Here is a 90,448-nt window from a genome sequence, read left to right on the forward strand (position 1 = left end):
CTTAGGCGGCTGGCTCCTTACGGTTACCTCACCGACTTCGGGTGTTACAAACTCTCGTGGTGTGACGGGCGGTGTGTACAAGGCCCGGGAACGTATTCACCGCGACGTGCTGATCCGCGATTACTAGCGATTCCGACTTCATGTAGGCGAGTTGCAGCCTACAATCCGAACTGAGACTGGCTTTAAGAGATTAGCTTGCCGTCACCGACTCGCGACTCGTTGTACCAGCCATTGTAGCACGTGTGTAGCCCAGGTCATAAGGGGCATGATGATTTGACGTCATCCCCACCTTCCTCCGGTTTATTACCGGCAGTCTCGCTAGAGTGCCCAACTCAATGATGGCAACTAACAATAGGGGTTGCGCTCGTTGCGGGACTTAACCCAACATCTCACGACACGAGCTGACGACAACCATGCACCACCTGTCACCTCTGTCCCGAAGGAAAACTCTATCTCTAGAGCGGTCAGAGGGATGTCAAGACCTGGTAAGGTTCTTCGCGTTGCTTCGAATTAAACCACATGCTCCACCGCTTGTGCGGGCCCCCGTCAATTCCTTTGAGTTTCAACCTTGCGGTCGTACTCCCCAGGCGGAGTGCTTAATGCGTTAGCTGCGGCACTGAGTCCCGGAAAGGACCCAACACCTAGCACTCATCGTTTACGGCGTGGACTACCAGGGTATCTAATCCTGTTTGCTCCCCACGCTTTCGAGCCTCAGCGTCAGTTACAGACCAGAGAGCCGCTTTCGCCACCGGTGTTCCTCCATATATCTACGCATTTCACCGCTACACATGGAATTCCACTCTCCCCTTCTGCACTCAAGTTAAACAGTTTCCAAAGCGTACTATGGTTAAGCCACAGCCTTTAACTTCAGACTTATCTAACCGCCTGCGCTCGCTTTACGCCCAATAAATCCGGATAACGCTCGGGACCTACGTATTACCGCGGCTGCTGGCACGTAGTTAGCCGTCCCTTTCTGGTAAGTTACCGTCACAGTGTGAACTTTCCACTCTCACACTCGTTCTTCTCTTACAACAGAGCTTTACGATCCGAAAACCTTCTTCACTCACGCGGCGTTGCTCGGTCAGGGTTGCCCCCATTGCCGAAGATTCCCTACTGCTGCCTCCCGTAGGAGTCTGGGCCGTGTCTCAGTCCCAGTGTGGCCGATCACCCTCTCAGGTCGGCTATGTATCGTCGCCTTGGTGAGCCGTTACCTCACCAACTAGCTAATACAACGCAGGTCCATCTCTTAGTGATGCATTTGCACCTTTCAAATCAATATCATGCGATATCGACTTTTATGCGGTATTAGCTATCGTTTCCAATAGTTATCCCCCGCTAAGAGGCAGGTTACCTACGCGTTACTCACCCGTTCGCAACTCATCCGCTCGGTGCAAGCACCAAGCTTCAGCGTTCTACTTGCATGTATTAGGCACGCCGCCAGCGTTCATCCTGAGCCAGGATCAAACTCTCATTAAAATAATTGTTTGTCTTAAACTCATTCTGTCACTGACAGATTTATTGTTTTTTTATTGTTCAGTTACTACAACTTTCGTTATAGCGCCCTGCACATTGGTTCGTCTTGTTCAGTTTTCAAAGGTCTTTGTCGCTCTCGCGCGACAACTATATTAGTATATCATGACCTTCTCTTACTGTCAATACTTTTTCTCAAATTTTTTTATTTTTTTTGAAAGTTTTTTTACTTTTTTGGTTTATATAAAAAATCAGGAGCATAAATGCTCCTGATTCCTCTATAATTTAATTGATGTTTTCAATCTCTTTTTGATCTTTATTCTTTTACTTCCAATAGACCGATGTCTCCATCTTCTCTACGGTAGATCACATTTGTTGTATTGTCTTCTGCATCACGATAAATGAAGAAGTCATGTGCTAATAGATCCATTTGAAGGATTGCTTCATCTAAATCCATTGGTTCTAGATCAATTGTTTTTGAGCGAACAACTTTTTCTGTGGTTGCTGCTTCTTCTACAACTGCATCGGTAAACAATTTACCTGCACCAGATTTAATACGATTTTTCTTTTCGATTTTTGTTTTATTCTTACGAATTTGACGTTCAATTTTATCCACAACCAGATCAATTGAACCGTACATATCTTGAGAGACATCTTCTGCACGAAGTGTGATAGATCCAAGCGGAATGGTCACTTCTACTTTTGCGGTCTTTTCACGGTAAACTTTTAAGTTTACTCGAGCGTCTAGCTCTTGATCTGCCTGAAAATATTTTTCAATCTTTTCGAGTTTAGAAACGACATAGTCGCGAATGGCTTCTGTTACTTCTAGGTTTTCACCACGGATACTATATTTAATCATATTAGTACCTACTTTCTAAACATTATGTTTTTATTTATATGTATATTATAACGCTTTCATAAAGTTTTTGCAAATCTTTTTTTACCTTGCGATTGAAAATGTCTTTATTTCTTTCACACCTTTTTCAATTAGTAGGCGCTTCATTAATTCGATTGTTTTGCCCGTTGTGTAGATATCATCGAAGATTAGATATTTCTGCTTTCCTGAAATTTCTCCTTTTAATTGAAAGTGCTGAGAGGTTTTTAATCTTTCTTCTCTTGTTTTTTTTGATTGGGCTAAAGTGTCTTCTTTTTGGAAGACACTGCTGTACTTTATCTCTGCAAAATCTAGTATAGTCGATACTTGATTGAATCCTCTTTCCTGCCTTTTTTCATGGCTGATTGGAGTCGGTATTATCGTATAGCTTTTATACTTTTTCAAGGCTTTTTTGAGGTCACTTGCAAATACCATTCCTAATAAACGATCGCCTTCAAATTTATATCGCTTGAAATAGTCCTTCATTGCTGTATTATATCTATATAATGCTTCATGTTCGACCATATTCCCCTTTTGTATCCAGTATTTGCAATCTTTACATACTTTCTCCTCCTTATCTTTATAACATCTAGGACAATGGATTTCGCCAATTTGTTCGAAGTCTTCTTTGCATTCTTTACAAATCCATTCTTCTTGTTGATTCATAAAAATAAGGTCTGTGAAATGTTCACCAGTTTTCAACTCTTTAGTACAAAGCAAACATTCTTTCAAAATCCAGCCTCCTGATTCATTTCCTTTATTTCTTTGATCGCTTTCTTCATTTCTCGTGTTATGCCATCTGATAGAAAAAGTAGTTTACCTGTTGGTCTTTCTTTACTTCGACCGACCCTTCCTGAAATTTGTACGAGAGCACTTTTAGTAAATAATTTGTGATTACTTTCTAAAACAAAGACATCTACAAACGGAAAAGTCACTCCTCTTTCTAAAATTGTTGTAGAGACTAGCATGGTTATGGCTCTGTTTCTAAACTCTTCTACCATTCGTAGACGGTCTGTTGTCTGTGAGGATACAAAACCTACTGTTTCTTTGGGAAAGTATTTTTTTAAGTTCTCGGTAAATTGTTGTCCTAATTCTATTTCAGATACAAAGATTAACAATGGGTAGTGAGTTTGTATTTGTTTCTTGATCAGTTGCAATAGTTGGTAAGGGATTCTTCCTTTTTCTATTTTTTCTCTAATTTTCGGCACCCATTTTATTTCAGGGACCACTAGTGGGTTCCCATGAAATCTTCTTGGAAGGCTATAACGAATGATTTCTTTTTTCTTGACCTTTTTATCTAACTCATCTGTAGAGGTTGCTGTTAAATATAGGGTATTCCCCTCTTTTTTTATTGCATTCTGAGCTGCTTTATATAGGATTGGATTGTCTACATAGGGAAAAGCATCTACTTCATCTATAATAAGGAGATCAAAGGCCTGATAAAACTTTAGCAATTGGTGGGTTGTAGCGATCACCAAGGGTGTTCTAAAATAGGGTTCCGATTCTCCATGAAGCAAAGAGATGGGGCAGGAAAAATCTTCCTTCATTCTTCCGTACAATTCTATACAGACATCGATTCTTGGGGTAGCAATACAGACTGCTTTTCCTGCCTTGATCGCTGTTGCTACAACCTGATACATCATTTCTGTTTTTCCAGCTCCTGTCACAGCATGTACCAAGGCATGTTTTCCTGCTTTAACTGCTTGGATAAGTCCTTCAGATACCTCTTGTTGATAGGAAGTCAAGGTTCCCTTCCAGTTTAACACCTCCTGTCCTTCAAAGTCCTTCTGTGCAATAGCATAAAGTTTTTGATCACTCCGGATCCTTCCCAATTGGATACAGGCTCTACAATACAGCACCTCCTCACTCAACTTCCAAAGTTTTTGATCAATCAAACTGCCACATCGAAAACATTGGTACCTTCCATTCTGTTTTTCCATAGCTGGAAGTTCTTGGGCAATTTCTTTCAGATCATTTGTCATTTGACTCTCCGTTAAGAGTCTTCCATAAGAATCTTCTATCTTCATACTTATTAATTCGCAAAAGTTGGAGAAAATCATTCTTTTTTTGTAAAATAAGAATATGGAATATATTACATTTAAAGAGAACGGCACTGTTCAAGAAGAAATCAAAAAATCAAAATTCATTTGTCATGTCAAGCGAGTCTCCTCTGAAGAGGAAGCTAGAGATTTTATCAATGCCATCAAAAAGGAACACTATAAGGCTACACATAACTGCTCTGCTTTCATCATTGGAGAACAAAGTGATATCAAACGAACCAGTGACGATGGAGAGCCTAGTGGAACAGCTGGGGTACCGATGTTAGGAGTTTTGGAGAATCATCGCATCACTAATAGTTGTGTCGTGGTTACCCGCTATTTCGGAGGTGTTAAATTAGGTGCTGGCGGTCTGATTCGTGCTTATGCTGGAAGTGTGGCACAAGCAGTTCGAGAGATTGGACTGGTAGAAATCAAAGAGCAAGTGGTTCTTGGGATCACACTTTCTTATTCCCAATACCAAGAATTTGCTAATTTCTTAAAAGACCATCAATTGGCAGAACAAGATCCGATGTTCACAGATCAGGTGATGACAACGATTTTTGTGGATAAAGAAAACACAAACTCTATCACAGCGGCTTTAGTCGAATTTTACAATGGCAAAGTCATTATTGAGGACCAAGGAATTCGTGAGGTTGAAGTACCCCTGCTCTCTGTAGAAAAATAATTAACAATACTATCGGCAACGATAGTTTTTTTTTATCACACCCATAAAATTTCTATATTTTACATTCTTCTCGCAAGAGACTATACTTGTTAGTATCAAGAAAACCTAGAACTGAGGTATATTATGGCTATTTATGAAAATATTACAGAATTGATTGGGAACACTCCGATTGTCAAATTGAATCGTCTTGTTCCTGAAGGAGCTGCAGATGTCTATGTCAAACTCGAAGCCTTCAATCCTGGATCATCTGTCAAAGACCGGATTGCTTTGAGCATGATTGAAAAAGCTGAAGCGGATGGCTTGATCAAACCAGGTGATACCATTGTCGAAGCAACTAGTGGGAACACAGGGATTGGCTTGTCATGGGTCGGCGCAGCTAAAGGCTACAAAGTTGTGATTGTCATGCCTGAAACCATGAGTGTGGAACGTCGTAAAATCATCCAAGCCTATGGAGCTGAACTCGTTTTGACTCCTGGAAGTGAAGGAATGAAAGGCGCTATCGCTAAAGCTGAAGCAATCGCTGCAGAAAGAAATGGCTTCCTTCCTCTTCAATTTGAAAACCCTGCTAACCCAGAGGTACATGAAAGAACAACAGGACAAGAAATCGTTGATGCCTTTGGAAAAGATGGTTTAGATGCTTTTGTCGCAGGTGTTGGTACTGGTGGTACTGTTTCTGGTATTTCTCATACTTTGAAAAAGAATAATCCTGCTGTCAAAGTCTATGCCGTTGAGGCCAATGAATCTGCAGTCCTTTCTGGCGAAAAACCTGGACCACATAAAATTCAAGGGATTTCAGCTGGTTTTATCCCAAATACTTTAGACACTAATGCATATGATGGTGTTCGTCGCGTATCTTCAGAAGAAGCTTTCGAACTTGCACGCGCTATTGGTGGTGCTGAAGGATTCTTAGTCGGTATCTCAAGCGCAGCTGCTATCTATGCTGCTATTGAAGTCGCAAAAGAATTGGGAAGCGGTAAAAAAGTTCTTGCTCTTGCACCAGATAATGGAGAACGTTACCTTTCTACTACCCTTTACGAATTTGAATAATTCTCTATATTAAAAAAACTTCGGTAGGTTTCATCAACCTATCGAAGTTTTTATTTTTTTTCTTGTTTGCTAAAGAATACCTTTCCTTCTTTGACCCAGGTCGGCATCTGTTGAGCTAAGGGCGCAAAACCACTCTTATGGCGGTCATTTGAAAAACGATGGTGTCGAATGCTTCGTTGTGGTGTTTCTTCTAGCGTTCTCAGAGAGAGGCTAGCTTTCTTAGAATATTCATCAACATCGATGACTTGGACAAAGACTTTTTCTCCAATTGAAAGAATATCATGAATATTACTTACATAACCACTTCTAATCTCTGAGATATGAATCAAGCCCGTGACACCCGACTCTAGTTCGACAAAGGCACCATAAGGTTGAATGCCTGTAATGGTCCCTTCTAACTTATCTCCAATTTTCATATTAGTCCTCAATTTCGACGGTTTCAATCACGACATCTTCTACCGGCTTATCCATCATCCCTGTCTCAACAGCCGCGATCTCATCCAACACAGCAAAAGAAGCTTTATCCATCAATTGTCCAAATACGGTATGGCGTTGATCTAGGTGAGGAGTTCCTCCTTCTGTCGTATAGATTTCAGCAATTTCTTCAGGCCAGCCACCGCGGACCAATTCCTTTTTCGAATATGGGAGATGTTGATTTTGTACAATAAAGAATTGGCTACCATTTGTGTTTGGTCCAGCATTTGCCATCGAAAGGGCTCCGCGAATATTGTACAGTTCTTTTGAAAATTCGTCTTCGAAGCTCTCACCATAGATGGATTCACCACCCATACCTGTACCAGTAGGATCTCCCCCTTGGATCATAAAATCTTTAATAATCCGATGGAAAATGACACCATCATAATAGCCAGACTTAGCAAGAGCTACAAAGTTTGCAACTGTTTTTGGCGCTTGATCCGGGAACAATTGAATGTTCATCTCACCGTGATTGGTTTTGATCACAGCGACAGGACCGTCAACCGTAGCAAGTTCTAACTGTGGTAATGTCAATTCTTTTTCAACCATATTTAACTCCTCTAAGGCATAGAATATGCCATCTTCTTCTAAATTCTTAGTGATATAATCAGCTTTTTCTTGTAACTCTGGGGCAGATTTTCCCATTGCGATACTAATTCCAGCGTAATCAAACAATTCTAGATCATTTAATCCATCCCCAAATACTAAAACATTCTCTGGCTTCAAGCCCAAATGATTTACAAGATGAGAAACTCCTGAAGCTTTTGAAGCTTCAAAGCGAACAACATCTGACGAATGGGGATGCCACGAAACTAGGCGCAAGTTCTCTTGCAAAGAAGGGGGCAACTCTAGCTCACTATCCTGTTCATCAAAGGTCCACATTTGGAAAATAGGTTCTTTCAAATGCAGATCTGGATCTACTGGTAAGTTTGGATAAATGATGTCAATAGCATCACTGATCAAGGGTGTCCGATTAGACAGGGAAGCTTGATGACTAGCTACTAACCCATAATCAATCTCGGATTCTTTGGCCCAATCCACAAAAGAAGAAACGATTGCTTCATTGATTGGTGATTGGTAGATCACAGTTCCTTTTGTATCTTCTATATAGGCACCGTTTAAGGTTACTAGAAAATCAGGCTTTAAGTCCATGATTTCAGGAACAACCCCAAAAATCCCTCTACCCGTTGCAATCCCTGTTCGGATTCCTTTTTCTTTCAATTGATGAAAGACTTCTTTGACAGATTCTGGGATCAATCCAGTTTCTTTTGCACGTAATGTATCATCAATATCAAAAAAGACGATTTTAACTTTTTTGGCTTTATAACGTAATTTTGCGTCCACTTGTCTCCCCCTTATGATCATGCTCTATTATAGCATGTTTCCCTTTAAAAATCTTCTTGATTCACCAGATGGTGTCGGAAGGCATAGACGACTGCTTGCGTCCGATCACTGACTTCTAATTTGGATAAGATGTTGGAGACATGGGTCTTCACTGTTTTTAAAGAAATGAAGAGTTCATCTGCTATTCGTTGATTTTCATATCCTTTCGTCAATAAAGCCAGAATATCTCGTTCTCTAGCTGTCAAATCATCATGCAATTCAGCATGGTTCTTTCGTGACTTAACTTTTTGACTAACTTCTGTCTCAATTGCAAATTCTCCCTTTGCAACCTTTCGGACAGCCTGTAAGATCTCAGTTGCTGACGAAGTCTTTAAGATATACCCTTTTGCACCTGCATCTAAGACTGGGTAAATCTTTTCGTTATCTAAATAAGACGTCAAAATGACAATTTTAGCTTCCGGCCACTCTTTTAGGATGGCTAGAGTTGCATCGATACCATTTAGCTCTGGCATCACAATATCCATGATGATGACGTCTGGTTTTTCTTTCAACGCCAACTCCACGCCTTTTTGCCCATTTTGTGCCTCTAAGACTTGCTCAATATCGGTTTGCATGGACAAAAAGCTTTTCAATCCCAATCGGACCATTTCATGATCATCTACTAATAATACTTTCATACAGTTTCCTTTTCATTTTTATCTTTTACAAGGAGGGGAACACGAATATCTACAGCCACTCCCTTTTGAGGACTCGTTCTTATTTTAATGGTTCCCGCCATGTCTTCTACACGTTCTTGAATATTTTTCAACCCATAACTCAATCGTTCCAATTTTTCCTGCTCAAATCCGATTCCATCATCTACCATCCGTAAATGAAGTTGTTTTCCTTCCTGTTGCAAAAAGACATCCATTTGTTGAGCTCTAGCGTGTTTCAAGGTATTGCTGACAATTTCTTGGACGATCCGAAATAGATGTTCTTCCATTTCTTTTGGAATGCTCATGTCATTATGATGGAAGACAACTGCTAGGTTACTCTTTTCCTTCAATTCTCTAAAAATCATCTCCATCCCTTCTACCAAACTTTTTCCTTCCAATTCTGTAGGACGAAGATGTAGGAGCAAGACGCGTAAATCATTTTGGGCTGTACCTAGAATATCTGACACACCATTTAGTTGCTGCTGGATCTGACTTTTCTCTAACTCAAGAGCCTGTGCTGCCACTCCAGATAAAATCATATTGGCTGCAAACAATTCTTGACTAACCGTATCATGTAGATCACGCGCAATTCTCTTACGCTCGATTTCCACAATTTCTTCTTCATTTCGCATCACACGATTTTCACTCTTTTGTAAATTTTCTTCTAGTCGAAGCAATTTGCTGTCCAATAAATCTAACTGTTGATTCAATTCTTTGGGGGCAATTTCTTTTCGCTGTGAAGCAGTCAGGATAGATTCTACCTTTTGTTGTACTGCATGAACTGTTACAAATTGCGTGATTTTGATAATTAAGACAACCAAAGCCGTCAATGCAAGCGTCAGACTAAAAACCAAAAATAGGAATGACTGAAGCAAGGAAAGATCTGAGAGAAGTTTGCCCCACTGAAAACCAACAAAATGGAAAATGGTATGACAAATGACCGCAACCACCATTAGGGAATAGAAGTACAATAGGAGATAGTCTAATTTCTTCATGCGCGAATCACCTCAACATCCCCAACAATACCAACTAACACAATTTTTATAGAACGGTGCGATCTCCGATAGTGTGCCGTTTCAATGTCTATGGTTTCATTCCTCATTTTACGGACAGGAAGATCCAAAAACTTCAGATCTCCATACAGAGTGTTAATTTGTAAATGCAATTCCAAATCAATCGGTAAGATAATTTTTGTATTTCCAAAACCTTTCCGAATGATCACTACATTGTCCCAATTGCAAATGGCTACCTCCTCTAAATGGAGGGTGTCATTCCCAAAAACTCGGATCACATTCAGATCTCGATACCCTCGACTTTGCTTTGAAAAATGTTGTAAATCACCAATCCATCGAGTTTTTTCCTGACGAATTTTCGTATCCTCTTCAACATCAAACACAACGGCTTCATTTTCCTTATACATATAAGGGTAGGCGATCAATAAACCATAAACCACCGCAAATAAAATGGCTGCAATCACAAAAGGATTCAGCATTACGATAAAAAACAAGAGCACGCTCAGTGCAATTAATAGAAAATTTGCTTTTTGTTTGCCAAAATAGTAATACAAAAGGAGCAAAAAGAGAACCATCAAGACAACAAATCTGGAAAAATCGATTGATAAAATGGTGATCGCTGCTAATGTTAACAAAACGGCTTCAACGAAAATAAAAATTTGTATTTTCCACATAGTCTACCTCATCTTTTCCTATTTTATCAAATTTTTCCTCATTTGACTTCCGTCTGTGGTTGGATAATAGCAGACAATCAAAAAGACTCAGAAATCCATCTGAGTCTTAGACTGATTTATGAATCTCCACCAGTTGCACTACTGCTGGAGCTTTCTGTATCTGATCGTTCAGCAGAGGATGAACTAGATGCATCTGAACTTGATGAGGCTTTCGTACTTGAAGAAGCCATCACTTTAGGCTCATATACAGTCAAAACAATTCGTGTTCGGTTAATATCCACCGTACTCGAAACTTCTGGAGTTTGACTGACAATTTGACCGGCAGAAACAACTACCCCATCAGGGAGATGTTCCGTTTTTCTTAATTCGATATTGGCTTCTTTAATACCATAGATCTCAATCAAATTACTTCTAGCAAAATCATAAGTTGATCCAACATAGTTTGGCATTTCAATTGAAGTCGTTTCTTTCGCTACTTTCAAAACAATCTTGGTTTTTGAATTCAGAGAATATTGCTCTCCTGGAGCTGGGGTTTGTTCAAGAACTGTCCCTGCAGCATAATCGAAGGTCTCAACTTCTTCAATCGTGATCATTTTGCTTGATACTTTATAAGTATTTTTCAGATCTTCCTCTGCTTTAGCTCGTGTTTCTCCTACATAGTTTGGCATTTCAAAACTATTTGGACCTTTTGAAACAATCAAATCAATGCGACTTTGTTCTTTCTTTTGAGCACCTGCATTTGGATTGGTCCGAATGACATAGCCTTCTGCAACCGAATCACTGTACTCTTCTTTCTCTTCACCGACTTGAAGGTCTTGTCCCTCAATAACCGCTCTAGCTTCGGCAATGGTTTTGCCGGAAACATCTGGAACTGTTTTATTGGCTGGGCTCATATACAACAAGAAAGTAAAGGCTGCAAGAACTAGGGCAATGGCAAAAAACAAGACCTTGTAGCGCGCCCGCAAGCGTCTTCTTGGCTTTTTACTTGGTGCCATTGTCTGCTGGTCAGATAATGGTCGATTAGGATCTACCGAACTGATTTCACTGCGTACCTCAGAGATTGGAACAGGAGCCGTCTTTGGAGTTGGACTCACTTTTGGAAGAGTCTTTGTATCAGCTTTCGATTGATCTTCAAAAATCAGTTTTTTCTCATTTCTTCTCTCGTAGGACAAGCAACTTGAAAGGTCCACATACATCTCTGCCACTGATTTATAGCGATCCGTCAGTTTTTTAGCGGTCGCTTTGATCACCACATTTTCTAAAGCTTGTGGAACATTCTTATTCTCTTCCCGAATAGATGGGAGTGGCTTTTGAAAATGCTGCAAAGCGATTGTAACTGCACTATCTCCATCATAAGGAATGTGTCCTGTCAACATCTCATAGAAAATGATCCCCATCGCGTAGATGTCACTTTGCACCGTAGCTTTTGAACCGCGCGCCTGCTCAGGGGACAAATAATGAACCGACCCCAACATCGAGTTGGTCTGAGTCAAACTAGTCTCTGCGAAGGCCACTGCAATCCCAAAGTCTGAAACTTTTGCTGTTCCATCTGGTGTCAAGAGAACATTCTGTGGTTTTAAATCTCTATGGATAATGCCACGCGTATGGGCAAGACGCATAGCTAGAAGGATCTGCCCCATCAAACGAACAGCTTCTTCATTTGATAAAGGAGCATTTTCTTTGATATAGCGTTTCAAGTCTAAACCTGCAACATATTCCATTGCAAGGTATTGTTGTCCTTCTTCTTCGCCAATGTCTGTAATCCGAACGATATTTGGATGGTCCAGCTCTGCCATCGCCTTTGCTTCACGCTGAAAACGCGCAACTGCAATGGGATCCGTCTGGTAATTCGTACGCAGTACCTTGACTGCAACTTCTTCCCCATCCAAAATCAAATCACGCGCAAGATAAACATCTGCCATCCCGCCGCGTCCAATTTGTTGGATGATTTTATATCGCCCGGCAAAAATTTTGCCGATTTGAATCATGCTGCGTCCTCCTCAGTAAAGTGGAGCAGTACAACGGTGATATTATCCAAGCCTCCAGCATTATTGGCAAAACGAATCAAGGTTTGAGCTTTTTCTTCCAGTGAAACATCACTCAAGACAATGTCTCTGATTTCATCTGGGCCAATCATATTGGTTAAACCGTCACTATTGATCAAAATATAATCATCTGCTTCAACCGTCACCAAACCATAATCCGGCTCTAACTCATCTTTTTGACCAATGGACTGAGTGATGATGTTACGTTGAGGATGATGGGCAGCTTCTTCCTCTGTAATTTGACCAGCTCGCAAAAGAGCATTTACAAGAGAATGGTCACTGGTCAACTGCTGGTATTCGCCCTGACGAATGAGGCCAATCCGTGAATCCCCAACGTGGGCATAAATCACTTGTCCTTCTACAAAAGCCAAGGCTTCTAGTGTCGTTCCCATTCCTTTGTGCTCATCATCTTGCCCAGCCAAATGAATCCGACGATTCACAGCTTCTAAATGTTCTGCAAACCATTCCCGTACTTGATTAACCGTCTCGATCTCAGAAGAAACCCAAGCCGCACCTAGGTCTGTGACTGCCATTTCACTAGCAATATTTCCGGCACGGTGTCCTCCCATACCATCAGCAAGAAAAACCATCGGTTTTCCTGCCTTGTTTGTATATTGATTTGCATAGTCTTGGTTATTTGTCCGTCTTTGACCTACATCGGTTAAGATCGTAATATCCATACTGTCAGTTTCCTCCTGATATTATGAGATTCTCTTAAAACGACTAATAAAGAAGCCGTCGCTTCCATATAATTCGGGTGTAATAAGGATACAATCATTTTTAAGAATATCTTTTCTTTCGTGATCCAATGGGACTTGTTCGAAATTTGGATGGTTTTTCAAAAATTGGTCCACCACTTCAAAATTCTCTTTGCCCATAATTGTACACGTACTGTACACTATTATACCACCTTTACGCACACTTTGACAAACACTATCCAGAATGGCCAATTGAATAGCTTGTAAAGATACAAAATCTGCACTCTCTTTATTGTACTTGATATCAGGCTTTCTCCGTATCAAACCAATCCCTGAACAAGGCGCATCCACCAAAATTTTATCGAAAGCATCAGGTCCAAATGTTTCAAAGACTTTTGTCGCATCTAACTTCTTTGTCAAAATTTTGTCCGCAACATGGAGCCGATTAGCATTTTCTTGAATCAATTTGAGCTTATGGTCATAGAGATCCAAGGCTGTGACTTTCCCAGTTGTGAGATAAGAAGCCAGGTGAGTCGTCTTTCCACCTGGCGCCGCACAGGCATCTAAAACCCACTCATCTCCTTGCAAATCCAAAGCCGGTGCCACCAATTGACTGGACTCGTCTTGAATAGTAATGCGCCCTTCTTTGAACAAGGAATGCGCTGCAAAATGTCCCTGTTCTTTCACGAGAGCGGACGGAGCAAGTAGAGAGGAGGTTGCTTCGAACAGCTGAGCCAACTCTTCTTTTTCGTCTAGATCAATCACACGAATACTGGATTTATTACGCTGATAGAGACTCTTAAAAATAGCGCAAGCACGTTCCTCACCGTATTCTTCGATCAATGCTTTGACCAACCATACAGGTAGGGAATACTCTACCGAATAACGTTTGTTCTTTCGCTTGATCGTATCAATAGCTGGTAGCCCCTCGCGGAGGAGCTTTCTAAGAATAGCATTGACAAACTTCTCACTGCCTTCTTTTCGACGTTTTGCTATCCGAACAGCTTCATTGACGATGGCATGATCGGGAATGCGGTCTAAATAAACAAGTTGATACAAACTCATCATCAAAAGATAATAGAGCCAAGGATCCAATTTCGTCCGGTCTTCAATTACGTGGGCGAGATACCACTCGAGTGTTATCTTCCGTGCTACAGTACCGTATACAACTTCCGTAACAAAGCTTCTATCTTTATCTGAAAGTTGAGAGTGTTCTAGCGCTTGATTTAGTGCAATATTAGAATAAGCTCCCTGTTCAAAAACCTCTTCTAACACTCGAACGATCTGTTCACGCGCATTCATTTGTTTAATTTCCAAAGTGATCTCCTACTTTCAATTGACGGCCAGCGCCATTCAAAAAGTCTGTGATGGACATTTTTGGTTTTCCTGCCGGCTGCACAACTTTGAGGGACAATGCGCCTTCTCCTGCAGCGACCAGCAACTCTTTTTTGGTCAAAGCAATCACTTCTCCTGGATTTCCATTTCCTTCGCATAGCTCTGCTTCATAAACTTTAAAGCGTTGCCCATTTAATAACGTATGAGCGACCGGCCAAGGATTCATCCCTCGGATCTGATTAAAGACTTGGCGATTGGTTTTGGTCCAGTCCAAAACCTCTTCTTCCGGTAAAATATTCGGTGAAAATGTGACCAAACTTGGATCTTGTGGACTTGGCTTGATCTCCCCTGCCAGGTAAGCTGGCAAAGTATCTAGGAGTAAGTCACGTCCAAGGACTGCCAATTTTTCAAACAAAGTTCCCACATTGTCCTCATCTAAAATTGGGAGAGAACGAGCTGCAATCATGTCTCCGGCATCCATTTCCTTGACCATTTCCATAATTGTAACCCCAGCTTCTTCGTCACCATTGATCAGGGCATAGTGAATGGGAGCTCCACCTCTATATTTAGGTAATAAAGACGCGTGGACATTCACCGCGAATTGGAAGTTCTCCAACAATTTTGTCGGTAAAAATTGTCCAAAAGCAGCGGTCACAATTCCATCTGCATCTAGTGATAAGAGCGTTTCCATTTCTGGACTACCCGATAATTTCTCCGGCTGAAGAACTGGTAGTCGATGTTCTAAAGCTACCTGCTTCACCGGGGTCATTCGAATCTCTTTTTTGCGACCTACTTTGCGGTCTGGTTGCGTCACAACTGCCAAAATTTCATAGCGCGAATCTGCTAACAATCCCTTTAAAACCGTCGCTGAAAAATCAGGCGTTCCCATAAAAATTAATTTTGTCATTTCTTTCTTCCTTACATAAAGCTTTGAGGTTCATTATCAATACTGACACGTAGATCTTGGTTGCCTCTTTCTTGTGTAAATTCTAGGATTTGATTCAAGACCTGTGTCATGCCTTCTTCGAAACGATATTTCACAATGATTTGATAATGATACAAATTATGTGTGCGTGCAATTGGTTTAGGTGTTGGTCCTAAGATTTGGACCTGATCAGATAAGCCAGATCGGAGAATTTCCATGACCTGATGTGACTTCTCCATCACAATTTCCTCACTCTTATGGGATAGGGTTAACCCAACTGTGAAGTAATAAGGCGTATAGCCTAACTGCCGGCGAATCTGCATTTCATAGGCAAAAAAGCCTTCATAATCTTGGTTTTTGGCAAATCGAATCGCATAATGATTGGGGTTGTAGCTCTGAATGATAACCTCTCCTTCTTTCTCTGCTCGTCCGGCCCTTCCTGCCACCTGAGTCAAGAGTTGAAAGGTTCGCTCTGAGGATCGATAATCCGGTAAATTTAAAGAAGTATCCGCATTCAAGACACCCACTAACGTCACATTTGGAAAATCCAAGCCCTTCGCAATCATTTGCGTCCCTAATAAAATATCCGCTTCTCCATTCCCGAAAGCATCTAATATTGCTGCGTGGCTCCCTTTTTTTCGGGTAGTATCCACATCCATACGCAAAATTTTAGCCTCAGGAAAGATCTCTTGTAATTCATCATAGGCTTTTTGTGTTCCTGTCCCGTAATAACGAATGGAAGGACTTTGGCAATTTGGACAGTGTCGAGGAATCGCTTTGCTATAGCCACAATAATGACAGTTCATGGTTTTAGTATCCATGTGGAGGGTCAGTGAGATATCACAATTGGGACAAGTATCCACAGTTCCACACTCGCGACACATGACAAAGCTGGAATAACCACGGCGGTTCAACATCAAGACGACCTGCTCTTTTTTCTGCAAGCGATCAGCAATAGCTTCCACTAGAACCGGAGTGAAGTTACCAGCTTCATTTTGGCCAATATAATCACGGAAATCAACGACTTTAACTTCTGGAATTTTGGCTGCCGGATTGGCCCGTTGGGTGAGACGAATTAATTCATAAACCCCTTTTGTTGCACGAGCCCTCGATTCTAAACTTGGTGTAGCAGATCCAAGAAGCAAGACTGCTTGATTGTACTGAGCCCTTAGGACTGCGACTTCCCTTGCGTGGTAGCGTGGATTACTATCTTGTTTGTAGGAAGCCTCATGCTCCTCATCAATGATGATGGCTCCGATGTTTTTTAAAGGGGCAAAGATGGCTGAGCGCGCTCCAACGACTACCTTGGCCTCCCCACGTTCAACTTTCCGCCATTGATCATACTTCTCACCATTTGATAAGCCCGAGTGCAGAATAGCTACTTCCTGGCCAAAACGCGAGATAAAACGATCCGTCATCTGTGGCGTCAGGGAAATCTCAGGAACCAACATAATAGCCGTTTTCCCCTTATTTAGAACTTCTTGAATAATCTGCAGATAAACTTCTGTTTTCCCACTTCCAGTCACACCTTCTAGTAAAAAAGGTTTTGATGTTTTCCCAATTTGAGAAACTACTGTTTCGACAGCTTTTGCTTGCTCTGAATTTAAAAGCAGAGCCTGGGTCTGTTCTTTGCCTTCATAATATGCAGCCGCCCGATTCACTTCTCGTTCTGTAATTTCTAAAACACCCTGTTCGATAAAATAAGCTACCACTTCTCGTGAAAAATCCTGATACAATCCTGCTAAGGGTTGCTCCCCTTGCTCTAGTAACAGGCGCTCTTTCAATGCTAGCCTTTTTTTAGCTCTTCCTGATGGTTGAAGTTCTTTTAATCCTTCCTGGTTAACGCGATACCATTTTTCTGTTTTAATTTGTTTCCTATCCTTGGCCTTGTATTCAAGTACCAAATCTCCTTTTCTGACCAACCGCATCACTTGGGCTTGATCGGCCGCATCTAGAGAAGAAAAAGAAACTTCATTTTTTTCACCAAAAAGTTTCACTTTGAGAGTTGGATCTAAAGAAGGTTGAGGATACAAAATCTTATCATAACTCGAATTGAGGAGAGAAGGAAGCATGGTTTTTAAAATCGTGATCTTATAAGAAAAAACACTTTTTCGTAATTGATCTGCCAACCAGAACTGCTCTTGATTTAAGACCGGAGTGTAATCCAAGACCTCCACAATCGCTTTTAATTCCTCGCTTGTGTCTGCCTCTTCTAAAACATCTACCACAATCCCTTGAATGAGGCGATTCCCTTTACCAAAGGGGACATGAACTCGCATACCTGCCTCCACCATATCCTCAAATTCTAATGGAATCTGATAAGAATAGGGTTTATCTGTCTGCATCAATGGGACATCTACGATGACTTTTGCTATCACTTTTTCACCTCCAGCCTCTATCATATGAGCTTTACTTTATCACGGAACCCTTTAAATAGCAAAAAATAAGATTGAGAAGCCCCAACCTTAAATTTTTTCACCATCTTCTTTTTCTTTGGCAATTTGTTCCTTAATTTTGCGCTCTTCTTCTTCTTTGCGAATCCGCTCTGCTTCAATCCGACGACGAAGTGCTTCACGTTTTGCTTCTGGATCCGGGTGAACAACTACGTTTCCAGACTCGATTTCTTCAAGCGCTTGTAATGTTGATTTAACTGATTGGAATTCTTGAGTTGGTACTGCACCACTTTCCAATTCGTGGGCCCGTTTTGCCTCAAGAATAACCAATGAATATTTTGATGGTACTTTGTCAAGCAATGTATCAATAGAAGGTTTTAACATCATATTCCTATACCTAATTTCTAATTATTTATCTCTTCACAATAGTTTGTGTTTTTGGTAACATATCCAGATAATGGCCAATGACACGGTCTACACGGAAATGCTCTGCTTCGATCACACGTTTGACACGTTCAGCAGCAAGAGGAACCTGGTCGTTCACAATGGCGTAGTCATATTCACGCATCATGGCGATTTCTTCTTTTGCTTTTTCAATCCGTTGCGCAATAACTTCTGCACTATCTGTCCCGCGACCCACTAATCGATCTTGCAATTCATCCAAATCAGGCGGAGTTAAGAAAATAAAAACTGCATCTGGAACTTTCTTCTTTACTTGAAGGGCACCCTGAACTTCAATTTCAAGGAATACATCGATTCCCTTGTCCAAGGTTTCATTCACATAGGTTAAAGGAGTCCCATAGTAATTTCCAACGTACTCAGCGTACTCCAACATTTGCCCTTGACGGATCAAATCTTCAAATTCTTCACGTGTACGGAAAAAATAGTCGACACCATCCACTTCACCTGGACGTTGTGCACGCGTCGTCATCGATACAGAATACTGAAACTGATTGTCCGAGTTTTCAAAAATTTCTCGTCTGACCGTTCCTTTTCCAACCCCCGAAGGGCCAGAAAATACGATTAATAAGCCACGATCCGCCATGATTTCTCCTTCAATGTCTTTCTATCTAGTGTAACAAAAATCGGCCTAATTTTCAACTGATTTTTTCATTCAAAAAAGCTTGAGATGCTAGATCTCAAGCTTTTGTTTATTTTGCGTAATCGACTGCACGCAATTCTCGAATCACGGTAACCTTAATGTTTCCAGGATACTCAAGATTGGACTCGATCTTCTCACGAATATCATGAGCTAAGATCGTCACTTTATCATCCTTGATTGCCTCAGGGCTAACCATAATACGGATTTCACGACCCGCTTGAAGGGCGAAACTTGTCTTAACTCCTTCAAAACTATTTGCAATTTCTTCAAGATCTTGCAAGCGTTTGATGTAGCTTTCAAGTGACTCACTTCGTGCTCCAGGTCGAGCTGCACTCAAGGCATCCGCTGCAGCGACAATGACTGCGATGACACTTTCTGGTTCCACGTCACCATGGTGACTGGCAATGGTATTGACCACCACTGGGTGTTCCTTGTACTTCCGTGCCAATTCAGTTCCAATCTCGACGTGACTTCCTTCCACTTCACGGTCAATCGCTTTACCGATATCATGTAAGAATCCTGCACGTCGTGCTAAGGTAGCATTTTCACCCAACTCGCTAGCAATAATACCAGAAAGTTTGGCAACTTCAATGGAGTGACGCAAAACGTTTTGACCATAAGAAGTACGGAATTGCAACCGTCCCATGATTTTCATCAAATCTGGATGGAGGTTTGGCGCACCGATTTCATAGGCAGCCGCCTCACCGTATTCACGAATACGATTGTCAATTTCCTGACGGTTCTTCTCAACCAGCTCTTCGATACGGGCTGGATGGATCCGACCATCTTTGAGAAGGCTCTCCATTGTCATTCGGGCAATTTCACGACGAATCGGATCAAACCCTGACAAGGTCACCACTTCAGGCGTATCATCAATAATCACATCGACACCTGTCAAACTCTCAAAGGTACGAATATTGCGACCTTCACGACCGATAATCCGACCTTTCATACTATCGTCCGGCAAATGAACGGTTGAGTTTGTTTGCTCAGCAACAAAATCACCCGCCATTCGCTGCATAGCTTGCACGAGAATGTCTTTTGCGATTTTATCAGAACGTTCTTTCACTTCCAATTCAGCATCTCGAATCCGTGAGGCAATTTCTTTTGAAAGTTGCTCTTCCGTCTGACTCAAAATAATGTCACGCGCTTCTCCTTGACTTAGAGCAGCGACACGTTCCAGTTCTTCTACTTTCTTGTGTTCAAGCTCTTCCAGCTGTTGTTCACGCGTATCAATGTGTTTAGTTCTATCTGTAAGACTTTGCTCTTTGTGTTCAAGAGACTGTTCTTTGCTTGTTAAAATGTCGTCTTTACGATCAAGATTGCTAGCACGTTCTGCCAAACGGCTTTCTAATTGCTTCAATTCTTGTCGTTCTGACTTAAACTCAGCATCGACCTCTTCACGATATTTTCTGGCTTCTTCCTTTGCCTCCAAAAGTGCTTCTTTTTTAAGTGAACTTGACTCATGCTTCGCCTCTTTTAAAATCAAATCGGCTTCGCGTTCAGCCTGCCCACGTAAATTCGTTGCTTCTTGTTCAGCATTCAAAAGGGTGAGTTCCGCAGCTTCTTTTGAAGCTTTCATTTTAAGAGCAGTTCCCACATATCCAATGACTAAACCAATGACCGCGGCAAAAACACCTGTAATAACAAAATTCATGCTTTTACCCCAAATCTATTTAATTAGTTGAATTAAAAATTCTTTTACATTTTACCATAAATTACTAAAATTAACAATCTAAAAAAACAGGAAAAACCTTTTATATTTTTGCTTAACGCTTGTTCTTTTATCGACTTTTCTTTCATGGAACATCTGTGAGACATTCATTTATTTCCACTTTGTTGAATCTGCTTTTTTATGCTATAATCAAGAAAAACAAAGAAGGATTTGAGTATGACAAAAGAAGTAATTGTTGAAAGTTTTGAATTGGACCACACAGCTGTGAAGGCTCCCTATGTACGCTTGATTGGGGAAGAAACTGGACCCAAAGGAGACATCATCTCCAACTTTGATATTCGTTTAGTGCAACCCAATGATAATGCGATTCCTACTGCGGGACTCCACACGATCGAGCACCTTTTTGCAATGCTTATTCGCAAACGCATCGATGGTATGATTGATTGTTCCCCATTTGGATGTCGCACCGGTTTTCATATGATCATGTGGGGACAGCATTCGAGTACGGAAATTGCTAAAGTAATCAAAGATTCTTTAGAAGAAATTGCATCTGTCAGCACTTGGGAGGATGTGCCAGGCACAACCATTGAGTCTTGCGGAAATTACAAGGATCACAGCCTCTTTTCAGCCAAAGAATGGTGTCGCCTGATTCTAGATCAAGGAATTTCTGACGATCCCTTTGAACGTCATCTTGTTTAATACGAAAAAGAGGCTGGGACAAAAGTCCTAGCCTCTCAATTATTTTTGGATTGTCGAGCAAGACGCAGTGGTTGAGTGGGCTCTACTACGCTGATTTCATCAGCTTTTACAGCCCTACTCAACTGTGCGGAGGTGGGACGACGAAATCGAATTCTAACGAATTACCGATTTCTGTCCCACTCTCTTTTTTATTGTCATTTTTCCCAAAAAGGGGATGTCTGATCAAGCATTAATAATCCAGAGCATCTGAATGACCTTTTCCGTTTCCTACGAAATAACCAGTTTTGGCATTGATACTAAAGAGATAGGTTCCATCTGGTTTGAATAGGTTGTAATAGCCATTACCGTTAATGATATTGACACGCTCTAAAATGTATTGATTGCCAGTGATATGTCCACGTTTACGAGCAATATTCAATACTTTTTCAAGGATCCCATCACCAAACACCCAAGCTGGGTTATTGACATCATTGATAGCTGCTTGGTTATATGGCACACGACTCAAGTTCCGCTGAAGTGGGACACCATCGCTTGGAAGACCGTACCCTGAATAGCCTGGACTTGCCGTTCCTGCACCACCTGTAGCAGCATTGACAGTTGGGGCCGTAGGCGTTGCTGCTTGAGCTGGGGCTGGAGTTGCATTAGAAGTATCTGTACCACCTGTCCCTGTCACTGGTGCCGGTGTCGCAACTTGTTGTGAACGTCCTTGCGCAACCGCCTCATTCAATAAGCTATCTAATTTTTCATTGCCTGTCTTTGTTTCTGCAAAGGTCGCATCACTTTTCGCTTTGGCAGTTGCATCAAGAACTCCATCTTTGATGACTGGAGAACTAAATTGAGAATTCACTTTTTGAATGGCAGAAACTTGCTTCACAAGGTCTTCATATTTTGTTTTAGCCGCATTATAATCACTGCTTCCTTCTAATTTGTCCAGCAGTTTCTTCAGATTTTCCAAGTCTCCGAATTTATCATTTTTAAGAGCACTTTTTGATTCATCTACAAAAAAGGCATCGTAGGCTTTGGTAAACTCTTCCAATTTTTGAGCCTGTGTTTCACTGCTACTTGATTTAGAAGTAGAAGATGACTTGCTAGATGAAGACGATACAACAGTTGTACCACCAGATTTTCCACGACTGTGCATCCAGTTATAGGTCACAAAAATGGCCGAACCGACAATCGCAAGACCTAAGGCAGAGTATAGAACCGCTTTGATTCGTTTGCCCGCATTGCTTGGTGTTTCCTCAGGAAGTTCCTCAGCTTCTACAATTGGTTCAGTTGGTGTGGGACCAAATTTAATCTTAGCAGGTAATTCAGTTGAGATAGCATCCATTTCAGGCCTTTGTTCCAAGACCGTTTCCGTCACTTCCGGCTCCTCCACTGCTTCAGCTACTTCAGCAACTGTTTCTGTAGCTGCCAACTCTTCAGCTTTAGCCAATTCTTCTTTGGCCAAAATTTTTGTATCGTATTTTTCAGCTTCAATTTCAGCTCGGTGTTGTTTGATGTATTTGTCTAAGACATTATCACCTTCCGTTACACCTGCTTCGATTTCTTCTGCCTTTCGATTGGCTTGCCCAATCGTCATCTCTTTAGCATCTTCAAACTCTAAAATTGATTCTGTTTCTTGCTCTAATGGCTTATTATCCTTCTCTGTCATAAAAATCCTTTCTATGCCTTTATCTGCCGTTTTACTCGTTCCCCAAAATATTGGTAGAGATCAACTTTTAGGGTTCCGTTATAAAGTTTTCGTTTTTTATCTGCTTTACTACCGAATTTAGATTCAAAACCTTCATCACTGGTTAAGATAAATTTACTCCAGGTTTTGAGAGGTGCAAATACGTGCCCCATTTCAGTATACAATTTCGTCACACCCTCATCATCGGATAAGCGTTCTCCATATGGAGGATTGGAGATAATCACCCCGTTGATCTTATCTGAGTGAAGATCTTGGACTCGCATTTGTTTGAAAGTAATGTCACTGCTAACGCCCGCTTTCTGGGCATTTTCTTTGGCAATCTCAACCATCCGTGCATCGATATCGGTTCCCATAATATCCAATTCGATCTCGCGATTGATTTTTCTGCTTGCTTCTTGACGGACTTCATGAATCAAGCGATCATCCATCCAGTTCCATTCTTCAAAAGAAAAGGTCCGACGTAAACCAGGTGCCATATTTCTCGCAATCATTGCCGCCTCAATACAAAACGTTCCAGAACCACATGTCGGGTCAATCAAGGGTTTATCTGGATACCAGTTTGACAGCAGAAGAATTGCTGCTGCCATATTTTCCTTAATAGGGGCTCCCCCTTTTTCAGTCCGATAACCACGTTTGAAGAGGCTACTACCAGTGGTGTCAATCAAGACAGTGGCTTGATCTTTAAGGATCGATACTTCGATCTTGAACTCTGCCCCATTTTCCATGAGAGGAACACCTTCTGGGCGGGCATAATGTTTTTGTAACTTTTTAACCACTGCTTTTTTCGAAATGGCCTGAACGCTAGGTTCATTATGAAGTTTTGATTTGACACATTTAGCCTTAGAAATGGGAAAACGTGCTCCTAAAGGCAAATAATTTTCCCAATCCAAAGCAAAGACACCTTGAAAGAGTTCTTCGAAGGTTTTGGCTGGAAAAGTCCCAACCACAATTTTTACTCGATCAGCCGCGCGCAACCAGAGATTGGTCTCTATGATTGCTCGACGGTCTCCTTGAAATCGAATCCGTCCATTTTCAACCTGGCAATCGTAGCCGAGATCACGTAGTTCTCGACCAACAACAGCCTCTAAGCCAGCAGCGACCGTTGCAATCAATTCAAATTGTTTTTTCATCTTATTCCTATCACTTTAAAAAAGGAGGTTGAGATCTCTCTCCACCTCATCAACCTATATGCAATTTTCTATAAGCCATGTTTTGTTCCAGAAATGACTAGGTACCATTTCCTTCGATAATCATCTGTCTACTGTTTCCAGTCAGAATGCTATGTTCGTTTCCACGCATTCCATGCCCCGACCAAAGTTTGGGTTGCTAGCTTGAGGGGTTTACCGCGTTCCACTTTTTAGGTTTCCCTAAAAACTACGTCACTGTGGCACTTTCAGAGTTACTAGAGCTTATCCTTAGACTTAGCTCCTTCACTCGCCGTAACTTGAATACCAAGTCCCTAGGCTTATGGATTCACCTAGCACAAACACTACAGGCATCACAGCCTGTGCTAGCATGGACTTTCCTCATGAGAGGATTCTCTCACGCGATTATCCAAAAATTGCACAATCTATGGGATTAATAATCGCGATCTACGATCTGTTTCCCAAAAACTTCTTTTTCCAAACGATTGAGACGTTTGAGAATATCAAAGTTCGTCGCTGTTGTCACTTGCGGGAATTCTTGCGTAGCAGTGCTAGCAATCGGAGATGTTTGTGGTGTTTCCTGTGCTTTTTGGGCAAGTTCTTCACGAAGGCGGGCGTTTTCTTCACGCAATTCCTTCACCAAAGCAGCATAGGTTTCATAGTCTTTTATGACATCATCCAAAAATTCATTTACTTCATCTTTATTATAACCACGAACTTCTCGTTTGAAATCTTGATCAAAAATATCTTTCGCAGTAAAAATAATACTCGCCATTACTCTCTCCAATCTAGTTCATCATCTCAATTATATAAAAAAATGGTAAGAAAAATCAAGGTATAACACTTAGTTTTCGTAAAAATTTTCAGCAAGTTCATTTAAGTCATCAAAACTTAATTGTTTGACATAAAATGGTTCTTTTTCTACCATCATTTTGTAAAGATATTTTAAATTGGTTTCATTTTCTGGATCATAAAAAACATAAGCTCCATCCGCGTTATCTATCAAAAACTGATTGTATTCTTTTAGTTGACCCGGATTGCTATAGTGGGGATAGGCATATTTCACGAAATCCACCTGTTTGAAGCGTGCTAATAATTCCTGATTGCTTTCATTCCAATTTTCGCCAACATTCTCAAATAGGAAGATCGTCGCCATTTGAAAATCGTAATCTTTTTTTAATTCAAAGGCGACCTCTAGTACCCAAGCCTCAAATCCCAAATTACCAGAAAAGACCAGCCATTTCACTCCTTCTTCAAATAAACGACGAAGATCTCTTTCAATGGCTTTTTTGATAATGGTCAGTCGAGGGTCTTTATTGGAAAAGACGCCCACATCAAAACTCTTATAACCTGCAACAAGTATGGTATTCATTTTTTCCTCATTATTCTAATTTATGATATAATAGAGTGATGTAATTGTACCAATAAGGAGAACTATGGTCAACTATCCACATAAAGTAGCCAAAAAAACCTTGGTCTCTACACAAAGGAAACATCCAGTCGACTTTGCGAATCGTGGGATGACATTTGAAAAAATGATCAATGAAAGTAATCAATACTATCTTTCTCGAGGTCTGGCAGTCATCCATAAAAAACCAACACCGATTCAAATCGTGAAAGTAGATTATCCACGTCGCAGTCGGGCAAAGATTGTTGAAGCCTATTTCAGGCAAGCCTCAACGACAGACTATTCTGGAGTATACAAGGGACGCTATATCGATTTTGAAGCTAAGGAAACACAGCAAAAGCAATCCATGCCGATGAAAAATTTTCATCAACATCAAATCGATCATATGGAGGCTGTTGTCCAGCAAGGCGGTATCTGTTTCGTTCTCTTGCATTTTGCAAAGTTGAGTGAAACCTACTTACTTCCTGCTCCTGCATTAATTCACTATTACAACATCGATCATGGTAGTAAATCCATGCCCCTCTCCTATATTCAGGAGCACGGCTTTCTAGTAGATAAGAATCGACTTCCGAGCGTTCCTTATCTTGATATTATCGAACAGAAACTTCTAGGCGGTATTTAAATGAATAAACAAACAGTCATTCAATGGTTGAAATATGTTGCGATCGCAGCCATTTCATTTTTTTTACTTTTATTTGTCCTTGGTGGACTGATATTTAGTTACTATGCTATGAAAGCACCAACCTTGTCTGAAAAAGATTTGGTTGCAACAACATCTAGTAAGATCTATGACAACCAAAATAACTTGATCGCGGATTTGGGGGCTGAGAAACGAATCAATGTCACAGCCAATGAAATCCCTACTGATTTGGTCAATGCTATCGTTGCGATTGAAGACCACCGTTTCTTCAATCACCGTGGGGTCGACATCATTCGGATCGGCGGTTCCTTCCTTCACAACTTACGAGGAGGAAGTCAAGGTGGGTCAACCTTGACGCAACAATTGATCAAATTAACCTATTTCTCCACTTCGGCCTCTGACCGTACCCTCTCTCGTAAGATCCAAGAAGCTTGGTTAGCAACCCAATTGGAAAAGAAAGCAACCAAACAAGAAATCTTGACCTATTACGTCAATAAAGTATTTATGGCGAATGGGAACTACGGAATGCAGACAGCTGCGAAAAGTTATTACGGAAAAGATCTAAAAGATCTTTCGCTCCCTCAATTGGCACTCCTTGCAGGGATGCCCCAAGCACCAAACCAATACGATCCATACTCCCATCCTGAAGCAGCGCAACAACGCCGAAACTTAGTATTAAAAGAAATGCTCGATATGAAGACCATTTCTAACAAACAATACGAAGCAGCGGTCAATACACCTGTTACAGATGGTCTGCAAAGTCTCAGTTCTTCAAGCAGTTACCCAGCCTATATGGATAATTACCTGAAAGAAGTGATCGAGCAGGTCGAAGAAGAAACGGGCTACAATTTGCTTACAACTGGGATGGATGTCTATACTAACGTTGATACCGAAGCGCAAAAGAAATTGTGGGACATCTACAATACAGATGAATATGTCAACTATCCAGATGATGAATTGCAAGTAGCTTCAACAGTTATCGATGTTAATAATGGTAAAGTCATTGCACAACTTGGCTCTCGTCACCAATCTAGCAACGTTTCCTTTGGTACAAACCAAGCCGTTGAGACTAACCGTGACTGGGGTTCTACTATGAAGCCAATCACAGACTACGCCCCAGCCCTTGAGCATGAAGAATACACTTCTACTGCAGCTACCATTACAGATGCACCATATAATTTCCCTCATTCCTCAACACCAGTCTACAACTGGGACCGTTCTTACTACGGTAGCATTACTATGACTTATGCAATCCAACAATCTCGGAACGTTCCAGCGGTGAAGGCCCTCGAAAAAGTCGGGCTTAAAAAAGCCAAGAAATTCCTAAATGGACTGGGAATCGATTATCCAGAAATGGTATACGCCAATGCCATCTCAAGTAATACTAGCGATTCAAGTAACAAATACGGAGCTAGCAGTGAAAAAATGGCTGCTGCCTATGCTGCTTTTGCAAATGGTGGTACCTATTACAAACCGAAATATGTCAGTCGAGTTGTCTTTAGCGATGGAACCACAAAAGAATTCGATTCCGAAGGAACTCGCGCAATGAAGGCAACAACTGCCTACATGATGACAGATATGATGAAGACAGTTCTCATGTCTGGTACTGGTACAAATGCGGCTATTTCAGGAGTCTACCAAGCTGGTAAGACAGGTACATCAAACTATGCTGACAACGAGGTAAATAAGTTAACCAAAAATACAGGTTATTCAAGTATCGTGGCTCCAGATGAATTATTCGTTGGATACACACCTGAATATGCTATGGCCGTCTGGACAGGTTATTCAAATCGCTTGACTCCGGTATTAGACAACGGAATTCAGGTAGCAACCGATGTTTACCGTCAGATGATGCTCTATCTTGCCAATAACAACAATTCTGGTCATACAGATTGGACGCAACCAAGTGGACTGTATCGAAGTGGTTCTTATCTCTACTTAAACAATGGTAAGAACAACTACAATAACTACTATTATGAGCCAAGTTATTCCACTGATCAGTATTCGTATGAAGAACCATCGTCTAGCTCTTCAAACGAAGAAAATCCATCTAAACCATCTGAGCCTTCTTCGCAAGACTCTAACAATCATAACGAATAATATAACAGAGAAGTCGGGCTTTTGGCCCGGCTTTTTTTAAAACAATGGTTAAAAAACCAGAACGAATAAAATCTGATTTATTTAGTTAGACTTCCCAGCTTTTTTATTTTTGAGTATATAAAAAAAAGAGCCTTTCGGCTCTTTTCTGTATCATTATTTTGCCAAAGCTCCCATTGGATCCCACGGTGCTAGGACAATTGGTTCTGCTTCATAGGCTGCTAATTCGTCTGCTGTTAGGAATTCTTTACGAACCACGATTTGGTAGGTATATTCATCCATCCAAGCATCAGAAGCCACAAAGTAACCATCTGTACCGACCTTGTCTCCCCATGAATTTTCAACCTTCCATTTACGAGACTGACCTGCTTCGTCTAAATCAACCCCTGTCAAGACCATAGCATGTGTCATGAGACTTTCTGCATAGTCCAAGCGACCCGCCTTGTCTTGTGTCAAATGAATGTCCATGCCTGCTTCAAAATCGTAGACATCTGTTGCCAGGATTCCGGCTTTACGGTTGCTGACTTGGCCTACATCTGAACCAAACCAGACAGTTTCCCCTGCTTTCATTTGAGCAATGGCTAATTCTTTCAATCGATCCATTGGAACATTTAGGTAGCGGACTGGACGGCTACCAACAACATTGCCCAGCATATCTACGGTGTAAGAATTTCCATATGGCTTGTCTGTAGTTGGGGCATTGATAATAGAGACGTAATCGTCTAATTGAAGGTCTACATATTTTTTGTAGAAGCTTTGTGGAGTTAAGCCACTTTCACTATGGAATTGGTTGTCCTTATCACGGTATGAAAAGTCAAATTCACGTGGAGGCAATCCTAAAGACATAGCCAAGAAGTTAAAAATTTCTTGCAACAGCGCTTGTTTCTTGCTCGCAACTGCCTCACTATCTGCGCCTGAGTGAATCAAATCACGCAAGATTTGCGCATCTTGACGCAAGAGTTTATTGAGGTAGGTGTTCAATTCCCGGCTATTGCTTGAAGAAATCGATTCTGGATAAACTGATTTTGGAACCACTCCGTATTTCTCAAAGAGAGATACCACCATATCCCATTGACCGCCATCTTGTTGTGGGGTTTGTAGGAGAAAAGCCACCTTACGGCTGGTCAATTCTTGGTCTGCTGTAGCAATCACTTGCTCCAAAAACCAGTTTGATTTTTCATACTTATCCCAAAAGAAAGTATGTGCTTGAGACAATTCAAAATCCTCCAATTGGAAGCTTGAAATCATCTTGTGACGGAAGGTATTTAAAGCAGCAAACATCCAACAACGTCCAGATACTTTTTGGTTTGTCACCTTATCCTTGGTCAAATCAAGTGAAAAAACTGGTGTATTTTCTACTGCACTCTTGCGCGTTTCAAGTGATGCATGGATCCCATTGTGGGTAACAGCATTTTCAAGAGCCGCATATTTCACATTTGCTTCATAATTAGCATAGAGCTGGTCTGTAAATTCTTTCGTTAATTCTGACATAGCAATCTCCTTTTTTCGTTATTTACTATTATAATCCTTTGAGCAGAATCTTCAAGTAAAAATCACCCTATAGAGAGGGATTCTGTATAGAATAGATGATTTTATCCCCACAATATCCTTTGCGTTGAATGGCATGAGGGATGGTTTCTACATACTGCATTCCTGTCTTTTCCATGACTTTCCCTGAAGCAGGATTTAAACTGACATAAGTGGCTTTGATTTCTTTAAATCCGACTTCGTTCAATAAGAAAGCCAAAACAGCTATGACGGCTTCTGTCATGAATCCCTGCCCCCAGAATTTCTTGCCAAGGATATAACCTAGCTCGCATGATTGACTTTCCTGGTCTTGAGAAACCACACTAATATCTCCAATTACCTGATCCGCTGATGTTTTGAAACAGATCGCCCATTTATAAGTATCTGGTTTAAAATACTGTTCGATCCATCGTTTGATCGATTCTCTAGTTCTCTCAGAAGATGCATGGGCATCCCAGGTGACATATTTCAGGGTTTCAGGATCAGAAGCCCAATTTTCAAACATCGCTGATGCATCCTCCAAAACGAAAGGCCTCATGTATAAACGCTCCGTCTCTATGACAAGACTTCCAAGATGCTTCATAGATTGTCTCCCTTCATTTTTTCATGCAACTTGAACTTTGCAAGTTGGTTACTTTAATCTAGAAGAAAAGGACGGATGAAACCGCCCTTCTTTTTAATGCTTTTCACAATATTGTATGGTGAGACTACGAAATAGAACTCTACGAGTTACCGATTTCTACCTCGTTCTCCTATTTTAAGACTCGGGCTAAAAAGGTCCACTGGACCTTTTTACTCCCAAAAATGATCAAATACTGTGATTGGCAAGTGGCGTTTGTGTTGGCCTTTGTACCACCATTTTTCAATAGTGGCTTGAGCTTCTGGACTCACTTGTTTGCCTTCTAGGTAATCATCAATTTCATTATAGGTGACACCCAGTGCTACTTCATCTGCTATTCCTGGTTTTTCTTCTTCCAAATCTGCTGTTGGGATTTTCTCATAAAGAGCAGGATCGGCTCCTAAGGCCTTAAGCAATTGTTTTCCTTGGCGTTTATTCAAACGGAAAAGGGGTAAAATATCTGCACCACCATCTCCAAATTTTGTGAAGAAACCAGTAATATTTTCTGCAGCATGATCCGTTCCAATCACCGCTCCGCTGCGTGCTCCAGCTAGAGCATACTGAGCAATCATGCGACTGCGAGCCTTAATATTGCCTTTGTTAAAATCAGAAACCTCTGTTCCAGTCGCTTCTACTGCTCGTACCATTTCGTCAGCAGACTCCTTGATATTCACAACCAGGCTAACATCCGGCTGGATAAAGGCCAATGCTTTTTGTGCATCTGCTTCATCTGCTTGTACCCCATAAGGAAGACGAACGGCAATAAATTGATAGGAGGCATCTCCTGTTTCTGCACGCATTTCTTCCATGGCTAATTGAGCTAATCGTCCAGCAAGAGTTGAATCTTGTCCTCCTGAGATCCCTAATACAAATGTTTTCAAGAAGGGATGTTTTTTTAGATATCTTTTTAAGAAATCAACCGAGCGGCGAATCTCTTCCTGAGGATCAATGCTAGGCTTGACACCCAATTGTTGGATAATCTCTTCTTGCAAACTCATTTTGCTTCTCCTTCTCCATTGGCCTTGTTACGCATTTCCTCGATCAGATCCATCTTATCCTGCCAAATATCTTTGGCCAAGTCAACTGGATAATGCTGTGGATTGAGAACGCGCTTGTATTCATCCCATAATTGATCGTAATTTTTACGAGCATATTCTTGAATTTCTGATAATGTTGGCAGTTGATAAACCAATTGACCCTCTTTAAAAATATCCACTAAAAGAGGAATCGCCTCAAAGTTTCGGACTGTTTTATTAATGTAGGTATAAGTTGGATGGAACATTTTAAGTTCTGTCAGTTGTGAAACATCTACTCCATCGTAAGTGATGTAGTCCCCTTCTGACTTACCTTTTTCACGGCTGGTAATCCGCCAGACTTGCTTTTTACCTGGTGTAGAAACTTTCTCTGCATTATTGGAAAGCTTGATGGTATTGATCATCTCTCCTGCTTCGTTTTCAACAGAGACAATTTTGTATACCGCTCCAAGCGCTGGTTGATCGTAAGCTGTAATTAACTTGGTTCCTACACCCCAAACATCAATTTTTGCTTTTTGCATTTTTAAGTTGAGGATGGTATTTTCATCCAAGTCATTAGAAGCGTAGATTTTAGCATTTGTAAACCCAGCCTCATCTAATTGCTGGCGAACCTTTTTAGAAATATAAGCAATATCTCCTGAGTCAATCCGGACGCCTAGGAAATTGATCTTATCTCCCATTTCACGCGCTACCTGAATAGCTGCTGGTACCCCAATACGAAGCGTATCATAGGTATCGACGAGGAAGACACAATCTTTATGGGTTTCCGCATAAGCTTTAAAGGCTTGATAGTCATTCCCATATACTTGTACAAGAGAATGGGCATGGGTTCCTAAAACTGGGATTCCAAAGAGTTTTCCTGCACGAACATTACTAGTTCCATTGGCCCCTCCGATGACTGCTGCACGAGTTCCCCAAATGGCCGCATCCATTTCTTGCGCACGACGTGTTCCAAATTCCATCAAAGGCTCATCTTCAATGACCGAACGAATACGAGCAGCTTTTGTTGCAATCAAGGTTTGAAAGTTGACGATATTCAAAAGGGCTGTTTCCACCAATTGACACTGAGCCAAAGGACCTTCTACCTGAACAATTGGTTCATTCGCAAAGACTAAGTCTCCTTCTTGAGCCGATCGTACCGTCAATTCCAACTTGAGATCACGAAGATATTCCAAGAAGGCCCCATGATAACCAAGTGACTCTAAATAGGCAATATCGCTCTCAGAAAAACTCAAGTTTTCCAAGTATTTCACAATTCTCTCTAAGCCAGCAAATACAGCGTAACCGTTTTTAAAAGGCTGTTGACGAAAATACACTTCAAATACAGCATGTTTATTGTGGATACCTTGATCAAAATAGACTTGCATCATGTTGATTTGGTATAAATCAGTATGCAAAGTTAAACTGTCATCTGGATACATATGTATACCTCTTTTTTATTGATTTGTTCTATGAATTCCTACCATAAAATTAGTACCATTATAGCACATTTCAGCTCTATTGAATACTGAAAGGAAAGCATGAAAAAAATCTGAGACAGGAAGCTCAGATTTTTTGGATTAAAAGTTTTCTGTGATATATTTATAAACTTCTTGGCCAGCAATCGCACCGTCTCCGACGGCTGTCGTCACTTGACGCAAATCTTTTTGACGAACATCGCCAACTGCAAAAATACCTGGGACTGTGGTTCTCATATGATCATCCGTGACCACCCAGCCATTTTCATCTAAAATACCAAGTTCTGTCGCAAATTCACTGACAGGATCTAAACCGACATAGATAAAGACACCACCGAAGGCTTGCTCTCTAACCTCTCCTGTCTTCACATCTTTTAAAAGGACAGACGTTACTTTTTGTTCACCCTTAATTTCTTCAACAACTGTATTCCAAGCAAAGTGAATTTTATCATTGGCAAAGGCACGATCTTGAAGAACTTTTTGAGCACGCAATTGATCACGACGATGGGCAATGGTCACTGTTTTTGCAAACTGAGTCAAAAAAACAGCTTCTTCTACCGCAGAATCACCTCCACCAACGACCAAGAGATCCTCGTCTCTAAAGAAAGCTCCATCACAAACAGCACAGTAGGAAACCCCTCTACTATTTAGCTCCTCTTCACCAGGGACATTCAATGAACGGTGGTTAGACCCTGTTGCAATCACCACGGTTTTAGCTTCAAATTCCCCATCATCTGTGACAATCTTTTTGGTTGCTCCATGGTCTTCGATGCGCTCTACCTGTCCAAACAAATGTTCCACACCAAGATTTTCTAAAGGCTCAAACATTTTTTCAGCCAAGTCTGGGCCACTAATATTCGCATAGCCAGGATAGTTTTCAATGTCAGACGTATTGTTCATTTGACCGCCTGGAATTCCTCTCTCAATCAATGCGACCTTTAAATTGCTTCGTGCTGCATAAAGGGCAGCAGTCATCCCTGCAGGACCCGCTCCAATAATCACTGTATCAAACATACTCAACCTCTTTCTGTTTTGTTGTAACCATTATAATTCTAACACGGTCTTTTTGCAATTATCGTGCTTGAAAGATAAACAAAATCCCTATGACCGCAAAGGTTAAAATAGGAATCGTCATGATATCAATTAAGAGGATATCATACAAATGGGCTTGTCGTTGCTTGGCTGTTTTATCTTTCTTCTTAAGGGCACGGTAGCCAATCCAAATACAAGAAGCGATCCCAACTAAAATCGTTGTCGTCACTAAACTTTGTAAATATAAGGACAATAATTTATTTAACATCACGACTCCAAATATTTTTACATTTTCAGAAAACAAACCCAGCTAGCATCGCCAGCTGAGTCTTACCTCTTCTCTATTATATCAAACATAGGTCCGTTTGTAACTAGCAAAGAATTCTTTTGTCCGTTCTTCTTTTGGATGTTGCATGATTTCCTCTGGTGTTCCAGATTCAATAATCCGTCCTTTATCCAAAAATAGGACCTTATCTGCTACTTGCGCTACAAAAGACATATCATGGCTGACCAGTACCATGGTTTGTCCCGATTTTGCCGCATTGGCAATGGATTTTTCAACTTCTCCAACCAATTCTGGATCCAAGGCTGAAGTCGGTTCATCCAGCAAAAGAACCTCTGGTTTCATGGCCAAGGCACGAGCCAAAGCAACCCGTTGTTTTTGTCCACCTGAGAGGTGACGAGGATAGTGATTTTCACGATCCGATAAGCCGACTTTTGCCAGTTCTTCTCGAGCAATTTTCGTTGCTTCTTGATCGGATAAGCCCTTCACAACAATGAGCCCTTCTTTCACATTTTCAAGGGCTGTTTTTCTACCAAATAAATTAAACTGTTGGAACACCATGGCCAATTTTCTTCTTAAGGTTAAGATTTGATCTTGGGTAATGTGCTCAAAATCAACTTCGAAATCATCAATCTTAATTCTACCACTGTCTGGAGCTTCCAAATAGTTTAAACTGCGTAAGAAGGTTGATTTACCAGCTCCCGAAGACCCGATTAAGGCCACGACTTCCCCTTTTTGAATTTCCAAACTTAGATTATTTAAAACCTTTTGACCTGAAAATGTCTTTGATAATTCTGAAATATAAATCATTAGATCCGGACCTCCTGATCTGGTAAATCAATTGCTACGGGAGTCTCAATATCCAGTCGACGTTCAATGTGACGGCCTAGTATTTCAATGAGAATGTTCACAATCCAGTAAACAATCGATACCGTGATAAAGCGTTCAAAGTACTTCAAATCGCTCCCCCCAACAATCCGTGCTTGGGCAAAAATTTCAACCACACTGGCACTAAAGGCTAGCGAGGTCCCCTTGGTCAAGCCAATGAGAGAATTGATTAAGGTTGGAGTTGCAACGACTGCTGCATTGGGAATAATAATCCGTCGATAAACTTGACGGTTGGTCATCCCAAGACTACGTGCTGCCTCAATTTCACCAGGGTCCACTGATAAAATAGCTGCCCGGATGGTCTCACTCGCATAAGCCGCCTCATTAAAGGCAAGAGCCACAATTGCGAACAGCTCAGCTGGAATAGCATTAATGTTAAAAGCTGTTCCATAAGACTGATTGATCGCTTTTAAAATAAGAGGAATCCCATAATAAGTCAACATCAGCTGAACCAACAAAGGAGTCCCACGTAAAAAACTGACAAAAACAGCTTGAATCGGGTAAAGAATTCGTACACGATTAATTTTGACCAGAGCAAAAATCATAGCAAAAACAATCCCAAAAAATGCGCCTCCTAGGGCTAATAAAATCGTCACAGGCAATTTTCCTATGACTGCCGGAAATGCATCCAATACGGCTCTCAAACTAAACAGCTTGCTATCTGGAACGTGTTTTAAAAAGTCAGCATACCAGTTGGCAGCTAAAAGATTAGTTGTAAACATTTTTGTTACTTCCTTTCTCGAACATAAACATTCTATCATATTCACTATCGGAATTCCAAAAATTGCTACAGAAATAGAAAAATGATAGACTACTCAAATTTAGTCTATCATAATTTTAGACAAGTTCCTAATAGTTTTTCTTTATGGAGTTCCTAAAGAAAATCTATGTTTTCTTCTGAACATTTGAAAGAAGGGGTTAGAAAGTTTGGCGTTTGGCCTTTCGTTCCGCCCGGCCACGCGCACGGTTTTCAGCTCGCTTAGCTTTTCTCCGCTTTTCATCAACTGCCCATTTGATTTTTTTCTTGTAGCCTGGTTTGATTTTTTTCTTTTTCTTCTTCACCAGACCAATCATTTCAATGTCGAGTTTCTCTTGCTTTTTCTCACGATTCGCTCGTCTGTCCCGATCATAAGTATCTTCAATAACCCCATTTTTCAACACTTTCGGTACGAAACGAATTCCCATTTTTTCTAGTTCACGGATATCTGAATCATCACTCGGTTGATAAAGAGTAATAGCGACACCTGGTAGACCATTGCGCCCTGTCCGACCGACACGGTGGACAAAGAAAGAAAGATCTTGTGGAATAGCATCGTTGATGACATGACTCACCCCTTCGATATCAATTCCACGAGCCGCTAAATCTGTGGCCACAATATACTCAAAATCAAGATTTTTAACCTGATTCATGATCCGTTTCCGTTCACGTGGTGGGATATCTCCGTGAATCTTTGCCACTTTCAATCCCTGAGCCACCAAATAGGCATGGAGATCATCTGCTCTCGTTTTGGTATTAACGAAAATCATGGCCAAATAAGGTTGCAAGGTCTTGGTCAATTGGTAAATTTGCTCATTTTTATCCCGACCCTTGGTGGAAACCAGCCAATTATCGATGGTATCTGAAATCACCGTCTTGGTCTTAATCTGCTCCATGACTGGGTTTGAGAGATATTTTTTCAAGAAAGGCTGCAATTTTTGCGGAATGGTGGCTGAAAAAACTAAAAATTGCAGTTGTTGCGGAAGACTTGAAGCAATCTTATCCACAGTAGACAAGAATCCCATGTCCAGTGTCATATCTGCCTCATCCACCACAAAAGTATGGGCCTTATGAATAGCCAGATCACCCGATGCAACCAGATCATAAATCCGGCCTGGAGTTCCAATCACGATATGTGGTTGTTTGACCTGCAGTTTTTCAATCTGACGGCTTTTATCCGTTCCTCCAACATAATTTACAATCCGAATCTCTTTTTCAGAATGACTAGCGATTTGACGAGCAGCTTGGTAAATTTGCGTCGCCAACTCCCGACTAGGAGCCGTGATGACCGCTTCTACTTGTTGGCTGTCTTCATTTAAGGTTTGAAAAATCGGCAAGAGGAAAGTATGGGTTTTCCCAGAACCTGTCTTTGACTCTCCTACCAAATCATTTCCAGCTAGGACAATCGGAATTAGTTTTTCCTGTACTTCGGTTGCTTCTCTAAAATTGATTTCTTTCAGTGCCTCTTGAATATAGGGCTTAAAATTAAACTCTGTAAATTTCATTTTCTCAGTTCCTTTCATGATCTCTATTATTATATCAGAAAAGCTGTCTTCTTGCCTCTCTTATGGGTCATTTTTCCTAACCAGCGAAGTCTCTCTGAGTCAGCAAAAAAACGATGGGCAAGCCCACCGTCGTTTTATAGGTAGAGAAGGACTAGAGTCACGACACTTGTCACCAAGGCAATGGACCACATAAAGGCATCCACTTTCCATTCTGACCAGTTTTGCCCATTGCCAGAAAGGCCACCCAGTTCTAAATGATGGTGGAAAGGAGTCATTCGGAAAATCCGACGTCCTTCCCCGTAGCGTTTCTTGGTCCATTTGAAATAGGTCACTTGTAGCATCACTGAACCTGTTTCAATGACATAGACCAGACCAATCAAGAGCAACGTCCACTCGACATGCAAAGCCATTGACAAGGCTGCAAGCATCCCTCCAAGAGCTAGACTACCGACATCTCCCATAAAGATTTTAGCCGGCTTGTGGTTGAAGACAAAGAATCCAAGCAAGGCCCCAATCATACTCAAGGTGACAAAGAGAATGTCCCATTTCCCTTGCATATAGGCAATAAAGGAATAGGCACTCAGGCTAATGGCAACGGAGATGCTGGCTAATCCATCGATCCCATCTGTCAAATTGACAGCATTTGAGAAACCAACCAACCAAAATAAAGCAAAGAGAATGTAGAAATGGCCCAAGTAAAGTTCATATCCGAAAACATTCAAAAGGCTTCCTGCACCGTGGCGTTCAGAAAAAATATAGAAGATGATTCCACCAACAAGTTGAAGGGCCAATTTTTGTTTTGGGTTAAGACCTTCATTAATCTTACGAAAAACTTTTAAAAAGTCATCCAAAAATCCAACAATTCCATAAAGAATCAAGATAAATAGAATCAGTTGAACAGGGCGCGTGAAATTTCCAGTCAATACGGTAACGACAAAACTAACTAGAACGGCTGTAATGAGAAATACAACTCCACCCATTGTCGGAGTGCCAGCTTTCGCTTTGTGTTGTTTCACATCTTCGTGCATTTGTTGCCCAGAAATATGAGCACGATGGTAAAATCGAATAAAGGCTGGAATAGCAGCCACTGTTAATAGAAACGATACAAGGATCGTAGCAATATACATCTTAGTCTCCTAATGTTAACGTAATCTTTTTAGTTTTATTGAGTGAGGTGTTCATTTTGACACTTTGTTTAGTTACTTTCTTTCCACTACCTTTATAGGTAATCTCAATTCCAGTCCATTCTCCAAAGATGTCTGCATTTTTCTTAGTCCAACCATACATATCTGGAACCGCATCAAAGTCTTCTGTCAATAACAATACTTGCTGATTGGCTTTGACTTTAGAGCCTATATCCACAGACATTTTGCGGATATTTTTCCCGGTTCCTAGGACAATTGGTTGCACCAAATTGCGACGCAATTCCTCTGAATAAGCACCTGGGCTCAAATTTTGTTTCAGATTCAACTCCTTAGAGAGAGTTTCTACTGAAGGGATTTTGTAGGTCGTTTCTTTGGTCACACCATCCAACGTTGGTGCCTCTGATGTCAAATGCAATTCGTCTTTTAAAGCAACTGCATCTTCCAAAATAGGATTGACCAGCTCTTCCCAGCTGGTCGCTGAGAATTTCACTTCTGGTTGTTGGACCGTCACATACATGATGAATTCAGGATCTTCTGCAGGTGTCATGGCTACAACCGAGTTGATATAATCATTTTCTCCTTGTAAGTATCCTTGATCTGTCGCAATTTGGGCAGTCCCTGATTTCACCGCAACGTTTTGACCGGGTACCTGAATGATGGGTCCATCGCTGTACAAGGTTCCATACTCTGGATCTGTTCCGACGGTGATCATATAGTTCCGTGTCTGTTGCGCAGCTGATCCTGAAACTGGTTTTCCAACAACTTCTTTTTTTGATTTGCGGGCTGTGTCTGATTTTTTATCGTAAATAGCACTAATAAATTTCGGCTCTAACATTTGCCCATCATTAGCGATGGCGCTAAAGGCCTGTAACATTTGGGTTTGACTGACGGAAATCCCTTGACCAAAGGCAGATTGTGCCTGACTGACATAGTTATCCCCTGGAAGACCCCCGTAAGCTTCATTTCCCATTCCAAAACGGGTCGGAAGACCGAATTTAAAGCGGGTTAGGTAGTCCATCCAGACAGCATTTCCCATCTTTTGCTCCAAGCGAGTCATCCCCACGTTACTTGAGTAAGCAAAGCCCTGTGCGATATTCATATAGCGACCTTCAGACAGCCCCATATTGACATCCCAGTCACGGATCGTCGCATCTTTTACTTGTAGTTCGTTATTGTAGTATCCTTCATTATAGGCTGGGAAAGTTCCATGATCAATCGCCGAAGCTAATAACATGACCTTCATCGTTGAACCCGGTTCATATTGATCTTGATAAAGGATGGTATTCCAGGTTTTCAAGTTTTTCAGATCCAACCCTTGTTTGGTATCCGCATTATAGGATGGACGTTGCGTTGTAGCCAGGATTTCTCCAGTTTTTGCACTCACAAGAGTCGCACTAACATACTTTCCTTTTACTTTTTCTTGGAAAACATCCATTCGCGTCTCAAGGTAGGTTTGTAATTCTGCTGAAATGGTCGTATAGACATCTTTTCCATCTTCTGTTTTGACAGAAACCTTATCTGAACCAGGAACGATATTGCCGTTTCGGTCTTTGTCATAGGTGATAACCCCATTTTGACCAGCGAGAATACGATCGAGGGATTTCTCCATCCCTGATTGCCCCTTCAGAGTTTTATTCCCCTCTTTATCTTCTTGAAGAGAGGCCTGACCTATAAATTGAGAGGCGAAAACTCCATTTTTATAGCTTCGATTTGGACTAGTTGTAAAGGAAACCCCTTCAATCTTCGCTGCTTCCATGGCCTCACGGATAGCTGTCATATTACTATAAGTAATGCCGTTTCCGTTCGATCCAAAAGAAACTTGTTTCAATTTCTTTTGCGACAACTGTTGAATGACGTAATCCTCATCCATCCCTAAGTACTGCTTAAAGATTTCTGCTACTTTTTTAAATTGGCTCTCTTCTACATAGAGGATTTTTCCGGTTGCTGATTTGTACTTTTTATCAATAACAGCATAAACGTTATAGGTCGTAGCATCTTCAGCAATTACTGCTCCATTTCGGTCATAGATCGTTCCACGTTTTGCAGGAACAATAACCGTCTGCTCATGGACTTTTTTTGCTTGATCCGATAAGGTCACACCGAATTTTTTGTCAGTTCCAATAATCATTGCAAAATTAATCAGAAAGAGAAAAAAGAGGAAAATCGCCAGTACACTGAGATTTTTCCCAACTTGTTTTCGATTCTGATCCGGCAAGCGACGTTTCTTTATCGAATACCCGATCAAAAATTTTTTGAATTTATTCATCACTACTTGCACTCACTGTTTTTCGATTTTCTTTTTGCAGCTTCATTCCTTGGGAGCTAGCCAACTGTGATAAGCGGTCATAACGTGTTAATTCATTGACCTCTTGACGAACATCTGCCAATTCCGTCTTTTTGGCTTCTAGTTCCGTATTCAAATCAGTCAACTCACTCTGTACTTGTAAAATTCGTGTCTGCATAAAGACGATACTAATGGCTAAAATCACAGCTGTTAAGACAATCGACCCATAAAAAGCCTTTTCTACTCTAGAGAAGCGGCGAAAGTGGTCTTGCAATACCTGTGTTCTTGTTCTCTCATCTCTTGCTGCCATATCAATTCCTCTTACTTGTGTATTTTTCGAGCAACCCGTAATTTTGCTGAATGGGATCGATTATTTTCCTCAAGCTCTTCTTCACTTGGCAAAATAGGTTTCCTGTTGACCAACTCCATCTTTGGTTTCAAATCATCTGGAATAAAGGGAAGTCCCTTTGGAACCTCAACCGTCGAAGCTTCTTTAAACAATTGTTTGGTCAATCGATCCTCTAACGAATGAAAGGTAATCACAGAAATACGACCATCGAGGGCCAACAAATCCATGGCTTGCTGAATCGATTCATCTGCAGCTCCCAGTTCATCATTGACTTCGATACGAATGGCTTGGAAAATCTGTTTAGCAGGATGGCCCTTTTTCTTGAGCTCCTTAGCTGGTTTAGCAGATTTAATAATCTCTGCTAATTCAGTCGTCGTTTCAATCGGTTTAATTGCTCGTGCTTGCTCAATTTTCCGCGCAATTTGCTTGGAAAATTTGTCCTCTCCATATTTGAAAAAAATACGGACTAGATCATGGTAATCGTAGCTATTAACGACTTCATAGGCTGTCAAGGAAGCTTCTTGATTCATCCGCATGTCTAACGGCGCATCTTTCTTGTAAGAAAATCCGCGTTCCCGTTCATCTAACTGAGGACTAGAGACACCTAGGTCATAACAGATTCCATCAATTTCAGTCACACCCAATTCGTTTAGACGTTCCTTCAAATGACGAAAGTTATCCTTAATGAAGGTCACCATGCCTTTCTCAATAAAAGGTGCTAAACGAATCTTAGCATTCTCAATTGCATGCTGATCTTGGTCAAAGGCATAAAGATGGCCCGATTCATTTAATTTTGTTAACAAATATTCGCTGTGGCCTGCCCCACCCAATGTGGCGTCTACATAGATCCCATCTGGCTTAACATCCAGCATATCGATCGTTTCATGAAGCAAAACCGTTACATGATGAAATTCTTTACTCATATCTTTACTATTTTACCACAAATGGAACCAAGATGCACTCCTGAAAGAAAATTCACTAACTAATCCTATCTGCCCTTTTCGGATCCTACAAAATACCTAGAAAGGCTTGATTTCACTTGTTTCCTCTAGGATTTATGATACAATACTCTTATGAAAATAAGAAAACAGATTCTCATCCCACTTTTATTGGTCGATGCTATCGCTCTCTACTTTTTTCTAACCACTATTGAGGCTTGGATTTTTTGGCTTGCTGCCCTGATCCTAGTCGGCTCACTTTGGTGGCTCAAAAAAGCTATTCAAAAACAAAAAACAGAGATGGAAGAAAAATAATTTCTTCCATCTCTGTTTTTTTCTAATCCCCCAAGAAATTTCTTACAAAAAGGAAACTAGCTCTGAAATAATAAAGAGGCTGGGACAAAAGTCCTAGCCTCTCAATTATTTTTGGATTTTCGAGCAAGACGCAGTGGTTGAGTGGGCTCTACTACGCTGATTTCATCAGCTTTTACAGCCCTACTCAACTGTGCGGAGGTGAGACGACGAAATCGAATTCTAACGAATTACCGATTTCTGTCCCACTCTCTTGCGGTTTATTGATTATGTTTCCAATTGCTGTAAATCCCAAAAAGAATGATCCAGATGGTTGCCCCAATCGCTCCAATGTATGTTGATTCTTGCAAGAAGAGACAAACGAATACGAAGAGGAAGAAAACAATGGTCAATGGATTCAACACTTTATAGGCTGGCATGACAAAACCATCTGGCATAAATTCTTTCGATTTACGGTACTTAAGATGGGCAAGCATAGTCAAAATGTAAATAGCAATGTAGACACCAGAAGAAGAGGCCGTAATCAAGGCAAAGGCATCTGAGACACCTGGCAAGACATTGATAAAGGCAGAAACAGCAACCACAATCGCAGAAAAAATAATCGCGCGACTTGGAATCCCCATACGAGATAAGCTATTCAGTTTCAAACGATTCATCACTTTGCTGTTTGGTGTTTCTTTTGCAATCTGGTACAAGTGACGCCCTGTTGAATAGAGGGTGGAATTCAAGGAAGATGCAGCAGCTGTCAGTACAACAAAATTAATCAATCCAGCTGCCCACTTGATTCCTACCATCTGAAAGACTGTTACAAACGGTGACTTATTGACAGGAAGCTGTTGCCAAGGGAAAATAGCCATAATCGCCAACAAAGCTCCTACATAAAAGATTACAATCCGGATTGGAATTTCTTTAATAGCTTTTGGCAATACTTGGCGGGGATTAGCTGTTTCAGAAGTAGTAATTCCAACAAATTCGATCGCTTGATAAGCAAAGAAGACCATTTGGAAGGCCATGACAAACTTGACCCAACCATTTGGAAACATTTGAAAACCACTGGTAATATTGGTTAAGCTAGCGTGTCCAGCTGGTGTTTCAAAATTCGTCGTCACCATAAAGATCCCTGTTGCGATCAAAGCTAAAATAGTGACAATCTTGATCATTCCAAACCAGAATTCAACCTCTCCAAAAACCTTCACAGCGATCAAGTTTACACAACTTAAGAGCGCTAAAAAGATAATTTGAATCTGCCAGGCTGGCCAATTTGGAAACCAAAGCTGGACATAGTTGGAAACAGCGGTGATCTCTGCCATTCCCAAAAATACCAAGGAGACCCAATAGGACCATCCTGAAAAATAACCCCAACCTTTTCCTATATACTTGGTGATAAAGTTGATAAAGGTGTGTTGATCAGGGTCCATATAGAGCATTTCTCCGATTGCCCGCATCATCAAGTACATGAAGGCGCCAGTCAGCATATAGACTAAAATAATAGAGGGCCCTGTCAAAGAAAGGGAACGACCGGCTCCAAGAAAGAGTCCTGTCCCGATGGTTCCTGCAATAGCGATCAGCTGAACATGCCGATTTTGCAGACCACGAACCATCCCATTTTCGGTTTCTTCACCAGGATGATGTTTTTTTGACATATAATTACTCCAATTCTTTTTCTGTACATTTTCAGAAAAGTATACTTCAAATTTTCATACAATCTACTATACCATGTTTTTAAAAATTGGTCAATCCAGTCCAGAATATTCTGAATTTTATAGATCGAAAAAAGTGCTGGAGTCTCTTCCAGCACTCTTTTGCTTATGAATTAGGGTCATCGAGGCTACGGCCATGCAAACCTTTTTCCCGTTGCACTTGGCGTAGTTTCTCAGGGGTTACATCATTTCCTTCTTCATCCACAATTTTGATACCTTCAATGTGGTGACGAACCGAACGACGATAACCTTCAATGTATTCTTCACGAAGTTTTGCTTGTTCCACTGTTTCTTCTGGAGTCAAACCTTCTGTTTTTTTCTTTTTAGCAAGCTCATTGATCCGAGCGATTTTTTCAGGTGTCATAATAAAACCTACTTTCTACCTGTCATCAGGTACTTATTTTGTGTTCAATTGGTTGAAGGCTGCAACAGCATTAGCTTTCGCTACAAGGCCTGCAAGAAGGGCCAAACGGTTGTTTTTAACAGCCTCATCTTCTGCCATAACCATGGTATTGTCAAAGAAAGCATCAATGACTGGGCTAAGAGCAAAGAGTTGAGCCAATTTGTCGCTAGCTGAACCAGTCAATTCAAGATCTTCAATTGCTTTAGCAAGGGCTTTTTCTTGATCGTTTTCAAAGAGACTGGCATCGACTGCTACTGAAGCATCTGCTTTTTCTGCCAAGTTAAAGGCACGAGAGAGGGACTCAACAGCCGCCTTATAACCATCGGTCTTCGCAGCTTCTGAAAGAGCTTCAGCTGCTTCCAGCATATCAGCCACGACAAAGTTTGAACCAGCAAGAACAGCATCTTTGATGTCTTTTGGTGTGCGTCCCATCATCTTGTCCACACGCGCCTTGATGAAGTTGAGCACTTCTACTTGATTGTCATATGAAAGGCTATCAAATGAAAGGGCGTAAAGGCTGTCGATCAACTCATCCATAGGGATATGCCAACCAAAGGCATCCAAGATACGAACAATCCCTTGTGTTGCACGACGAAGCGCATAAGGGTCATTGGAACCTGATGGAATCAAGCCAACTGAGAAGAATGAAAGGAGGGTATCCAATTTATCTGCAAGGGCAAGAATAGCACCAACCTTAGTCTCTGGAAGAGCTCCGTCTGCTGAATCAGGAAGGTAGTGCTCACGGATAGCTGTCGCTACCGCAGCATCCTCACCAGCAAGGAGGGCATATTTTTCACCCATGATTCCTTGCAATTCATCGAACTCTCCGACCATACCCGTCAAGAGGTCAAATTTGTAGATTTCAGCTGCACGAGCGACGGCTGCCTTTTCTTCTGCAGTCAAACCAGCTTGCTCAGCTAGTGACGCTGCAATGACACCAGCACGCGCCATGTGTTCTGAAAGAGAACCAATTTTTTCATGGAAAGTCACGTGTGCCAATTTAGCAACGAGGTCTTCAATCTTAAGTTTTTGGTCTTCACGCCAGAAGAATTCACCATCTTCGAGACGCGCCACCAAGACTTTTTCATTTCCTCGAACGACATTTTCCAAGTGCTCAGCGTTCCCATTACGAACTGAGATGAAGTTTGGTTTCAGCTGACCATCAAGGTCACGTACAACAAAGTAACGTTGGTGTGTTTCCATTGATGTCACCAAAACCTCTTCTGGAACGTCCAAATATTTAGTGTCGAAGCTTCCCATAAAGGCAGTTGGGTATTCGACCAAGTTCAAAACTTCATTCAAAAGTCCTTCTTCGATTTGGACCTGAACACCTTGATCTGCCTCGATGGCTTTGATTTGCTCACGAATCATGTTTTCACGTTCTTTGCTATCCGCAATCACGTAAACGGTACGAAGGTCTTCTTCATAAGAATCCGCATTAGTAATTTCTACTTCATGTCCAAGGAAACGGTGCCCACGGCTCACACGACCTGAGTGGATATCCAAGAAATCAAGGTCAAGCGCTTCGTCGCCCAAAAGAACGATCAAGGTGTGAACTGGGCGAATGTATTCAAATGTGTTGTTAGCCCAGTGCATGCTGACAGGGAAGGTCAATGAAGCAAGCACTTCTGGAACGCCAGCCAAGACTTCTTTAGCTGGTTTTCCAGCTTCGTGCTTCGTAACATAAACGTACTCTTCACCTTTGACTTCACGAAATTCGATATCGTCAACCGTCAAGCCTTTTCCACGGACGAATCCTTGAGCCGCTTTTGAGAAGTTTCCATCTGCATCCAAGGCGATTTTCTTAGAAGGTCCTTTAAAATCTTCAGTCAAATCCGATTGTTGGTCAGCTAAACCAATCACACGGACTGCCAAACGACGTGGTGTTGAGAAGGTTTGAATGCTTTCGTATGAAAGACGGTTGTCATCCAAGAAGGCTGCCATTTTCTCACCCAGTTGTTTTTCACTTGGTGTGACAACGTAGGCTGGCAACTCTTCAAGTCCAAGTTCTACTAATAAGTTTTTTGTCATGTTTTTTCTCCGAAAAATATCTTTTTTTCCAGTTTGCCTTATGTGATTGGCACGCAGCAACCGACTTCGTCGTTTCATTGCTAAAATTGGAGCCTAAGGTCTCCAATTTTGCCTGGTATCGTTAGTTTCTCTAACGATACCTTTATCACTGCGGCAACTGGTTCTGTAGGATTGCTCGATCAGCCAATCCCATCTAATACACTCTCGTTATTCTTCCTCTTCTGCTAGGAGTTTGGCGCGTGTGGCTTCGTCGAGAAGTGGGTAACCAAGTTTTTTACGTTCTGCGACGAAGGTTTTGGCTACGACACGGGCCAAGTTACGGATACGGGCAATGTAACCGGCACGTTCTGTAACGGATACAGCACCACGAGCATCAAGCAAGTTGAAGGTATGCGAACATTTCAAAACGTAGTCATAGGCTGGGTGAACAAGGCCCAATTCCAAAGCACGTCCTGCTTCTTTTTCAAATTTTTCGAAGTTTTCAAGAAGCATATCTTGGTCAGAAACTTCAAAGCTGTATTTTGAGTGTTCATATTCTGGTTGAAGGAAGATTTCTCCGTATTTAACGCCTGGAGCCCACTCGATGTCGTAAACAGAATCAACTTCTTGGATGTAAGAAGCCAAACGTTCCAATCCGTAAGTGACCTCAGAAGTTACTGGGCCAGTTGCCAATCCACCAACTTGTTGGAAGTAGGTGAACTGAGTGATTTCCATACCATCAAGCCAAACTTCCCAACCAAGACCAGCTGAACCAGTTGATGGGTTTTCCCAGTTATCTTCAACGAAACGAATATCGTGTTCCAAAGGATTGATCCCCAATTTTTCCAATGATTCAAGGTAGAGCTCTTGGATGTTTGATGGTGATGGTTTCATCACCACTTGGAATTGGTGGTGTTGGTAAAGACGGTTTGGGTTTTCCCCGTAACGTCCATCCGCTGGACGACGTGATGGTTCTACATAAGCCGCATTCCATGGCTCAGGACCAATGGCACGAAGGAAGGTATATGGACTCATGGTTCCCGCACCTTTTTCATTATCATAAGCCTGCATGAGCATACAACCCTGGTCATTCCAGTATTGTTGCAAAGTCAAAATAATTTCTTGGAAGGTTAGTTTTTTTGACATCTTCTTCTCCTTTTTATAAATTCTTGCGACATGAGTCTGCCTCGTCGATTTTACGAAGCAAGACGAGTTAGTACTGCGTCTAGCTCAGGCACCCTAGTGCTGAGCGTGTGGCAGTCCGACTGTAAGGAGTTCTCTGCCACTGACGCAGTGGAAAGTCAATTTTTTAGACATGTTTTACTCCTTATTCATAAAGTTTCTTGCGACTTAGGATACAAAAAGAACCGTGTCTCTGCTCCTAAGTCTATGACCTAGGGGCGTCAGAAACGCGGTTCCACCCTAATTTATTACTTCATTTTATTTTACTTTACTCAGCTTTTTACTGAGAGAAAGCGCCACTTGCTTACTTTGCTCTACTTGGCTCTCACTATCCCAAGCTCGCTAGAAAAACGCCGTAAGCCCTTCTTTCTTGACTAGTATTATAGCAGATTTTTAGTGACTTGTAAATTAAAATCCGCATGAAACAATCGTTTCATACGGATTTTAGGCTAACAAACAAGGTTGTTTTTCTTATGGACGTCTCGCAGCTTTTGGTTTTTTACCATGAAGTTTTTTCTTGGCATTCTTCAAGGCTGTCAAAGCATCTTTCACATCTTGTTGGCTTGCTCCTGGATTTGAAAGGATGGTTTGTGCATCCTTGAAGGCTGCTAGGTAAGCTTCTTTTTCTTCATTTCCAGCATAGATGAATTTAGCATTCTTTTCTTGGAACTTCAATTCTTCCTTGATGTATTTTTCAAGGCTTGAAAAATCAGTTGCTTTCCCATTTAATTTTCCTTCCGCACGGCTAAGCTCAGCAAGTGCTTGATTGATTTGTTCTTGTTTCACAGTTGGATCAACTGCAAGCAAGGCAACTGTTTGGAAAGCACGATCGTAGTCGCGACGTACTTTTTCTTTGGCATTGGCATAACGACCAGTTTTAGTCGTAGCATCGTAAGCCTGCATCGCTTCTTTTAAGGCCGCAACGTTTGAAATTTTCCCATCCAAAGCTTGGCTAGCAGCTTCAAGACTAGCTAGAGCTTGGTTGACTTGCTCTTGACTAACCTTGTTGGTCAAGGCTGCTTGGGCAGCTTGCAAAGCTTGATCATAGGCTTCCTTCTTATCCGCACTGGCATTGAAGTATTGCGCTGTCTTTGTAACATCTGCTTGGTTGTTCAAAGCAGCCAAGAGATTCACTTTTGAGATTACTCCAATACGATAATTGTTGTTACGCCCTGCGACAACTGAGATCACTGGTGCTTCCTCAGCTAGTTCATAGCCTGTAGGAAGAGTTGCAACCAAGGTATATTGACCAGTTGCTACAGATTTACCAAAGCCATTTTTACCATATTTTTCAGCAGGCAAGACAAAGTTTTCACCATCTGCCCCTTTTAATACGATCGTAGTTGCTTTTGAAACCGGTTGATCAAAGCTGATGCTAACTGGTGCATATTCTAAAGTATTGGCAAGGAAAGCGATCGTTTGGAAACTATTATCCTCTGTCAAATCAAATTCTTGTGTCAAGCTGCTGACAAATTTCACTTCTGTACGATCATACGTAAAGATTTCTGCAGTATAATGACCAAAGTTCAAGAAGTTAATATCTTTTGTCTTATCAACTGACACATATTGACCATTACTATCTTTGATTCGGTAAACATACATAGTATCCAAATCTTTGTTCGTCTTAGCGTCACGAACAGCAATTTGAATCCGGCCACTATTTTGATCCCGAACTAAATCAGCTAGTGAAACATAGTCTACGTTCCCTGCAAAGTCCTCTACGTAGTAATAGATATTCTTCTTATCGATATTTTCAGGAAGATCGAAACTACCATCTGCATTCGCTTTAATGACATGGTAATTTTCAAGGGCACGTGTCCCATTCTTATCATCACTAGTTTGGACCATTGTTCCCTTATCATCAAATGGTGTGACGTAAACGAGTTTTTCAGATAAGATTCCGCCGTCTCCAACATCTTTGGCTTTACGAGCTACAAACTGTTGTGCCCCATCTTTAAAGCGAATATATCCAGATGTGATCACTGGTTTTTGAGTATCAACTTGAACCTTAAAGGTCGTTGATTGCTCTTCAGCACCAGGAACCATTGGTGTGTAACGAATGACATAATCATATAGACCATCTGCTACTGCATTCCCATTCGCATCAATACCATTCCAAGTAGTATTAGCTAATGTGTAGCTGCGTGGGTTCTTTTGGTCACCGTTGAAGAAGTTCTTACGATGGTCAGATGGAGTTCCTTCCCACAATGGATTTTTATGTTCCGTATCACTTGCTGCATAAACAGTTGCACGAAGGTTTTCAATGTTTCTAAGGGCGACTGTCTTGTATTCAACGAGGTCTTTATTTCCATCTTCATTTGGCGAAATGGCAATGCGAACATTCCCATTCTCATCTAATTGAAGAGAATGTGTACCTTCCGCATTTTCTTCAATACCAAGAACTGTAATCCGACGACCATCTCGTTTTCCTTGTGTGAGGAGAAGGTCATTTTGCAGGGTAACAAGCGCAGAAACATTGGCACTAGAGGAGATATTCAAATCTTTTGGAACATGATAGTAGAAGCCATCTTTTCCTTCGCGAACCAAATCATAGATTGGTTTTTCAACAGCTGGAAGGTTTTGGAATTCTCCCTTGAATCCCATAAACGGCAAGCTAACTACATCCCCATCATCTGCTGGATCGACAAAACGAACAAATCCTTCAAGGAAATAGCCATTTGGCATTTCTTTGCTTAATTCTTCTGTGAATTTACTTGTGTCGACTTTCACTGTAACTGTTTCAGAACTATGTGCTTTCACGGTTACTTCAGGCCAAGCAGTTTCTGTTAATTTACGTGGACGTAGGGTAAATTTACCATCCTTCACTTCATCTGTGTCAGTATTCACCAACATTTTCAAGGTACGATCGGTATCTGAAATATTGTGGACTGTGACATCAAAGGTAAAGCTATCTCCAACATTACCAAGAGTAACGCTTGGATAGTTGTTTTCACCAGTCACATACAAGTCTGTTGAAACGGCTGCGGCTGTGTCTACAACCCCTGCTCCTTGTTGGCGTGGAGACGTATAGACACCGGTTTCTTTGTTAACATGTGGTTTAGCCGTAGACATAATCAAGGCTTTCACAGTTGCAGAAACTTGTTCAGGAGTCAATTCTGGATGGTTCTTCACAAGGTATTCTTTGACCAAAGCTGCCACACCTGCTACATGAGGTGAGGCCATACTAGTACCACTCATATCCCCGTAGGTATTGTCATTTAAAGAAGAGAAGATATTCCCACCAGGTGCTGTGACATCTGGTTTCAACTGACCATCTGTTGTCACTCCCCAGCTTGAGAAATCAGATAATTGATCTGCCTCTGGAGATGGACGGTTGGCCATAGTATTGTTAAAGACAATTTTGTAGGAACCTGCCTTAAGAGCTTCCCCATAGCGTTTTGAAATAAAGACAGATGGGATCTTTTTCGCATCTCCTTCAATTGCCATGCCAAGGTTAGATCCTTCCACATTATTGTAGACCAAAGCTCCTGCTGCTCCATGATGGAATGCATTCGCAATCTTTTCTGAGAAGGGAATTTCCCCACGTTGGATTAAAGCTAATTTACCGGTAAGGTCCAAATCTTTGAAATCATCTTCTTTTCCAAGACCAACTGACACATATTCGTACTCTTTGCCTTTTTCAAAATCAGCATCTGCAGCAGATTTACTGTAATCAAACTTACCGTTATCCGCTTCCGCATTGCCTTCTAGACCTTTCACCTCAAATACTTCTGTCGTAATAACATTATTATTGATAGAAGCAACAGAGATGGAGTCCTCTACCGTTGATGGGTTTCCGACCAAACCATAATCTGGATTTTCAGCAGAAGGTCTTGAGTAACCATTTCCAAAGCTATTGCTATTTCCTGCAGAAATTAAGACAGATACGCCTTTAGCGCGCGCTCGTTTAATGGCATCTACAATATCTGAATCCGCATTGACCGTAGAACCAGTCGTAGAGCCAAGACTCATGTTGATAGTATCTGCACCAAGAGCTACAGCATCATCAATTGCTTTTACATAAAGAGCAGATCCTGTTGTTTTTTGACGATCTGAAAAGACACGCATAAACATAACTTGCGCTTCTGGTGCTACACCATAGATCTTTTCACCGTTTCCTGCTTCTTTATCAGGATTCCCTGTTGCAATCCCTGTAACGTGCATCCCGTGAGAATCTCTTTCGGCCTCTTTGATATTGTCGGTACCATCAAAGTAGTCATAAGCGTAGACAACCTTGTCGTTGTACCATTTACCATAATCAATTCCTGCCGCTTTCTTAGCAGCTTCGATTTCTCCTTGGTTTTTAAACTTAGCTTTTGAAGGATCGGTAATCCGAAGAACCTCGTGGTTCACATCCAAGCCAGAGTCGATAACGGCGACAACCATCCCTTCCCCTTTATAACCTTGCTTCCAGGTTTGGGGAACAGTAATAATTTCGTCACTTTCGATGCTTTGAGGTTTTTCAGCTGCCTCATGGCGATTCGTTGTTTCTGAACTTGTCGCAGTAGCCACTGCTGTTGCTTTTTCTACAGGTTTTTCCGCTACTTCCGGTTTTGTTTCTGGAACAGTAGCTGCCTCTTTCGGAGCTTCTGTTTTTTCAACAAGAGCTGCTTCTGTTGCATTCGTTGTCTTTGCAGCAACTGTTGCTTCTTTTGCAACTTCTACTTTCTCACTAGCAACTGCTGTACTTGCTTCTGTTGCTTGTGAATGCTCTTCTTCAGCAGGTGCCTGTTGAGTAGTGGCTACAAGCTGTGTTCCAGCACTCGTTTGGCTGGCCGCTTGTTCTTCAGCACTCGCTTGTGCAGATCCAAATACCAAAACAGCCCCTAATAAAACTGAGGCTACACCAAATTTGTATTTTCTTAATGAAAAACGTTCTTGTCTATTCATAGAAACTCCCCTTTTATTTTAATAGTAACTATTATAACGCAAAATTATCTGAAAATTCATTCAAAAAACAAATTGTAACACAAATGTAACATTCACGAATGTTACTAACTATTAATTTATTTTCGTTCGGAAAAATGTAAATTAGTATGGGAAGGTATTATAGAACATCTGTTTTTGTTGGAGTTTTAAAATTATTTAATCATTGAAAGGATTTTAAAAACCGAGAACGAAACTGTCCTCGGTTTTCATTAATGAATAGATATTCTTTCTTAAAAATCCTTGGTGTCTGGATCTGGTGCACCTGCTTCAACCGGAAGATGGCGAAGGAGTTCCATATCATCTGCCGTCAATTCAAAATCAAAGCAATTTAAATTACTCGCAATCCGCTCAGGTGTAACCGATTTTGGCAGTGGAAGGAAACCTTCTTGCAAACTCCAAGCCAAGGCTAGTTGAGCGACCGTCTTTCCATATTTAGTAGCCATTTCTTTTACTTGTTCATTTTGGAACAATTCTCCTTGGCCAAAAGGTCCCCAAGCCTCTAGTAAAATGCCATGCTTACGACTCGCTGCAATGGCTTCGCTTTGGTAAACCCCAGGTGCTAGACGAATTTGGTTCACAGACGGAATGACCCGAGCTGTTTCAAGGAGGGCTTCCAAATGATGAGGCAGAAAATTGCTAATACCAATAGCTCGAACCTTGCCAGCAGCTAGCATATCTTCCATTGCCCGCCAAACCTCAGCATTTCGTTGTTTCCAAGCATCATTTTCTCGAAGAGGTTTTGGATTTGGCCAATGAATCAAATAAAGATCTACATAGTCCAAGCCTAGTTTCTCAAGAGACTCTTCCAAAGCAGCTTGAGCGTCTTCATAGGTGTGATGAGTATTCCAAAGTTTGGTGGTAATAAACAGGTCTTCGCGCGCAAGACCACTGTCTTTAATGGCCCGACCCACACTCTCTTCATTCTGATAAATCGCAGCTGTATCGATATGGCGGTAACCTGCTTTTAAAGCAGCTAAGACAGCTTGATAGGCTTCTTCTCCATCCGCTGCTTTCCACGTCCCAAATCCCAATACAGGAATCTCCACCCCATTATTTAAACGATAATGATTCATTTTTTCTTTCCTTTCTTCGATTTCGGTTTCTTAGGCCCTCGAAGCTTGAGCTCTGGCTTAAAAATATTTTTCTTGGTTGGCTCTATCTTCTTGCTATAAAAACTATAGAGTAAAAATGACCCACCAACGATCACAATAAAGATATTTTTTCTTACAATCCCATAGAGCAAGAAAAAAATTCCCATCAATAAAAAACGTATATCAATTGCCTTCATAAGCTACCTCACATTTCAATTCCCATTATAGCATGAAAAGACAGCATTCACAAAATTGCACTACCATTGGTAAACAAAAACCTCTCTAGGTATGACCTAGAGAGGAAGTATTCTATCTTTAATTCTTGAATCTAATTGGTAGCTTGGTAACGTTTGACCCCATCGAGATAGGTCGCAACCAGATCCAAATTTTGATCAAGAACGATGAAGTCCGCATCATACCCTTCGCGAATTTGACCACAAACATCATCAATATGGACTGATTTTGCCGGATTGAGGCTGGCCATCATCACTGCTTCGTGAGGGTTAGCAATCCCCCACTCTACAACATTTTTTAATCCATCTTTCAATTTCAAGATTGAGCCAGCTAGATTACCAGTTGATTTCAAGCGAGCAGTCCCTTCAGCAACCACGACTGGGAATTCCCCAAGCATATAATCCCCGTCTTCTAAGCCCCCAGCTGTCATACAGTCCGTAATCAAGGCAACATTTTCTTTTCCTTTTTGTTTCATCAGGATATCACACGCTAGCGGATCAACGTGATGGCCATCACAGATCAACTCTGCTGTAGTATGAGGCAACTCATACATAGCACCAACCATACCGAGTTCACGGTGCGTCAAACCACGCATACCATTGTAGGCATGCACCCAGACACTCGCACCTGCATCTACCGCTTTTTTAGCTTCTTCAAAAGTAGCATTGGAGTGTCCCAAAGCAACAGTCACCCCTTCTCCTGTAATGGTCCGAACAAAGTCTTCTACACCTTCACGCTCAGGAGCAAGGGCAATCTTATTCAACAGACCATTGGCAGCTTTTTGCCAAGCCCGGAATTCTTCCATACTTGGATCCTTCATATAAGATGGGTTTTGAGCTCCCTTGTATTTTTCTGTAAAATAAGGTCCTTCAAAATAAATCCCGCGAATCTTAGCTCCTGTTGCTTCTTTGTATCGTGCACCGATATTTTCCGTTACTGCCAAAAGTTGTTCGTAAGAGGAAGTAAGGGTCGTAGGCAAAAAGCTCGTAACCCCTGTACTCAAGAGCCCTTCACTCATGGTATGGAGAGTGCCTTCGATATTATTATCCATCACATCTACCCCACCAAATCCGTGAATATGGGTATCTACGAGGCCAGGCGCAATGCTGTAACCAGAATAATCCAGCACATCCGCACCTTCTGGTAAGCTTTCCACATGTTTTCCAAACTTGCCATCAACAAGCTCCAAATAGCCTCCGCGGCGAACCCCATGTGGATAATAAAATTGATCTGCTTTAATATATGTAGACATAGTCTTGTCCTTTCCATTGTAGGAACTGTGTTCCATTTATATTCATACATATTATAACGCTTTCACTTCCATTTGTAAATGGTCTAGACCTATTTTTGAATAGAATCCAACAAAAAACAGAGTAAGCTTCCTACTTACTCTGTTTGACGTTCCTTAAATTTGCTCGATTTGTACTTTTTCAGCGAGATTCATGGCATGGTCTGCAACACGTGTATAGTGAGAAATGATATCAATAAAGTTTACTCCGGCTTGAGGTGTACATTCGCCTTGGTTCAAACGACGAATATGGGTTTTCCGAAGTCTTTTCTCCAACTTTTCAATTGCCTCGTGACGTGCTACCAATTGGTTTGCAAGACTCACATCATTGTTCTCAACAGCTTTTAAGGCATCCTCTACAAATTGATGGGTTTGGTTGTAAATATCTTCCAATTCAGCCAAGGCCGCTTCTGAAAAGACCACTTTCTTACGAATTAAATAATCGGTCAGATTGATCAAGGCTTCCGCGTGATCTCCAATCCGCTCCAAATCCCGTGAAGAATCCAAGATATTGGTGAGAACTTCACTTTCTCTCGGACTCAAGGCTTCACTCGACAAACGAATCAAGTAGCGAGTCAAATCATCATCAATGGTATTGATGGCTTCTTCTGTCTTATGACCCTTTTCAGCTGTTTTTTCATTTTGATGAACAATATAATCATAAGAAAGATTAAAAGCTTTGTCTGCATATCCACCTAAATGAAGCAACTCTTTTTTTGCATTTCCAAGAGCAATCGAAGGTGCTTGAGTGATCAAATTTTCATCCAAGTAGAGCGGTTCATATTTGACAACCTCGTCCTCACCAGGAATCAGCTTGGTCACAAAGTATGCCAAAGCTCCAATGAATGGGAACTGGATGATGGTATTGGTTATATTAAAGGTTCCGTGAGCAAAGGCTATGGTCATTTCTGGGGATAAATGAAGAGTCGTTTCAAACCATTGAATCAAAGAGGTAAACGGAACAAGGAAGACAAGACAGATAATGGTTCCGATAACATTAAAGGCTACATGGGCACCTGCCACACGTTTGGCCGCAATATTAGCTCCCAAGGAAGCAATGATAGCTGTAATGGTCGTTCCGATATTATCACCAAAGAGAACTGGGAGGGCTCCTTTCAGGTCAATCAAATGACTAGCATAGAGATTTTGCAAGATACCAATGGTTGCAGAAGAGGCCTGAATCAAAAGTGTTAAGCCTGATCCAACAAAGACACCCAAGATAGGACTTTTACTTAACTGCACCATATAGTCACGAAAGACTTGCAAATCTTTAAGAGGTTCCATAGCCCCACTCATCAAGTTGAGGGCAAAGAAGATACCACCGACACCAAAAACGATTCGTCCAACATTATTAACCAAACGATTTTTGGTAAAGAAGAGACAAACCGCTCCGATAAAGAGCATGGGAAGAGCGTAGTCTCCTAATTTAAAACCAATGATAAAGGAGGTAATAGTCGTTCCAATATTGGCCCCCATAACAATACCAATAGCTTGACGGAGGGTTAGAAGTCCTGCACTCACCAGACCGACCGTAATCACTGTAACCCCTGAACTCGACTGAATCAAGGCAGTCATCCCAATCCCTACTAGAACCCCTAGAAAGGGATTACTCGTATATTTATCAATATAGTAGCGAAGTCGATCTCCTGCAGCCTGTTGCAAGCCTTCTCCCATGGTTTTAATACTATAGAGAAAGAGCCCCAGCCCTCCCAAAAAGTTAAATACAATTTCCTGCCAGTTAATCGACATGTTCATTCCTCCAAATTTGAGATCAGAAATAAAACTCCTCTCCTATTGTAAAGGATAATTTCCAATCACACAAGAGATTTCTGTAAATTTCTATTATTTTTTGAAACCGTTTTTTCCTTCTGTTTTATTTTCCTCGTTTTAAGAGCCAAAAAAAGAGGGTGGAAAATTTCCAACCCGAGACTGTAGACAAACTATTCTTTTTTATAAATCTAATAAATTCTATAAAAAGAAATGTTACTCGTTAGAGTGATTCAATCATCTACTGAAACTTTTCGTCGTGAGAAAAGTACCTGAAACTTAATAGTTTCAGGTACTCGGAATTATTGAGACCTTAGGCTCAATAATTAGTCATGGAACTTCGAAGAAGTTCGCTGACGTCCGTACTCACCTAAGGAAAGTTTCTAAGAAGACTTTGTCTTTCAATCTGGGCGTGGAAAATTTCCAACCTCTCTAGTCTTTGTTCAAATTGCGTAACATCTCATCGATCTTGTTACCGTATTCGATAGACTCGTCTTTGACAAAAGTAAGATCCGGAATCTTGTATAATTTCAGATTCCGACCTAATTCACGCTTGATGGTTCCTGTTGCTTTTTCAAGGCCTGTCTGAGCCTTTTGATTGTCTGAAGCCAAATCACTCATAATTGAATAATACACTTTGGCCATAGACAAATCACCTAGCATTTGAACATCCGTAATGGTGACGCCTTGAACACGCGGGTCACGGACTTTCTTTTGTAAAATCTCGTTGACTTCCCGCTTAATTTCCATCCCTACTCGGTCTGTCCGAAAATGACTTGCCATAGGAACTCCTTTCTGCTCTGTGTTTAAAAACTAGGAAATCAGAGGAAAACCCTCTTTTTTCCTAGTCAGCATCTTATTTTTTAATTTCTTCCATGATGTAGGCTTCGATGGTATCATCTGTCTTGATATCATTGTAACCTTCAATCATCAATCCACCTTCACGACCATTTGTGATCTCCTTGACATCATCTTTGAAGTGTTTCAAGCTTGCAAGAGCACCGTCATAAATCACGACACCGTCACGAATGACACGGACTTTGGAATCACGAGTAACCTTACCACTGAGGACCATAAATCCACCGATGGTACCCACTTTAGAGACCTTAAAGGTTTCACGAATAACTGCTTCCCCGATGACTTTCTCTTCGAACTCAGGATCCAACATTCCCTTCATAGCATCTTCCATTTCTTCAATCACTTTGTAGATAATTGAGTGAAGACGGATTTCCACCTCGTCAGCTTCAGCTTGTTGACGTGCTTGTGGAGTAGGACGGACGTTAAATCCGATGATGAAGGCATTTGAAGCTTCTGCAAGGGTCACGTCTGATTCGTTGATCGCACCAACTGCTGAGTGAACGATGGTCACTTTCACACCTTCTACTTCAATCTTTTGAAGGGAAGCAGAAAGAGCTTCAACCGAACCTTGTACATCGGCTTTAATGATGACATTAACAGATTTCACTTCCCCAGCCTTCAAGGTATCAAAGAGATTTTCAAGGCTGACGCGGTTGGTTGCTTGACGTTGTTTCATCAGAGCACGTTTGGCACGTTCTTCACCCGCTGCACGCGCTGATTTTTCATCTTCATAAACCGCGAAGTGGTCACCCGCCATTGGCGCTTCGTTCAAACCAGTGATAGAAACCGGAGTAGATGGTCCTGCCACCTTCACACGACGTCCAAGGTCATTGGTCATGGCACGGACACGTCCAAAGGTATTTCCGACAACGATTGGGTCTTGAACATTCAAGGTACCTTGTTGAACAAGGAGAGTTGCCACCGCACCTTTTCCTTTATCCAAGCGCGCTTCGATAACAGTACCGATGGCACGAACAGTTGGATCTGCCTTGAGTTCTTGGATTTCAGCCACAAGAAGGACCGTTTCCAAGAGTTCGTCGATATTTTGGTTGAACTTGGCTGAGATTTCTACAAACTCAGAATCGCCACCCCAAGCAGTTGACATAACCCCATGCTCTGCCAATTCACCGATGACACGCTCTGGATTAGCTCCTGGTTTATCGATCTTGTTGATGGCCACAATGATTGGAACATTGGCAGCTTTTGAGTGGTTGATGGCTTCGATGGTCTGTGGCATCACCCCGTCATCTGCTGCTACGACCAAGATGGTAATATCGGTAACAGATGCACCACGCGCCCGCATAGAAGTAAAGGCCGCGTGTCCAGGTGTATCCAAGAAGGTAATCTTCTTGCCATTTTCCACGATTTGGTAAGCCCCGATGTGCTGGGTGATTCCTCCCGCTTCACCTGTTGCTACACGTGAATTACGAAGGGTATCCAAAAGGGTAGTTTTACCGTGGTCAACGTGTCCCATGATGGTGACAACTGGTGGACGCTCTACCAACTCATCTGGATTCAAATAGCCATCTTCGACGAAGAAACGTTCGATATCCGCATTGTCCACTTCAACCTTTTTCTTGGCTTCAATTCCATAATCCACCATCAAGAGTTCAATCGTATCTCCATCCAGCGATTGGTTTTGAGTCGCCATGACTCCCATCATAAAGAGTTTCTTGACGATTTCAGCTGGTTCACGCTTGATGCGTTTTGCGATTTCTGCAACCGTCATTCCATCCGTATACTCAAATTCACTTGGTAATTCATGGAATTTACGCTCTGTTACTGGTTTTGGAGCATCATTACGGTTGTTCTTTCCTTTTTTATTTTTCTTATTGTTATTCCAGTTACTATTTCTCTGATTTCTCACTTGATTTTGACTATTTCGATTCCTTTGTTGTTTTCTTGGACCATCTTCTTCACGATCAAAATCATCGCGTTTCTTATCTGGTCGCGCTTGTTTCTTCCGACGTGTATCGACTTGAGCTGGAGCAGCAGCAACAGCTGGTTTTGTATGGTTCTCAACAGCTGGCTCCTGTACAGGTGCTTTCACTTCTGGTGCTTCTACCCGTTTCCGGCGCTGTTGACGTTCTTGTTCTGCTTTTGCAGCTTGTTGTTTGTAGCGATCTTCACTTCCACGTGCGTACTCAGCATTTTGTTCAGCCTTCAGTGCTGCTGCACGCGCTTTGAAATCAACTTTTGGTGCTACTTGGGCTTGTTCACCACGTCTTTGATCTGGTCGGTTATTGCGACGCTCAGAACCTTGATTTCGTTGTTCATTTCGCTCTTGTGGTCGTTGATTTCGGTTGTCACCATGACGCTGATTGTCTTTGCGATCACGTTTTGGACGATTATCTTGTTGTTTCCTACGTTCAGCCTGCTCTTTTGCACGCGCTTCTCGTTCCGCTTTAAAGTTACGACTCTTTGGTTTAGCAGCTGACGTTACTGATTTTGTCTCAGTTGCTCCTTCTTTTTTGATGGGCGCTGCTTCTTTTTTCTCTGCGACAGCCGTTGTCTTGGCAGCCACTTCTGCTACTTTCTTTTCGACTGTTTCTTTTTTCGCTGAAAAGCTCTTGATCAACTTTTCAGCAACATCAGTATCGACACTAGATGCATGACTCTTGACGTCAAAACCTAATTCTTTCGCACGAGTGACGACTTCCTTACTTTCCTTGCCCAATTCTTTGGCAATTTCGTATAATCTTTTCTTAGACAATTGCTGTCCTCCTCTTCTATTCCATAAGAGACCTCATTTTCTTTGAAAATCCAGCATCTACAACAGCGACGACCTTACGGGCACGTCCAATTGCAGTGCTTAATTCTAGTGTTGAAAACACGGTAGATACTTGAACCTCATAATAGTGACCCTTATCCGTCACCTTTTTTGTCAGGTTACTAGCTGCATCATTTGCCAGAAAAACTAATTTTGCTTTTTCTTCCTGGATTGCTTTGATCACGAGTTCTTCTCCAGAAATGAGTTTTCCTGCTCTTTGCGCCAAGCCCAACAAATTACTTATCTTTTGCTTATTCAAGGCCTAACTCTCTTCTCTTCACCTTATGATCTACATAAGCGATCAATTCATCATAGAAAGCTTCTTCCACTTCCATATTAAAGCTACGATTAAAAACTTTCTTTTTCTTAGCAAGTGCCGCTTCTTCATTGTCTAGCTTGATGTAAGCACCTCGACCATTGGCCTTGCCAGTTGGATCGATAAAGACTTGTCCTTCTTTATTTTTGACAATGCGGAGCAAATCGCGCTTATCAATAATTTCATTTGAAACGACAGATTTTCTTAAAGGGATTTTTCTTGTTTTTACCATTTTCCCTCCCTCACTTAGTCGACTTGCTCTTCGCCACTTTCTACTTGGTCTTCAAAAGTTTCTTGAGCTGCTTCCATTTCTTCGAACTCACTTGCAGATTTGATATCGATGCGGTAACCAGTCAAATGAGCCGCCAAACGAACGTTTTGACCACGACGACCAATAGCAAGAGATAATTTGTTGTCTGGAACCACAACGAGAGCATGTTTGCTATCTTCATCATCAAAAATAACTTGGTCCACTTCTGCAGGAGCGATCGCATTGTAGATAAATTCAGCTGGATCTGGAACCCACTCGATGACATCGATATTTTCTTCTGTCGGAACCATACGGTCTAATTTTTGATCGTATCGAGCTGGGTGGAACTTGCTGGTAATCTTTTTAATATTCGATCCACCACGACCAACGATAGTCCCAATCGCATCTACGTTTGGATTATGGCTACGAACCGCAACTTTTGTACGATCTCCAGCTTCACGCGCTACACTCATAATCTCAACAGTTCCATCATAGACTTCAGGAATTTCTTGTTCCATCAAACGTTTGATCATTTCAGGATGGCTTCGGCTAACAAAGACATTGACACCACGAGGGTTATCTTCTACCTTGTAAACAAAAACTTCGATCCGGTCATGGGATTGGAAGACTTCTCCTGGAATTTGGTCTTGCTTAGACAATTGTGCTTCGATTGAACCAAGATTGACATAGATAAATCGATTGTCAAAGCGCTCCACCGTTCCACTCATGATTTCATTTTCATGTTCTTTATAAGTGTTATAGGTGATGGTGCGCGTTTGCTTACGCATTTTTTCCATGATCGTTTGTTTAGCAGATTGAGCTGCTACACGACCAAATTCAGCTGGTGCTTCTTCAAACTTGATCTTGTCCCCCAACTCATAAGCAGAGCTAATGGCTAAGGCATCCTTCAAGCTGATTTCTAAACGGCTATCAAAGACTTCATCCACCACTTCACGAACCGTATAAACACGGAAATCTCCAGTTTTTTCATTGAATTCAATCGCTGCACTTTCTGATTGTCCATAACGACGGCGATAAGCTGAACGCAATGATTCTGTGACGGCTTCGATGATATCTTCTTTTTTGATCCCTTTGTCTTCTTCCAAAATGCGGAAGGCTTCTAGCATTTCTTTACTCATGTTTTTCTTGCCTCTACTATAAAGGCATCCTTTCTTTCATTCTGTTACAATTTTACAGCCAACCTTGCTTTGGACACAAGGTTATAAGGAATTTCTACAGTTTTCTTTCGTGTTTTATCCATATACTCGATGGTCAAAACATCCTCTTCAAAACGCACCAAGGTTCCCTCAAAGACCTTTTGCTTTTCAACAGCCTTGTACAAGCTTATGTTTACATACTTACCAAGAGCTCCCTCAAGGGCTTGCTTGGTTTTCAAAGGTCTCTCCAGGCCAGGACTGGTAACTTCTAAAAAGTACTGTTCTGGAAATGGGTCTGGTTTGATTTGATCCAATAGCGGGCTAATGATTTCTGTCAAATCCGCTGTATCATTCAGTGTGATCCCTTCTGGTTTGTCTACGAAAATGCTTAAGACGTAGTCACCACCCATTTTGCCATATTCAACATCGACCAATTCAAATGGTTCCTGGATGGCAGGCTGAATCACTTCTGTTACTAAGTCAACAATCGTTGCGATGGTTGCCACCTCCTCATAGATAAGAGGCGAAGATATTTCCCCGCCTCTCCTTTTCTATTCATTTAAGGTATTATAACACGATTCCCCAATGATTGCAAGGAATATGCTAAAACTGTGCTTCTACACGGTAAATGACCTGGCCTTTACTTGAGAACTTTTTCTCATATTCCGTCATGACATTCCCCTCAAAATCACTATCATGAAGATCTAGCCAGACTCCCTTCAAAGTCATACCATACTGTGAAAAGCTCACTAAACTGTATTCAAACAGACCTCGATTATCTGTTTTAAAGTGAATCTCCCCATGTTCTGGAAGAATTTGCTTGAAGGTATCCAGGAAGGTCTTGTAAGTCAAGCGACGCTTCTCATGACGTTTCTTAGGCCAAGGATCTGAAAAATTCAGATAGAGTTGATCAATTTCCCCATCTTCAAAATAGTTGGTCAAGCTATCTCCGTCTACCCAAAGCAATTTAATGTTAGGAACATCAGCTTCTAAGACCTTATCTAAAGCATAACTCAAGACCGATTTTTGAATATCAATTCCGATGTAGTTGATCTCTGGATTGGCCTTGGCCATTCCAGTAATAAAGGCCCCTTTTCCGCTACCCACTTCGATATGAATAGGATGGTCATTCCCGAAAATTTCATGCCATTTTCCCTTGGCATCTTCTGGATTTAGGACCACATATTGCGGGTTCGCTTCTAATAATTCAGTCGCTCCCTTGCGATTTCTAACTCTCATATTTCCTTTCCATATTTCAACCGGAAATTGCGCAGAGCATAGATCTCGCGATTGACATTTTCTAAATCATTATTTTCATAGTATTTAGCAATTTGGCACAAGAAAGAGTATTGACCAAACCAATAGAGTTTATCAAATACTTTTTGATTGTACTTGTAGCCATAATAGCCTAACCAATCGCGCCAATTAGAATCTGGGATATAGTGACTCAAGATATGCGCCACATCCAACATCCGGTCTGTCAAACGAACAGAGTCCCAATCGACTAGATAAATCAAGCCGCTCTCTGTCTCAATCCAGTTACTATGACGGACATCCCCGTGGACGATCGTCGCATAATCCTCCCGAAAGGCAGGCACTGTCTTACGTAAATTCTTTACGACTGATTGGATATAGTGGTTCTGACGTAGGGCAATTGGCAACCGGTTGCTCCAAGAATTGAGCAATTCTAATGGAGATTCCACAGGATAGCCAAGTTTTTTCAATTGGGTCATCAAAGGTCTAGAACGGTGCAATCTCGTTAAAATATTGACCACTTGTTTTTTCGACATCCCATTTGGCGTGAGAATTTCCCCATTCAACCATTCTTGGGCACTCATCACATTTCCATCTGGCAATCGTCGACTCCATAACAATTGAGGAGCAATCTGTTCTTTTGCTAGACCCGCAAGGATTGGGGTCGTATTCATTTTTACAAAAACGCGCCCACCATCTGGGTAGGTCCCCATGTAGGCCTTCCCACTCTTCCCAGGAATTGGGGTGAGGCTTAGCTCTTTTTCATTCGAGTCCATCTTTTCCTCCGTAAAAAGTTTCCAATCTATTTTACTAATTTTAACGACTTTCGTCAACCAAGCGCGCCATCTTAAATGGAAGATAGAGTAGGATTAAAGCAACTGTATAAGCCAGTAGGCCTAACAACAGGACTTTATCTGAAATAAAGACCAGGCCAATTCCTCCTTCTATCACCGTTATCATCCCCATGACCAGCTGAATCGTTTTGTTCAACCCTGCCTTTTTACTGCCCTTTTTCATCGGGAAAAGGAGGGTCAAGGGTTGATAATCAAAAGCACTGTAAAGCCCCAGTAATTGAAAAATAACCAAGTAATTGAGCAAGGCTACAAGGGCAATCACTACGAGAGGCTGGGGAATAAAGATGATAGCGAGAATAGAAAGAGCCAAGAGTCGTAGAGTCATAGAGAAAAGATCTCCATTCCGTAGGAAGGAGCGCATATATAAGTGCAGCCACGTATTGCCATGTGTCTTGGGAAGAAGCCCTAAGAAACCATCCAAGTAAGCTCTTCTTTTAACACTGTTGGTAATGCCTTTCACCGTTGTAAACAAGGCAAAGAAACGAAGAATCAATTGTTTCCTTGCATTCTCACGAGCAATGGCCAAGGTCCAATTCAAATTTCCATCCTGGTAGAAACGCGCTTCCTTCCAGCTAAAAACAGCCCCTTTAGCCACCCCTAAGACAAGGATATAAGCTACAATAGCAAGTTTATCCAGCCCCGTTGCCAGAAGAAGAGGCACAAATAATAGAAGGACAAAACTTTGAATCAAAAACCAAAACACAAAAGACTTCTTGGCCTGCCCTTTGATATAACGTTTCACTTCCTCTTCCTTTACCAAAAGGAATAAAGCATCGGGCTTCTCTAAGTAGGTCGCAATAGAGCCTATCGGAACCAAGAGGAGCAAACCAATCATGAGACTCCAACGGATCAGGCTTGTATCTTTGGGTAGATCTTGCAAGAATTGACTGTATTGAACCGCCAAAAATCCTATAAAAATCAACATAAAGAGGACGAAATGATCATTGAGAACATAGCGGCTATATTTTACACATTGAGTTCGAAACGTTTGTTGCCGTTTTTTCATCAACTCTTTCATGCTGTTTCCTCTTCTGTCAAGGTCATGTAGATATCATTTAGACTTGCTTTCTCATCCCCAAAAGTTGAACGCAGCTCGTCCAAGGTCCCTTTTGCTCGGATCTGACCCTTATGGAGGATCACAAAACCATCACACATCTTTTCAGCCGAATCCAGAACGTGAGTACTCATCAAAATCGATTTTCCTTTTGCTTTCTCATCTGCCAATAACTGAATCAAATCTGCAATCGCAACAGGATCCAATCCCAAAAAGGGTTCATCGACAATATAAAGACTTGGATCCACTGCATAGGCGCAAATAATCATGACCTTTTGCTTCATCCCTTTTGAAAACTGGGTCGGGAACCAATCTAATTTTTCAGCCAAACGAAATCGTTCCAACAAAGGATGGACGCGCACCATGACCTGATCCATGTCTAAATCATAGGCCATAGCTACGGTCTCGATATGCTCTCTCAGGGTTAATTCTTCATATAGGCTAGGGGTTTCTGGAATATAGCCGATTTTTTTACGATAGTCAGTTGGAGCTTCTGGAAGACTCAAGCCGTCAATCCGTACTTCCCCAGCATAAGGATGCAGGAGACCAATAATTTCATTAATCGTGGTTGACTTCCCAGCTCCATTTAGTCCAATCAAACCAATCAGTTGGCCATCCGGAACTGAAAAACTCACCTCTTTCAGGACAGGGATGTTGACATAGCCCCCTGTCAACTTGTTGATTTCTAACATATTTTCTCCGATTTCTGGTATAATGTTCTTATATTATAACAAAATTTAGTCTAAATGAGGTGTATTTATGGTTGACGATTGTATTTTTTGTAAGATTATAGCTGGCGACATTCCTTCCTCCAAAGTCTATGAGGACGAGGAAGTCCTCGCGTTTTTGGACATCTCTCAGGTTACACCCGGTCATACGTTAGTGGTTCCAAAAAAACACGCTCGCAATCTCTTAGAGATGGACGAAACCGCCACAGCTCAACTATTTGCACGTGTCTCTAAAGTTGCAAAAAAAGTAGAAGCTGCTACCCAAGCTAAGGGAATGAATGTCATCAGCAACATGGAAGAAGTTTCTGGACAAACCGTTTTTCACACACATGTCCACATTATCCCTCGCTATTCCGATCAAGATGAGCTTGCCATTTCATTTACTGAACACGAGCCTAATTTTGAACAACTAGCAGTTCTTGCAGAAACCATCAAAAACAGTTAAAAAGGAGGCCATATGAAACTCAAAAATCTCTTTTGGTTTGCAACAGGAGCTAGCATTAGCTACCACTTAGTAAAAAACCGCAAAGAAATCAAAACAGAGGTGACTGAATCCAGCCATTTGGTTAAGGGAATTCAAGATAACCTAGCAAAAATCCAACGCAATCTGGATATTATCCAAGACCAAAAAACCAATCTTCAAGAATTGGTAACGGATTTCCAATACAAAACCAAACTATTTAGTCAACAAGCAACAGCCTCTCTAAAAGAAATTCAAGACATCTGGCAACCAAATAAAAACGATTGAGAAAACTCAATCGTTTTTTTCTTATTCTGAAGGTACCGTAGGTGTCACACTGCTCGACTCTGTAGCTGCTGGAGCAACTGGTGTCACTGGTGCAACAGAACTTTGAGGCGTCACCACTCCCGTATCCTGGGTCGATGGTACAACTGGTAGTTGGTTAAACTCTTGGTAAACAGGTGCTTCCTCAGATGATGCCGCTGGCGTATCACTTTGAGAAGAAGCATTCTTCAACTCTTCATCTCCATCTAATAGGTAAGCATTGGTTTTCAATGTTTTGATTTCTTTTAGTCCCAAAGCTTTGCGGATGATATTTTGAATTTTCAAGAGATGTTTTGAAGTGACAATCTGATAACTTCCGCCATCTGCTAAGGTGGCATCTTCTCCTTTCAGCTGGTACTGATGAATCGTTGAAAGGGCATCTTTATATCCTAGCAATTGAAGAAGGCTATTACTGTCAAGCGCTATGTTGGTTTGCATATTGTCACTAACAGACTCAATGATTCCTTTGTAGTGACTCAAACTATTGAGGCTTAAAACTTTCTCAACAATCTTTTTGATCACTTCACGTTGGCGTTTTTGACGTCCGTAGTCTCCTTCTGGGTCTTGGTAGCGCATGCGTGAATAAACGAGAGCTTGGTCCCCATTAATCTCCTGACGTCCTGGTGCGATCTTAGCCGTATATTCTGGCTCATTTTCCTCGATCGAGATATCGAAGTCGAATGGATTGTTAACCGTGATACCACCAACCTTATCCACTAATTGAACCAATCCCTTCATATTGATCATGACATAGCGGTCAATATGGATATTCAAAAGATCTTGAATGGTCTTAATGGCTAACTTGGCACCACCTTGAGCATAAGCCGAATTCAATTTTGCTTGGACCGTTTCGCCATCTGAAGTAATATTGGTTAGGATATCTCTTTCCAAACTCGTCATGGTTGTTTCTTTTGTTTGAGGATTAACAGTCACCAAAATCATGGTATCACTATTTCCGGCCCAAGGATCTTCCCGAGAACCGCTACCTGTATCAACCCCCATCAAAAGGATAGTCATCGGCTTGTTTTCTGCAATGACATTGGTCTCATTTCCAAAGCCTTTATAGGTCTTACTGAGAGTCCCAGTCGTTTGGTTTAGGATGGTAAGGCCATAAGCCCCAATCCCAATCACTGTTACCGTCAATAAGCTCAAAAACATTAAAATAATTTTTTTAACCATATAGAATCTCTCTCTAATCTATCAGTTTCCCCATAAGGTAAACATCTAAGAATTCTCCTTCAGCTGAACAAGCTCCACGAGCTTGGCAACCTTCGATCTCAAAACCTAACTTTTTATACAGGTGAACTGCTCGTTCGTTGCGCACTTGGACATTCAAGACTAGTTTCCTAAGAACACCGGTCGAGTGCGCCCACTCAATTCCTTCTTCCAACAAGATCTGTCCAAGTCCTTGATTCCAATAAGCTTTTTGAACCACAATAAAGACATCACCAATATGCTGAATGGACCGTTGAGAAGCTGCAGTGATATTTAACAAAGCTGCCAGTTCCTGATCTAGAAATAACAAGAGGCAAATCCGGTTTTCCGCCATCTCTTGCACCATCAGAAATTGTTCCATGTCTGCTGGAGACATGCCAATTCCAGCTTCATCTAGTGTCATGTAATCTGACTCTTTCCCAACTTGATTTAAGAAAACAACGACAAGAGCCGCATCTGCACTGTCAGCTTGCCGAATTTCTACTGTCACTTCCTTTTCCTTAGTCATCCGTTTTTTCCACCTGCTCAAAGGATGTCAGTAAAGCTTCTGCACGCGCTCCATGAGCTTCAAAAGCCAACTCTCGCCCATCTTCTAATTTTCGGATAAAAATTTTTAGATAAGCATCCGAGAGACTGGGCTCAATCAGCTCTCCCCATTCAATAATGGTCGCCCCATCTCCAAATAGAAAATCATCTAAATCAATAGAATCTGGATCATTCCCAATCCGGTAAACATCCAAATGGTATAAAGGCAAGCGACCTTCGTATTCACGAACAATGGTATAGGTCGGGCTTTTAATCATCTGATCAATCCCTAACCCCTTTGCAATTCCTTTGGTAAAGGTCGTTTTTCCTGCTCCTAGATCACCTGATAAGATAATCACGTCTTGCTTTTCTAAGAGTTTTCCTAGCTGTTTTCCTAGAGCGATCAGCTCCGTTTCATTGTGACTAATCATTTCTCTATTATACCAAACTTTTTAAAAATCTGCTCTTTCTTTTAGAAATTGTTTGATTCAAGTTTGTTTTTGAGAAGAAGAAATCAAAGAAAACAGGAAACTCTCCGATTTATTCCCTCGATCCATCTAAAAAGGAATGGGAGACAACTCCCATTCCTTTTTGGCACTTTTCTGATACTTAATTCAAGGCCATGCTAACGTAGTTTAAAATAAAGAGAACATCTAGGATCCAAATCATGCTGTGCACTTCTTTGGCTTCTCCTTTAACCACTTTCACTAAGCTATAGGTGATAAATCCAGCAGCGATCCCTTGTGTAATCGAGTAGCTGAAGCCCATAAAGATAGAGGTGAAGAAGGCAGGAACTGCTTCTGACATATCTTCCCAATGGATATTTTTCAAGCCACTCAACATCATGATCCCAACAACAATCAAAATTGGAGCTGTAGCAGCGGTCGGTACAATCGCCAACAAAGGACTAAAGAGACTTGAAATAGCAAAACAGATTGCCACAACCAAGGCTGTCAAACCAGTGCGTCCACCAGCTCCAATACCAGCTGCAGATTCAACATAAGTCGTTACGTTTGAAGTTCCTGCAATGGCTCCGACTGAAGTCGCTACAAGGTCTGAATAGAGGGCCTTATCTAATTTCGCTGATTGATGGTTTTCCCCATTTGTCGCAACAATCCCAACTTTTTCACCCGTACCGATTAAAGTTCCAATTGTATCAAAAATATCAGTCAAGGAGAAGGCTAAAATTGCCATTAAGGTCTCAGGCAAACGAGACGTATTGGAAATCAAAGAACCCAATCCTTTTGATCCCAAAGCTTGACCAAAGATCGTGCCTAAATCATTAAAGGCAGCTCCTAGATGGTTACTTGCAAAGTCAATTTTAGTGATATCAACCACATGGATGAGAATTCCAAGCACAGTCGTTGCAAAGATAGAAAGGATAATCCCTCCCTTAATCCCTTTGACAACAAAGAAAATAGTAATCGCAAGACCAACAAGAGCCAAGAGGACAGCCGGATTGTTAAAATCAACCAATCCAGGAACAGCAGATGCATTGGCTGAGATCGTTGCATTCGCCTTATCTGCTCCTTCCCCGACCACTGTATAGGTATGAGGGTCAATCGTGAATTTCAAAAATCCTGCATTCTTAATCCCAACATAGGCCAAGAAAATCCCGATCCCCGCTGAAATAGCAGACCGAAGAGCAGTCGGAATCGATTCGATGATCATCTTCCGAACATTTGTCAATGTGATAATTAATGAAATCACACCACAAATGAAGACCATTCCTAAAGCCTCTTGCCATGAGTAGCCCATACCAAATACAACGGTAAAGGTAAAGAAAGCGTTCAAGCCCATCCCTGGTGCTTGTGCATAAGGCAAATTGGCATAAAAAGCCATCATCAAGGTCCCGACAACGGATCCAATAATCGTTGCAAGGAAGACTCCTTGAGCTGGCATACCTGTTTGTGACAACATTTGAGGGTTTACGAAGAGGATATAACTCATCGCAAAAAAGGTTGTCAAACCAGCAAGGACCTCTGTTCGAACAGTGGTTCCATGTTCTGAAAGTTTAAAAAACTTATCCATTTCAGAATAAACTCCTTTTTCATCATTCTCGCTCCCAATCAATTTGCGAACGTTATTTCTATTTTACCAAAAGATCTTTCGCCTTTCAAGAAATCCTACTTCTCTTCTCGATTTTTGAGCGCTTTTCCGATTTTTCTGATATAATGGTCTCATTCTTCTCGAAAGGAACTGAAATATGCATAAAAAGATGATCGCTCTAGATCTAGACGGCACTCTCTTAAATTCCGAAAGCAAATTGAGCGACTTTACCATTGATACGATTAAAAAAATTAGTGCTCTTGGCCATAAAGTCATTATTACAACAGGCCGCCCCTACCGTATGGCACATACCTACTACAAACAACTAGAGCTAGATACTCCGATGATCAATTTTAACGGCTCCCTTACGCACCTACCTGAGAAAAAATGGGCGGATGAACAATGCTTGACTTTAGATAAAAAATACCTGCTAGATATGGTCGCTAACCGAGACACCATCCAAGCGGACTTTATAGCAGGTGAATACCGCAATAAATTCTTTATTACCGATCCAAATGAGCACGTTGCGGACCCTAAATTATTCGGTATTGAGGCTTTCCAACCAGAAAATCAATTCAATCCCGAGCGGGTAACGAGCGACCCAAACTGTATCCTCTTTCAAACGAAAGCGGAAGACAAATATGCTCTGGCAGATGAAATGAATCGGCATTATGACTACAATCTGTCTATCAATACTTGGGGTGGTCCCTTAAATATTCTGGAATGCAATCCCAAAAATGTGACCAAAGCATCTGCTCTGACCTACCTTCTGGATAAACTCAATATGGATCAGAAAGATTTGATTGCCTTTGGAGACGAGCACAACGATACCGACATGCTAGCTCTCGCTGGTCATGGATACGCCATGAAAAACGCGAGCTCTGTCCTACTTCCTTACGCGGATTCCGTCACAGATTTTACCAATAATGAGGACGGGGTCGCGCGCCAACTCATTCAATTATTCTTATAATAGGAACAGACATGAGTTATCCCCTCATGTCTGTTTCTTCGCCAAATCCTTAATCGGTTAATCAATACCCTTCTTTTTTTCCATTTTTTTATTGTTCAATAGATAAGTTTGTGATATTATTAACATAGTTATTAAAGAAGCGCTTTCAAAAAATGCTAAATCGCTTCTCGTTCACTTAAGGAGGAACAAAATGAAAGCTGTTGTTGTAAATCCAGAAGGTACTGGTGTTGAAATTGTTGCAAACAAAGAAATGCGACCACTTGAAACAGGGGAAGCTCTTGTTCAAATCGAATACTGTGGTGTCTGCCACACTGACTTGCACGTCGCACATGGAGACTTCGGTAAAGTTCCAGGCCGTGTTCTTGGACACGAAGGAATCGGAATTGTTAAAGAACTTGCTCCAGATGTTAAGAGCCTTAAAGTTGGTGACCGTGTCAGTGTCGCATGGTTCTTCGAAGGATGTGGAACTTGTGAATACTGTACAACTGGTCGCGAGACTCTTTGTCGGACTGTTAAAAATGCTGGTTACTCTGTTGATGGAGGAATGGCTGAACAATGTATCGTTACTGCAGATTACGCAGTGAAAGTACCTGAAGGATTAGATCCAGCCCAAGCTTCTTCTATTACGTGTGCAGGTGTTACCACTTACAAAGCTATCAAAGAAGCCAAAGCTGAACCAGGACAATGGATCGTTATCTATGGAGCTGGTGGACTTGGAAACTTGGCTGTTCAATATGCTAAGAAAGTCTTCAACGCACATGTCATCGCTGTCGATATCAACAATGATAAACTAGAATTGGCAAAAGAAGTTGGTGCAGACTTTGTCATCAACGGTCGCGAAGTTGAAGATGTCCCAGGATTGATCAAAGAAAAAACAAATGGTGGAGCTCACTCTGCTGTCGTAACAGCTGTTTCTAAAGTAGCTTTCAACCAAGCAGTAGATTCTGTTCGTGCAGGTGGCCGCGTGATCGCAGTTGGTCTTCCTTCTGAAATGATGGACCTCAGCATTGTGAAAACTGTATTAGATGGTATCCAAGTCATTGGTTCTCTTGTAGGAACTCGTAAAGACTTGGAAGAAGCCTTCCAATTTGGTGCAGAAGGCTTGGTAGTCCCTGTCGTTCAAAAACGTCCAGTAGAAGATGCTGTCAAAGTCTTTGACGAAATGGAAGCCGGAACCATTCAAGGACGTATGGTACTTGACTTTACAAACTAAACAACTGAACCTACAGGACTAGCCCAACTGGGCTAGTCTTTTTGAGTGCTCTCAATCACTCTAATTTACAATTTGTTATATATTTATTTTTGTTTTTGAGAATATTGCTTGATTGTCGGAATTTTTTCATTAAGAAAAAAATCCTATAAAACATATCTATTATTGATTTTTTAAGCATCAACAAGTAATAAACAAAATTCATTCAAGAGCATTCTTTTTCTATCTAACGATAATTTAATATAATAAATCAATGTTTTTACATCGAGATTTTGATAGAAAAATTGACTTAAGTGTGGAAACGATTTATAATAAAGTAGCTTAAAGTTTTCTTAAACTGAAAGTCAAACAAATTTTATAAGGAGGAATGTCAATAATGAGTATTGGTATCATTATTGCTAGCCACGGTGAATTTGCAGCTGGAATCCACCAATCCGGCTCGATGATCTTTGGAGATCAAGAGAAAGTTCAAGTGGTTACGTTCATGCCAAGTGAAGGCCCGGATGATCTCTATGCTAAATTTAATGCAGCTGTTGCCGCATTTGATGCAGAAGATGAAGTCTTGGTTTTGGCTGACCTTTGGAGTGGTTCTCCATTTAACCAAGCAAGTCGCGTCATGGGAGAAAATCCAGATCGTAAATTTGCGATCATCACAGGATTAAACCTTCCGATGTTGATTCAAGCTTATACAGAACGTTTGATGGATGCAAATGCCGGCGTTGATCAAGTCGCTGCAAACATCATCAAGGAAGCAAAAGACGGTGTCAAAGCCCTTCCAGAAGAATTAAACCCTGTTGAAGAAGCTAGTACAGCCGCTGCTGCTCCTGTAGCCCAAGCTGCTATTCCAGAAGGAACAGTTATCGGAGATGGAAAACTCAAGATTAACCTTGCCCGCTTAGATACACGTCTTCTTCATGGACAAGTCGCAACTGCTTGGACACCTGATTCAAAAGCCGACCGGATCATTGTTGCTTCAGATTCTGTTGCTAAAGATGAACTCCGTAAGGAATTGATCAAACAAGCGGCACCAAATGGTGTGAAAGCAAACGTTGTCCCAATTCAAAAATTGATCGACGTTGCAAAAGATCCACGTTTCGGAAATACCCATGCTTTGATCTTATTTGAAACACCTCAAGATGCTCTTCGCGCCATCGAAGGTGGTGTTCCGATTAAAACCTTGAACGTTGGTTCAATGGCCCACTCAACTGGTAAAACCATGGTTAACAATGTGTTGTCAATGGATAAAGATGACGTGGCTACATTTGAAAAAATGCGTGATCTTGGAGTAGAATTTGACGTCCGTAAAGTGCCAAATGACTCTAAGAAAGATTTGTTTGACTTAATTAACAAAGCCAACGTTCAATAATCGATTACTTACGAAAGGATTTTAAACATGTCTATTATTTCTATGGTATTAGTGGTCGTTGTTGCCTTCTTAGCAGGTCTTGAAGGTATCCTTGACCAATTCCAATTCCACCAACCACTTGTTGCTTGTACCTTAATCGGTTTGGTAACAGGTAACCTGACTGCTGGCGTTATGCTTGGTGGTTCACTTCAATTTATTGCACTTGGCTGGGCAAACATTGGTGCCGCAGTTGCACCCGATGCTGCTCTTGCATCTGTCGCTGCTGCCATCATCATGGTACTTGGGGGAGACTTCAGTGCAAAAGGAATCGCTGTCGCTCAAAGTGTCGCTATTCCGCTTGCAGTTGCTGGTCTTTTCTTGACCATGATCGTCCGTACCCTTTCCGTTGGTTTGGTCCACACTGCCGACGCTGCTGCTAGAAAAGGGGATATCAAAGGTGTAGAACGCGCTCACTTTGTGGCCCTTCTTCTTCAAGGTCTTCGTATCGCCATTCCTGCAGCCCTCTTGTTGATGATTCCTGCTGAAACTGTTAAAACTGCTCTTGAACAAATGCCAAAATGGCTCTCTGATGGAATGCAAATCGGTGGTGGTATGGTTGTAGCCGTTGGTTATGCCATGGTTATCAACATGATGGCGAGCCGTGAAGTATGGCCATTCTTTGCCATCGGTTTTGCTCTTGCAGCCGTTAGCCAATTAACTTTGATCGCTCTTGGAGCAATTGGTGTTGCCCTTGCCTTGATCTACCTTACTCTTTCTAAGAAAGGTGGCAATGGAGGTGGCGGTGCCGCTACTTCTAACGATCCAATTGGCGACATTCTCGAAGACTATTAAGAAAGGTGTGACACTATCATGACTGAAAAATTACAATTATCTAAATCAGATCGTCAAAAAGTTTGGTGGCGTTCAACCTTCTTGCAAGGTTCTTGGAACTATGAACGGATGCAAAACTTGGGTTGGGCATACTCATTGATCCCAGCTATCAAAAAACTCTACACAAAGAAAGAAGACCAAGCGGCTGCTCTTGAGCGTCACATGGAATTCTTTAACACTCACCCATACGTTGCCGCTCCTATCATCGGGGTAACGCTTGCTCTTGAAGAAGAAAGAGCAAACGGTGCTGCTATTGACGATGCTGCCATCCAAGGGGTTAAAATTGGTATGATGGGTCCTTTGGCGGGTATCGGAGATCCAGTATTCTGGTTTACAGTACGTCCTATCCTTGGTGCTCTTGGTGCATCACTTGCTGCGTCTGGTAATATCCTTGGTCCACTTATCTTCTTTATCGCATGGAATGCGATTCGTATGGCCTTCTTGTGGTACACGCAAGAACTTGGCTACAAAGCAGGTTCTGAAATTACCAAAGATATGTCTGGTGGGATCTTGCAAGACATCACTAAAGGGGCTTCTATCCTTGGGATGTTCATCCTCGCTGTCTTGGTAGAACGTTGGGTATCTATTAAATTCATCTTTAATGTTTCTTCTGTAAAATTAGACGACAAAGCTTATATCCACTGGGATAAACTTCCTGAAGGATACAAGGGTATCCAAGAAGCCTTCGCTCAAGTTGGCTCAGGTCTCTCTCAAACACCTGAAAAAGTTACGACTTTCCAACAAAACTTGGATTCATTGATTCCTGGTTTGATGGGATTACTTCTTACTTTTGCTTGTATGTGGTTGTTGAAGAAAAAAGTATCTCCAATCACTATCATCATCGCCCTCTTTGTAATCGGTGTATTAGCACACGTTGCTGGCTTGATGTAAGCAAAGATCAACTAAAAAGAAGGTTTCGGCCTTCTTTTTATTATGATATAATGGAGTGAACAGCAATACAGGAGGATCTCATGGCTCAATCATTGAATAAAACCGTTGAATTCCATACTACAGGGGTTTCTTACCTTGGAGTGGGGGGAAAGGTTGGAAAAATCCTAGTAGGGAATGCCGCTTTTGAATTTTATGCGGATGCAAATGTAGAAGACTACATCCAAATTCCCTGGCAAGAAATTGAACAAATCGGAGCCAATGTATCCGGACGTAAAATTAGCCGCCATTTTGAAATCTATACTAGAGAATCAAAATTTCTCTTTGCTTCAAAAGACTCTGGAAAAATTTTAAAGATTGCTCGGGAACATCTAGGAAATGATAAAATTGTCAAACTTCCTACATTGATCCAAACCATCACGGCTAAAATTAAAAATCTATTTGCAAAATAGGATCTTTTCTTGTATAATAGACGCAAACGGATAAGTAAGTTAAGAGGCTCTTTCAGAAAGTCTGCGGTTGCTGCGAGCAGATAGAAATCTTAATTGAAATTCTACCGTTTCTTTAAAATACAATATTGAATCAAGTGCACACCTGTGAAGTTGGATGGAACCGTGGCTCTGCCACTCCAACACTCTAACAGGTGTGTTTTTTGTTAAAGGAGAAGCTATGTTAGATATTAAACGGATTCGTACAGACTTTGATGCGGTTGCTAAAAAATTGGCAACACGTGGCGTAGATGCAGCTATTTTGAATGAAATGAAAGAAATCGATGCCAAACGTCGAGATATCTTAGTCAAAGTAGAAAATCTCAAAGCAGAGCGTAACACTGTATCTGCTGAAATAGCACAAGCTAAACGCAACAAGGAAAATGCAGATGATAAGATTGCTGCCATGCAAACCCTCTCTGCAGAGGTCAAAGCATTGGATACAGAATTAGCTGAAATCGATGCAAAATTAACTGAATTCACTACTACCCTTCCAAACATCCCTGCTGATAGTGTCCCTGTTGGAGCAGATGAGGATGACAATGTTGAGGTTCGTCGTTGGGGAACACCGCGCGAATTTGGCTTTGAACCAAAAGCTCACTGGGATTTAGGTGAAGACCTTGATATCCTTGACTGGGAACGCGGGGCTAAAGTCACTGGTGCTCGTTTCCTCTTCTACAAAGGACTTGGAGCTCGCTTAGAACGCGCTATCTACAACTTCATGTTGGAGGAACATGGCAAGGAAGGCTACACTGAAGTCATCCCTCCTTACATGGTCAACCATGATTCTATGTTTGGTACTGGTCAGTATCCAAAATTCAAGGAAGATACTTTTGAACTTAGCGATACCAATTATGTCCTCATTCCAACTGCTGAAGTTCCTTTGACGAACTACTACCGCGATGAAATTCTTGATGGAAAAGACCTTCCAATCTACTTCACCGCTATGAGTCCATCATTCCGTTCAGAAGCTGGTTCAGCTGGTCGTGATACTCGTGGATTGATCCGTTTGCACCAATTCCATAAGGTTGAAATGGTGAAATTTGCTAAACCAGAAGAATCATATGATGAATTGGAAAAAATGGTTGTCAATGCTGAAAATATCCTTCAAAAACTGAACCTTCCATACCGTGTGGTAGCTCTCTCAACGGGAGACATGGGCTTCTCAGCTGCCAAGACTTATGACTTGGAAGTATGGATTCCAGCGCAAAACACCTACCGTGAAATCTCAAGCTGTTCTAATACAGAAGATTTCCAAGCTCGCCGTGCGCAAATCCGCTATCGTGATGAAGCAGATGGCAAGGTAAAACTCCTTCACACTTTGAACGGTTCAGGGTTAGCTGTCGGACGTACCGTCGCTGCTATTCTTGAAAACTACCAAAACGAAGACGGTTCTGTGACCATTCCAGAAGTCCTTCGCCCATACATGGGTGGCGCAGAAGTCATCGCACCAAAATAAAGTTTAAAAAAACTGAGTCTTGCAAATTGCAAGCTCAGTTTTTTAATATTTACGAAAACGTTGGTAGCGTTGCTCCAGAAGCTCTTCGAGAGGTAAAGCTTGTAAAACCTTTAACTCTTCCTGTAATTCCTTCTTCACTTGAGCCAGTAGTTCCCCATTCGAAAATCCATGCTCGGGAATCACCTTATCGACAATTTCCATATTTAACAATTCATGAGAAGTAATCTTCATCAACTCTGCTGCTTCCATGGCACGACTTCCATCTTTCCAAAGAATAGAGGCAAAACCTTCTGGACTCAAGACCGCATAGATGGAGTTCTCAAGCATCCAGACCTTATCTGCCACAGCAAGAGCCAAGGCACCACCAGAGCCACCTTCTCCGATGATAATCGCGATAATTGGAACTTTTAGATCACTCATTTCCATGAGGTTGCGGGCAATGGCTTCCCCTTGTCCTCGTTCTTCAGCACCAACACCGGGATAAGCACCCGCTGTATTGATAAAGGTCACAACTGGACGGCCAAATTTCTCCGCTTGCTTCATGAGACGCAAAGCTTTTCGATAGCCTTCTGGATGTGGTTGCCCAAAATTACGTTTTAGATTATCCTGAAGATTTTTTCCTTTTTGGATTCCAACGACTGTAACCGTTTGATCGCCTAAGCGTCCAATCCCACCAATCACCGCACCATCATCACGGAAGTTTCGATCTCCATGCAATTCGATAAAATCATCAAAAATTCCTTGAGCAAAATCAAGCGCAGTCAATCTTCCTTGGTCACGTGCCTCTTTAATAATCTGTGTTATTTTACTCATGTTTACCTCCATGAAGGGCTAATAATTGTCCAACTGTCGCTCGGATTTGACTTCTCTCCACGATCAAGTCTACAAATCCATGTTCTTGTAGAAATTCTGCTTTTTGGAAATCATCAGGCAATTTTTCACGCACAGTTGATTCGATCACGCGTCGACCAGCAAACCCAACCAAGGCTTGACTCTCTGCCATGATAATATCACCTTCCATAGCAAATGAGGCTGTCACCCCACCAGTTGTCGGATCTGTCAATACCGTCAAATAGAATAATTTTTCTTTGGAATGGCGTTGTACAGCCGCAGAAATTTTTGCCATTTGCATCAAACTCACGATTCCTTCTTGCATCCGAGCACCACCGGAAGCGGTAAAAAGAACAACTGGCAATTTTTCTTTTGTCGCAAATTCAAATAAACGAGTAATTTTTTCGCCTACTACAGAACCCATTGAAGCCATGATAAAGTTGGAATCCATGATCCCAAGCGCAACTTTTTGACCTTTAATCAAGGCAGTTCCAGTCAGGACAGCTTCATCCAGTCCTGTCATTTCCCGCACTGCTGCTAGTTTCTTCTTATAATTTGGGAAATTCAAAGGATCTGTCGTTTCGATTCCTGTAAACATTTCTTCAAAGCTAGCTGGATCCACTGTCAGCGCCAAGCGTTCTTTAGCAGAAATACGGAAGGTATAGCCACAATTCGGGCAGACACGCTCACTACCTAAATCCTTTTGGTAAATGGTATGTTTACAACCTGGGCATTGTGAAAATAGTTCATCAGGAACTTCAGGTTTTGGCTGAGGCTCCTTCCAGGCTGACCTATTCGGATTGATCCGAATATATTTATCTTTTTTAGAAAATAATGCCATTACTTACTCCTTATAATATGCTACAGTATCTGCAGCATTACTATAAAAGCCTGAAACTGTGAAGATGATGTTCATACTTCCCTCACAAGTCCAGGCTTTTTCATCATTCCTTATTATAATTTGGAAGGAATTGTTCCATCAAAAATGCAGTGTCGTAATCACCAGCGATCACATGCGAATCTGAGATCAAATCCAACTGGAAACTACTATTGGTGGTGACACCATCGATTTCCAACTCATAAAGAGCACGCTGCATTTTCATCAGTGCATCAAAGCGATTTTCCCCATGGACAATGATCTTGGCAATCATACTATCATAGTATGGCGGAATCGTATAACCAGGATACACAGCAGAATCCACACGCAAGCCAACCCCACCACTTGGAAGATAGAGATTAGTGATCTTACCTGGGCTTGGTGCAAAGTTGAAGGAAGGATTTTCCGCATTGATCCGGCATTCAATCGCATGGCCTTTAATGACAATATCCTCTTGAGTAACGGATAATTCTTGGCCAGCTGCGATTTTAATCTGTTCCTTAACGATATCAACTCCTGTTACAAATTCTGTGACAGGATGCTCCACTTGCACACGGGTATTCATTTCCATAAAGTAGAACTCACCCTTGCCTTCATCATACAAGAATTCAATCGTTCCAGCATTCTCATACCCAACTGATTCAGCAGCCCGAACAGCAGCAGAACCAATTTGATTACGAAGAGTTTTTCCGATAGCAATTGAAGGGGATTCTTCTAGAACTTTTTGATTGTTCCGTTGAAGAGAACAATCGCGTTCACCTAAGTGAATGACATGTCCATGCTGATCCGCTAAAATCTGTACTTCAATGTGGCGTGCCGGATAAATCACCCGCTCCATATACATGGCCCCATTCCCAAAAGCAGCTTGAGCTTCTGAGGAAGCAGATTCAAAAGCAGCAACCAAATCTTCTGGTTTTTCAACCTTCCGAATTCCCTTGCCACCGCCTCCTGCAGATGCTTTCAACATCACAGGGTAACCAATACGCTCTGCAATCTCGAGGGCTTCTTCAGCAGTATACACTTCACCATCTGATCCAGGAATAACAGGCACTCCTGCTTTGATCATCTGTTTACGAGCATTAATCTTATCCCCCATCAAATCCATGACTTTAGCAGAAGGACCAATAAATTTAATGCCCACTTCCTCACACATGGTCGCAAATTTTGAGTTTTCACTTAAAAATCCAAAACCAGGATGGATAGCTTCTGCTCCTGTTAGAACAGCTGCAGACAAGACAGCACTCATATTCAAATAAGACTCTGTTGATTTAGCAGGTCCAATACAGACTGCTTCATCCGCTAGTAAGGTATGCAAGGCTTCTTTATCAGCAGTAGAATACACTGCAACCGTCTCGATGCCAAGTTCACGAGCCGCACGAATAATACGAACTGCAATCTCACCACGATTGGCGATTAAGATCTTACGAAACATAGATAGGCCTTTCTTAATTTCCAATTGCAAACGTAAGCGTTCCTGAAGCTGCAAGCTTACCGTCTACTTCTGCTTTCGCTTCAACAACAGCAATTGTTCCACGACGTTTGACAAAAGTAGCTGTCATCACCAGTTGATCTCCTGGAACGACTTGTTTTTTAAACTTCACCTTGTCCATCCCTGCATAAAAGACTAATTTCCCTTTATTTTCAGGTTTTGACAACTCTAGTACACCTGCTGTTTGTGCCAAAGCTTCCATGATGAGAACACCTGGCATAACAGGATATTGTGGAAAATGTCCATTAAAAAATGGTTCATTAATTGTCACGTTTTTAATGGCAACAATCGTATCTTCACTTGTTTCTAAAACGCGATCCACCAAAAGCATTGGGTAACGATGCGGCAAAGCCTCACGAATAGCATTAATATCAATTGTCATTTGATTCGAACCAATCCTTTTCCAAATTCAACCATTTCTTCATTCGTTACCAAAATTTCAGTGACTACCCCATCTTTTGGTGCTGGGACTTCATTCATCACTTTCATGGCTTCGATAATCAAGAGTGTTTGACCCTTAGTGACCTTATCTCCTACAGATACAAAGGCTGGTTTATCCGGAGCTGGCGACAAGTAAGCCACCCCAACCAATGGACTTTCAACCACATCACCTTCTGCAGCCTGAGCTGGAGCAGCAACTGGTTCAGCCGCTACAGCTGGAGTTGCTGGTGCTTCAACAACAGGGGCTACTACAGGAGTTTGAGGAGCTGCTACCACTTCAACTGCAGGAGCAACCGGTGTAGCCGCAACTGAACTCGTTTGGTTTTTACTCAAATTCAATTCTTCGCCATTATTTTTATATGAGAATTCACGCAAAGTTGACGCATCAAATTGAGCCAACAAATCTTTGATTTCAGAAATATTCATGAATTAACCCTCCCAACGTTTAAAGGCCAGAACAGCATTGTGTCCTCCAAAACCAAAGGTATTTGAGATAGCGTACTGAATATCCGCTTCTTGACCTTCACCATAAACAACGTTTGCTTCGATATAGTCAGACAATTCTTTAGTACCAGCAGTTTTTGGTACAAAGCTGTGACGAATCGCTTCGATGGTAGCAATCGCTTCAACCGCACCAGCAGCACCAAGCAAGTGTCCTGTAAATGATTTCGTAGATGATACAGGAACTTCTTTACCAAGTACAGAAACAATAGCTCCGCTTTCACCTTTCTCATTGGCAGGTGTAGATGTACCATGCGCATTGACATAATCGACATCTTCAGGTTTGATACCAGCTTCATTAATAGCCAATTTAATTGCTTTAGCAGCACCTGAACCATCTGGTGTTGGTGTTGTCATATGGTAAGCATCACAGTTTGAACCGTAACCAACAATTTCAGCCAAAATATTAGCACCACGTTTTTGGGCATGTTCCAAACTTTCGATGACAAGAACCCCTGCACCTTCACCCATCACAAAACCATTACGGTCTTTGTCAAATGGGATAGATGAACGTTCTGGGTCTTCTGTTGTTGAAAGGGCCGTAAGAGCATTGAAACCACCGATACCAATCTTAGTAATCGAAGCTTCAGCACCACCTGCCAAAACAACATCATGCATACCAAATTTAATTTCACGGAAAGCTTCACCAATGGCATCGTTGGCAGAAGCACAAGCTGTTGTCACGGATTTACATACCCCTTGAGCCCCAATCTTAAGTGCGATGTTTCCAGCCCCCATGTTTGAAAGAGCTTTTGGAATAAACATTGGTTGGATTCTCTTCATCCCACGTTCATGCATCCGGATAATTTGATCTTCCAATTCTTGCAAACCACCGATACCAGATGATACAATCACACCAACACGATCGCGATCTTCTTCTTCCATGTTCAAGCCTGAATTTTCAATAGCTTCCATTGCAGCATAGATTGCATACAATGAGTAAGTATCCATACGATTTTGATCTTTTTTTACGAAATATTTATCGAATGGGAAATCTTGAATTTCACCAGCATTAAAGACTGGAATTTCAGAAGCATCAAATTTTGTAATGGGCTTGATTCCAATTTTTCCTTCATGAAGGCTATTCCAGAACTCCTCTGGTGTATTTCCGATTGGTGAGGTTACACCGTAACCTGTAACAACAACACGATTTGTAGACATATATATTCTCCTTTTGTCGGATGGATATTTAAGTAAGTGATTTTCGATCAGTGAGCATTCATTATTGCATAGTCATGCCGCCATCAATGGCAATTGTTTGACCAGTTAAATATTCTTGACCTGCTAAGAAAGCCGCAACTTCTGCCACTTCTTCAGCTTGACCAATTCGTTTCATTGGCACTTGAGCTAGCATGGCATCTTTCATTTTCTCTGGAATAGCATCAGTCATATCTGATTCAATGAAACCAGGTGCAATGGCATTCACACGAACGCCACGAGCCGCAACTTCACGCGCTACTGATTTAGTGAAACCAATCAAACCAGCTTTTGAAGCCGCATAGTTAGCTTGACCGATATTCCCCATTAGACCAACAACAGAGGACATGTTGATAATGGCCCCTTGACGAGCTTTAGACATCGGTTTTAAGACAGCTTGAGTCATATTAAAGGCACCTGTCAAGTTGATTTTCAAGACCCGTTCAAAATCTTCTTCAGTCATTTTCAACATCAACTTGTCGTTTGTGATGCCAGCGTTATTGACCAAAACATCAACACTTCCAAGCTTTTCAATTGCTTCAGCCACCATACGTTGCGCATCTTCGCCATTAGAAATATCCCCAGAAATACCAACAACAGTCACACCATAGTCAGCAAACTGTGCAAGCAAGTCCTCAGAAATTTCAGAACGTCCATTTAGGACAACATTGGCACCGAGACTCGCAAATTTATGAGCCACAGCCAATCCAATTCCGCGTGTTGAACCTGTTACAAAAACATTTTTATTTTTAAGTTCCATCTTTACCTCGTTTTAAGCATTCAGAAGTGCATCTAGACTAGCCTGATCTTCGACGTTATGAGTTGGAAGAGTTTTATCAATTTTCTTCAAGAATCCTGACAAGACTTTTCCAGGTCCAATTTCGATGACCTCATCTACACCAAATTCTTGAATCGTAGCAATTGAATCATAGAAACGAACCGGTTCTTTTACTTGACGGGCCAAAAGTGCTTTCACATCTTCTGACTTCATGATAGTAGCTTCTGTATTCCCAACTAAAGGAAGATCAAAATCATTAAATGATACTTTTTCTAGTTCAGCCGCCAATTTTTGACTAGCAGATTCCAGTAAGGCTGTGTGGAATGGACCTGACACATTCAAAGGGATCAAGCGTTTGGCACCTGCTTCCTGCAATAGTTCCACAGCATAGTCCACAGCCGCAACCTCACCACCAATCACAATTTGTGCTGGCGTATTGTAGTTAGCTGGTGTTACTACACCCTTTTCGGATGCTTGTTGACAAATCTCCTCGATCAAACTTGGGTCTGTATTCATAACAGCAACCATTTTCCCACTTCCAGCGGGAGCTGCCGTTTCCATGAATTCACCTCGTTTCGCAACCAAAGCTACTGCATCTTCAAACGAAAGAGCTCCAGCCGCAACCAGGGCAGAATATTCCCCCAAAGAGAGACCGGCAACAATATCAGGAGTGATACCATTTTCTACTAAGAGACGATAAATGGCTACTGACGTTGTCAAAATAGCTGGTTGAGTATAGCGTGTCTGATTCAGTTTTTCTTCGTTAGAATCAATCAATTCACGCAAATCATAGCCTAGAATACGACTAGCCGTATCAAATGTCTCTTTAACAACGGGATAAGCCGCATACAAATCGCTCGCCATGCCCAATTTCTGAGCCCCTTGACCAGCAAATAAGAACGCACGTTTTGTCACTATCCTAATCCTTTCGACGTTTTTAGACGTTTACATCTGCCCAACGAGCAGCTTCTTCTTTAATCACCTTGGCAGCACCTGTGTAAAGGTCTTCCAAGATTTCTGCACATGTTTCTTCTTTACGAACAAGACCTGCAATTTGTCCAGCCATAACTGAACCATATTCCACATCTCCATCAACAACAGCGTTACGAAGGGCACCTGCACCAAGCTCTTCAATTTCCTCTTGAGTCTTCTTACCAGCCAAGAAATCTTTTTCAGCTTGGTTATATTCTGTAGCCAATTTATTCTTAATCGCACGAACTGGGTGTCCAACAACTGAGGCTGAAATAACAGTATCAATATCTTTAGCCTTCAAAATCTTATCTTTGAAGTTTTGGTGTGCATTAGATTCCTTAGCAACAGCGAAACGAGTACCAACCTGAACAGCTTCTGCTCCAAGCATAAGAACAGCAGCCATACCACGTCCATCTGCAACACCACCAGCACCAATAACTGGGATAGATACCGCATCCGCAACCTGGCGAACAAGTGCCATGGTTGTCAATTTACCAATGTGACCACCAGCTTCCATACCTTCTGCGACAACAGCATCAGCTCCAAGTTTTTCCATACGTTTAGCAAGTGCTACCGATGGAATAACTGGGATTACTGTAATTCCAGCTTCGTGGAAACGCTCCATATATTTACCTGGGTTTCCGGCACCTGTTGTAACAACCTTAACACCCTCTTCGATAACGAGGTCGACGATGTCATCTGCAAATGGTGACAAAAGCATGATATTAACACCGAATGGTTTGTCAGTGATTTGTTTTACTCTATCAATATTAGCTTTTACCACTTCTTTAGGGGCATTACCACCACCAATAATTCCGAGTCCACCAGCATTTGAAACGGCTCCAGCCAAGTCTCCATCAGCAACCCAGGCCATACCACCTTGGAAGATTGGATATTTAATATTCAATAGTTCAGTAATTCGTGTTTGCATTATACCTACCTCTTTTTTCACTTAAGTAATAGTTTGAGTTTAAAAGATTGTTTCTTTGAGCCTCAAACTATTACCTAAATAAGAGAGAATATCTTTCGATACTCTCATCTATCATTATTTTGTTTTTTCTTCTACGTAAGCGACAAGGTCACCAACTGTAGACAATCCTTCTTCAGTTTCGATTTGGATGTCAAAAGCATCTTCAATTTCAGAGATAACTTGGAACAAATCCAATGAATCTGCTTCTAAATCTTCGAATGTAGATTCAAGAGTTACTTCTGATGGTTCTTTACCAAGTTCTTCAACGATAATTTCTTGTACTTTTTCAAATACTGCCATGATAGGCCTCCTTAAAAAATAATATATAAATTTTTAAAATGTGTTTCCACATGTTTAACTAGATTGTAACAAGAAGTGTGCCCCATGTCAAACCTCCACCGAATCCTGTTAGAAGAATTTTTTGACTTCCATCCATCTTGATTCGATGATTCTCGACACACTCCGATAATAGAATGGGGATACTAGCAGCACTAGTGTTCCCATATTCCATCATATTTGCTGGGATTTTCTCTCTAGAGACACCCAGTTTTTTTGACATCTTATCTAACATACGGTCATTCGCCTGGTGTAACAGAAAATAGTCAATCTCTTCTGCTTCCATAGAGGCGTCTGCTATAATTTTTTGAATACTTTTCGTGACATCACGAATGGCAAAATCAAAAACTGCCCGTCCATCCATTGTCAGATATCTTCGATCAGAAACGTCATCTGAATAAGGGGAAGACAGCCCCAAATAGCAAGACTCAAGACTAGCACCTCGGCTACCATCTGTAAAAAGATTCTCAGCCAAAAACGATTTTTGATCGCTTGCTTCAAGCAAGACACCACCAGCTCCATCTCCAAAAAGGACTGAAGTGGAACGGTCTGACCAGTCTAATACTTTTGAAAGCGTCTCACTACCGATCACAATTCCTCGCCGGTACATACCTGAAGAAATGTATTTTTCAGCAGTGGCTAATGCAAATACAAATCCGCTACATGCTGCAGTCAGATCAAAGGCAAAAGCTCGAGAAGCTCCAATATTAGCTTGTACCCGGGCTGCAGTTGATGGCATTAAGCTGTCTGGAGTAATCGTAGCAACAACGATGAAATCAATTTCCTCAGCATCTAAGTTTGCTTTTGCTAATAATCTTTGTGCAACAATTGTTGCTAGATCACTTGTCGTCTCATCTTTTGAAATGTGACGCCGAAAGATACCTGTCCGACTACTGATCCATTCATCACTTGTATCCATGATCTCAGCCAAATCATCATTTGATACGACTTGGTCAGGTGCATAATGAGCAACTTGACTAATTTTAGCAAAGACCATTATTTAATTTCCTCCAAGAAACGATACAGATTTTGCAATCCTTTTTGCATCACTTTCTTCTCTTCGGGACTCATATCTCCAATAATCTGGTTGACCATCCGTTTATGGAATTGCTGATGAAGACGATAAAGTAGACGACCGTTCTTCGTTAAACTCAAGTGTACAACCCGGCGATCAACTTCCGATCTTCTTCTTTCGATATACCCTTTGCGCTCAAGATTATTCAAACTTGTCGTGACAGTCCCCAAAGTCACCATCAACTCCCGTGAAATATCACTCGGGGTTGCATTCGGTGTCGAACCAATCACATCGATCGTATGCATTTCTTTAATAGAAACATCTTTGAATCGACTTGCTCTTAGACTCGACTCCTCAATAACCAAAACATTATTAAAGATGGATGTTAAATAGTCGTTAACTAATTGGTAATTCAAAACTCCACCTCCTAATTTTACTTTGATAGTCAAATTTTATCAAAAATGAAAATAATTTGCAAGCATTTTTTCACAAAACATAGAAAAATTACAAATTTATTTTCCTTTAAATTGTGGCCGACGTTTCTCAGAGTAGGCAATAACCCCTTCCTTGAAATCTTCTGTAAATGCTAGTTTCTTTTGCAAATCCAATTCAAGACCCGCATATTGGTCCCATTCTTTCAAGAATGCTTCCCAAACCATTTCTTTCATGGCAGCATAAGAATTTGAAGATCCTCTTCTTAATTTTTTAAGCAATTGCTCAACTGTTTTATCGAGTCTTTCAGATTCACAAACACGATAAGCTAGGCCATAATCAAATGCCTTTTCAGCAGTCAAGGCTTCACCCGTCATTACTAAATGAGTAGCCCGAGACATGCCAATGGCTTTTCCTAACAAGAATAAGCCACCCGCATCCGGTGCTAAACCAACCCCAACAAAGGCTTGGATAAATTTAGTCCGATCACTAATAATACAAAAATCAACAGCTACTGCAATGTTAGCAGCTGCTCCAGCAACCGCTCCATCTGCCACCATAATAACCGGTTTTGGCAATTGCTTGATTTTCTTTGAAATCGTATTAACTAATTCGGCAATTAAAACAAGAGACTCGATGTCATCCGCATCGACTGCGCGTTTCATTTCGCTCAAATCTCCACCAACTGAAAAGATTTTCCCTTCTGCTGATAGAATAATGAATTTTACTTCCTCATTTTTTTCTGCATCTTCCAGGGCAGCTAAAATTTCCTGACACATTGGAATGTTAAAACCATTGGATACTTCAGGACGATTTAAAGAGATTGTCGCGAGGTCGTTTTCGACAGAATACAAAATTGTTTCAAACATCACTGACTCCTTTTGTTTAAATATAAAATATTTTGATATTAAAACTTTTGAATTATAACATATCATACCACAAAAAAGTAAAATAGTAAAATATATCTATAACATGTAACAAAATTGTAAAATTTGAATAATTACAATTTCTCCCCTTTACAGAATCAATTATTTTTGCCCTATCTGTAAATACATTGTATCAATAACTGAACTTTGGTATAATGTATTAATGAAACTATTAAGGAGAAAATATGAAAGTAACTAAATTCGGTGGAAGTTCTCTAGCATCAGCTTCTCAATTAAAAAAAGTACTTGATATCATTAAAGATGATCCAGAAAGAAGATTTGTAGTTGTATCAGCTCCAGGCAAACGCAACGCTGAAGATACAAAAGTAACAGATGCTCTGATCCGGTATTATAAAGAATTTACTTCAGATAAGGATGTCACACAAACACAACAGTGGATTATTGAACGCTATCGTGCCATTACAGAAGAATTGGGTCTCAAAGATTCCATTATTCAAGAAATTGCTGAAGATATCTATGATTTAACAAATTTACCTAAAAAAGGGAATCCATTCACATACGATGCATTCCTAGCAGCAGGCGAAAATAACAATGCTAAACTCATTGCTGCTTATTTCAATCAAAATGGATTAGAAGCAAGATATATCCATCCAAAAGAAGCAGGAATTACGGTCACTGCTGAACCTTCCAACGCTCGTATTTTACCATCTAGTTACGATAAAATTGAAGAACTAAAAGATTCAAGTGAAGTGATTGTCATTCCAGGTTTCTTTGGTGTTACTCAGGATGGCGACATTTGTACATTTTCTCGTGGAGGATCTGATATTACAGGATCAATCATTGCAGCAGGTGTAAAAGCAGACTTATACGAAAACTTTACAGATGTAAATGGTATTTTTGCGGCACATCCAGGTATCATTAAACACCCACATTCTATTCCTGAATTAACCTACAAAGAAATGCGTGAATTGGCCTATGCTGGTTTTTCAGTCTTGCATGATGAAGCACTCGTTCCAGCATACAGAGGTAAAATTCCATTAGTCATTAAAAATACTAATAATCCAGACCACCCTGGAACCCGCATTGTTTTGGAACATTCAAATGATCATGTGACTGTTGTAGGAATTGCAGGTGATTCAGGATTCGTTAGTATTAACACTACAAAATACCTTATGAACCGTGAAGTCGGTTTTGGTCGAAAAGTCCTTCAAATTTTAGAAGATCTCAATATCAGTTGGGAACATATGCCAACAGGAATCGATGACTTGTCCATCATTTTGCGTTCTCGTGAACTGACTCCAATCAAAGAACAAGAAATTTTAAAACAATTAACGCAAAAGCTCGAAGTTGACACAGCCGAAATTGAACATGATCTTTCCATCATTATGATTGTTGGTGAGAAAATGAAGAGTCAGGTAGGGGTTACTGCCACTGCAGCCAAAGCACTATCAGAGAATGAAGTGAATATTCAAATGATCTCGCAAGGTTCTAGTGAAGTTTCCATCATGTTTGTTGTAAGTAAAGATCAAGAAGAAAAAGCAATTAAAGCCTTATATCAAGCATTTTTCCCAAATAACTAAATAGAGAAAAGCTCCGTTAACTAAACGGAGCTTTAATTAACATTAAAATGAAAAGTAAAAAAGAGATCAATTACTTGATCTCTTTTATTCTATACTCCGCCAGTAGGACTCGAACCTACGACATCATGATTAACAGTCATGCGCTACTACCAACTGAGCTATGGCGGAATCAA

At 41.3% G+C, this 90,448-nt stretch carries 84 protein-coding genes, 1 tRNA gene, 1 rRNA gene, 1 other RNA gene and 2 pseudogenes (1 of these 89 running past the window's edge); 16 read left to right on the plus strand and 73 right to left on the minus strand.

The window, feature by feature from the left end:
• The 4 genes from RDV49_RS09950 to RDV49_RS09965 all read right to left on the minus strand — a co-directional run.
• Window positions 1-1,476: ribosomal RNA gene (locus tag RDV49_RS09950) — 16S ribosomal RNA — on the minus strand (it extends 72 nt beyond the left edge of the window).
• A gap of 310 nt (window positions 1,477-1,786) precedes the next feature.
• Window positions 1,787-2,329, minus strand: coding sequence for a ribosome hibernation-promoting factor, HPF/YfiA family (gene hpf, locus RDV49_RS09955; RefSeq protein ID WP_003010301.1), 543 nt, complete (start codon window positions 2,327-2,329; stop codon window positions 1,787-1,789).
• Between the two features lie 81 nt (window positions 2,330-2,410).
• On the minus strand, window positions 2,411-3,076 hold the full coding sequence (locus tag RDV49_RS09960; protein WP_003010303.1) for a ComF family protein: 666 nt from the start codon (window positions 3,074-3,076) through the stop codon (window positions 2,411-2,413).
• A complete protein-coding gene (locus tag RDV49_RS09965) occupies window positions 3,073-4,371 on the minus strand; it encodes an ATP-dependent helicase ComFA (RefSeq protein ID WP_003010307.1) in 1,299 nt (432 codons plus the stop codon). Before RDV49_RS09965 ends, RDV49_RS09960 begins: the two co-directional genes overlap by 4 nt.
• 55 nt (window positions 4,372-4,426) lie before the next feature.
• Between RDV49_RS09965 and RDV49_RS09970 the strand changes: the two genes are divergently transcribed.
• Together RDV49_RS09970 and cysK are read left to right on the plus strand one after the other, a co-directional pair.
• Window positions 4,427-5,068: a YigZ family protein gene (locus RDV49_RS09970; RefSeq protein WP_003010310.1), complete on the plus strand. Its 642-nt coding sequence runs from the start codon at window positions 4,427-4,429 to the stop codon at window positions 5,066-5,068.
• Between the two features lie 123 nt (window positions 5,069-5,191).
• Window positions 5,192-6,115 carry a cysteine synthase A gene (gene cysK, locus RDV49_RS09975; protein ID WP_003004014.1) on the plus strand — a complete coding sequence of 308 codons (924 nt, stop codon included), beginning with the start codon at window positions 5,192-5,194 and terminating at the stop codon, window positions 6,113-6,115.
• 50 nt (window positions 6,116-6,165) lie between these two features.
• Here the strand turns inward: cysK and RDV49_RS09980 are convergent, their stop codons facing one another.
• From RDV49_RS09980 to RDV49_RS10040, 13 genes are all read right to left on the minus strand, one after another.
• Window positions 6,166-6,531, minus strand: a complete 366-nt coding sequence (locus RDV49_RS09980) for a S1 RNA-binding domain-containing protein (RefSeq protein ID WP_023920312.1) — start codon at window positions 6,529-6,531, stop codon at window positions 6,166-6,168.
• Window position 6,532: 1 nt separating this feature from the next.
• Window positions 6,533-7,933, minus strand: coding sequence for a bifunctional Cof-type HAD-IIB family hydrolase/peptidylprolyl isomerase (locus RDV49_RS09985; RefSeq protein WP_037608300.1), 1,401 nt, complete (start codon window positions 7,931-7,933; stop codon window positions 6,533-6,535).
• A 44-nt stretch (window positions 7,934-7,977) separates the two neighbouring features.
• Window positions 7,978-8,610, minus strand: a complete 633-nt coding sequence (locus RDV49_RS09990) for a response regulator transcription factor (protein WP_003010319.1) — start codon at window positions 8,608-8,610, stop codon at window positions 7,978-7,980.
• Window positions 8,607-9,623 carry an envelope stress sensor histidine kinase LiaS gene (locus RDV49_RS09995; protein ID WP_003010322.1) on the minus strand — a complete coding sequence of 339 codons (1,017 nt, stop codon included), beginning with the start codon at window positions 9,621-9,623 and terminating at the stop codon, window positions 8,607-8,609. Before RDV49_RS09995 ends, RDV49_RS09990 begins: the two co-directional genes overlap by 4 nt.
• Complete coding sequence (liaF, locus tag RDV49_RS10000; RefSeq protein ID WP_003003865.1) at window positions 9,620-10,315, minus strand: cell wall-active antibiotics response protein LiaF; 696 nt, start codon at window positions 10,313-10,315, stop codon at window positions 9,620-9,622. Before liaF ends, RDV49_RS09995 begins: the two co-directional genes overlap by 4 nt.
• A gap of 116 nt (window positions 10,316-10,431) precedes the next feature.
• The gene (gene pknB / locus RDV49_RS10005) at window positions 10,432-12,303 is read right to left on the minus strand and encodes a Stk1 family PASTA domain-containing Ser/Thr kinase (protein WP_003010327.1); all 1,872 of its coding nucleotides are present in this window, start codon (window positions 12,301-12,303) and stop codon (window positions 10,432-10,434) included.
• On the minus strand, window positions 12,300-13,040 hold the full coding sequence (locus RDV49_RS10010; RefSeq protein WP_003010330.1) for a Stp1/IreP family PP2C-type Ser/Thr phosphatase: 741 nt from the start codon (window positions 13,038-13,040) through the stop codon (window positions 12,300-12,302). The genes pknB and RDV49_RS10010 overlap by 4 nt, the downstream gene beginning before the upstream one ends.
• 21 nt (window positions 13,041-13,061) lie before the next feature.
• Window positions 13,062-14,375 carry a 16S rRNA (cytosine(967)-C(5))-methyltransferase RsmB gene (gene rsmB / locus RDV49_RS10015; RefSeq protein WP_003010333.1) on the minus strand — a complete coding sequence of 438 codons (1,314 nt, stop codon included), beginning with the start codon at window positions 14,373-14,375 and terminating at the stop codon, window positions 13,062-13,064.
• Entirely contained in the window at window positions 14,365-15,300 is a 936-nt protein-coding gene (gene fmt / locus RDV49_RS10020) for a methionyl-tRNA formyltransferase (protein ID WP_003010335.1), read from the minus strand. The genes rsmB and fmt overlap by 11 nt, the downstream gene beginning before the upstream one ends.
• A gap of 11 nt (window positions 15,301-15,311) precedes the next feature.
• Entirely contained in the window at window positions 15,312-17,720 is a 2,409-nt protein-coding gene (locus RDV49_RS10025) for a primosomal protein N' (RefSeq protein ID WP_003010336.1), read from the minus strand.
• A 63-nt stretch (window positions 17,721-17,783) separates the two neighbouring features.
• Window positions 17,784-18,098, minus strand: coding sequence for a DNA-directed RNA polymerase subunit omega (gene rpoZ, locus RDV49_RS10030; protein WP_003010339.1), 315 nt, complete (start codon window positions 18,096-18,098; stop codon window positions 17,784-17,786).
• Between the two features lie 25 nt (window positions 18,099-18,123).
• Window positions 18,124-18,756 (minus strand): guanylate kinase, encoded by a 633-nt coding sequence (gene gmk / locus RDV49_RS10035; protein ID WP_003010341.1) that lies wholly within the window; start codon window positions 18,754-18,756, stop codon window positions 18,124-18,126.
• Window positions 18,757-18,862: 106 nt separating this feature from the next.
• Complete coding sequence (locus RDV49_RS10040; protein WP_003010343.1) at window positions 18,863-20,470, minus strand: ribonuclease Y; 1,608 nt, start codon at window positions 20,468-20,470, stop codon at window positions 18,863-18,865.
• A gap of 234 nt (window positions 20,471-20,704) precedes the next feature.
• Here RDV49_RS10040 and RDV49_RS10045 point away from each other — a divergent pair, with 234 nt between their 5' ends.
• Window positions 20,705-21,187, plus strand: coding sequence for an S-ribosylhomocysteine lyase (locus tag RDV49_RS10045; protein ID WP_003010345.1), 483 nt, complete (start codon window positions 20,705-20,707; stop codon window positions 21,185-21,187).
• 229 nt (window positions 21,188-21,416) lie between these two features.
• Here the strand turns inward: RDV49_RS10045 and RDV49_RS10050 are convergent, their stop codons facing one another.
• The 5 genes from RDV49_RS10050 to RDV49_RS10070 all read right to left on the minus strand — a co-directional run bounded on the left by RDV49_RS10050 (window position 21,417) and on the right by RDV49_RS10070 (window position 25,397).
• Window positions 21,417-22,841 carry a cell division site-positioning protein MapZ family protein gene (locus RDV49_RS10050; RefSeq protein ID WP_003010347.1) on the minus strand — a complete coding sequence of 475 codons (1,425 nt, stop codon included), beginning with the start codon at window positions 22,839-22,841 and terminating at the stop codon, window positions 21,417-21,419.
• 11 nt (window positions 22,842-22,852) lie between these two features.
• A complete protein-coding gene (locus tag RDV49_RS10055; protein ID WP_003010349.1) occupies window positions 22,853-24,010 on the minus strand; it encodes a THUMP domain-containing class I SAM-dependent RNA methyltransferase in 1,158 nt (385 codons plus the stop codon).
• 66 nt (window positions 24,011-24,076) lie between these two features.
• An RNA gene (gene rnpB, locus RDV49_RS10060) (RNase P RNA component class B) lies at window positions 24,077-24,442 on the minus strand.
• Between the two features lie 16 nt (window positions 24,443-24,458).
• The gene (gene gpsB, locus RDV49_RS10065; protein WP_003010351.1) at window positions 24,459-24,800 is read right to left on the minus strand and encodes a cell division regulator GpsB; all 342 of its coding nucleotides are present in this window, start codon (window positions 24,798-24,800) and stop codon (window positions 24,459-24,461) included.
• 69 nt (window positions 24,801-24,869) lie between these two features.
• Window positions 24,870-25,397 (minus strand): SLOG family protein, encoded by a 528-nt coding sequence (locus RDV49_RS10070; RefSeq protein WP_003010353.1) that lies wholly within the window; start codon window positions 25,395-25,397, stop codon window positions 24,870-24,872.
• Window positions 25,398-25,461: 64 nt separating this feature from the next.
• On the opposite strand from RDV49_RS10070, the gene recU reads away from it, so the two are divergent.
• A complete protein-coding gene (gene recU / locus RDV49_RS10075; RefSeq protein ID WP_003010355.1) occupies window positions 25,462-26,055 on the plus strand; it encodes a Holliday junction resolvase RecU in 594 nt (197 codons plus the stop codon).
• Entirely contained in the window at window positions 26,056-28,173 is a 2,118-nt protein-coding gene (gene pbp1a / locus RDV49_RS10080) for a penicillin-binding protein PBP1A (protein ID WP_003010357.1), read from the plus strand.
• 153 nt (window positions 28,174-28,326) lie between these two features.
• Here the strand turns inward: pbp1a and pepC are convergent, their stop codons facing one another.
• The 13 genes from pepC to rsmH form a co-directional block, all read right to left on the minus strand.
• Window positions 28,327-29,661 carry an aminopeptidase C gene (pepC, locus tag RDV49_RS10085; RefSeq protein ID WP_003010359.1) on the minus strand — a complete coding sequence of 445 codons (1,335 nt, stop codon included), beginning with the start codon at window positions 29,659-29,661 and terminating at the stop codon, window positions 28,327-28,329.
• 67 nt (window positions 29,662-29,728) lie between these two features.
• On the minus strand, window positions 29,729-30,280 hold the full coding sequence (locus RDV49_RS10090) for a GNAT family N-acetyltransferase (protein ID WP_003010360.1): 552 nt from the start codon (window positions 30,278-30,280) through the stop codon (window positions 29,729-29,731).
• A gap of 209 nt (window positions 30,281-30,489) precedes the next feature.
• The gene (gene nadE / locus RDV49_RS10095) at window positions 30,490-31,314 is read right to left on the minus strand and encodes an NAD(+) synthase (protein ID WP_003010362.1); all 825 of its coding nucleotides are present in this window, start codon (window positions 31,312-31,314) and stop codon (window positions 30,490-30,492) included.
• The gene (locus RDV49_RS10100) at window positions 31,311-32,771 is read right to left on the minus strand and encodes a nicotinate phosphoribosyltransferase (RefSeq protein ID WP_003010364.1); all 1,461 of its coding nucleotides are present in this window, start codon (window positions 32,769-32,771) and stop codon (window positions 31,311-31,313) included. The genes nadE and RDV49_RS10100 overlap by 4 nt, the downstream gene beginning before the upstream one ends.
• Window positions 32,772-32,909: 138 nt before the next feature.
• On the minus strand, window positions 32,910-33,821 hold the full coding sequence (trxB, locus tag RDV49_RS10105; protein ID WP_003010366.1) for a thioredoxin-disulfide reductase: 912 nt from the start codon (window positions 33,819-33,821) through the stop codon (window positions 32,910-32,912).
• 58 nt (window positions 33,822-33,879) lie between these two features.
• On the minus strand, window positions 33,880-34,107 hold the full coding sequence (locus tag RDV49_RS10110) for a DUF4059 family protein (RefSeq protein WP_003003995.1): 228 nt from the start codon (window positions 34,105-34,107) through the stop codon (window positions 33,880-33,882).
• A gap of 81 nt (window positions 34,108-34,188) precedes the next feature.
• Window positions 34,189-34,932 (minus strand): amino acid ABC transporter ATP-binding protein, encoded by a 744-nt coding sequence (locus RDV49_RS10115; RefSeq protein WP_003003991.1) that lies wholly within the window; start codon window positions 34,930-34,932, stop codon window positions 34,189-34,191.
• Window positions 34,932-35,732 carry an amino acid ABC transporter permease gene (locus tag RDV49_RS10120; RefSeq protein ID WP_003010368.1) on the minus strand — a complete coding sequence of 267 codons (801 nt, stop codon included), beginning with the start codon at window positions 35,730-35,732 and terminating at the stop codon, window positions 34,932-34,934. Before RDV49_RS10120 ends, RDV49_RS10115 begins: the two co-directional genes overlap by 1 nt.
• 196 nt (window positions 35,733-35,928) lie before the next feature.
• Window positions 35,929-37,272 (minus strand): DEAD/DEAH box helicase, encoded by a 1,344-nt coding sequence (locus tag RDV49_RS10125; protein ID WP_037608303.1) that lies wholly within the window; start codon window positions 37,270-37,272, stop codon window positions 35,929-35,931.
• A gap of 134 nt (window positions 37,273-37,406) precedes the next feature.
• Complete coding sequence (gene mraY, locus RDV49_RS10130) at window positions 37,407-38,399, minus strand: phospho-N-acetylmuramoyl-pentapeptide-transferase (RefSeq protein WP_003010371.1); 993 nt, start codon at window positions 38,397-38,399, stop codon at window positions 37,407-37,409.
• A 1-nt stretch (window position 38,400) separates the two neighbouring features.
• The gene (gene pbp2x / locus RDV49_RS10135) at window positions 38,401-40,683 is read right to left on the minus strand and encodes a penicillin-binding protein PBP2X (protein WP_003010373.1); all 2,283 of its coding nucleotides are present in this window, start codon (window positions 40,681-40,683) and stop codon (window positions 38,401-38,403) included.
• Window positions 40,676-41,011: a cell division protein FtsL gene (gene ftsL, locus RDV49_RS10140; protein ID WP_003010374.1), complete on the minus strand. Its 336-nt coding sequence runs from the start codon at window positions 41,009-41,011 to the stop codon at window positions 40,676-40,678. The genes pbp2x and ftsL overlap by 8 nt, the downstream gene beginning before the upstream one ends.
• Before the next feature lie 11 nt (window positions 41,012-41,022).
• Window positions 41,023-41,973, minus strand: a complete 951-nt coding sequence (gene rsmH, locus RDV49_RS10145) for a 16S rRNA (cytosine(1402)-N(4))-methyltransferase RsmH (RefSeq protein WP_003010377.1) — start codon at window positions 41,971-41,973, stop codon at window positions 41,023-41,025.
• A gap of 150 nt (window positions 41,974-42,123) precedes the next feature.
• Here rsmH and RDV49_RS10150 point away from each other — a divergent pair, with 150 nt between their 5' ends.
• Window positions 42,124-42,303 (plus strand): hypothetical protein, encoded by a 180-nt coding sequence (locus RDV49_RS10150; protein WP_003010379.1) that lies wholly within the window; start codon window positions 42,124-42,126, stop codon window positions 42,301-42,303.
• Between the two features lie 257 nt (window positions 42,304-42,560).
• Here the strand turns inward: RDV49_RS10150 and RDV49_RS10155 are convergent, their stop codons facing one another.
• The 20 genes and pseudogenes from RDV49_RS10155 to RDV49_RS10245 form a co-directional block, all read right to left on the minus strand.
• Window positions 42,561-43,943, minus strand: coding sequence for an amino acid permease (locus RDV49_RS10155; protein ID WP_003010381.1), 1,383 nt, complete (start codon window positions 43,941-43,943; stop codon window positions 42,561-42,563).
• A gap of 163 nt (window positions 43,944-44,106) precedes the next feature.
• Complete coding sequence (locus RDV49_RS10160; protein WP_003010384.1) at window positions 44,107-44,364, minus strand: DUF896 family protein; 258 nt, start codon at window positions 44,362-44,364, stop codon at window positions 44,107-44,109.
• 33 nt (window positions 44,365-44,397) lie between these two features.
• The gene (gene glyS / locus RDV49_RS10165) at window positions 44,398-46,434 is read right to left on the minus strand and encodes a glycine--tRNA ligase subunit beta (protein ID WP_037608306.1); all 2,037 of its coding nucleotides are present in this window, start codon (window positions 46,432-46,434) and stop codon (window positions 44,398-44,400) included.
• A gap of 207 nt (window positions 46,435-46,641) precedes the next feature.
• Window positions 46,642-47,559: a glycine--tRNA ligase subunit alpha gene (glyQ, locus tag RDV49_RS10170; RefSeq protein WP_002886077.1), complete on the minus strand. Its 918-nt coding sequence runs from the start codon at window positions 47,557-47,559 to the stop codon at window positions 46,642-46,644.
• A gap of 507 nt (window positions 47,560-48,066) precedes the next feature.
• Entirely contained in the window at window positions 48,067-52,485 is a 4,419-nt protein-coding gene (locus RDV49_RS10175; protein ID WP_003010387.1) for a S8 family serine peptidase, read from the minus strand.
• Between the two features lie 269 nt (window positions 52,486-52,754).
• Window positions 52,755-53,597 carry an aldo/keto reductase gene (locus tag RDV49_RS10180; RefSeq protein ID WP_003010389.1) on the minus strand — a complete coding sequence of 281 codons (843 nt, stop codon included), beginning with the start codon at window positions 53,595-53,597 and terminating at the stop codon, window positions 52,755-52,757.
• Window positions 53,594-53,812: a hypothetical protein gene (locus tag RDV49_RS10185; RefSeq protein WP_003010391.1), complete on the minus strand. Its 219-nt coding sequence runs from the start codon at window positions 53,810-53,812 to the stop codon at window positions 53,594-53,596. The genes RDV49_RS10180 and RDV49_RS10185 overlap by 4 nt, the downstream gene beginning before the upstream one ends.
• 131 nt (window positions 53,813-53,943) lie before the next feature.
• Window positions 53,944-55,101: an N-acetylglucosamine-6-phosphate deacetylase gene (gene nagA, locus RDV49_RS10190; protein WP_037608475.1), complete on the minus strand. Its 1,158-nt coding sequence runs from the start codon at window positions 55,099-55,101 to the stop codon at window positions 53,944-53,946.
• 153 nt (window positions 55,102-55,254) lie between these two features.
• Window positions 55,255-56,886 (minus strand): Na/Pi cotransporter family protein, encoded by a 1,632-nt coding sequence (locus tag RDV49_RS10195; RefSeq protein ID WP_037608308.1) that lies wholly within the window; start codon window positions 56,884-56,886, stop codon window positions 55,255-55,257.
• Between the two features lie 450 nt (window positions 56,887-57,336).
• Complete coding sequence (rbfA, locus tag RDV49_RS10200; protein ID WP_003003976.1) at window positions 57,337-57,687, minus strand: 30S ribosome-binding factor RbfA; 351 nt, start codon at window positions 57,685-57,687, stop codon at window positions 57,337-57,339.
• A gap of 73 nt (window positions 57,688-57,760) precedes the next feature.
• Window positions 57,761-60,187 (minus strand): annotated as a pseudogene (gene infB / locus RDV49_RS10205) (translation initiation factor IF-2); the annotation flags it as partial.
• Between the two features lie 164 nt (window positions 60,188-60,351).
• Window positions 60,352-60,475: pseudogene (locus RDV49_RS10435) on the minus strand (translation initiation factor IF-2 N-terminal domain-containing protein); the annotation flags it as partial.
• Window positions 60,476-60,491: 16 nt separating this feature from the next.
• A complete protein-coding gene (locus RDV49_RS10210) occupies window positions 60,492-60,791 on the minus strand; it encodes a YlxQ-related RNA-binding protein (RefSeq protein WP_003010399.1) in 300 nt (99 codons plus the stop codon).
• The gene (rnpM, locus tag RDV49_RS10215; RefSeq protein ID WP_003010401.1) at window positions 60,784-61,080 is read right to left on the minus strand and encodes an RNase P modulator RnpM; all 297 of its coding nucleotides are present in this window, start codon (window positions 61,078-61,080) and stop codon (window positions 60,784-60,786) included. Before rnpM ends, RDV49_RS10210 begins: the two co-directional genes overlap by 8 nt.
• A 14-nt stretch (window positions 61,081-61,094) precedes the next feature.
• Window positions 61,095-62,237 carry a transcription termination factor NusA gene (gene nusA, locus RDV49_RS10220; RefSeq protein ID WP_003010402.1) on the minus strand — a complete coding sequence of 381 codons (1,143 nt, stop codon included), beginning with the start codon at window positions 62,235-62,237 and terminating at the stop codon, window positions 61,095-61,097.
• 44 nt (window positions 62,238-62,281) lie between these two features.
• Window positions 62,282-62,761, minus strand: a complete 480-nt coding sequence (gene rimP / locus RDV49_RS10225; protein WP_003010404.1) for a ribosome maturation factor RimP — start codon at window positions 62,759-62,761, stop codon at window positions 62,282-62,284.
• Window positions 62,762-62,858: 97 nt separating this feature from the next.
• On the minus strand, window positions 62,859-63,494 hold the full coding sequence (gene trmB, locus RDV49_RS10230) for a tRNA (guanosine(46)-N7)-methyltransferase TrmB (protein WP_003010406.1): 636 nt from the start codon (window positions 63,492-63,494) through the stop codon (window positions 62,859-62,861).
• Complete coding sequence (gene ccrZ, locus RDV49_RS10235) at window positions 63,491-64,285, minus strand: cell cycle regulator CcrZ (RefSeq protein ID WP_003003852.1); 795 nt, start codon at window positions 64,283-64,285, stop codon at window positions 63,491-63,493. The genes trmB and ccrZ overlap by 4 nt, the downstream gene beginning before the upstream one ends.
• A 40-nt stretch (window positions 64,286-64,325) precedes the next feature.
• Window positions 64,326-65,381: an ABC transporter permease gene (locus tag RDV49_RS10240; RefSeq protein WP_003010409.1), complete on the minus strand. Its 1,056-nt coding sequence runs from the start codon at window positions 65,379-65,381 to the stop codon at window positions 64,326-64,328.
• A complete protein-coding gene (locus RDV49_RS10245; protein ID WP_003010412.1) occupies window positions 65,378-66,109 on the minus strand; it encodes an ABC transporter ATP-binding protein in 732 nt (243 codons plus the stop codon). The genes RDV49_RS10240 and RDV49_RS10245 overlap by 4 nt, the downstream gene beginning before the upstream one ends.
• A 67-nt stretch (window positions 66,110-66,176) precedes the next feature.
• On the opposite strand from RDV49_RS10245, the gene RDV49_RS10250 reads away from it, so the two are divergent.
• Entirely contained in the window at window positions 66,177-66,590 is a 414-nt protein-coding gene (locus RDV49_RS10250) for an HIT family protein (protein WP_003010414.1), read from the plus strand.
• A 12-nt stretch (window positions 66,591-66,602) separates the two neighbouring features.
• Window positions 66,603-66,893 (plus strand): hypothetical protein, encoded by a 291-nt coding sequence (locus tag RDV49_RS10255; protein WP_003010416.1) that lies wholly within the window; start codon window positions 66,603-66,605, stop codon window positions 66,891-66,893.
• Window positions 66,894-66,914: 21 nt separating this feature from the next.
• Here RDV49_RS10255 and lytR read toward each other — a convergent pair whose 3' ends face one another.
• The 4 genes from lytR to RDV49_RS10275 form a co-directional block, all read right to left on the minus strand.
• Entirely contained in the window at window positions 66,915-68,108 is a 1,194-nt protein-coding gene (lytR, locus tag RDV49_RS10260) for a glycopolymer--peptidoglycan transferase LytR (RefSeq protein WP_003010418.1), read from the minus strand.
• Window positions 68,109-68,121: 13 nt separating this feature from the next.
• On the minus strand, window positions 68,122-68,652 hold the full coding sequence (locus RDV49_RS10265; protein WP_003010420.1) for a GNAT family N-acetyltransferase: 531 nt from the start codon (window positions 68,650-68,652) through the stop codon (window positions 68,122-68,124).
• Window positions 68,645-69,100 carry a tRNA (adenosine(37)-N6)-threonylcarbamoyltransferase complex ATPase subunit type 1 TsaE gene (gene tsaE / locus RDV49_RS10270; protein WP_003010422.1) on the minus strand — a complete coding sequence of 152 codons (456 nt, stop codon included), beginning with the start codon at window positions 69,098-69,100 and terminating at the stop codon, window positions 68,645-68,647. Before tsaE ends, RDV49_RS10265 begins: the two co-directional genes overlap by 8 nt.
• A gap of 178 nt (window positions 69,101-69,278) precedes the next feature.
• Window positions 69,279-70,700, minus strand: a complete 1,422-nt coding sequence (locus RDV49_RS10275; protein WP_037608316.1) for an NCS2 family permease — start codon at window positions 70,698-70,700, stop codon at window positions 69,279-69,281.
• Window positions 70,701-70,875: 175 nt separating this feature from the next.
• On the opposite strand from RDV49_RS10275, the gene RDV49_RS10280 reads away from it, so the two are divergent.
• The 7 genes from RDV49_RS10280 to serS all read left to right on the plus strand — a co-directional run bounded on the left by RDV49_RS10280 (window position 70,876) and on the right by serS (window position 77,969).
• Window positions 70,876-71,688, plus strand: coding sequence for a Cof-type HAD-IIB family hydrolase (locus RDV49_RS10280; protein WP_003010425.1), 813 nt, complete (start codon window positions 70,876-70,878; stop codon window positions 71,686-71,688).
• Between the two features lie 190 nt (window positions 71,689-71,878).
• Window positions 71,879-72,901 (plus strand): alcohol dehydrogenase AdhP, encoded by a 1,023-nt coding sequence (gene adhP / locus RDV49_RS10285; RefSeq protein WP_129270625.1) that lies wholly within the window; start codon window positions 71,879-71,881, stop codon window positions 72,899-72,901.
• Window positions 72,902-73,274: 373 nt separating this feature from the next.
• Complete coding sequence (locus RDV49_RS10290; protein WP_003010431.1) at window positions 73,275-74,264, plus strand: PTS sugar transporter subunit IIB; 990 nt, start codon at window positions 73,275-73,277, stop codon at window positions 74,262-74,264.
• A gap of 27 nt (window positions 74,265-74,291) precedes the next feature.
• A complete protein-coding gene (locus RDV49_RS10295; protein ID WP_003010434.1) occupies window positions 74,292-75,095 on the plus strand; it encodes a PTS mannose/fructose/sorbose transporter subunit IIC in 804 nt (267 codons plus the stop codon).
• 18 nt (window positions 75,096-75,113) lie between these two features.
• Complete coding sequence (locus tag RDV49_RS10300) at window positions 75,114-76,025, plus strand: PTS system mannose/fructose/sorbose family transporter subunit IID (protein WP_003010435.1); 912 nt, start codon at window positions 75,114-75,116, stop codon at window positions 76,023-76,025.
• A gap of 80 nt (window positions 76,026-76,105) precedes the next feature.
• Window positions 76,106-76,474 (plus strand): DUF956 family protein, encoded by a 369-nt coding sequence (locus RDV49_RS10305; protein WP_003010437.1) that lies wholly within the window; start codon window positions 76,106-76,108, stop codon window positions 76,472-76,474.
• Window positions 76,475-76,691: 217 nt separating this feature from the next.
• A complete protein-coding gene (serS, locus tag RDV49_RS10310) occupies window positions 76,692-77,969 on the plus strand; it encodes a serine--tRNA ligase (protein WP_037608319.1) in 1,278 nt (425 codons plus the stop codon).
• 42 nt (window positions 77,970-78,011) lie between these two features.
• On the opposite strand, the gene RDV49_RS10315 is transcribed toward serS, so the two are convergent.
• The 13 genes from RDV49_RS10315 to fabM form a co-directional block, all read right to left on the minus strand.
• The gene (locus RDV49_RS10315) at window positions 78,012-78,782 is read right to left on the minus strand and encodes an acetyl-CoA carboxylase carboxyl transferase subunit alpha (protein WP_021154504.1); all 771 of its coding nucleotides are present in this window, start codon (window positions 78,780-78,782) and stop codon (window positions 78,012-78,014) included.
• Complete coding sequence (accD, locus tag RDV49_RS10320) at window positions 78,775-79,641, minus strand: acetyl-CoA carboxylase, carboxyltransferase subunit beta (RefSeq protein WP_003003810.1); 867 nt, start codon at window positions 79,639-79,641, stop codon at window positions 78,775-78,777. Before accD ends, RDV49_RS10315 begins: the two co-directional genes overlap by 8 nt.
• Window positions 79,642-79,744: 103 nt before the next feature.
• Window positions 79,745-81,109, minus strand: coding sequence for an acetyl-CoA carboxylase biotin carboxylase subunit (locus RDV49_RS10325; RefSeq protein ID WP_003003860.1), 1,365 nt, complete (start codon window positions 81,107-81,109; stop codon window positions 79,745-79,747).
• Window positions 81,110-81,122: 13 nt separating this feature from the next.
• Window positions 81,123-81,548, minus strand: coding sequence for a 3-hydroxyacyl-ACP dehydratase FabZ (gene fabZ, locus RDV49_RS10330; RefSeq protein WP_003004019.1), 426 nt, complete (start codon window positions 81,546-81,548; stop codon window positions 81,123-81,125).
• Window positions 81,545-82,033 carry an acetyl-CoA carboxylase biotin carboxyl carrier protein gene (accB, locus tag RDV49_RS10335; RefSeq protein WP_003010451.1) on the minus strand — a complete coding sequence of 163 codons (489 nt, stop codon included), beginning with the start codon at window positions 82,031-82,033 and terminating at the stop codon, window positions 81,545-81,547. The genes fabZ and accB overlap by 4 nt, the downstream gene beginning before the upstream one ends.
• 3 nt (window positions 82,034-82,036) lie before the next feature.
• Window positions 82,037-83,269: a beta-ketoacyl-ACP synthase II gene (fabF, locus tag RDV49_RS10340; protein ID WP_003010454.1), complete on the minus strand. Its 1,233-nt coding sequence runs from the start codon at window positions 83,267-83,269 to the stop codon at window positions 82,037-82,039.
• Between the two features lie 61 nt (window positions 83,270-83,330).
• A complete protein-coding gene (fabG, locus tag RDV49_RS10345; RefSeq protein ID WP_003010456.1) occupies window positions 83,331-84,065 on the minus strand; it encodes a 3-oxoacyl-[acyl-carrier-protein] reductase in 735 nt (244 codons plus the stop codon).
• Window positions 84,066-84,077: 12 nt separating this feature from the next.
• On the minus strand, window positions 84,078-84,998 hold the full coding sequence (gene fabD / locus RDV49_RS10350) for an ACP S-malonyltransferase (protein ID WP_003010459.1): 921 nt from the start codon (window positions 84,996-84,998) through the stop codon (window positions 84,078-84,080).
• A gap of 22 nt (window positions 84,999-85,020) precedes the next feature.
• Window positions 85,021-85,986 (minus strand): enoyl-[acyl-carrier-protein] reductase FabK, encoded by a 966-nt coding sequence (gene fabK, locus RDV49_RS10355; RefSeq protein WP_037608323.1) that lies wholly within the window; start codon window positions 85,984-85,986, stop codon window positions 85,021-85,023.
• A 114-nt stretch (window positions 85,987-86,100) separates the two neighbouring features.
• Entirely contained in the window at window positions 86,101-86,325 is a 225-nt protein-coding gene (locus RDV49_RS10360) for an acyl carrier protein (RefSeq protein WP_003003892.1), read from the minus strand.
• A 58-nt stretch (window positions 86,326-86,383) separates the two neighbouring features.
• Complete coding sequence (locus RDV49_RS10365) at window positions 86,384-87,358, minus strand: beta-ketoacyl-ACP synthase III (protein WP_003010465.1); 975 nt, start codon at window positions 87,356-87,358, stop codon at window positions 86,384-86,386.
• The gene (gene fabT / locus RDV49_RS10370) at window positions 87,358-87,792 is read right to left on the minus strand and encodes a fatty acid biosynthesis transcriptional regulator FabT (RefSeq protein ID WP_003003993.1); all 435 of its coding nucleotides are present in this window, start codon (window positions 87,790-87,792) and stop codon (window positions 87,358-87,360) included. Before fabT ends, RDV49_RS10365 begins: the two co-directional genes overlap by 1 nt.
• Window positions 87,793-87,888: 96 nt before the next feature.
• On the minus strand, window positions 87,889-88,680 hold the full coding sequence (gene fabM / locus RDV49_RS10375; RefSeq protein WP_037608326.1) for a trans-2-decenoyl-ACP isomerase: 792 nt from the start codon (window positions 88,678-88,680) through the stop codon (window positions 87,889-87,891).
• 239 nt (window positions 88,681-88,919) lie between these two features.
• On the opposite strand from fabM, the gene RDV49_RS10380 reads away from it, so the two are divergent.
• A complete protein-coding gene (locus RDV49_RS10380) occupies window positions 88,920-90,275 on the plus strand; it encodes an aspartate kinase (RefSeq protein ID WP_003010473.1) in 1,356 nt (451 codons plus the stop codon).
• 94 nt (window positions 90,276-90,369) lie between these two features.
• On the opposite strand, the gene RDV49_RS10385 is transcribed toward RDV49_RS10380, so the two are convergent.
• Window positions 90,370-90,443: transfer RNA gene (locus tag RDV49_RS10385), tRNA-Asn, on the minus strand.
• Window positions 90,444-90,448 lie beyond the last annotated feature (5 nt).

Source organism: Streptococcus parasanguinis, assembly GCF_031582885.1.
Lineage (GTDB): Bacteria > Bacillota > Bacilli > Lactobacillales > Streptococcaceae > Streptococcus > Streptococcus parasanguinis_M.

Bases quoted from the DNA above. Each gene is read 5' to 3' on its own strand.
- hpf (WP_003010301.1), bottom strand. From the start codon at position 2,329: ATGATTAAATATAGTATCCGTGGTGAAAACCTAGAAGTAACAGAAGCC.
- RDV49_RS09965 (WP_003010307.1), bottom strand. From the start codon at position 4,371: ATGAAGATAGAAGATTCTTATGGAAGACTCTTAACGGAGAGTCAAATG.
- RDV49_RS09970 (WP_003010310.1), top strand. From the start codon at position 4,427: ATGGAATATATTACATTTAAAGAGAACGGCACTGTTCAAGAAGAAATC.
- cysK (WP_003004014.1), top strand. From the start codon at position 5,192: ATGGCTATTTATGAAAATATTACAGAATTGATTGGGAACACTCCGATT.
- RDV49_RS09980 (WP_023920312.1), bottom strand. From the start codon at position 6,531: ATGAAAATTGGAGATAAGTTAGAAGGGACCATTACAGGCATTCAACCT.
- RDV49_RS09990 (WP_003010319.1), bottom strand. From the start codon at position 8,610: ATGAAAGTATTATTAGTAGATGATCATGAAATGGTCCGATTGGGATTG.
- RDV49_RS09995 (WP_003010322.1), bottom strand. From the start codon at position 9,623: ATGAAGAAATTAGACTATCTCCTATTGTACTTCTATTCCCTAATGGTG.
- liaF (WP_003003865.1), bottom strand. From the start codon at position 10,315: ATGTGGAAAATACAAATTTTTATTTTCGTTGAAGCCGTTTTGTTAACA.
- pknB (WP_003010327.1), bottom strand. From the start codon at position 12,303: ATGATTCAAATCGGCAAAATTTTTGCCGGGCGATATAAAATCATCCAA.
- RDV49_RS10010 (WP_003010330.1), bottom strand. From the start codon at position 13,040: ATGGATATTACGATCTTAACCGATGTAGGTCAAAGACGGACAAATAAC.
- fmt (WP_003010335.1), bottom strand. From the start codon at position 15,300: ATGACAAAATTAATTTTTATGGGAACGCCTGATTTTTCAGCGACGGTT.
- RDV49_RS10025 (WP_003010336.1), bottom strand. From the start codon at position 17,720: ATGATAGAGGCTGGAGGTGAAAAAGTGATAGCAAAAGTCATCGTAGAT.
- rpoZ (WP_003010339.1), bottom strand. From the start codon at position 18,098: ATGATGTTAAAACCTTCTATTGATACATTGCTTGACAAAGTACCATCA.
- gmk (WP_003010341.1), bottom strand. From the start codon at position 18,756: ATGGCGGATCGTGGCTTATTAATCGTATTTTCTGGCCCTTCGGGGGTT.
- RDV49_RS10040 (WP_003010343.1), bottom strand. From the start codon at position 20,470: ATGAATTTTGTTATTACAGGTGTTTTTGCCGCGGTCATTGGTTTAGTC.
- RDV49_RS10045 (WP_003010345.1), top strand. From the start codon at position 20,705: ATGACAAAAGAAGTAATTGTTGAAAGTTTTGAATTGGACCACACAGCT.
- RDV49_RS10050 (WP_003010347.1), bottom strand. From the start codon at position 22,841: ATGACAGAGAAGGATAATAAGCCATTAGAGCAAGAAACAGAATCAATT.
- RDV49_RS10055 (WP_003010349.1), bottom strand. From the start codon at position 24,010: ATGAAAAAACAATTTGAATTGATTGCAACGGTCGCTGCTGGCTTAGAG.
- gpsB (WP_003010351.1), bottom strand. From the start codon at position 24,800: ATGGCGAGTATTATTTTTACTGCGAAAGATATTTTTGATCAAGATTTC.
- RDV49_RS10070 (WP_003010353.1), bottom strand. From the start codon at position 25,397: ATGAATACCATACTTGTTGCAGGTTATAAGAGTTTTGATGTGGGCGTC.
- recU (WP_003010355.1), top strand. From the start codon at position 25,462: ATGGTCAACTATCCACATAAAGTAGCCAAAAAAACCTTGGTCTCTACA.
- pbp1a (WP_003010357.1), top strand. From the start codon at position 26,056: ATGAATAAACAAACAGTCATTCAATGGTTGAAATATGTTGCGATCGCA.
- pepC (WP_003010359.1), bottom strand. From the start codon at position 29,661: ATGTCAGAATTAACGAAAGAATTTACAGACCAGCTCTATGCTAATTAT.
- RDV49_RS10090 (WP_003010360.1), bottom strand. From the start codon at position 30,280: ATGAAGCATCTTGGAAGTCTTGTCATAGAGACGGAGCGTTTATACATG.
- nadE (WP_003010362.1), bottom strand. From the start codon at position 31,314: ATGAGTTTGCAAGAAGAGATTATCCAACAATTGGGTGTCAAGCCTAGC.
- RDV49_RS10100 (WP_003010364.1), bottom strand. From the start codon at position 32,771: ATGTATCCAGATGACAGTTTAACTTTGCATACTGATTTATACCAAATC.
- trxB (WP_003010366.1), bottom strand. From the start codon at position 33,821: ATGTTTGATACAGTGATTATTGGAGCGGGTCCTGCAGGGATGACTGCT.
- RDV49_RS10110 (WP_003003995.1), bottom strand. From the start codon at position 34,107: ATGTTAAATAAATTATTGTCCTTATATTTACAAAGTTTAGTGACGACA.
- RDV49_RS10115 (WP_003003991.1), bottom strand. From the start codon at position 34,932: ATGATTTATATTTCAGAATTATCAAAGACATTTTCAGGTCAAAAGGTT.
- RDV49_RS10120 (WP_003010368.1), bottom strand. From the start codon at position 35,732: ATGTTTACAACTAATCTTTTAGCTGCCAACTGGTATGCTGACTTTTTA.
- RDV49_RS10125 (WP_037608303.1), bottom strand. From the start codon at position 37,272: ATGAAATTTACAGAGTTTAATTTTAAGCCCTATATTCAAGAGGCACTG.
- mraY (WP_003010371.1), bottom strand. From the start codon at position 38,399: ATGTATATTGCTACGATCCTTGTATCGTTTCTATTAACAGTGGCTGCT.
- pbp2x (WP_003010373.1), bottom strand. From the start codon at position 40,683: ATGAATAAATTCAAAAAATTTTTGATCGGGTATTCGATAAAGAAACGT.
- ftsL (WP_003010374.1), bottom strand. From the start codon at position 41,011: ATGGCAGCAAGAGATGAGAGAACAAGAACACAGGTATTGCAAGACCAC.
- rsmH (WP_003010377.1), bottom strand. From the start codon at position 41,973: ATGAGTAAAGAATTTCATCATGTAACGGTTTTGCTTCATGAAACGATC.
- RDV49_RS10150 (WP_003010379.1), top strand. From the start codon at position 42,124: ATGAAAATAAGAAAACAGATTCTCATCCCACTTTTATTGGTCGATGCT.
- RDV49_RS10155 (WP_003010381.1), bottom strand. From the start codon at position 43,943: ATGTCAAAAAAACATCATCCTGGTGAAGAAACCGAAAATGGGATGGTT.
- RDV49_RS10160 (WP_003010384.1), bottom strand. From the start codon at position 44,364: ATGACACCTGAAAAAATCGCTCGGATCAATGAGCTTGCTAAAAAGAAA.
- glyS (WP_037608306.1), bottom strand. From the start codon at position 46,434: ATGACAAAAAACTTATTAGTAGAACTTGGACTTGAAGAGTTGCCAGCC.
- glyQ (WP_002886077.1), bottom strand. From the start codon at position 47,559: ATGTCAAAAAAACTAACCTTCCAAGAAATTATTTTGACTTTGCAACAA.
- RDV49_RS10175 (WP_003010387.1), bottom strand. From the start codon at position 52,485: ATGAATAGACAAGAACGTTTTTCATTAAGAAAATACAAATTTGGTGTA.
- RDV49_RS10180 (WP_003010389.1), bottom strand. From the start codon at position 53,597: ATGAATCATTATCGTTTAAATAATGGGGTGGAGATTCCTGTATTGGGA.
- RDV49_RS10185 (WP_003010391.1), bottom strand. From the start codon at position 53,812: ATGAAGGCAATTGATATACGTTTTTTATTGATGGGAATTTTTTTCTTG.
- nagA (WP_037608475.1), bottom strand. From the start codon at position 55,101: ATGTCTACATATATTAAAGCAGATCAATTTTATTATCCACATGGGGTT.
- RDV49_RS10195 (WP_037608308.1), bottom strand. From the start codon at position 56,886: ATGTCGATTAACTGGCAGGAAATTGTATTTAACTTTTTGGGAGGGCTG.
- rbfA (WP_003003976.1), bottom strand. From the start codon at position 57,687: ATGGCAAGTCATTTTCGGACAGACCGAGTAGGGATGGAAATTAAGCGG.
- rnpM (WP_003010401.1), bottom strand. From the start codon at position 61,080: ATGGTAAAAACAAGAAAAATCCCTTTAAGAAAATCTGTCGTTTCAAAT.
- nusA (WP_003010402.1), bottom strand. From the start codon at position 62,237: ATGAGTAAAGAAATGCTAGAAGCCTTCCGCATTTTGGAAGAAGACAAA.
- trmB (WP_003010406.1), bottom strand. From the start codon at position 63,494: ATGAGAGTTAGAAATCGCAAGGGAGCGACTGAATTATTAGAAGCGAAC.
- ccrZ (WP_003003852.1), bottom strand. From the start codon at position 64,285: ATGGACTCGAATGAAAAAGAGCTAAGCCTCACCCCAATTCCTGGGAAG.
- RDV49_RS10240 (WP_003010409.1), bottom strand. From the start codon at position 65,381: ATGAAAGAGTTGATGAAAAAACGGCAACAAACGTTTCGAACTCAATGT.
- RDV49_RS10245 (WP_003010412.1), bottom strand. From the start codon at position 66,109: ATGTTAGAAATCAACAAGTTGACAGGGGGCTATGTCAACATCCCTGTC.
- RDV49_RS10250 (WP_003010414.1), top strand. From the start codon at position 66,177: ATGGTTGACGATTGTATTTTTTGTAAGATTATAGCTGGCGACATTCCT.
- RDV49_RS10255 (WP_003010416.1), top strand. From the start codon at position 66,603: ATGAAACTCAAAAATCTCTTTTGGTTTGCAACAGGAGCTAGCATTAGC.
- lytR (WP_003010418.1), bottom strand. From the start codon at position 68,108: ATGGTTAAAAAAATTATTTTAATGTTTTTGAGCTTATTGACGGTAACA.
- RDV49_RS10265 (WP_003010420.1), bottom strand. From the start codon at position 68,652: ATGACTAAGGAAAAGGAAGTGACAGTAGAAATTCGGCAAGCTGACAGT.
- tsaE (WP_003010422.1), bottom strand. From the start codon at position 69,100: ATGATTAGTCACAATGAAACGGAGCTGATCGCTCTAGGAAAACAGCTA.
- RDV49_RS10275 (WP_037608316.1), bottom strand. From the start codon at position 70,700: ATGGATAAGTTTTTTAAACTTTCAGAACATGGAACCACTGTTCGAACA.
- RDV49_RS10280 (WP_003010425.1), top strand. From the start codon at position 70,876: ATGCATAAAAAGATGATCGCTCTAGATCTAGACGGCACTCTCTTAAAT.
- adhP (WP_129270625.1), top strand. From the start codon at position 71,879: ATGAAAGCTGTTGTTGTAAATCCAGAAGGTACTGGTGTTGAAATTGTT.
- RDV49_RS10290 (WP_003010431.1), top strand. From the start codon at position 73,275: ATGAGTATTGGTATCATTATTGCTAGCCACGGTGAATTTGCAGCTGGA.
- RDV49_RS10295 (WP_003010434.1), top strand. From the start codon at position 74,292: ATGTCTATTATTTCTATGGTATTAGTGGTCGTTGTTGCCTTCTTAGCA.
- RDV49_RS10300 (WP_003010435.1), top strand. From the start codon at position 75,114: ATGACTGAAAAATTACAATTATCTAAATCAGATCGTCAAAAAGTTTGG.
- RDV49_RS10305 (WP_003010437.1), top strand. From the start codon at position 76,106: ATGGCTCAATCATTGAATAAAACCGTTGAATTCCATACTACAGGGGTT.
- serS (WP_037608319.1), top strand. From the start codon at position 76,692: ATGTTAGATATTAAACGGATTCGTACAGACTTTGATGCGGTTGCTAAA.
- RDV49_RS10315 (WP_021154504.1), bottom strand. From the start codon at position 78,782: ATGAGTAAAATAACACAGATTATTAAAGAGGCACGTGACCAAGGAAGA.
- accD (WP_003003810.1), bottom strand. From the start codon at position 79,641: ATGGCATTATTTTCTAAAAAAGATAAATATATTCGGATCAATCCGAAT.
- RDV49_RS10325 (WP_003003860.1), bottom strand. From the start codon at position 81,109: ATGTTTCGTAAGATCTTAATCGCCAATCGTGGTGAGATTGCAGTTCGT.
- fabZ (WP_003004019.1), bottom strand. From the start codon at position 81,548: ATGACAATTGATATTAATGCTATTCGTGAGGCTTTGCCGCATCGTTAC.
- accB (WP_003010451.1), bottom strand. From the start codon at position 82,033: ATGAATATTTCTGAAATCAAAGATTTGTTGGCTCAATTTGATGCGTCA.
- fabF (WP_003010454.1), bottom strand. From the start codon at position 83,269: ATGTCTACAAATCGTGTTGTTGTTACAGGTTACGGTGTAACCTCACCA.
- fabG (WP_003010456.1), bottom strand. From the start codon at position 84,065: ATGGAACTTAAAAATAAAAATGTTTTTGTAACAGGTTCAACACGCGGA.
- fabK (WP_037608323.1), bottom strand. From the start codon at position 85,986: ATGCAAACACGAATTACTGAACTATTGAATATTAAATATCCAATCTTC.
- RDV49_RS10360 (WP_003003892.1), bottom strand. From the start codon at position 86,325: ATGGCAGTATTTGAAAAAGTACAAGAAATTATCGTTGAAGAACTTGGT.
- RDV49_RS10365 (WP_003010465.1), bottom strand. From the start codon at position 87,358: ATGGTCTTTGCTAAAATTAGTCAAGTTGCTCATTATGCACCTGACCAA.
- RDV49_RS10380 (WP_003010473.1), top strand. From the start codon at position 88,920: ATGAAAGTAACTAAATTCGGTGGAAGTTCTCTAGCATCAGCTTCTCAA.